Origin of the sequence: Winogradskyella sp. A3E31, from assembly GCF_046720935.1 — a bacterium.
Taxonomy (GTDB): Bacteria; Bacteroidota; Bacteroidia; order Flavobacteriales; family Flavobacteriaceae; genus Winogradskyella.
Window position 1 is genome coordinate 230687 of sequence record NZ_JBHNWH010000002.1, and the last position, 115343, is coordinate 346029.

Genomic DNA, 115343 nt, shown 5'->3' on the forward strand with positions numbered 1-115343 from the left:
CATTATAATGATTTTCAATATGGGTCTTTAATTCATCCTTATCTTCAGCTATAACAACCTCATCCAAATTAAGTCCTTCTTTATTGCAATGGTCTTCGAAGGTATTGTCCTTATCATAAACATAAGCGATTCCACCACTCATCCCAGCACCAAAATTACGCCCTACACCACCTAAGATTATAGCACGTCCCCCGGTCATATACTCACAGCCATGATCGCCGATACCTTCAACTACAGCAACAGCCCCAGAATTACGAACACAAAAACGTTCTCCGGCTTTTCCGTTAAAATAAGCCTCCCCAGATGTGGCACCATATAAAGCGACATTCCCTATTATTATATTCTCTTCAGGAATTATAGTTGCTTCATCTGGTACTTTTACTACCAATTTTGCACCAGATAGGCCTTTACCTATATAATCGTTAGAATTGCCATTTACTACTAATGTTAACCCTTTAGTAGTAAAAGCCCCAAAACTCTGACCTGCAGAACCTGTAAAGTTAATTTTTAAGGTGTTCTCAGGAAGACCCTGTGCACCATAAATCTTAGAGATTTCATTGCTTAGAATAGCGCCGAAAGCACGATCTCTATTCGTAATTTTAGATTCTAGAACTGTTTTTTCTTTTCTGAATAATGCGGGATGTGCCAATCGCATGATTTTAAAATCCAAAGCCTTTTCTAAATCGTGATCTTGCAATTCAGTATTATACAATTTAACATTTTCAGGTGCTTCCACCTTATGTAATATTGGTGACAAATCGAGACCGTTGGATTTATAAAAATCTATGGCTTTATTTCGTTCTAATTTTTGAACCTGGCCCACCATTTCGTCAACAGTCCTAAACCCTAATTGCGCCATAATTTCCCGCAATTCCTGAGCTATGAAGTACATAAAGTTGACCACATGCTCTGGTTTTCCCTTAAACTTTTTACGCAATTCTGGATTTTGGGTAGCGATACCTACCGGACAGGTATTTAAATGGCAAACACGCATCATTATACATCCTGAAGCCACCAATGGTGCCGTTGCAAAACCAAATTCTTCAGCTCCTAATAAGCATGCTACAGCGACATCTCTACCTGTTTTTAGTTGCCCATCACATTCTAAAACAACTCGGCTACGAAGGTCATTCATTACCAACGTCTGTTGGGCTTCTGCTAAACCAAGCTCCCATGGCAAACCTGCGTGCTTTAATGATGTCAATGGTGAAGCTCCTGTACCGCCATCATGCCCAGAAATTAAAATAACATCTCCTTTAGCCTTGGCAACACCAGCAGCTACAGTTCCTACTCCTACTTCTGACACTAATTTTACATTTATCCGAGCTTCACGATTTGCAGATTTTAAATCGTAAATTAATTGTGATAAATCTTCAATGGAATAAATATCGTGATGTGGTGGAGGCGAAATTAAACCTACATACGGAGTGGAATTTCTTGTTTTGGCTATATCCGGATTCACTTTTGGCCCTGGTAATTGCCCTCCTTCTCCAGGTTTTGCTCCCTGAGCCATTTTAATTTGAATCTCAGACGCATTCGTCAAGTAATTTGAAGTCACACCGAAACGACCTGAAGCGACTTGTTTTATGGCCGAATTCTTCCAGTCTCCATTAACATCTTTATAGAAGCGTTCTTCGTCCTCTCCTCCTTCACCAGAATTACTTTTACCCCCAATTCTGTTCATGGCAACGGCTAAATTTTCATGCGCCTCCTTACTTATAGATCCGTAAGACATCGCTCCCGTTTTAAAACGCTTTACAATTTTAGTCCATGGCTCTACCTCTTCAAGTGGAATTGGATCATAATTTGTAAACTCAAACAAACCTCTTAAGGTCATTAAATGTTTGGACTGTTCATTAATTAACTCAGAATACTCTTTATAGGTGCTGTGCTTATTACTCCTTACAGATTCTTGCAATTTGGCAACGCTCAACGGGTTAAACACATGTTTTTCACCATCTCGTCTCCATTTGTATTGGCCTCCAAAATCTAACTTTAAATCAGCATCAATTGTCTCGGTTTTATACGCTCTTTTATGTCGTCTCGAAATTTCTTTTTCAATTTCACGTAACCCAACACCTTGAATACGTGTCACAGTATTTGGAAAATAGTCATTGACAATTTTCGAATTTAGACCGATACACTCAAACAATTGGGAACCACGGTAAGAATTCAATGTTGATATTCCTATTTTATTCATCACCTTGAGAATACCCATGCCAACGGCCTTGTTGTAATTCTTAATTGCCGTTAGATATTCTAAACCTTCAACATCTTTACTCTTAACCTGATTGAATACTATTTCATTAACGATATATGGATTAATAGCACTTGCTCCGTAACCAAATAATAAGGCAAAATGATGTACTTCTCTTGGTTCTGCGGATTCAATGATTAAACTTACTTTGGCTCGCTTTCCAATTTTATAGAGTTCATGATTCACATACGAACATGCCATTAGCGCAGGTATAGGAGCCCATTTTTTATTGACCCCGCGATCTGAAAGAATAATAATATTCCCTCCTGCATCAATAGCTTTGCTTGCTGTTGCCACTAAGTTCTCCAGAGCACGTTCTAGTTCATTCAACCCTTTTTCCACTTCGTAAAGCATCGGAATTGTGGTGACAACAAAGTCTGGATTATTATTATAGTTTTTAATTTTATCTAAATCGTGCTTTGAAATCACAGGATTTTGAATCTTCAACTTACGGCATTGGTCTTCGTTGATTTCAAAAATATTAGTATCGCTTCCCAAGGTCAAACTAATATCCGTAATCAATTTTTCTCGAATACCATCCAAAGGTGGATTAGTGACCTGTGCAAAAAGCTGCTTAAAATAATTATATATTAATTGTGGTTTTTCGGACAGTACTGCTATTGGAGAATCATTACCCATAGAACCTATTGGCTCTTTTGCCAATTGTGCCATTGGTTGAATAATGACCCGTAAATCCTCTTCTGTATAACCAAAAACAATTTGACGTTTTCCTAAAGGATCTTCCTTGTGCTTTATAGGCCCCTTTTTTGCAGGAATGTCTGCTAAATGCACTAAATTTTTATCAAGCCACTTTTTATAAGGATGTTTATTGACAATAGCCTCTTTAATTTCTTCATCCTTAACAATTCGTCCTTTATTCATATCCACCAAGAACATCTTCCCAGGCTCTAACCTTCCGTGGTGCTCAATATTCTTTGGATCTATATCAATAACCCCTGTTTCGGACGACATAATAACGTAGCCATCCTTAGTTACAGAATATCGAGAAGGCCTTAAACCATTTCTATCCAAAACTGCTCCTATATAATTACCATCTGTAAACGGAATTGAAGCAGGACCATCCCAAGGTTCCATTATACAGGAATTATATTCGTAGAATGCTCTCTTGGCTTCCGACATGTCCGGGTTCTTTTCCCAAGCTTCGGGCACTAACATCATCATTACTTCTGGTAGTGAGCGTCCCGTCATTAATAACAACTCCACAACCATATCCATTTGTGCGGAATCAGACTTACCTGGAAGGATTATCGGAAATATACTTTTAAGCTCCTCCCCAAACCAATCACTTTCCATAAGTTCTTGACGTGATAATGTTCTAGACACATTACCACGAAGGGTATTAATTTCTCCATTGTGACACATGTACCTAAAAGGTTGTGCCAAATCCCAAGTAGGAAAGGTGTTTGTTGAAAATCGTTGATGCACTAAGGCGAGACGAGTTACCAAAGAAGGGTCTTGTAATTCTTTAAAAAACAGTTTTATGTCTTCTGGAACAAGAAGTCCTTTATATATAATGGTCTTTGCAGACAAACTCGGAAGATAAAACCTAGAACTTTCAGATAATTTTGAATTATATATGTGGTGCTCTGCTTGTTTACGAGCCGTAAATAACTTTAGATTAAAGGTAAAGTCCTCTTGACTTTTTGAAGCTTTTCCTATAAATACCTGCTTAATATACGGTACAGTTTCGGCAGCAATCTGACCGATTATTGAAGCATCTACCGGTACATCTCGCCACCCTAATATTTCTAGACCCTGACCCCCAACAAAACGTTCAAACTGATCAATACAATACTGTCTTTGATTTTCGCGCTGTGGTAAAAACACATTACTTACAGCATACTGACCTGCCTTAGGGAGATTGAAATCACAGTTTTTTACAAAAAAATCGTGTGGGATATCAATTAATATACCTGCACCATCACCTGTTTTTCCATCTGCACTTACCGCTCCTCGGTGTTCTAATTTTTCGAGTATTTCAAGTGCTTTGTGAATGATTCCATTAGATCGATTTCCCTTTAGACTACAAATAAATCCTGCACCACAATTATCGTGTTCAAATTCTGGTAAATAAAGTCCTTGTTTTTTCAGCATGTCATCAAATTTTAAACAGAAAAATCTCTTTTCTGACCGACTAATATATAGGATATTTTATAGGAACAAACACCCAGGAATCATTATTGTGAATATCGTATTTACTGTGTTTTATTATATCATTTTATTAAAAAACATGGGTGAAAATTGAAAATACCGAATTACTGTTTATTCAATAAATAACAATTAATACTACATTTTATTGATCAAAAATTCATTTACACAAAATTATATTAAATAAAAAATCAAAAAACAGCATATTATTCAAAATTTCATATTTCAATATTCTTGATTTTGAAATAATTTTTTCTATACCCATTAAAATTTAGGGGTAAATTTTAATTATATCATAAAAATACACAAACAACCCTATTTTTTTAGGGGTATAAATTTCATTTTATATAGTTTAGCCAACAAATAACAATTAATATTATGAAAAAACTAATTACCCTTACTGTTTTAGTGGCCGTTATGAGTTTATCAGCCCAAGAAGACAAAAAATTCACTTTTAGCGGCAGTGTTGATGCCTATTTTAAAAACAACATTTCAGGACCTAATGAAGCAGATGGTGACGGCAATTTTTTAACCCCAGGAACCTCATTTGCCAATCGCAGTGGATTCAGTATTGGTATGGCTAATGTAATTGCTAGCTATGAGGGCGAAAAAGTAGGATTTGTAGCAGACTTAGTATTTGGCCCGCGAGGGGAAGATGCTGTTTTTCTGTCTTCACCATCTACAAACATTGTCAATCAACTTTATGTGTACTGGAATGTCAGCGAGAGTGTTACACTGACCTTCGGAAACTTTAATACGTTCTTAGGGTATGAGGTTATATCTCCTGTCGGGAACTTCAATTACAGCACATCATACATGTTCTCTTATGGTCCATTCTCACACACAGGTTTGAAAGCTGATTTTGCATTATCTGAAGATTTTTCATTAATGCTTGCTGTAATGAACAGTACTGATTTTACTGAAATAAATCTTGACGGCAGCTACACGTTTGGTGCTCAATTAGGATTTAAAGATCAGTACTTAAACTTCCTTTATGGAGACCAAACCGGGACTTCTGGACCGACCTTTCAAGTAGATTATACAGGCGGGTTTGATTTAAGTGAAGACTTTTTCTTAGGACTCAATGCAACATACAACGACACTGATGGGTCTTCTTTTTATGGAGCTGCCTTGTATCCACAATTTAAAACATCTGAATCTTTCACCATCGGTTTAAGAGGGGAATACTTTGCCGAAACTGAGTTTGGTGCTGGTGCCATTGGCGGATATGACACTGAAGGTGATGCCTCTGTTATAGATGTAACATTAACAGGAAGCTATGCTGTTGGCGACCTAACCATCAAACCAGAGTTGAGACTAGACTCTGCTAGCGAAGATGTGTTTTTCGATAGTGATTTTACACCTAAAAACTCACTATCGTCTTTCCTAATCGCAGCTATATACGCATTTTAAAAACACTAAATAAAACTAAATAAACATGAAAAAAATTGAAGCAATTATTAGAAAATCAAAATTTTCTGAGGTTAAAGAAGCCCTCCATAGCGTAGGAGTCAATTTCTTTTCCTACTGGGATGTTACTGGATTAGGTAACGAAAAAGAATGCCACATATATAGAGGAATAGCTTACAGCACTAGTGATATCCAAAGAAGGTATTTATCGATTGTTGTTAATGATGATTTTGAAGAAGTCACCATCAATGCCATACTAGAAGCAGCCTCTACAGGTGAAGTCGGTGATGGAAAAATCTTTGTAAGCGACATTAATGAAGCTTACAGAATACGAACTGCCGAAAGAGGAGGACAAACTTTAAAAAACTAACCAAGGAAAAAATAAAATAGAATGGAATTATTTACAACTAATAATGTATGGATGATGATCTGTACAGCACTCGTATTCTTTATGCACTTAGGATTTGCATTTTTAGAAATCGGATTAACGCGTCAAAAAAACACCATTAATATACTTTTTAAGAATATTTTTATAATCACAGTAGGGCTGTTGTTGTACTACCTAATTGGGTTTAACCTAATGTACCCTGGTGAGTTTAATGGCTACCTTGGCTCTATTGTACCAGGTATTGCTCCACCTGAAAACGGTATGACACCCGCTTATGCAGATGGTGGTTACACGTGGTGGACAGACTTTTTATTTCAAGGTATGTTTGCGGCTACAGCAGCAACCATAGTTTCGGGAGCAGTGGCTGAGCGTATAAAAATTGGGCCATTTATGCTTTTCACTGTCATCTATGTAGGAATTATTTATCCAATAGCAGGTTCTTGGAAATGGGGTGGTGGCTTTTTAGACCAATTAGGCTTTTATGATTTCGCAGGCTCTACTTTAGTACATTCAGTTGGCGGTTGGGCTGCACTTGTTGCGGTTTGGTTATTAGGCTCAAGAATAGGAAAAATAAAAAATGGCAAGATCCAGGCTATCCCTGGTCATAATATTCCGTTAGCAACGGCTGGTGTTTTAATTCTCTGGTTAGGTTGGTTTGGATTCAATGGGGGATCTGTCTTATCAGCAGACCCAGAATTGACATCATTGACCCTTGTTACAACATGTTTGGCAGCAGCAGCAGGTGGTGTTGTTGCAGCAATTACGTCTTTTATACGATTTAAAAATCTTGATCTCACCATGTTTTTAAATGGTATTCTCGGTGGACTTGTAGGTATTACCGCAGGAGCAGATGTTATGACCCCAGAAAGTGCCATTATTATAGGAGCGGTTGCAGGGGCTCTCATTGTTTTTGCCGTTAGCACAATTGACAGAATAAAATTAGACGATCCTGTTGGTGCCATTGCCGTACATCTTATATGCGGTATATGGGGCACTTTAGCTGTTGGTATTTTCTCAACAAACCCAGACCACTCTTTCTTAGTGCAATTACTCGGCGTAGCATCTTATGCTGCTATCTGCCTGGTTTCCTCTTTTATAATCTTCTATTTAATGAAAGTCACTGTTGGCATAAGAGTTTCAGAAAAAGAAGAAAAAGAAGGGTTGGATTTACACGAACACGGCATGGAAGCTTATGCTGATTTTAGAAAGAATGAGCAATAAATTTCAAAAAGAATAAAACAAGCTTGTAGAAATTGCCCTAAGTCAATTTAGCTTTAGTTAGTGTTTTATTCAGTAAGCCTTCAAGCCTTTGTGCTTGGAGGCTTTTTCTTTAACACTATATTTATTTGAAGTCCATTTTGTAATTAGGTTTAAATCCGTATTTTTGCCCAACAAATAAAGAGGAATGATTTGACTGATTGCAACCTCTGCAAAAAAATGCTAAAGACAGTGTAATACTCTCCGCGTTGCTACGTCAAATCTTCAGACTAAAAAAGATAAAATGGCGTATTTATTTACTTCCGAAAGTGTTTCAGAAGGACATCCAGATAAAGTAGCAGATCAAATCAGTGATGCATTAATTGATAATTTTTTGGCCTTTGATCCAGAATCAAAAGTAGCTTGTGAAACTTTAGTCACCACAGGGCAGGTTATTTTAGCAGGTGAAGTGAAATCAAACACCTATTTGGACGTACAACAAATTGCACGAGATACTATTAATAAAATTGGCTACACCAAAGGAGAATACATGTTCGATGGCAATTCTTGTGGAGTATTATCTGCCATCCACGAACAGTCTGATGACATCAATCGTGGTGTGGATCGAGAGTCTAAGGAAGAACAAGGAGCAGGTGACCAAGGTATGATGTTTGGGTATGCCACAAACGAAACTGAAAACTACATGCCTCTTGCCTTGTACTTATCTCACCTAATTTTAAAAGAATTAGCAGAATTAAGAAGAGAAAATAAGGACATTAGGTATTTAAGACCAGATTCTAAAGGCCAGGTAACAATAGAATATTCAGACGATAATGTCCCTCAGCGTATTGAAGCCATTGTGGTTTCTACACAGCACGACAACTTTGATAATGATGAAGCCATGTTGGCCAAAATCAGAAAAGATATCGTTACTATTTTGATACCAAGAGTAGTTGCCAAAGTACCCGCACACATACAATCCTTATTTAATGATAGTATAAAGTACCACATCAACCCAACAGGAAAGTTTGTTATTGGTGGCCCACACGGAGATACTGGTTTAACTGGACGTAAGATTATTGTTGACACCTACGGAGGAAAAGGAGCACATGGTGGTGGAGCTTTTTCTGGTAAAGACCCAAGTAAGGTTGACCGAAGCGCTGCATATGCCACCAGACATATTGCCAAAAATTTAGTGGCCGCTGGTTTATGTTCGGAAGTTTTAGTGCAGGTCTCCTATGCTATCGGCGTGGTTGAACCTATGGGTGTTTTTATAGATACTTATGGTACATGTCCATTGAATTTAACTGATGGTGAAATCGCCCAAACCGTTTCAAAATTATTCGACATGAGACCCGCAGCGATAGAAGAACGTTTAAAATTGCGCCAACCTATGTACAGCGAAACTGCAGCTTACGGTCATATGGGACGAACTAATGAAGTGGTTACAAAGACCTTTCAGCAACCCAATGGCGAACCCATTACTTTGGAAGTAGAGTTATTTACTTGGGAAAAACTAGATTATGTGGATAAGGTTAAAGATGCTTTTGATATACAATAGATATAGTTAAAACTAAAAAAAGCCTTTCAACTGAAAGGCTTTTTTAGTTTTAATTTCTTCCCCCATCACGTTGTGGAGACCTTGGCTCGGGCCAAGTACGCTGCTCACCTGTTCTACTATTCATTGGTAAAACAATTTTTTCTCGAGACGTTCTTTCATCATCTTCGGAGGCCATATAAGCCAAAATCGCTGTGAGAATAGCATTATTTCTAACATCATCAAAAATAATTTTATCATAGGTATCTCTATTGGTATGCCAAGTATAATTCCAATACGACCAATTTAAAGCGCTTAAATTAAATGCGGGAGCACCTGCCGCAACAAAGGATGCATTATCGGAACCTCCTCCACTTGGAGTCCCAGGAAAATTAGTTTCAATATGCTGTGTAATATCTCTTGGAACAGCATACAACCATCTCGATAAATAATCATAGGCGTGTAAAAATCCAGCTCCAGAAATATTAACGACTCGTCCTGTTCCATTATCTTGATTAAACAAAGCCTGAACATTTTTAACGATTTCTGGGTTATCCTCTACAAAAGCCCTTGATCCATTAAGGCCTTGTTCTTCACTCCCCCAATGACCAACTAAAATGGTACGTTTTGGATTTGGATAGTGCTTTTTAAGTAAGCGCATCGCCTCCATCATCACTAAAGTTCCTGTTCCATTATCTGTAGCACCAGTAGCACCATCCCAAGAATCGAAATGTGCAGATAAAATGATATATTCTTCAGGTATTTCCGACCCTTTAATTTCAGCAATTGTATTGAACGTTGGTACACGTCCTAATTCCTTAGACTGTGCTACCACTCTAATGGTCGGTTTATCACCATACTCAGCCAAACGGTATAACATGGTATAATCCTCCAACTCTAAGTCAACTGTTGGGATTTTTTTGGTTCTAGCACTAAATATTTTATTGACCCCAAAACCTCGTGACCAATAACTAGCAACTATACCTGCTGCACCTGCATCTTCAAGCGCTCCGATAACACTTCTGCCGTTATATCCCGCACGATTTAGATTCGCTCTCCATTCACTAGATTGGGCGTCGCGCTCGTCTTTCATTTTTTCAAACGACTCTTCTGTCGCAAATTCTTCCCAATTGTAATCTGGTCTTCCTGTTGGCTGCTTCATGGACACCAACACAAATTTTCCTTCTACGTTTGGCAACCATTTTACAAAATCGAGTGAATCCTTGATGTTCTCTGGCAAAGTAATAACCTCTGCTGTAACACCATCTTCGGACGTACTTGGGTTCCATGCTAACTGCATTCCCTGTAAGGTCTGAACACGAGGAGACAACATATCTATATGTGTTATACCACGTTCCCAGCCTCGCCATTCGCCCCACTTTTCATTTCGTGCTTCAATGCCCCAAGATTTATATTTTGCAACCGCCCAATCATGTGCTTTTTGCATTTGAGGTGTCCCTACCAAACGTGGACCGACCACGTCTAACAATTCGTGTGCTAAGGGTTCTAATTGAGAATTTTCATTGGCTTCTGTAATGATGCTTTCAATAACAGGGTCTTTATCCTGAGCGACAATAAAAGCTGAACTTAAAAAAAAAACTAGTAAAATAAAATGGAGTTTAATTTTCATAATGGATTGGTTTAGACCTACAAATTACAATTTTCTTTTGATAGATTAGTGCGGCAATTAAAACAAAAAACCCGCCGAAGAACTTCGGCGGGTTTTAAAATTATTTCAATAAGTCTTACAATGTATAAATAACTCTAAAGGTTACAAATCGTGGCTGAATAAATGTTTCGGTTGAGAACACTGATATATTGCTAGCTCCATTGCTTACTCTAGAATCTATATCTAATAAATTTGATGCTCTAATTTCATACTCCCATTTCGCATCTCTGTCTTTTCTATAAGCCAATGAAGCATTCCAGGTTTGAAATGATTGAGAAGGTCCATCCTCTCTGGTTTGGTTATTATATGTAAAATCTGTTCTAAATGTGACTGCTTTCCATATATACGCATCAAAATCTATAGAAGGAGCATTGGTAATAAATTGGGTTTTATTACGACCTTGATTGTTATCTGTAATAGTCAATCTATAACGTAAGGTTACATTAGGAGCCTCTCTAAAGTTTGTTCTAATCTCTGGCGTATAACTTTGCGTAAAGGATTCATTTATTGATCTTATATTTTGAACAAACTGATTACTTTTAGAGTAATTGAAACTTGTATTTAAAGATGCTCTTACTTTTCCGAAGGTGCGTTGAACTCTACCTCTTGCATTAAAACTTTCGTCTGCAAAAGGGGAATTGAAGAATGTCCCTGTTCTAATCACATTCTCAAAATTAGTCAAGTTTCGAATTTGATCTATATTTTTCGAATAGTTTACAAAAGCAAAAACGTTAGTATAATTAAATAGATTGAAACTTGTATAAACAAGGCTCAAATTGTGAGATAACGAATTCTCTAGTTCTGCATTACCAAAAGAAATGTTATTAAAATTGCTCAGCACCAAGTTTCTAGCTAAGCGGGTAACATCAGTAAAATTATTAGCGAGATTATACCTAAACGTCAAACTTTCACTCTTTTTAAATTGGATACGCGTTTCAAAATCTGGCATAAAACGGAAGAAGTTATCTTTATATTCTTCTCCAAATTGAACATTTTTATTACCATAAGCATGTAAAGAAAACCCAGGCGTAATGGTAAACTTTCCTGTTTTTAAGCGGTAGTGAAACCCTAAATATATATCGCTAAAGTTATATTCCGTGTCATTATTAGCGGTCAATGGATTCCCTTCTGAATCTATAAGAGTTGGTGTTGGGTTAAATACTGACCCATCATTAAGAAATTGAAATATAGAAGAATTAAATTTCTGAGTACTGAATATCGTTCCTAAAGTAATGTTGATATTACTCTTTTGATTCAGTATGTGATAGTAATCTAACTTAGCATCAAACTGATTGGATTTTACGCGCTTGTCTTGGCCAATATTGTAAAAATCCAAGGATCTATCTAACCCCAACTGTTCTGCCGTTTCATCATAAGCGTCATCATCTGGAGTATCATTGTTTGAAGGGTCATTAACTAATAATGCATTGTAAAATGGGTCTTCATCACTTATTAAATGTTGTGCCTCTAGAGCAAAAATATTGTTCTCATCTAGTGTATAGTAGTAGTTTAAATTTTGATTTAAACTAAAAGGTGTTCCATCTTCAAATTGATCTGTAGTACCTACGACTGAGGAAAATAAACTTTGCTCTTGGGACTCTTTTGTGAACCGACCAAGAACATCATAATCTAACTGATTACTAAAGTTTGGTTTGTAAGAAGCACTTAACTTTAATAAGCCTTGATTAGACCGTTCTACCGTATTTTGTTCTGTATCTTCATCCGGGATACCTAATTCCGGATTGGTATATAGAACAGATCTTTCCTCTCGTGCTAATATTTTACTATTGCTAAATATGCCAAAACCACTAATGTCCAAGGTCTTTTTAGGTGAGTAACTAAAGTTTGTTGCCGCTAGTTTATTTTCAATTTTTAGAGCGTTATTTGCACTTGTTAAAAAGCCTAAGGCATTACTACCTAAGTTAAGATTTGTTCCACTTCCTCTACTCGGCGCTCTAAATCCACCACCAAAATTCCTCAGGTCTCTACGACTAATAGCCACTTCACCAATATTATTGATATCACCAATAAAGTTAATACTATACTTGGGGTTGTAATAAAATAATTTAGGTTGCGCCAAATATAAGGCCTCATCTGGTGAAGATCCCCCCCCAACAGTAACATCCCCAAACCAGAAATTCTCTTTACCTTCTTTAAGCTTAATATTTAAAGCAACGTTATCCTGATTATTGGTCACACTTCTCAATTGTCCTACTTCAGAGAAGTTACGCAACACCTGAACTTTATCTACAGCATTTGAAGGGATATTTTTGGTCGCTAATTTAGAATCTCCATCAAAAAAATCTTTTCCATTAACCATGACCTTACTAACTGGTTTTCCTTCGACCTCAATTTGTCCATCAGCATTAATTTCAACACCTGGTAATTTCTCTAAAACATCTTCAAGCTTCCGCTCAGAACCATTTTTAAAGGAATCTGCATTGTAAATCAATGTATCTCCTCTAATTACAACCGGCATTTCATAAGTCAACTCTACAGCATCAAGTTCATTGTCAGCAGCTAGTGTAAAATCTTTTGTTAAATCTGCTTCCTTAGTGGTTAATACTTCACTAAAGGTCTTCATACCTATATAACTTACCTGAATTTTATAGGTTTTGTTTTTACCCAAAGAAAGAATATATCTCCCTTTATCATTGGTTACTGCAAACGACTCTAAAGCTTTTGAGGTTGTGTCTATTGCAATGACGTTAGCCAATTCTAATCCGACGCCTGTGCTGTCTTTTACGACACCTTGAACTTTTACTTGGGCAAAAGTGCTTCCTGCTACTAAGAGACTTAGTAGTACTAATAATTTTTTCATCTAATTTGGTTGTGCTAGTTTAAGTTTAGTTACGTCTGCCTCGGTTTCTCCCTCCATACATCTCTCTCATTTCCTGCATTTTTTTGGTAATAATTTCGTTGTATTCTGCTTGAGTGACTTCTTCCCCTTTTTTTGGCTGCTCAATATCATCCTTCTCATCAGGATTCATAATAATCTTAGTACATAAAATAGTAGTTCTGTCAGCATTAACTTCTAAAATCAACCCAGGTAATCCCCAATAGTCATCTGGACCTTGATTAATTGGAATTTGTGGCGTGTACCATGCCGTGACTTCTATAGTTTTTGGAGTTTCGATTTCACTCATTGGATCGTTAGATTCTGAACTAACATCACTAGAATCTTTTTCTTTTTTCTTCTTTTCTGGTTCTGGCTGTCTTCTTCTCATACTTCTAAAATCGAACTCATCTACTGTTTTAGTTGCAGTCGCTTTAAAGCATGTGTATTGGCCAATTTGTTTGGTTTCGGTTCCCATTTTCCATTCCAAAGACTTTAATTCGTCCTTAATTAAAAAGGCTTTACCAAAAAATTCCTGATCTTTTATAAGTTCTTTAGTCTTTACATTCTTGTACGTTGGCCCGCCTGAAAGGCTTGACCCAAAACCACCAAAACCTCTTCCGCCGGCCCCAGGGGCTTCAAGCTTATCTTCTTCTTTGTAAATGGATTCTGCCTTATTGAAATTAAGAACGTATTCTTTTTCTAAAAACCCTTTCATACGTTCTTCAATCCGTTTTTTCTGTTCTGGAGTCATTTGTTGTCCACCCCAATCACCCATATCCATGGTTGTTTTAGATTGATAATAGGCTTTCCCTTGGAAGTCCTGCGCAAATACTGATGTACCGACAAAGAGAAGAGCAAATCCGAGAAGGTTTTTAAAAATCATTTTTTTTAATTTTAGTAGTTTATTTCAATATTTTATTGATGAAAAAATAGTTTCATCCGCAAGTTAGACTCCCAATAGCCTAAAAAGTTAAATGCCTAAACGTTAAACTACTGTTAAAGAAATTAACCTCTGCTTCTTCCCATTCTATTGGCTCTAAATTCTTTCATCTTTTCTACTAAAGTTTCTTGATAGGCACTTTTAGTAATTTCCTTCCCTTTATCTGGTGCTTCTATGTCGTCTTTTGACTCTGGATTCATTATGATTTTAGAACATAACATTGTTGTGTTCCCAGCACTTACCTCTAGTATTAGTCCTGGTAACCCCCAGTATTCTGATGGTCCATGACTCACAGGAATCTGTGGTGAATACCAAGCTTCTACCTGAACCAAATTGTCTTCAGCTTGCTCTTCCCCATCACCAGTATCACTATTATTCCTTAAATTATCCCATGAGAAAGAGAACCAGGTTAAGTCTTCATTAGGAATCATAGCCATCGCTTTAAAGCAGGTATATTTACCTATTTGCTTTGTTTGCTCACCCATCACCCATTTTATATCCATGAGGTCATCCTTAACCAGAAATTGTTTTCCGTAAAATTCTTGCTGCTGAATCAATTGACGGTCTTTGACATTTTTATAAGAATCCCCTGCTGAAAAATTACTTCCCCAAGAATCGGTTGCTCCTGAAATAGCATCTAACTTTTCTTCTTCCTCAAAGAGGGACTCTTCCTTATTAAAGGTCAACACATACGTTTTTTCGAGTCTGTTTTTTAACCTTGCCATCACCTGCTTTTTCTGAGCCTCACTTAACCTTGCTCCCCAATTACCTAAATCCATCGTCGATTTTGAAACATAGATTGCTTTGCCCTGAAAATCATTATTAGTATCAGGCTTTGGCAATAAAAATAATAACGGAGTTAATAAACTAAAGAGATAGATGTATGCTTTCATGATTGTAAAATTAAATTCATTTGTTTAACAAACCTAATTAAAGTTTAAACACACATGTCCTTGTTTACCAAAATATTAACACATTTTAATCTAACCGCCAATACGAATTTCAATGGTTTCGCCATCACGGCTACCGGGGCGTGGCCTATAACGTTCCATCATTTCCTTAGCTTTTTTATCCATGATTTCACGATATTCTTCTTGGTCAACTTCTTTGCCTTTTGTTGGCTCTTCTATATTCACCTTGTCCTCTGGGTTTAAAACAATACGACTACATAATATGGTTTGATCTCCATCATCCACTTCCATGATTAAACCAGGCAAGCCCTGATAATCAGATGGCCCATTGTTAATAGGTATTTGTAGCGTATACCATACTGTAGTGGTTTTTGGTCTCTTGGTTTTCTTAGGTTTCATTTCTTCATCTGTAGCATCATCTGACATTCTCATTTCAGTCACCTCAACCTCTTCAAAAAATGTCGCTTTATGACAAAGGTATTCACCAATATATTTTGTTTCTGGTTCTAACTTCCACTGGCGCTGTTCTAAACTATCTTTTACCAAAAACACTTTTCCGAAAGTATCGGTTTGATTTACATATCTATTGTCCTTGGTATTCTTATAATAGATATCACCTCCACCACCTCCACCAATGGCCATTACTTGAAAATCTCCACCCATACCCACTTGAGGTTTATCTAACTTTTCCTCCTCTTTGTATGTGGACTCTGATTTATTAAATGTTAGGACGAAGGTTTTTTCAAACTGCTTTTTCATCATCTCTATCATCTTTTTCTGTTGATCGGAATTAAATCTTGTACTGTCTAATTTAATATCAACACTACGTTTGGTTTTGTAAGTGGCGATGCCTTGAAAATCTTGAGCATTGACACTGGTAAATACCAGTGCCAAACTCAAAACCATTACTCTAATAATTGTGTTCATTTTTTGATCTAGTTTTTGTTATTATAATAGTTTATTGCTGATTGTCTAATTTTATTTATACTTTTTAAAAACTCTTCTTTATTATCTGTATTACCTTCAATAGCGTAGGACATATGAGATTTTTTTCCGTTCGACATCTTTTCACCGTTACAGATGATTTTAAAAGAAATGTCTTCTCCAGGATTAGTATCGTCTAACATTTCTTTGATGTCCGTAACGGTAAACGTTTCTTCAATATCCTTTGCACTATCTACAGTAATTTCTATGGCGACATTAGTAAATTCTATTTTTTCAATAGAGCTTTTTTCGTGGACTACTTTGTCTTGTGCAAAACTGATTGAAATAAAAAATAAAGCTAAAATAATTAATGAATTCTTCATGATAATATTGTTTAATGATTAGTAGACTACAAATATGAAAAAGATCATTCTGTTTTAAAGTTAACCAACGTTAACGTGTGTTAACCGATTAGTAATACTATTATTTATGGCATACATTTGACCTATGAATGCACAGAGATATCGCTGGATGTTATACTTTATTGTTCTTGTCATTATCGGAACAATAAGCATACAAATCTATTGGAATTATAAGAATTACCTCAGTAATAAACAACAACTCATAAACGATGTACAAACCAGTTTAGATAAAGCTGTTGATGATTATTATGCAGGCTTAGCCACTAAAACCACACTTGGTTTCTCATTAGAAGGAGATCAACAAAAAGCCATATTTGATGAAAACAGTGAACTCACAAAAATCCTTGAAAATATCGACGAAAATTCAGGTTCTTTTAAAGGGCTAGATTCTCTCAAGATTGAACAAATGGAAGGAGTGACTATATTTAAGGGCATGAGTGCAGATTCGATGATGAAGGCTCATAACGAACAGAACAAACCGATCTCTTCAGATTCCTTTAAAACTAAAATCCATGCCTTAAAGCTAAAAGACAGTATTGCTTTTAGTGATGCTAAATTTGAGTTATTGACATCAAAAGTTTTGGTTTCAATAACTAACGACACATTAGACCTTAATAAAATTGACAGTCTTGTGGCTATTGAATTGCAACGAAAAAATATTGATATAGGCTACAAACTAAAGTTTTTTGAAAGCTTCCCTAAAATAGATGGTATTGACGGTGAAATTTGGGTACAGCAAAACGCACCTATTAAAAATGATTCCATTAGAACGTTTTCTAATTCTACGTTGCTTCCTAAAAAAAGCGCTTTAAAAATTCAATTTGCTAATGAAAATAAAGTCGTTTTAAAACGAATTCTTGGAGGAATCCTAATTTCAACATTACTTGTTTTAGCAGTGATTAGTTGTTTATTCTATTTGCTTAAAATCATTAAAGAACAAAAGCAACTGGCCGAGATTAAAAACGATTTAATAAGTAATATTACGCACGAGTTTAAAACACCCATTGCTACCATTGGTGTTGCTTTAGAGAGTCTAAGAAACTTCAATGCGCTTGAAGACAAATCTAAAACCAAGAATTACTTGGACATGTCATCTAATCAACTTAACAAATTAAGTGTTATGGTTGAAAAGCTTTTAGAAACGGCAACTCTAGATAGCGAAAACCTTAATCTTAAAAGAGAAACTGTTGATATAGGCATTTTAATGGAGACATTGGTAAATCGCTACAAGTTACAATATCCAGAAAGGACTATTGAATCGAGCTTCAAGGGAGATGCAATCCCTATAAATGTCGATGTATTTCACTTTGAGAATGCCTTAAATAACATTCTAGACAATGCCATTAAATACGGTGGAAACACAATATGGCTAGATATTTCTCCAAAGCAAAATACGGTAGATATTACTATTTCAGATAGTGGTAACGTACTTTCTAAGGCCAATACAGAACGGATTTTTGAAAAATTTTATCGTGTGCCAAAGGGCAACACCCATGATGTTAAAGGCTTTGGCATTGGCCTTTATTACACTAAGGCTATAATAGAAAAACATGGTGGTAAAATTACTCTAGACGTATCAAAAAATTTAACCTCATTTAAAATTAGCATTCCAAATGTCTGATACCATTAAAATTTTACTTGCTGAAGATGAAGCTGCTCTCGGCCAAATTATAAAAGAAAGTTTGGAGACCAGAAATTTTGAGGTGACGCTCTGCTCTGATGGGGAAAAGGCTCTAAAAGAATATAACCAAAACAAACCTGATGTTTTGGTGTTAGATGTGATGATGCCTAAAAAGGATGGTTTTACAGTTGCTAAAGACATCAGAACGGAAGATGATGACATTCCGATTATTTTTTTAACTGCAAAATCACAAACACAAGATGTTGTTGAAGGATTTTCTATTGGGGGTAACGATTATCTTAAAAAACCTTTTAGTATGGAAGAACTGATTGTAAGAATCCATAATCTTATTGACCGTTCTAAAACCCAAAAGACATCGAAGATATTACAGATTGGAGACTATGTTTTTGATTTCCCAAAGCAATTACTCACTTATAAGGACGAAGAATCCGTGCAGTTAACCCATAGAGAAGCGCACTTGTTATTCCATTTAATAAAGAATAAAAATAGTGTTTTAGATCGCTCAGTAATTTTGAATAAACTTTGGGGAAATGATGATTTTTTCTCGGCTCGAAGTATGGATGTTTTTATTTCAAAACTCCGAAAAAAATTAAAAAAGGATGACTCTATCCAAATATTGAATGTTCGTGGTTTTGGATATAAGTTGACTGTATAGCCATTAAACTTTCATTAAATAATATTCGGTAGTTCTAAGAGTTATTACTTAGTAAGTTTTTTGTACTTTCATCCTTACTATGAAGCAGTTGTTTTTTTCATTTTTTTTATTGGCTAACCTGCTTTCTGCACAAGATAATATTACTTTAAAAAGTATTGATTCTACGTTATTAAATGTAAAATCCATCAATGGTATCGATAATTTTGGCACCCTTTATTACACCACAAAAGACAATAGTTTCATTAAAAGAACCACATCCCAATCTCTAAATTATTCTAATTTTCAGTTAGGGGATATCACATCTTCAAATCCCTTTAATCCATTAAAAATCAATGTATTTTATAAGGATTTTAATACGGTTATTTTACTGGATAACAGACTGGCGGAGATTTCAAAATTAGATTTTAATCAAATTGAGCCCTTTAGAAATGTGTCCCATGTTTCTACCGGTTATGATTCCACAATCTGGATTTTTAATCAAGATACCCAGCAGCTAGAGTTATTCGATTACCTAATTTTAAAAACGAAACTAAAAACCATACCTGTCCGATCCCAGGTTTTAGATTTAAAAAGCAATTACAATTATTGCTATATGCTAACCGAAAACTTTCTATATATCTATAATTACTTCGGAAGTTTAATTACCAAGGTAAAAAATGAAGGGTATACCGAAATCGGATTCACAAAAGGCTCCTTATTCCTTAAAAAGGAAAACCAGCTGTCTATTTTCAATGAGGAAACTGCTGAATTAAAAGAGCTAAATCATCCTAATTTGTTAATAAAACAGTTTTTGGTAACCAATGAAACCTTGTATATTTACGACGGCGAACTACTACGTCGATATCAACTAAAAAATCAATAAAATATGCACGTTGCCATTGCAGGAAACATCGGCGCAGGAAAGACGACGCTTACAAAACTATTAGCAAAACATTACAAGTGGGAAGCCCAGTTAGAAGACGTGGTAGACAATCCTTACTTGGATGATTTCTACAACCAAATGGAACGTTGGAGTTTTAACCTTCAGGTGTATTTTTTAAACAGTCGCTTTAGACAAATCAATCAGATTCAAAACAGCGGAAAGGACATTATTCAAGATAGAACCATCTATGAAGATGCCTATATTTTTGCTCCGAACCTCCATGCCATGGGCTTAATGACCAATCGTGATTTTGAAAACTACTCCTCACTTTTTGAACTTATGGAGTCCTTTGTTAAAGGGCCAGATTTATTGATTTACTTAAGAAGCTCTATACCTAATTTAGTATCTCAAATCCATAAACGTGGACGTGATTACGAAAACACTATTAGTATCGATTATTTAAGCCGTCTCAATGAACGTTATGAAGCTTGGATACATGGTTACAATAAGGGCAATTTGCTTATTATTGATGTGGATAAGTTAGATTTTGTGGACAATCCCGAAGACCTCGGTGGCATTATCAATAAAATTGATGCTGAGATTAACGGCTTGTTTTAGTTCATTTATTGTAGCAGAGGCTTCCGAACATGGTGACTGAGGCTCTCGAAGTCACTATTATAATATACTTAAAACACTTCGAGAATACTAGACTATCGACATTGACCTTATTTATTACCATATAAAAACATCGTGGTCATTTCGAGAGCCTCAATGACCGAACCAATACTTTCAATTTTTAGATAATAAACCCATTTTGTCTAGCGTGTTCAATAGCTTGTTCGCTACTTTCCACCAATAATGCTGGCACTGATTTAAAACTACCTAAAAGGTCTTTTACCCGCAGTATTTTCTTTTTGTGTTTTACACTTCTCAAATAAATGGCCTTAATTCTATTCGGAAAGGCTTCCGCTATTTCTATATATATATCTGGGTCATGCTCCCCACTATCACCAATTAGAATAAATGAAAGGTTGGGATACGTGTTTAATAGATTAATAATCTCTTTCTGTTTTTGAGGCTTTTCACCTTCTTCCTTCCGTTTAAAAATAGTTTTAAAGCTTCTTAGAAGTATTGGGCCTTTTGGGAAGTCATTTTGTTTTAAGAACAATTCGAGATACCTATACAAGTTCCAAGGGCTATGACTTACATAGAAAATGGGGTTTGCTTTATCCCCAGATTTACCTCGATGCAATTTGTGATAAAAATCAGCAGCACCTTTTAAAGGACTGCGGTTTTTGGCATGTCTAAAAATTGTATTGAAAATAACGCGCCATTTTAAATAAGAAACAACCCCCGTATGCAAAATGGTATCGTCTATATCGCTGATAACCCCAAAGTCTGAATCTAGTGCAGGAATTAAGACTTCTCCAGGAAACCTATTATTATTCTGAATGGTTCTTTTAATATTAACATCACTATAAGAGGCTTCAAAACTCAACCACCCTTCAGAATTTGTCAACTTATCTAAACCCTCAATAGATTCATCAACTGTAAAATAACCATGGTCATCAGTTTTTGTTTTAAGTATTTTACCGCTGGATAGTTTAATATTGAGATCTACATATTTGATTTCGTCCGTTTCAAATCGCTTCCATGTATTAACTATTAAACTCAATAACCCTTTGTCCTCTAGATTTATAGCTTCATCTTCTAGTGCTCTGCCGCGAGTATAAAAATGGATTGGTGTACCGTAACTTTGGAAAGTGATGATTTGTAGGGGGTCTTTTCTAAACCAAGCCATGAAAATAAATTAGGTTTTGAAGATACAAAAATTAACTATTTAAGCATGCTTCATTAAAAAATGTTAAATAAGTTCATGTCCATTCAATTAAAAAATATAAGATTTATTTTAGTGACCTTTAAATCATTAATTATACCAGCCGAACATGAAAAAAGTATTCTTTCTTATACTATTGTTATCACTATCATTGATAAATGCCCAAGAAAATGATGAGCACCAAAATCCGGAACCAAATTACAGACTAGCTGCCCGATTCTCACCAAATCAACTTGGTAAACTCGTGCATTCTACCAGCGTAAGGCCAAATTGGCTTAAAACAGGTAACCGGTTTTGGTATCAATACAAAACAACGGAAGGCTCTAACTATTATATTGTCGATCCAGACAGAAGGACTAGAAGCAAGCTTTTTGATAATGCAAAAATGGCAAAGTGGCTTACTGAAATAACAAAAGACCCTTATGATGCTAAGCATTTACCCCGGTTTGATTTTGAATTTGTAGATAATGAAACAGCGATTAGGTTTAGAGTAAAATCTAGTGAAGAGGTAGAAGCCAAAGACGATGATAAAAAGAAAAGTACTGATTCTACCAAAACAAAAGACACTAAAAAGAAAAAACCTAAAATGGAGAAAAAGGTGTATTACCTTGAGTACCGTTTGGGTGGAAATGGACTTAGGGTTATTGACAATTCTAAAGATGATGAAAAGCGTATCCGATGGGCAAACGTAGCACCAGACAGTTCAATAGTTCTGTTTTCGAGAAAGCATAATTTGTACTGGATGGACAAAGAAAATTTCCTTAAAGCGGTAGAGGATGAAAAAGACTCAACAATTGTTGAGCACCAATGGACAAAGGATGGTGTAGAAAATTTTAGTTACGGACGTGGAGGACGAGGAGATACAGATGCGGAGAAGGAAAAGACAAAAGATGATAGAAAAGTGGTCTCTGGCTTATGGTCTCATGATTCTCAATATTTTGTTCAGCAGCGCACTGATTCTCGCCACATAAAAGATTTATGGGTCATTAATTCCTCAGCAAAAGGCAGACCAACTATTGAAACCTACAAATACCACATGGCTGGTGAAGAAGAGTTTTACAAACCTTATATCCATATATTTAAAATCCCTTCAAAAGAAATTGTTCAAGTGGCTTTAGACACTTCAGTTCAGCAAAGTTTAGGGCTCTATGCGCACAGATATAAAAAAAGCAATACTGATGATCACAAACCCGCCATGTTATTGTCTAAGAAAGGAAAGATTTATTTTAATACCATTAGTCGCGACCGTAAGCGCCAAGATATTCATGTAGCGGATATCAATACAGGTGAGGTTACTACATTAATCAATGAAAGTTTTAATACATACATTGAAACACGCGGCAAACAAATAAGATTATTTAATAATGAATCTGAAATTTTGTTTTGGTCAGAAAGAGATGGTTGGGGGCATTATTATTTATACGATTCTAATGGTAATTTAAAACGGCAAGTGACTCAAGGAGAATTTCATATCGATTCATTTGAAGGTATTGATGAAAATAGCAGAACACTTTACTTTACAGCTAACGGTGTCAATACAGAGGAAGACCCTTATTATGCACACTTATACAAAATCAATTTGAATGGAACAGGTTTTAAAAATTTGAATCCAGGAGACTTTAATTCGTCTGTTAATGTTTCTGATTCAAAATCTTTTTTCGTTAGTAATTTCTCAAGAGTGAATACTGTACCAAAATCTGAACTAAGAAATAGTAATGGTTCATTGGTTATGAGTCTAGAGGAAGCTGATTTATCACAATTAATGGCCACAGGGTATCAATTTCCAGAACCATTTAAGGCCAAGGCTGACGACGGTATTACAGATATTTATGGGGTAATGTACAAACCATTTGATTTTGACGAAACCAAAAAATATCCATTAATTGAATATGTGTATCCAGGCCCACAGACTGAGGCTGTAAATAAGTCGTTTTCTGCTCGTATGAATAGAACGGATCGATTGGCTCAGGTTGGCTTTATTGTTATTACTTTAGGTAATAGAGGAGGTCACCCTGCGCGATCTAAATGGTACCACACCTATGGTTATGGCGATTTACGGGATTATGGGTTGGCCGACAAAAAATATGTAGCTGAGCAATTAGCGGACAAATACGACTTTATTGATATTGAAAAAGTTGGAATTTTTGGCCATTCGGGCGGTGGGTTTATGTCAACTGCTGCGATGTTAGTGTATCCCGACTTTTTTAAAGTAGCCGTTTCGTCGTCAGGAAACCATGACAATACCGTGTATAATAGCTGGTGGAGTGAAACACACCATGGTATTAAAGAAGAAAAAGATGCCGATGGTAAAATCACCTATAAGTATATGATTGATAAAAATCAATCTTTAGCGGGTAATCTTAAAGGTCATTTAATGTTAACCACTGGTGATATTGATAACAATGTTCACCCTGCAGGAACCATACGTATGGCTAATGCCCTTATAAAAGCCAACAAACGATTTGACTTTTTCCTCTTTCCTACCCAACGCCATGGATATGGAAATATGACAGAATATTTCTTTTGGAAGAAAGCAGACTACTTTAGCAAGTATCTTTTAGGTAAAGAAATCGACCAAGTCGATATGGTGGAAATGAATAGGGATGAACCAAAAAATGAAGAAAAGTAATAAAAATCATATACTAGAAATACCAGCTTTCTGGCCATAACCAAATTATCAATAAACCAGAAATAATAGTAATTCCAAAAGAAATCACTATCCATTTCGTAATATTTTTGGCTCCTAATACAATCGCCATAACACCTTTAAACAGAATATTGGATAAGCCAGCAAGAAGAATTAATTTCCATCCAAACGTGGCTTTTAAATTACCCTCTTTAATCAGTTGTGAAAGAGAAAGCGTAATGGCATCAACATCTGTTAGCCCACTAATGATTGAAATGACATACAAAGCACTATTGCCGAATTTTTCTTTTGTAAAAGCAACGGCTAATAAAATAAATGCATATAAAAACCCAAAAATTAAAGCACTTTTAAATTGTGCAGGATTATCGGGTTCAGGCATCTTATCATTTTCTGAGTCTTGCTTATTTATTAAATAGAACAACACAATACATATTAACGCCATTATAAGAACAACAGCAATAATAGGCAAAGCTATTTTACCGAGATGGTTTGGGATCACTATACCTACCTCAAATAAGATTCTAACAAAAGAGATGGCTGAGGCTGTAACAATAACAAAAACAGCAAGTTTTGAGATACTTGTATTATCAGCTGTTTTACGGGCATAACTAACTGTTGTTGCAGTACTACTTATAAGTCCACCTAAAATTCCATTAGAAATTAAGCCGACTTTTTTGCCAACAAATTTATAGATGAAATACCCCACAACACTTATCCCTACAATAAGCGTAACCATTAACCAAATGTTTTTCGGATTAATGACATCGTAAGGCCCATAAGTCTCATTAGGAAGGATTGGCAAAATAACTAAGCTAATACCCACCAATGTCATAATTGCAGATAAATCCTTTTGTTTTAATTTATCTATAAACCCATGCAAATGTTCTTTGACGTAAAGTAGGATTGCTAAAGACGCACCGACCAAAACACCGATAAGCTGACTCCCCAAAACAAGATACGCTCCAAGGGCAAACATCAAAAGGGCAGCAACCTCTGTGGTTTGACCAATGTCTGGTTCATTTAGTTTTTTGAGTTTTATGTAGTTTGCCATCATTAGCATAAAGGCGATGGCTAATCCTAAAGCAGGAAGAATAAACGGGTTGTCATATTCCCGAGTTAAAAAACCAGACATTACACCTAGTAAAGAAATAAGCGTAAAGGTTCTTACACCAGCCATATGGTTATCTGTTTTTTCGCGTTGAAGACCAACTAAGAGTCCTAAACCAAAGGCTATTGCTAACGTTATTAAATCATCATAGTACATTGAAACATTTTTTCTCTAAAACTGAGTAGAAGTTAAGTAAAAGTCAAAATATCTCCGAACGCATTTACGAGTTTATTTATCTTCAAAGAAAGTAAAGTCAGCTATTGAGCATAAAAAAAGCCTCGCAATGCGAGGCTTTTAGATATAAGATTACTAAACACTAGTTCTTAATAATGTTTACTTCTTTAATCACTTTCTTTACTTCAGCATCAGTAGCTGTATGTTGAGCTTCAAAAGCTTCTAGTTTAGCTTTTACTTCAGCTTCTGTTCCTTTAAATGTTTCATTTTTTGTGATTTCCTCACCATTCTCAGTAACTGTATATGTAATGGTAGCTTCAGCTAATTCATCAGCGTTCATAGTTACCTCAACATTAATTTCGTCTTCAACTTGTGCCAATCCTTCTTCGGTATGTCCTCCTAAAATTGGAGCGATGACCAAGCCAATTAAACACGTCAATTTAATTAAGATATTCATTGAAGGTCCAGAAGTGTCTTTAAATGGATCACCAACAGTATCACCTGTAACGGCTGCCTTGTGAGCGTCAGAACCTTTATAAGTCATTTCACCGTTAATTTCAACACCAGCTTCAAAAGACTTTTTAGCGTTATCCCATGCACCACCAGCATTATTTTGAAATATTGCCCACAACACACCTGACACCGTAACACCAGCCATATAACCACCAAGCATTTCAGCAATAGCTTGATTATCCATTCCAAATAACATAGGAACAAATGCAATAATTAGCGGAAACCCGATAGTTAATAAACCAGGTAACATCATTTCTTTTAAAGATGCTTGTGTAGAAATTGCAACACACTTATCGTATTCTGGTTTTCCAGTACCTTCCATAATTCCAGGAATATCCCTAAACTGACGACGTACTTCTTCTACCATTTCCATAGCAGCTTTACCAACGGCATTCATTGCTAATGCAGAGAATACAACTGGTACCATTCCACCAACAAATAACATAGCTAATACCGGTGCTTTAAAAATATTGATTCCGTCAATTCCTGTAAACGTTACGTAAGCGGCAAATAAAGCCAATGACGTTAATGCTGCAGAAGCAATAGCAAATCCTTTTCCTGTTGCAGCAGTTGTGTTACCAACTGAATCTAATATATCTGTACGTTCTCTTACGATTGGTTCTTGTTCACTCATTTCTGCAATACCACCTGCATTATCAGAAATTGGCCCGAAAGCATCAATTGCTAATTGCATAGCAGTCGTTGCCATCATAGCAGAAGCTGCTAAAGCTACACCGTAGAACCCAGCGAATGCATAAGATGCCCAAATAGCACCTGCAAATAATAATACTGATGGGAAAGTAGAAATCATACCAGTCGCTAAACCAGCAATGATGTTAGTCCCTGCTCCAGTACTAGATTGTTGTACAATATTTAGAATTGGTTTTTTACCTAATCCTGTATAATATTCTGTAACTGAAGAGATAACAGCACCTACAAATAAGCCCACTAAAGTTGCATAAAATACACGCATGGAAGAAATTTCTTGTAAGCCTTCACCAAAGAAATTCATTTGCATGGTTTCTGGTAACATCCAAGTCACTAATCCGAAACAAGATATTGCTACTAAAATAATAGATGTCCAGTTTCCAACATTAAGAGCCCCCATAACTTGGGCTTCCTTAGCATCGTTATTTTTTATTTTTACCAACATGGTTCCGATGACGGAAATAATAATTCCTGCACCAGCTATTGCCATAGGTAATAGAATTGGGCCAATACCACCGAAAGCATCCGCAATAGATCCACCCATATCTTTTATAACATAGTTACCTAATACCATTGCAGCTAATACAGTCGCAACATAAGACCCGAATAAATCTGCTCCCATACCAGCAACATCTCCTACATTATCGCCTACGTTATCTGCAATAGTTGCAGGATTTCGAGGATCATCTTCTGGAATACCAGCTTCAACTTTCCCAACCAAATCAGCGCCAACATCGGCAGCCTTGGTGTATATTCCTCCACCAACTCTTGCAAACAAGGCAATGGATTCAGCTCCTAATGAGAATCCGGCTAAGGTTTCAAGTACAATAGTCATATCCATTGTATTTGTCCATCCGCTTCCCATAAAAAACCAAAAGAAAAATATAAAGAATGCTGTTAATCCCAATACCGCTAAACCAGCAACACCAAGACCCATAACAGTTCCACCTCCAAAAGAGATTTTAAGTGCATTCGGTAAACTTGTACGTGCAGCTTGCGTTGTTCTTACATTTGTTTTGGTGGCTATTTTCATTCCGATGTTTCCCGCAAAAGCAGAAAATACTGCCCCAAAAATAAAGGCGATCACGATTAACCAATGTGTCGTTGGTACTACAAAAGATACAACAGCCAACAAAACAGATACGATGACCACAAAAACAGCTAACAATTTATACTCAGCATTTAGGAAAGCAAGTGCGCCCTCGTATATATGATCTGAAATTTCTTTCATTTTACCATCGCCAGCGTTTTGCTTCATGACCCAGGATTGTTTTACAATCATGTATATTAACCCTAAAAGCGCCAGAGCTATTGGCATATAAATCATAAGTGATTCCATATTTACATTTTTAATTTTGATTAGTTTTTAGCTGGGCAAAAGTAGTAAAATCAGCCCATATACAAAAGTTAGACTTAAAATTGACAAGTATTTGACATTCAACCGAAAGCATTAGTTATTATATGGTAAAGTCTCCATTAACTTTATGGTTACTGCCTTCATAACGCTCAATACATTTGTTTAAAATATCATAGGCCTCTTGAGCATTTCCCCAACCACCAACATCTACTTTCTTCTTTTCCAAATCTTTATAGACCTGAAAAAAGTGTTCAATTTCCTTTTTACGATGTGGATTAAGGTCACTTAGGTCATTATACGAATTCCAAATAGGATCCGAGACTGGCACACACAGTAATTTTTCATCAGGGCCTTTTTCGTCAGCCATGTGGAATACACCTATCGGCTTTACCTCCATAACACACATAGGGAAAGTCGGCTCACTTCCCATAACCAAAACATCTAATGGATCTCCATCTAAAGCTAATGTTTCTGGGATAAACCCATAATCTCCTGGGTACATCATTGATGAAAATAGCATACGATCGAATCGTATTTTCTTTAAATCGAAATCATATTCATACTTGTTTCGACTTCCTTTTGGGATTTCAATCAAAACATCGAACGTTAATTTTCCTTTTGGGCTCATACTCTAAATTTAAGGGGTGCAAAGATAGTTTAAAGCAAAGACCTTATCAAGGTTTTTATTTAAAGACTTAAATAAATGTCACCTTAAGTTTTCATAACCGTTTTTTTCATAACTTTATGAAAACCAATCGATACATTGAATCCATCCAATAAAGAAAATGTTGCCTTTAGCCGTCGCTTTTTTTTAAAAGCGTCTTCGGCTTTTACAGTACTCACCTTAATTCCGCATTCTGTAAAAGCTTTCTATACTGAAATCAAAGAAACGTATTTTGTAAAGAAGGTTATTGTTCCACTTTCTATAACAATAAACAAAAAAAAGTATGACCTAAACATAGACAGCAGAACTACACTTTTAGATTTATTGCGTGAAAATCTCAATCTCACAGGGACCAAAAAAGGTTGTGACCATGGCCAATGTGGGGCCTGTACTGTTCATATTAATGGAAAACGAACTCTAAGCTGCTTAAGTTTGGCGACTATGATGACTGGCAAAGAAGTCACAACAATTGAAGGTTTAGCAGAAGGAGACAACTTGCATCCTATGCAGGAAGCATTTTTAGAGCACGACGGTTTTCAATGTGGTTACTGTACCCCTGGCCAAATAATGTCCGCAGTAGCTTGTGTCAATGAAGGGCATACAAACTCTGTGGAAGAAATTAAGGAATATATGAGCGGAAATATTTGTCGCTGTGGTGCTTATAACGGAATTACTAATGCCATTAAAAGTGTCGCTAAATGAAGCCATTTAATTTTAATCATCCAGACAGCATTAACAGCGCATTGCGGCATAAGGTTAGTGACAGTCAATTCATTGCCGGAGGGACAAACCAACTGGACTTAATGAAAAAACACATTAAGACACCAGACACTTTAATTGATATCAACTCCGTGCTTTCAAAAACTATTGTATCTGACAAAAAAGGCATTCTTTTAGGGGCAGCCGCAACAAATACTGAAGTTGCTGTACATTCAGAAATACAAGCTAATTTTCCATTAGTATCAAAAGCAATTCTGGCTGGAGCATCGCCACAAATAAGAAACATGGCAACGACTGGAGGCAACTTATTACAGCGGACACGTTGCCCCTATTTTTACGACACCGCCTCACCTTGTAATAAAAGAAAACCAAATTCTGGCTGTAGTGCGTTAAATGGCCATCAGCGTATGGCGGGCATTATTGGCACGTCTAATAGTTGTGTTGCTGTCCATCCTTCAGATTTTTGTGTTGCTTTAGTAGCTTTAGATGCAGAAGCTAATATTATGAAATCTGATGGCTCTGAAAAAATAATTCCATTTGAAGCGTTTCATAGATTGCCAGAAAACCAACCTGATAAAGACAATAATTTACCTCAAAATGCTATAATTACTTCAGTATTTATTCCTGAAAATAAGTTTGGACAACATGTCTCTTATGTAAAAATTAGAGAACGTGATTCTTATGCCTTTGCATTGGTTTCTGTTGCTGCTGCCTTAGAAGTCAAGAGTGGTAAAATAAAAGAAGCCCGATTAGCATCAGGTGGTGTTGCTCATAAACCTTGGAGATGGTATAAAGCTGAAGACTTTTTAAAAGGAAAAATGGCTACTCGTGAAAATTTTGAGGAAGCTTCAAAAATAGCAGCTTCGTCTACAAAGCCCCTAGATTACAATACTTTTAAAGTTGATTTACTGAAAGGTGCTGTTGTAGCTGCATTATTAGAGTGTATTTCTAAACCTTCAAACACATAACCTTATGTTCAGATTTCAAAAACAAAGAAAAGGACGTATAGAAGGGGTTGCCAAAGTGACTGGTAAAGCGAAATACTCTGCTGAGTATGACCTACCTAATTTAGCTCATGGCGTTTTGGTGGGAAGCACGATTGCATCAGGAAAATTATTGAGTTTAGATACTGAAGAAGCCAAACAAGTGCCTGGTGTTATTGATGTGCTATCCTATTGGAATAAACCTGAAGTTGCAAATTTAGATGATGAGAATAAGCGAAAAGAGGCCTTTGCTCATCATACCTTTTTTCATCACAACACCATAGGGTACAATGGACAACCAATTGCTTTGGTTGTTGCCGAAACTTTGGAGGATGCTACTTATGCATCGACATTACTAAAGGTGGAATATGCTGAAAATGCACTTAACGTCAACTTTAGATCTGAATCAAATACATTTCCTTTAGAAAATACTGGGAAAATACGTGGAGATGAATCCTCATTAAATAATTCCAAGTATATCGTTGAAAGAGAATTCCGTATTGCCATGGAAGTTCACAATCCTATGGAAATGCATGCGACTATAGCGTATTGGAAAAATGAAAGCACTTTAAAACTATTTGATAAAAGTCAAGGTGTAAACAATGTTCAAGATACTATTGCGAATTTATTTGATATTCCAGAGGAGAATATTCATGTAAATAGTGAGTTTGTTGGTGGTGGCTTTGGTTCTGGACTTAAAATTTGGTTTAATACTGTTGTTGCCGCTATGGCAGCTAAACATTTACAGCGCCCAGTTAAAGTTGTTCTTACTCGTCCTCAAATGTTCACAATGGTTGGTTATCGGCCAGAATCATGGCAAAATATAAAAATTGGTTTGAGTGAAAATCACAAACTAATGGGTATTAATCACCAAGCCAAACATAGTCAATCACAATCTAAAAGTTTTGGGGAAGGAATTACTGGTATTTCAAGAAAAGTTTATGCTTTTGAATTTGTAAAAACGGAGCGTGTAAGAGTTCCTCTACATCTTTCAGTACCTACTTGGATGCGTGGTCCTGGTGATTCTACAGGCACCTTTGCTATCGAATCCGCCTTGGACGAACTTTGCTACAAAGCGGATATTGACCCTGTTAAATTAAGACTTAATAATATTGCTCCTCAAGATATGGAGTCAGGAAAACCTTGGTCTACCCATTATCTTAATGAGTGTTTAGAGCGTGGAGCTAAACAAATTGATTGGGACAATCGATCAACACAACCCAAACAATTGAAAGATGGTGACTGGTACACTGGATATGGTATGGCGGTTGGATTCTGGAATTCATCTCGTAAGGGCAGTGGTGCATCGATAGAGATGAATGCAAATGGTGAAATCATTGTTAGTACTGCCATGACTGATATCGGTACTGGTACTGGTGAGGCTATGGTGAATATGTCTCATGAGTTTCTTGGTATTCCTAAAGAAAAAATTTCCATAAAACTTGGAAATTCATTGCACCCAAAAGCTCCGAGGCAAGGTGGTAGCTGGGGATTAGCATCGTTAAGTGGAGCAGTTGATGCTGTATGTACCGCTCTTAAAAAAGAACTTGCAATGTATGCTTGGCAAGCATCTGATAAAAAGACTATTGAATCGATTGTTTTAAACGATAATGGATTTCAACTACATAGTAAACCAGATACATCTATCACATATTCAGATTTATTTAAGGAACATAATTTAGACAATATCTATGTTGAAGAATATTCAAGACCAGGTGACGAAGGAAAAACCTATGCCTTTTGTTCTTCAGCAGCTCATTTTTACAAAGTAAAAGTGAATGCATTAACGGGTAAGGTTAAAATGGATCGGATGGTCATTGTTGCTGATGGCGGTAAAATTGTCAATCCACAAGCTGCTGCTAACCAGATTATTGGCGCTGGGGTTGGTGGCATTGGTATGGCACTCACCGAAAAACAGGATGTAGATTTAAATACAGGTCGCTTGGTAGGTAATGATTTTGCGGGTTATCATGTCCCAGTAAATGCGGACGTACCATTAATTGAAGTTTCCTTTATTGATAAACCAGATTACAACAGAAACCCTATTGGTGCTAAAGGGCTTGGAGAAGTTGGACTTATTGGTTCTGCTCCGGCTATAACCAACGCCATTTACAATGCCATAGGTGTACGATTTACGGATTTACCAGTGACCCCAGACAAAATACTTGCAGGACTTAAAAATAGTATGTCATAAAACAATGGATTGGTCTAAAATTGAAATACTTCTTCAAATTATCGGGTCTCTAGCTGTAGTTGTTTCAGTCATTTATTTGGCAAAACAAGTTAAGGACGGTACTAAGAATTTAAAAACCTCTATGCGCAATTCTTCCTTCAATTCTCTGATGGACTGGAATTACGCCATCATGGCAGACTCAGAATTAGCGTGGATATTTCAGTATGGCTGTAAGGATTTTGAAAGTATGAATAAATTGCAAAAAGCACGTTTTGTCCATGTAATGTATTCTTTTTTCAAACTTTTTGAAAATATCTATCTGCATTACCTGGACAATTCAATACCAAAAGATGTTTGGGAAAATAATCGAAAAATTTTTGAAGCCTATTTAGTTACAAATGGTGCTCAACATTACTGGGAGTTGAGGAGACCTATTTTTCATCCCAAATTTCAAGGATATATTAAGGGCATAGAAAATTCGGAAGTTCCTGCAGGTCATATAATATCTGACAATGAATCAAAACCTTAATAGCTTTTATTAAAAACTAAACCCAAAACTTCCTGTAACCCCAAAAGGTCTAGCTACAGGAGTATCTAAATAATTCCCTCTAAAGTTGAAATCTATTCTTAAGATTTTAAAAATGTTGCCAACACCAAAACTATATTCGTAGTAAATTTCATCGTTAGGCGCTATATATTCTAAACCAGAAGCATTCAGCGCTTTATTCTCATCCGAAATACTTCCCCAAACTCCTCGCAAACCTAGTATTGCTCTTAAGTTATACTTTTTCAAAAATGGAATTCTTGAAAACACACGACCATTAAAATTATGTTCAATATGCATCGAGGTATAGGTATCGGTAACGAATTCATAAAAATCGAGTTGAGGAAAGGTATTGTAGATAGAAAAATAGGACTGGTTTCCTGGCACCACGCTAAGCAATCCAAGAGGTACTTCCCCAATGGTTGTGCCCACTTCGATTGAAGTTGTCAATCGTCCGAAGCCTCCAATTTGCCAAGGTTGTATGTAAGAAAATTGAAGCTTGGTATAGTCAAAATCACCATTTAAAACGCTTTTATCACCTATTGTCACTTGAGCAAAAAGTCTTGCAAATCCATCATTAGCAATACGGCGCTCCACTCCATAGCCTGTCATTTTTCGTTTCGGATAAAAAGAAAGAGAATAGGCCGATTCAAACTGCTTAACCTCAGACTTTATACCTGTTGGTGATTCAGGGTCAAAATAATCCAAACTAAAAGTGGATGATGCCGACCTTAACGTTCTATAGGTTGTACTCGCTCTAAAAATTAGGTTTCTGAGTGGTTCTACCTCCGCTGCAAAAGTTGTAAGGTTGATATTGGTAAGTTTGTCATTTGCGCTCGTACCAACAACCGCAGATGAGGCAAGGCTTCGACCCAAGACATCTGTAGACGCTGTAAGGTTGGCGCCAATTTGTTCCACATCCCTACGATTTCCGCCAGAAATAATAAAACGGCTTTTTTTGTCTAGCAACCATTTACCAGAGATACCGTATTTAAATTTATCATCCCGAAAACCATATGCGATAAACCCTTCTATTCTCCATGGATCATTTGGCCCAAAATAGGTTCGCCCTCCCCCACGTACTCTAATGCCTTCAACCTGATTGTAGCCAAAAACTGAAAACACTGGTCCAACGTCAAGGTTAATACTAGGGAACTCAATATAACCCGAAGCTAAAATACTACCAATATTATATAGGTTTTTGAACTTTTTAACCGTCTTAAGGGTATCCAACATTTTATAGACCCCTTTTTCATCTTTATTTAAAGATTCTAATCGGTTAGTATCCCAAAACTCATCGTCCCTGTTATAGACATCTTCGTTATAGCTAAATACTTCTTGACTATAGAATTCTTCATCCTTAGGTTCATCAAAAACATAATTATCATATAAGGTGGTACGCTTGCCATAAATTCCTCGAGAAGATTCTTTTTTATTTAAGGCGAAATCTGACAGCATGTAGTCACGCTTTATAAGGAATAGAGTATCATTAACCACTTCAAACTCCTGTTCTATATAAATTTCCTTTACCCAGTTAATATTGGCACTTTTGCTTGCCTGAAGGTTAATGTCCTTTATGGCGTAGGTAGAATCATTAACCCAAAAATCCCCTTTAAAGGTCAACTCATTTTTTCGTCGTGGGTAATAAATAATATTGTAACACCATTTATTATCGATATATGCGCTATCGGAAAGTATATAATTATAGGTGGCAATCCCTGTTTTTGAAAGTGGACTAACAAAGCTCTTATCGAAGAACTTTAAATAATTGTCATAGATATTGAAATCGGCATATAAATCATCCACAAAATCTATAATCACTTGGTTATTGCTAAATCCTGAGTTTTTATTTCCTTTCAGTTCTTCTTTTTCCTCATTTAGTAAATTATCGCCATAAACCTTGCTTACAGCTTCATTAATAAAGATGGGTAAATACGTTTTACCTGTTACTTTTGAAGTATCCACCTCTTCAAAAACAAACTCCATTCCTTTAAAAAGTCTGCTTTTTATTAAGCTACTGTCAATAGTGTTTAGGTCGAACTCTACCTTCTCGTATTTATCGTATTGGTATTGCTTAAACTGGCTGAGTCCATTTTGTCGCTTGCGCTCCCATATTTTTTTTAGGATTCTAATAGCGGGATTCTCAGATGCTTTTTTAGATTGTTTCCCCGTAACTATAACAACTTCGTTTAAAGCGGAAGCTTCTTCTTTAAGAACAAATTTCAAATCATAATTAACACGTTTTGTAAGTGGGAACTCTAGAGGTTCAAAACCAAGAAAAGAAACAACAAGCGTGTCCCAAGAATCATCGGACTCCAAGTAAAAACGTCCATCTTCGTTGGTGATGGTTCCAATAGTAGATCCTTTAAAAATGATATTGGCGAAGGCAACAGGCTCATCCTGTTCGTCGAAAACATGACCACTAACTTTAGTTTGTGCTAAACCAAAAGACGTCAGTATAAGTAGGCTAAAAAATAGTAGTTGTTGCTTCATATATTAAAAAACTTCATCAACTATCGTGCTCAATTGCTTAATCAATAGTAGATGAAGTTTGTATAACGCAGAAAACTGCGATTTATTTATACATTACCTTTTTTACTGCTTTAACGACATCGTCACTGTTAGGTAACCATTCTTTTAACAGAACGGGCGAATATGGTGCAGGTGTATCTGCGGTATTTAATTTTACAACTGGGGCATCGAGATAATCAAAAGCCTCAGATTGTACCAAATAAGTAATGTCTGTTGCTACATTTCCGAAAGGCCAGGCTTCTTCCAAAACAACTAATCGGTTTGTTTTCTTTACAGAAGTTAAAATCGCCTCTCTGTCCATTGGTCGTACGGTACGCAAATCAATAATTTCACAAGAAATACCTTCTTTCTCCAATTCATCAGCAGCTTTGTAGGCCTCTTTTATAATCTTTCCGAAGGACACAATAGTGACATCTGTCCCTTCACGTTTAATATCCGCAACACCGATAGGGACTACGTATTCTCCCTCTGGGACTTCGCCTTTATCTCCGTACATCTGCTCACTCTCCATAAAAATAACCGGATCATCATCTCTGATCGCAGATTTTAATAAACCTTTAGCGTCATAAGGATTAGAAGGGACAATAACCTTTAACCCTGGTGTGTTTGCAAACCAACTTTCAAACGCCTGCGAATGCGTAGCTCCAAGTTGACCTGCAGAAGCGGTTGGCCCTCTAAATACTATAGGACATTTAAACTGTCCCCCAGACATTTGTCTAATTTTAGCAGCGTTGTTTATAATTTGGTCAATACCAACTAAAGAGAAATTAAAGGTCATGTACTCAACAATAGGTCTATTACCTGTCATTGTTGAACCTATGGCAATACCTGCAAAACCGAGTTCGGCAATTGGTGTGTCGATGACGCGCTTTGCCCCAAATTCATCTAGCATCCCTTTAGAAGCTTTATATGCTCCATTATATTCCGCAACCTCTTCACCCATTAAATAAATGCTTTCATCGCGACGCATTTCCTCGCTCATGGCTTCACAAATGGCTTCTCTAAATTGAATTGTCTTCATTATATCTGCAATGCTCCCTTTATTGGAAGACCTGTTTAGTAGTTAAAAAATCAGAATAACAAAAATAGGAATAAATGGAAAACTATATAACTCTATTTTCTTTAAAAATTTATTATGCGTGCATAGCAAATATCCAAAATAAAATAATTATCTTCGTATCCGCTTTATTTTATACTTAAAAAACAAAAGAAATATGAAAATTTTAGTGTGTATTAGCCATGTTCCTGATACAACATCAAAGATTAATTTTACTGAAGGAGATACTAAGTTTGATACCAATGGTGTTCAGTTCGTCATTAACCCAAACGATGAGTTTGGACTAACACTTGCCATGTGGTTTAAGGAAAAACAAGGTGCAAGTGTTGATGTCGTTAATGTTGGTGGTGCTGAGACAGAACCTACCTTGAGAAAAGCTTTAGCTATTGGTGCTGACGCTGCTATTAGAGTAAATACTCCCGCAACAGATGGTTATGCTGTGGCAAAGCAATTAGCTCATGTGGTTAAAGATGGTGGTTATGATTTGGTCATTGCTGGTCGTGAGTCCATTGATTACAATGGTGCTATGGTTCCTGGTATGATAGCTGCTCTCACTGACGCCAATTTTGTAACTAATTGTATCAACTTAGAAATTGATGGCACTTCAGCAAAAGCCATACGGGAAATTGATGGAGGAAAAGAAACAGTAACCACTAGTCTCCCATTAGTCATTGGTGGTCAAAAAGGATTGGTTGAAGAAAGTGATCTTCGTATCCCTAATATGCGTGGTATTATGATGGCACGTAAAAAGCCATTAAATGTTGTTGAGCCTGTTGATGCGAGTACCGAAACTAAATCTGTAAGTTTCGAAAAACCAGCACCTAAAGGTGAAGTAACGCTTGTGGACCCTGATAATCTTGACCAATTGGTAGACTTACTTCATAATGAAGCTAAGGTGATTTAGCATAGCTAAATCATTCCGAACTTGTTTCGGAATCTTATAAAATTAAAGAAGTTATTAATGAGTTCCTGAATCAATCCCGATAAGAATCGGGGCAGGAATGACAAAAAATAAAATTATGTCCGTATTAGTATATACAGAATCTGAAAAAGGAAAATTTAAAAAAACAGCTTTTGAAGTGGTATCCTACGCTAAAGCTGTAGCTGATAAAATAGGAAGCTCTGTCACAGCAGTAGCTGTAAATGCAGATGATGCTTCAGAATTAGGAAAATATGGAGCCAGTAAAGTGCTTAACGTAAAAAATGATAGCTTAAGCCCATTCAATGCTAAATCTTACGCATCTGTTTTAGAACAAGCGGCAAAGAATGAAGGCTCCAAAGTGGTCATCTTAAGCTCTAGTGCAGATAGTAAATATTTAGCACCACTATTGGCTGTAGGTTTAGATGCAGGTTATGCTTCTAACGTGGTTGAAGCACCTTCAAGCACCAGCCCGTTTACAGTAAAGCGTACCGCATTTACAAATAAGGCATTTAACAATACCGAAATCACTACAGACGTAAAAGTGGTCGGAGTATCTAACAATTCATTCGGACTTGTAGAATCTGAAACCTCAGCCACAGTTGAGGAGTTTTCTCCTTCATTACCACAAAATGGTGTTAATGTGGAGTCTGTTGATAAAGCAACTGATAAAGTCACTATTGCTGATGCAGAAATTGTTGTTTCTGGTGGTCGTGGACTAAAAGGTCCTGAAAATTGGGGCATGATTGAAGATTTAGCAGAAACTCTTGGTGCGGCAACAGCATGTTCTAAGCCAGTATCAGATTTGGGTTGGAGACCACATAGCGAACACGTTGGACAAACAGGAAAACCAGTTGCCTCTAACTTATATATTGCCATCGGAATTTCTGGTGCCATTCAGCACTTGGCTGGTATTAATGCTTCAAAAGTAAAAGTGGTCATTAATACAGATCCTGAAGCACCATTTTTTAAGGCTGCAGACTATGGGGTTGTTGGTGATGCTTTTGAAGTAGTCCCTAAACTCACGGAAAAATTAAAAGCTTTTAAGGCACAAAACGCATAATTTTATTACCTTGTAATAGCAAAAGGGCTGTTTAAATTAAGAAAGACTCTGAGTAACTTACGTTTTATCGAAAGTATAGAGAATAATATCCCAAATCTGCCTTAGGCAGTTGGTAAAGTCGTAATTTAAACAGTTCTTTGTGTTTTATAAATTATGAGTTTAGTCCGTTTAAACATAAAAGGTATTTCTTACAGCCAAACCCAAAATGGTGCGTATGCTTTAATCCTAAATGAAGAAAACGGAGACCGTAAACTCCCTATTGTTATCGGAGCATTTGAAGCTCAGTCCATTGCCATAGCTCTCGAAAAAGAAATAAGACCACCACGTCCATTAACACACGATTTATTCAAAAATTTTTCGGATCGATTTGATATTGTGATAAAACAAGTCATCATTCATAAATTGGTTGATGGAGTATTTTACTCTAGTTTAATTTGTGAGCGTGAAGGCACTGAAGAAATTATTGATGCACGGACAAGTGACGCCATTGCTTTAGCGTTACGTTTTCAAGCACCGATTTTTACATATAAAAATATTTTAGACAAAGCAGGCATCTATCTCAAGGTCAATCCTAAAAAGGAAGATGAGGAAAATCAAGATAGTATTTTGATGGATGACCTTATCGCCGAGGAAATAGAAAGTACTGCATTTGGAGAAGACCTCACTTATAAGGACATGTCTCTCGAAGAACTCAATAATCTTCTCGATGAAGCCGTAAATAATGAAGATTATGAATTGGCTGCTAAAATTAGAGATGAAATTTCTAAACGTTAAGTCCCATAATCCATGAAGCAATTCTTACTGGCTGTAACAGCTATTTTTTTTGGATGTCAATTCATTTTATCACAAACTCTTGAAAAGACATGGCAGTTTGAAAGTATTAAGAATTCTAATGGAAACTCACTTTTTCAGATAACAGAAAACGACTCTATCCAGTTTAAAGAGGGCGCTTTCAATTATTCGTTAGAAGCTAAAAATAATCTTAAAGCTTCAGGTGATTATTTGTTTCAGAACAATCTTTTGGTGATGTACTACACACAGCCAAAAGATACAGTAAGGACTTACCGCATTTCAGAGTTAACAGATTCAACATTAGTTTTTAAAGAAAATGATATTGAGTACAGGTTTGTAGTTGCATCTAATTCTGAAGAAATCGTAGATATCGCTAGAACAGATGACGATATTATTCCGAGTCAAGGGTTTTCTTTAAATAGTCTGTGGCGAGGTATTCTGGGTATGATTTCCTTAATTTTTATTGCTTTTTTATTTAGTAGTAATCGTAAAGCCATTAACTGGAAGACCGTAGGAATTGGTCTTGCTTTTCAACTTGTAATAGCTATTGGCGTTTTAAGAGTTGGTTTTGTTAAAACAGCTTTTGAATGGGTTGGAAGTCTTTTTGTAAGTGTTCTAGATTTTACGCGAGCAGGAAGTAAATTCTTATTTGAAGGGCTTGTCGTTGATATGGACACTTTTGGGTTTATTTTTGCCTTTCAGGTACTCCCAACCATACTATTCTTTTCTGCATTAACGTCTGTCTTATTTTATTTGGGTATTATTCAAAAAGTCGTAAAAGCCTTTGGATGGCTTTTAACCAAACTTTTGAAAATATCTGGTGCTGAAAGTTTAAGTGTTGCAGGAAACATATTCCTTGGTCAAACCGAAGCCCCACTTTTAATTAAGGCCTATCTAGAAAAGATGAACAAGTCCGAAATCCTTTTGGTTATGATTGGTGGTATGGCAACTGTTGCAGGTGCCGTATTAGCAGCTTATATCGGATTTTTAGGAGGAGATGACCCAGCATTACGATTAATTTATGCCAAACATTTATTAGCTGCATCTGTTATGGCAGCACCTGGTGCCATTGTTATTTCAAAAATATTATATCCACAGACGGAAGCCATCAATACCGAAGTTGCCGTTTCACAAGAAAAAATAGGAGCTAATATTTTGGATGCTATTGCTAATGGTACAACTGAAGGATTAAAATTAGCCGTCAATGTAGGCGCTATGTTATTGGTTTTTGTAGCCTTTATCGCAATGATTAATGGTATTTTAGGATGGGTTGGTGATATTACCCCACTTAATGATTGGGTCCTTGCCAATACGTCTTACCAGAGTTTTTCATTGGAATTTCTATTAGGCTACTTATTTGCTCCTTTAATGTGGCTTATTGGGGTTGCAGCGGAAGATATGGCCCTAATGGGACAATTACTCGGCATTAAATTGGCTGCAAGTGAGTTTGTAGGCTATATTCAATTGGCTGAATTAAAAGACGCTGCCGCTATTACACACTTAAATTATGAGAAATCCATCATCATGGCAACTTACATGCTATGTGGTTTTGCCAATTTTGCGTCTATCGGAATTCAAATCGGTGGTATCGGATCTTTAGCCCCAGGTCAGCGAAAACAATTGTCTAAATTCGGGATGAAAGCACTTATCGGTGGTACAATTGCTTCTTTAATTTCTGCCACAATCGCCGGGATGATTATTGGGTAGACCAATTCCTGCACAAGCTAGAGTCATCAAATTCAAAACATTTTAAATTTTCAACAAAAAACTAAGGTGCATTATGAAAAAAGTTCAATTAATTATTTTACTAACCTTAATAGGTCAGGCTGTTTCAGCTCAATTTATAAAACAAAAAGAAATTAATGTGTCTGCCGGCTTTGGGCTAAGTGCTCCATATGAAGACGTCGATATTTACGGCTCTGGTTTTTTTGCCCAAGGAGAGCTTGTTTTAACCGCAGCATCTTGGGTTGACTTTAGACCTTATGCAGGAATAATATTTACAAGTGATACGGATGATGAAAATTCCACATTAGACCCTTCTTTTAAGTCAACTGCAAACGCTTTTTTAGGAGGCGTAAAGTCAAGATTAAGAGCTCCAATTCCATGGGTTGCACCATACATTGAAATTGGAGTTGGGTTTTCAATCGGGTCTTTTGAAACGTTTACACCTAGCATAAATATTGAAAAAAGTGGAGTGCTTTTTCATATTCCTTTTTCAATAGGACTAGAGTTAGGAAAAAATCATAATGTAGATTTTCGATTTACCTATTGTTATCATGATGCAGTTGAACAATTTGCTGGTGCTGCTGCTGTCGGTGTGACCTTCCCTTTGAAGTAATTATTAATCAAGGTTACTAGTTAATAACTTTTAAAAGAATAGCAAGCTCTAATTCTGTATGATTTAGAGTTTTTTATATTTTCGTTTTTGTAATGCTGAAGGTATTCGGCATCTCATCCAAAGTAATTTTTTAATTTAAAGAGATTCCCACTTTCGTGGGAAATGTTATGAAACAATACCACGACTTAGTAAAACATGTTTTAGAACACGGTAACGAAAAAGGAGACCGGACAGGTACAGGAACAAAAAGTGTTTTTGGTTACCAAATGCGCTTTGATTTAAGTGAAGGTTTCCCTATGGTTACCACTAAAAAATTACATTTAAAATCTATCATTTATGAACTGCTTTGGTTTTTAAATGGGGACACCAACATTAAATACCTTACGGAAAACGGTGTTAGAATCTGGAATGAATGGGCTGATGAAAACGGAGATTTAGGCCCAGTTTATGGACACCAATGGCGTAACTGGAATAGCGAAGACATCGATCAGATAAAGGATATTATTGATACCTTAAAAACAAATCCTAATAGTCGTAGAATGCTGGTTTCTGCTTGGAATCCTTCTGTTTTACCAGATACGTCTAAATCATTTTCAGAAAATGTAGCTGAAGGCAAAGCAGCGCTACCGCCATGTCACGCTTTTTTTCAGTTTTATGTAGCCGATGGTAAGCTGTCTTGTCAATTGTACCAAAGAAGTGCGGATATCTTTTTAGGTGTTCCGTTTAATATTGCCTCTTATGCCTTATTTACGATGATGATGGCACAGGTTTGTGGCTTACAAGCTGGGGATTTTATACATACGTTTGGTGATGCTCACATCTATAATAATCATTTAGAACAGTTAGAGCTTCAATTATCTCGAGAACCACGTCCATTACCAAAAATGATATTAAACCCAGAGGTAAAAGATATTTTCGATTTTAAGTTTGAAGACTTTACCTTAGTGGATTATAATCCGCATCCACATATAAAAGGTGTGGTTGCGATATAAAAAAGCGTCTCACAAGGAGACGCTTCTAATAATTTTCGTAAACCTTTTACTTGTCTATTACACGTTCAGCACACCATTCTCAGCAGCTGCAAAATCATTCCAAGCATAAGCATCTGCCTGCTCATCGTTGGTATATGTGCCATCGACAACATATCTAAACTCATAAGAGTTGTCTTTTTCTAAATCGACTGTACCTTTAAATGTACCGTTCTTTAATTTCTTTAATTCCGTAGCTTCAGTATTCCACTCATTAAAGCTTCCAACAACTGCTACACTTTTTGCCTCCTCTGCAGGAACAGAAAATGTTACCTTACAAACTGGCTTACTTTTTAAATACTGTTTTTTAATTGCCATAATAATTGATTTAATAATGGGTCAAATGTATAAAACCGTACTAAAGAATAATACACTTTAACATCACTACCTATAAGAATTATTAGTTTCTTAAAATTGAATTCACTTTTTGGTAAAATTGACAAAATAGGTTTAGGTTTTTTGTGAATTTACAGGTTTAATTTTCAGTCAGTTATAATCAATTTTAAACTACATCGTTTTCGAAAAAATCACTACACGTCTAACGATAACGATTTAGTGAAAATACTTTACCTTTATACGTCATAAATTGATACTTATGTTCGGAAAAAAGAAATCCACACCATCTATAGATAAAGAACAATTAGAGCTTATTGAGAATGCTCAAAAACGCATTAGACAGAAAAAACGTCTGTATGTGCATTTTGTTATTTTCTTGATTGGTGCCGTGTTTTTAATTTTGGCAAATACCGTTTTGGGTATTGGTGAAGATGTAACATTTTTTGGCATCAACTGGTTTGTCTATGCCATTTTACTGTGGTTGTTTTTCTTTATTTACCACTTTATCAATGTGTTTATTACCCATAAGTTTATGGGTAAAGATTGGGAGCAACAACAGCTTGAAAAGTTGGTCAATCACCAAGAAAAGCGAATTGAAACACTAAAACAAAAATTTCTGAAGGAAGAAACCAAAATCGCCCAAAGCCAAGCCTTCAATGAAGTAAAAGGTCAGGCTGAGGTGCCTCAAAAAAAAAAGACCTCTAAGTTAACAATCATTGTCGCCGCTGGCGAGGACAACGCTATTGGTAAGAACAACGATTTAATTTGGCATTTAAGTGACGATCTTAAACGCTTTAAATCGCTAACTAATGGCCACCATATTATTATGGGACGGAAAACTTTTGAAAGTTTCCCCAAACCTCTTCCTAATAGAACACATGTCGTTATTTCAAGACAGAAGGATTACAAAGTTCCTGATGGAGTCATTGTGGTAAACTCTTTAGAAGATGCACTAGATGCTGCTCGAAAAGACGATAACCCTTTTATAATTGGAGGCGGGGAAATATACAAACAGTCTATGTCTTTTGCCGATGAGATTGAAATTACACGGGTCCATGCTTCTTTTCCTGAAGCAGATACCTTTTTCCCAGAAATCAATCCTTCAAAATGGGAAGAAGTCCATCGTAAATTTCATGAGGTAGATGAAATGCACAAGTATGCATTTTCTTTTATAACGTACTCCAAAATATAGTTTACTAGGGACTCTTTTTTATTTATATAAACACCATTTGGAGACAACCTTTAAACTAAATTTAGCGTCTTTATTAATAAGGGTTGTAGTTTTATTATTGTATTAAGCTGTAACGCTTTACGATATTTGTCGTCATACTTTAAACTAATCAACCAAAATATACTTTTCTATGAGTACGCTTAAAATCAGTAATCTATCCAAAACGTATCCAAATGGTGTAAAAGCCCTTGACAATGTTAACCTAGAACTAGAGAATGGAATGTTTGGGCTTCTTGGTCCAAACGGTGCCGGAAAATCATCCTTGATGCGAACGCTCGCAACACTACAGGAAGCAGATTCTGGTAGTGCTACCTTAGATGATATTGATATTTTAAATCAACCTGCTGAAGTCCGAAAGGTTTTGGGATATCTCCCTCAAGAATTTGGAGTCTATCCTAGAATTACTGCACAGCAATTATTAACGCATTTGGCCATTTTAAAAGGGATCACAAATACTAAAGAGCGCAAACAACTTGTTGATTATCTATTAGACAAGGTTAACCTTTACGATAAGAGAAATAAATCGGTTAAAGGTTTTTCTGGTGGGATGAAGCAACGTGTTGGTATTGCACAAGCGCTTATAGGGAATCCAAAACTTATTATCGTTGATGAACCAACAGCAGGATTAGATCCTGGTGAACGAAATCGATTTTATAATCTCCTTGCAGATGTTGGTAAAGAGGTCATCGTTATACTTTCAACACATATTGTAGACGACGTAAGAGAGTTATGCACCAAAATGGCCATTATGAACCTTGGAGAAATTGTTTATCATGGATCTCCTCAAGATGCAATTTCCGAATTAAATAACAAGGTCTTTCAAAAAATTGTTAGCAGAGAAGAATTAGAAAACTATGCTAATGAGTATAAAATTATCTCTAACAAAATGGTAGGTGGAAAACCGCTTATACATGTATTTAGTGAAGATCACCCGCAAAATGGGTTTGAGCAAGTGACACCTAATTTAGAGGATGTCTTCTTTTCTAGAATCAATACACAAAACGTACTTGTATAATCTTTCCTAACACTATCAATTATGTTTAAGACATTCTTTATTTCGGAATTAAAATACACCTTAAAACAACCTATGGTGTATATATTTATGTTCATTTTAGCTTTGATGGAGTTCTTTGCGACGGTTAGTGACAATGTGCAAATTGGAGGTGCCATTGGGAATGTATATCGCAACTCCCCATATACATTAACGCTACACATATCCATCTTTTGTATTTTCTCACTTTTAATGGCAGTTGCATTTTTTAATAATGCTGCTTTAAGAGATCATAATAATGAATTCAATGAGATTCTCTTCACTACTCCACTTAGCAAACCGGGTTATTTTTTTGGTCGATTCTTTGGCGCATTGTTAGTGTCTACTTTACCATTAGTCGGTGTATTTATAGGAATGCTGGTTGGCACCTATATGAATTCAATTTTTGGATGGCTAGATACTGAGCGTTTCGGTCCATTTTCACTAGACATGTTTTTAAATAACTACCTCCTCTTTATTTTGCCAAATATGTTCTTGGCAGGTACTGTTATTTTTGCCATGGCCAACAAATGGAAGAGTACAGTGATATCCTTTGTCGGTGGTTTAGTCATTATTGTGGCTTATATCATTTCGGGATCTTTAATGTCTGATGTAGATAATGAAACGATTGCTGGCCTGTCAGATGTTTTTGGAATTAACACGTATTCTATTGAAACGAAATATTTTACTCCCGCTGAAAAAAACACAGTAAGTCCTGGGTTTTCGGGACTATTATTTCAGAATCGATTAATATGGACTGCTGTAGGTATAATCATTTTACTCATATCCTATTTTAGTTTTTCATTCAAGCAAAAAAATAAAAAGATAAAAGTTAAGAAGGAAAAAGAGGCCTTAAGAATTACATCTATTCAAGTGCCTAAATTGAACCCTTCTTTTAGCAATAAAACATCCTGGTTGCAGTTTAAGAGCTTTTTTTACACCAACTTTTTAAGTATCATCAAAAGCATAACGTTTAAAATTCTGTTCTTATTCTGTATCATCATTTTAGTTGCTGATCTTAGTGGCGGGTTCGAGTATTTTGGATTACAATCTTACCCTGTGACTTATAAATTAATTGATTCAATAAAAGATAATACGGATATTTTCTTAATTATTATTGTCATCTTTTTTAGCGGTGAATTGATATGGAGAGATAGAGATTATAAAATTAATGAAGTTGTTGATGCAACGGCACATACCTCATTTATATCAATGGCTGCAAAATCATTATCCCTGATTTGCGTTGCCAGTATTCTAAACATATTTTTTATTGGTATCGGTATCATCTATCAATTGTTAAACGGTTACACCCGAATTGAAGTCGATGTCTATTTACTCGATTTCTTTTACGACAATCTGCCACTCTTTACGACGTTTGCTGGTGTTACCATTTTAGTGCAAGTACTCTCAAAGAATAAGTATATAGGCTACTTTGTAGCAATTTTAATTTTACTTGTATGGGAAATTATACTTAGTATCTTAAATATTAGTTCTAATATGTTGGACGTTGGCGGTGGTGGTCAAATCCAATATTCGGACATGAATGGATTTGGACCGGGTCTAAAATCGAGATTATGGTTTAATCTGTACTGGGTTTTATTTGCCGTTTTAGCATTATTAATGGCCGGTGCTTTATGGAATCGCGGATCTAAAAGCTCATTACTTACCAGAATCAAAACTGCACGACAAGAAGTGCCGAAAAGTTACAGAACACTTATAATCAGTGCAGTTGCCATTTGGTTAGTTGTTGCTGGGTTTGTGTATTACAACACACAAGTACTAAATACTTATCGATCCAGTGATGCCACCGAAAAACTTGCTGCTGAGTACGAAAAGAAATACAGTAAGTATAAAGATGTCACTTCCCCAAAAGTAACGAGTGCAAAATATTACATTGATATTTTTCCTGAAAAAAGAAATATTGACGCAAAAGCAGAAATAGAACTTACAAATACTTCAGATAAAGCTATTGATTCTTTACACTTTTATCGTCAAGAAAATTGGGATACAGATTTGATTATACCCAATGCTAAAGTTGTTTACGAGGATAGCACTTATTTATTTACCATTCATAAATTAAGTCCCCCACTCCAACCTGGAGAAAAGATTACAATGACTGTAAATAATAAATATGTCACCAAAGGATTTTCTAATGGAAGAGGAAATACTTCTATTATAAATAACGGAACCTTCATTAATAATGGTACTATTTTACCAACTATGGGTTATAATAATGGTTATGAAATAAACGATAGAAATACCCGCAAAAAGTACGATTTACCAGAAAAGGAACGTACCCCAGAGCTTACACCTGGAGTTACTGAATTGCACATGGGAAATTATATTTCTAACGGACAATCAGATTTCATAGATGTTGAAACGATTATATCTACATCAAAGAGCCAAATAGCTATTGCTCCTGGGTCTTTGATTAGGGAATGGGATGACAATGGTAGAAATTACTACCATTATAAGACCGACACTCCTTCTCTTAATTTCTATTCGTTTATATCTGCAGATTATAAAATTGCAAAGCGCAAATGGAATGATGTTAACATAGAAATTTACTATGACGAAAAACATGATGTGAATGTTGAAACAATGCTAGATGCTGTAGAAAGTTCATTAAAATATTTTACTGAAAATTTTGGCCCGTACTATCATAAGCAAGCTCGTATTATTGAATTTCCTAGATACAGCACATTTGCACAAGCATTTCCGGGAACAATGCCATACGCTGAGTCGTTTGGGTTTATTACCAACCTAGAAGATGAATCTGGGAACAATGTGATTAACTACGTTGTCGCACATGAAATGGCACATCAATGGTGGGCACATCAACTGATTGGAGCTTATATGCAAGGAAGCACATTATTAAGCGAAGGCTTTTCTCAATATGCCAACTTAATGAATCTTAAAAACATGACCCAGGATCCTATGAAAATGCGCGACTATCTTAAGTACGATCATGACCGTTATTTGAGTGGGCGAAGTGGTGAACGACTGAAAGAATTACCGCTTTACAAAGTGGAGAATCAAGGGTATATTCACTACGGAAAAGGGAGTGCAATATTATTTGCCTTACAAGACTATATAGGAGAGGAGAAAGTCAATAGAGTAATGAAAAACTTCTTAGAAGAATACCGTTACAATGCACCGCCTTATCCTAGCTCTCATGATTTTTTACGTCATTTAGAACCTGAAGTCCCAGACTCGTTACAATATCTAATAACAGATTGGTTTAAAGAAATCACCTTGTATGATAATCGTTTAAAAGAAGCCAATTACAAAAAATTAGATAATGGCAAGTATGAGGTTACCTTAGAAATAGAGAGCAACAAAGTGAAGTCAGACAGTCTAGGTAATGAGACCAAAACACCAATTAACGATTGGATAGATATTGGTTTCTTTATGGATTCTGAAGAGAAAAAACTATACGCTCAAAAACGGATGAAGTTCAATAAAGAACATACGTCTATTACTGTGCAACTTGATTCTCTACCAGTAAAAGCTGCTATTGACCCAAGACACATTCTCATTGACCGTGTCTATAAGGATAACATAAAGAGCCTCAGTTTAGAAGAATAGACAGTAGTATAAATTAATTTCTAAGACCTGCAACGTTTAAAATACCTTGTAGGTCTTTTTTTAAGCACAAACCAATTAAATTCCTATTTTTGCAGCACAAATTTTAAACACATGAACGCATATATTTTTCCAGGTCAAGGAGCTCAATTTACAGGAATGGGATTAGATCTCTATGAGAATAGTCCTTTGGCACAAGAGCTATTTGAAAAAGCCAATCATATTTTAGGATTTTCCATCACGGACACCATGTTCGAAGGTACTGCTGAAGACTTAAAGGAAACTAAGGTGACTCAACCTGCCATATTTTTACATTCAGTTATTTTGGCTAAGACGCTTGGTGATAGCTTTAAACCAGATATGGTTGCTGGGCATTCACTTGGTGAATTTTCTGCATTAGTCGCTTCTGGTGCTTTAACTTTTGAAGACGGTTTAAAATTAGTTTCTCAACGTGCTCAAGCCATGCAAAAGGCATGCGAATTGCAACCATCAACAATGGCTGCTGTTTTAGGCTTAGATGATGACGTTGTTGAAAACGTATGTTCTGAAACTGAAGGAATTGTTGTTGCTGCAAACTATAATTGCCCTGGGCAATTAGTGATTTCTGGTGAAGTAGAAGCAATTAATAAAGCCTGTGAAGCATTAAAAGAAGCTGGCGCTCGTAGAGCACTTGTTCTTCCTGTAGGAGGAGCATTTCACTCACCACTTATGGAACCTGCTCGTGAAGAACTCGCTGCCGCCATTGAAAACACTACATTTAGCAAACCAAACTGTCCCATTTATCAGAATGTAACTGCTTCAGCAGTCACTGACGAAAATGAAATAAAAGCCAATTTAATTTCCCAATTAACAGCCCCTGTACGTTGGACACAATCCGTACAAAGCATGATTAATGATGGCGCTACATTGTTTACCGAAGTAGGCCCTGGTAAAGTACTACAGGGATTGGTAAAGAAAATTGATCGTAATGCAGAAGTTGCTTCTGCTAGTTTTGAAGCTAACTCTTAGTCTGTATGAAATTATCTAGAACTGCTTTTATCCTCTTACTAATTACCTTTAATATTGCTGCAGACCAAATCTCCAAATGGATTGTCCGCGCAAATATGACCTATGGAAGACAAGGAGAAATGGACGTAATCGGAGATTATTTTCAATTGATTTGGGTCGAAAATAAAGGTGCCTTTTTAGGTATGGGAAGTGATATGAACGCTACGCTAAAACTTATTTTCCTGCTTATTCTCCCGACTTTGGTATTGGGCTATGTCGTCTATTATATTTTTAAGACCAAATCATTAGATCGCTTAAGTCTCATCGCCTTTTGTTGTATTATTGGAGGAGGAATTGCCAATGTTTTCGATAGAATTGTCTATGGAAAAGTTACAGACTTTATGTATATAGAACTCACAGATGTACTAAAGACAGGCATTTTTAATATAGCCGATGTCTCAGTAACTACTGGAATGATAATTCTAATTTTTAGTAATTTCTTAGGTAGTAAAAAGCAAAAAGCAGAAGTCGCTTAATGTGCTAAACGACAGTCTTCACAATCTTTGATTTTCCCGTAATAGGTTTCGCGATATTTGTGAAGTGTTTTTATAGGAATACTTAAAAAACGCTGTTTAATGTAGGTCACATTAGTGTATAATTCTCCCATTTTTGGGGTAAAGCGTTTCTCAATTTTTGTTTGTCTTTTGACGTCTATCAATTTCATAAATCCTAAATTCATTAACTACAAAGAAACAAAGAACAGCAACCACGCCCAAGAATAAACAGTTAAAACCCTCTTAATCAGGTCTATTTTTTAGAATTTGAAAACTGACCAAGGGGTTTATTCAGAATATGTTAAGAAAAATAAGTATTGATTAATGAATACTTAATCGATATTTACCTAAATCTATTCGTTTTTGAAGATTTTACCGTCTTTCATTACAAAAGAGACGTTCTCCATTGTACTAATATTTTTTGTAGGGTCATCATCAACTGCTATAATATCGGCAATAAAACCAGCTTTAATTTGCCCTAATTGATGTTCCATATCCAATAATTTGGCGTTAGTAATTGTGGCAGATTGAATGCTAAACATTGGCGACCATCCGGCTTCTACCATATAGACAAACTCTTTGGCATTTTCACCATGAGGAAAAACACCCGCGTCTGTACCAAATGCAATAGGAACTCCTTCTTCTACAACCATTTTAAATGTTTCATCCAAAACTTCCATCGTGCTTGCAATTTTAGGTAATATCACTGGCGGATAATAATTAGGGATTTTAGCTTTTTCTTCCACAAATCGACCAGCTGAAAGTGTAGGTACTAAATAGGCATTTTTTTGTTTCATTAATTCAGCAACTTCTTTATCCATAAATGAGCCATGCTCAATAGTCTGGACACCAGCCCTAACTGCACGCATCATCCCTTCTTTGCCATGTGCATGGGCAGCGACTACCATGCCATATTCTTTAGCAGTATTAACAATTTCATTAACTTCTTCTTGAGTGAATTGCGCATTCTGTCCATTTTTAGCCACACTTAAAACACCTCCTGTTGCCGTAATTTTTATAAGATCTGCACCATTTTTATAGCGTTGACGAACTGCTTTGCGAGCATCTTCAGGACTATTTATAACTCCCTCTGCTGGCCCTGGGTCACCCATTAAATCTTTACGCATTCCATTGGTAGGGTCAGCGTGCCCACCTGTTGTCCCAATGGCTTTTTCAGCAGTAAAAATTCTCGGACCTGGCACAGTACCTTTTGCAATCGCATCACGTAAAGCAACATTGACTCCGCTACCACCTAAGTCTCTAACAGTAGTAAAACCAGATAGCAAGGTTCTATTTGCAATTTCGGCTGACACAAATGCGACGTCTGCATTATTCTTGGTAAATCGGTCTAAATAACGAGTTGGACTTGTTTCTCCTTCAATATGCACATGCATATCAATAAGACCGGGTAACACCGTTTTCGATTTTAAATCAACAATTTTATCATCAGTCGAAGTTGGATTTACATATCCGTCTTTGACATCTAAAATCTTGCCATTTGAAACAATAATCGTTTGTTCATTAGTGATAGCTCCAGACTTGGTATCTATAACCTTTCCACAATGTAAATAAGTGCTTTGGGCAGCTAAGCTCACTGTAAACAATAACAGTATAGCGCTTTTAAAGAAATTTTTCATAATATAATATGGTTGTTAGTTTCTAATTTTTTGTTCCCAGTGCCAAGCGGATTCCATAGCATCGTCTAAAGTTAGTTTTGTTTGCCAACCTAAAATTTCTTTTGCCCTGTTAGTGTCTGCGTAAGCTGCAGTAACATCACCTGCTCGCCTTTTAACAATTTTATACTTAAGCTTTTCTCCCGATACGTTTTCAAAAGACCGAATGACTTCTAAAACCGAGCTCCCTTTTCCTGTTCCGAGATTAAAGACTTCAAAATTTGATGAATTGTGGCCATTTAAAAGCCTTTGCAATGCAATAACATGTGCTTTTGCCAAATCAACCACATGGATATAGTCCCTTATGCACGTCCCATCCTCGGTAGGGTAATCATCACCAAAAACAGATAATTCCTCTCGAAGACCAATAGCAGTTTGGGTAATAAATGGCACTAAATTTTGTGGTACCCCAATTGGCAATTCACCTATTTCTGTAGATGAATGAGCTCCTATAGGGTTGAAATATCGTAAAGCAATGGCTTTAAAACTCTCATCAATCTTACATGTATCCTTAATGATTTCTTCACCTATCTGCTTGGTGTTTCCATAAGGTGATTCTGCAGGTTTAACTGGTGCTTCTTCAGAAATTGGCAAAGTATCCGCTTGACCATAGACTGTACAGGAAGAACTGAAGATAAAATTCTTCTTATTGAATGTCTTTAATTCTTGAAGCACGTACACCAAGGTATTTATATTATTCTCATAGTAGTGCAAGGGCTTTTCAACACTTTCACCAACAGCTTTACTTGCTGCAAAATGAATCACCCCTTCTATATCTGAATGTCTCTTAAAAAAATCTTGAACTTTAGCTTTATCCTTTAAGTCAATTTCCTCAAACTGAGGTTTTTTTCCTGTAATAGCTGTTATACCGTCTAAAACCGAAATGGACGCGTTAGAAAGGTCGTCAATAATGACCACTTCACAACCTTCATTCTGAAGTTCAACCACGGTATGAGAGCCAATATATCCTAGACCTCCAGTAACTAATACTTTTCTGTTATTCATTTATAAAATCCAAAACTGTTTTAGTTATAAAGTCAATTTGCTCATCATCCAATTCGGTATGCATTGGTAAGGAAATAACAGATTGCACCAATGCGTTGGTCACTTTAAAATCCGCTTCGTTATAACGCTCATCCTTATATGCCTTCTGTAGGTGCAATGGAATCGGATAATACACCCCACAAGGAATTCCTTTATCGTTTAGATGCTGAACTAATGCATCTCTATCAACATCCTTTAAGTTTAATGTGTACTGATGGAACACATGGCAATCACAGGTATCACATATACCTTCGCAAGTGTCTCTTCCTGTTGGAATTGTAATTTTTGAGTGGTTTTTAAAGGCTTCATTATATTTTCTGGCTGCAGTTCTACGCGCATCATTATAGGTATCTAAATGTGATAATTTAGCATCTAAGACTGCTGCCTGAATACTATCTAATCTTGAATTGACCCCAACCACATCATGATGGTAACGCTTATACATCCCGTGATTAACAATACCTCTTATGGTATGCGCCAAATCATCATCATTGGTAAAAATAGCACCTCCATCTCCATAGCATCCAAGATTTTTAGATGGAAAAAATGACGTAGAAGCCACATGACCTATTGCTCCTGTTTTAGTTTTTGACCCATCAGCATGTGTATAATTAGCTCCTATTCCTTGGGCATTATCCTCAATAACATATAGGTTATGTTCTTTCGCTAAGGCCATAATTTCATCCATGTCCGCAGCTAATCCAAATAAATGCACAGGGACAATAGCTTTAGTTTTGGGAGTGATTGCTTTTTTTATGGCTTCGACATCAATATTAAAAGTCACAGGGTCTACATCTACTAATACAGGGGTTAATTGCAATAAGGCAATGACCTCAACCGTAGCTGCAAATGTGAAATCTGCGGTAATGACTTCATCTCCCGGCTTAAGCCCTAAACCCATCATAGCAATCTGTAGTGCATCTGTACCGTTGGCACATGGAATGACATGTTTTACATCTAGATACTTTTCGAGATTGGCCTGAAATTGATGCACTTTTGGCCCATTGATAAAGGCAGCGGAATTCATGACTTCCTCAATGGAAGGATCGACGACATCTTTTATTTTTGCATATTGACCTTGAAGGTCAACCATTTGGATTTTTTTCATTCGGAAAGTAGTTTTCTAATCGTTTACCTTATCTAAGGTACGTAGCGAAAATACGAAATATCTAAGCGCTATACCAATGTCAATTCTTTAAAGAAATGTATTTTAGCAGTAAATTCACCATAGTGAAGACCCTTTATTCCATAGGACTTTATATAGCAAGGCTTCTCATTAAGCTATTGGCACTTTTCAACCCAAAATTAAAGCTTGGAGAAGTCGGTCGTAAAGAAACATTCTCAAAGTTAAAAAAGTCAATACGTAAAGATGACAGAACACTATGGTTTCATTGTGCTTCATTGGGTGAATATGAACAAGGCCTCCCTGTTTTTGAAAAATTAAAAGAACAGTACCCTAATCACAAAATAGTGCTTTCTTTTTTCTCTCCCTCAGGTTATGAAATCAAAAAAAATAATCCTCTTGCAGATGTGGTCGTGTACCTTCCTTTAGACACATCATCTAATGCTAAGGCGTTTCTCGATGCAGTTCACCCAGACTTCATCATATTTGTTAAGTATGAAATTTGGCCTAACTTATTGAATGAAATGAAGCTAAGAAACTTAAGAGCCATCTTAATTTCTGCTGTATTTAGAAAAGACCAAAGCTTCTTTAAGTGGTATGGTCGTTTTATGACCAAAGCGCTCTTTGCCTTTGAGCATATTTTTGTTCAGGATGCACACTCAAAAGAGCTTCTCAAAAGTTTGGGTTATTCTGCAACAACTGTTTCTGGGGATACTCGTTTTGATAGAGTTTCAAATCAATTAGAGGCAGATAATACGGTTGACTTTGTAGAACAGTTTAAAAATTCAAAACCACTTATTGTTTTTGGCAGCTCCTGGCCAGAGGACGACAAATTATTTATACCATTTATTAATGCATCAACGTCATTGGACATTAAGTTTTTAATCGCTCCGCATAATGTAAAACCAAATTATACAGAGCAACTGAAATCACAATTAAATGATAAAACCGTTGCTTATTCTCAAATGGAATCTTCAGACTTGAGATCTGCTAAAGTATTTATACTAGACACTATTGGTTACCTGAGCAAAGTGTATAGCTATGCTGATATTGCCTATGTTGGTGGTGCAGCAGGAGATACGGGGTTACACAATGTTTTAGAGCCAACAGCTTTTGGCATTCCTGTGATTATAGGGACAAATTATGATAAATTTCCTGAAGCAAGAGTTCTAGTACAGCGTGGTGGAATTATAGCAGTAAGTACCCTACATGAACTATCGAATACATTATCAATGCTTTTAAAGCAACCAGAAAAAGCAGAAGAGATTGGCAGCAGAAATACCGAATTTGTTAAAGAAAATAGTGGTGCCGTCATCCAAATCCTCAATTACATACGTATATAAGGCAAACAAAATGGCAATAGAGTTGCTAAACCCGCACTTAAGGCCATTATTTGTAATAATCAACAACTTAAATTTATAATTATGAAAAAAGTATTAAGTACCGTTTTAGCATTAGCATTTGTGGTAACAATAGCTTCTTGTAGAGAAACAGAAGAAAAGAAAGTAGAAATTGAAGTAAAGGCAGAAACAGATGAAGCCGAAGGTAGATTAGAGTCTATCGGAAAATCTATTGACAATGCTGTTGAGGAAACTAAAGAAGCTGGCGAATCAGTTGAAGAGGCTGTAGAAGAAGTAGATAATGATGATAACAGCTAATTGCTAAAATATATATAAATAGAAAAGGCGCTCATTGAGCGCCTTTTTGTTTGCTAAATACTATAATAATCTATGTGGTTACTCCTTCACTAATTTAATAGTTTTTGTACCATTATCTGAATACATTTTTGCTAAATAGATACCAGATTTTAAATCTTTGGCATCTATTGTTACCTCTGTATTATTTGGTGTAATGGTTTGGACTCGCTTACCTAAAATGTCAAATACTTCAATTGTATTGATAGTTGTATTTAGACCTGTAATATTCCAACTGTCTTTTGTAGGGTTTGGAGATATATTTATATTGGCTAAATCAAAACTATCAGCACTTAGGACCATATTATTGTGGAAGTATAAATTATCTACATAAAACGGTCCAACAAGTGAACCATCAGCACCAGCTACTTGAACAATAACTTGCTGAATTTCATCTCGTGCATATCCTGGATTACCATCAAAATTTGCGAAAGGAACATCCATTTCATGCCATGTCCCAGACGCTAAAGAAGTAACATCAAAATTCTTTTGAATGTTAGTTCCATCAGAATATTGTGCAATTACAATAAAAATTGTTCCAACTGCAGATGGAGACCCTTCAAAGAAAAAGTCAATATGCATATTTGTCATTGCTGATAAATCAAGATAAGGGGGTGTGGTCCCAAAATATTGATACTGTAATCCAGATCCATTGTCTGGTGTTGTCACCGAAAGAACTGTATTACCAGAATAATCTAACTCAGTTACCACTGCACTTCCAAATGTTTGAAATCCATCCGTTGGCTCTTGTGTATAGCTATTACTATAAACAGACTTAACATCCATAGCATCTCTTGCTGGTGGAACAGTTGGTGGTCCTGCTGGCGGATTAGGGCAAGCATCACAATTTGGGCCTCCACAATCAATTTGTGTTTCACCGTTATTTAGAATTCCATCGTTGCATAAATCCACTGTTTCTTGTACAGACACATTATCTATAAAAACGAAACCTGTTTCTGCACCCATATCAAATATTACTCTATCTGGTACACCGTCACCATAATTTATTGTTATAGTGTAAGTAAAAGTCTGAGGTGTATCTGTCAAAACTGGATTCTCAGTAATAGCAGTAAACGGAGCAGCTGTTTGACCTAATCCTACAACCATACCTCTTGTACCAGTAGTTGCATCTGTATAGGCATCAAATGTCAATTCGTAAGTTAGACCACTAGTTAACACAATTTCTTGACTTAAATTTACAGAAAAAGGGGTTCCAGCAGCTGTCACATTTGCTTCATTAACAAAATTGCCACCACCATCGTCAACAACATTTGCAGCATTTCCATACCACGGTGTAGCTACACCTGTTTCGAAATCCCCATTAGTTACTAGCTCTTGGGAAAAACTAAAAGCTGCAATTAATAAAAAGGATAAAAAAGTAATTTTTTTCATAATAATTTGTTTTTAGTTATTAGTTAATTTTAAATTTTTGCTAATCTTTTAAATATAAAGGTTATTTTTTTGGATATTCTTAAATAAAACCAAACATCAGTTATACATTATCAATTTTTTTCTTAATTGTTAAGCCCCACTAAAACCACTAGTGTTTGCAGTACTTACACTGAAGTACTGAGTTTACGCTCTCTTACAATGTTGTGGTAATGTTGTGGTTTTATACTCTAGTGTATTGTAAAATATTAATATTTTAACTTTTCATGCTTATCCCAAAGCCCCCAATAAGCGCCAACATCTCCTTCATCACCTGTTTTCCAAGACTCATCATAAGATGAAAAATAGAAAATTGGTATATCGTTTTCTTTAGTCCAGTTTACGGTGTCGATAAAATATTTCATTGCTGCTTCATCACCAGCAACGGCACCTTTAAAACTACCTCCTTCACTAGGCCAACCTGTTTCAGTAATAATAATTGGTTTTCCCTGTGCTGCGTCAACTACTTCACCATACATACCCTGCATATGACCAAGTGCATATTCAATTGGACAACCTTCCCAAAAAGGGTATAAATTTGCTAAGAGCACATCGGTATGTTCAACGATTTCTGGATGACGAGAAAATTCATAATACGCATCTACATATCCAACAGGAATATCTAAACCAGACAATGCATGTTTTACTCTCTTAATGTAACCTAGTAATTCCTCTAAGGTTAAATCGTTTCGATATAATACTTCATTACCAACAGCTGCCACATCCACATGACCAGCTTTAGCCAATGAAATTAATCCTTCAATCTCTTTTTCATTATCCTCTTTGTCGTCGCTTAACCAAGCTCCGACGAGTGTTTTTAACCCTTGCTTTTTTGCAGCTACAGGCACGTGTTCATTACCTTCAATACAAGAAAAAGAACGAATAGCCTTAACATGAGGCTGTAAAATTTTTACACGTCGCTCTACTTGCTCAAAACTAATATCATCACCTGGATTTTGACCATCTTCGTACATACTGAAGCATATACCATGAAAGCCTTCTTGCATGGTTTTATGCCATAACCTTTTTAAATCTTCTGTTGATATATTCGATACATCGATGCCTTGTGTAGCAATTTGACTATAGCCTTTGTATTTGTAATATGATTCTTCTCTATATGACATTTCTATTTTTTAAAAATTTACAATTCCCCTCGTCTTTCAACAAGTTCTTCTTTTATGGCTCTCGCCCTTTTCTCAGTTAAACTATATTTCCACATGACCCAAACAGCTATACCTGCCGTAAGTGCTGGAATGACAATATCTGCGATTCTTAACTTCATCATAGTCTCTGCAGTCTGAGATACCGCGCCTTCATCGAAACCAACAAGCGTTAAAATAGCACCACCAAGCACTAAAGCTATGGCCTGACCCAATTTAACCATCCACCAATAGATAGCTCCAAAAGTCCCTTCCTTCCTAGGCATACCATTTTCTAATTCATCCAGATCACAAACGTCGGCAGTCATGCTCATCATTAAAGTGAACAGTCCCCCCAACCCAAAAGCCATAAGTGGGATCGGAACAAACATTAACCAAGGGCCACCTTGGCTGGTATCCATACTAAACCAAGACATGCCAATACTATCCAAAAATGGGTTTATAGCTTCAAAAATGGATGCAACAAAATTGTTAAGACCTTGCCCAGTACTAGATTCATTGAATTGAGCATTTAATGAATTATCGAATCCCCACCATTTAAGACAATAGCCGACTATTGAAATAATAGTAGAAATAATAAAGGCTTTTCTCTTACCATATTTGTCTGATATCTTTGAAATAATTGGAATGACCATAAAAGCAGTAACTACAGCAGTTAAGGACGCAAACCATGCCGGCCAAGTACCAGCCATGCCATAATCACCATTATATATATAAAAAACAATAATAAAAAAGCTAAAAGACGCTACCATCTGAAAACCGTTAAACACTAAAAATGTAGCACCACATAACTTCATAAATGGCTTGTTTTTAGATACTTGTTTTATACCAGCAAATAACTCCTTAAAACTCGATTTTAATGTTCGCAGACTTATTTCTTTTCTATTTTCCATTTTCCCTGCATCAATTCCTTTACAAAACAATGCCGGTAAAATGCCCAGTACAGCACAGACTAAACCTACCATTAGGGATAATTGCCTGACTCCAGTTGCTTGTAGTTTTTCATCTGTAACCTTCTGAAGTTCATCTCCTGTAAGACCCATTTCTCCTATTAACCTAAATGTTTCGTCACTAATAGGAAAAACAGTAGGATCCGCAATGACCACCCAAAACCAAGGCACGAGCATCCAAGCAATCTGACCAACCGTATTAGCAAATGCCATTAAGCGTGTTCGCTCATTATAATCTGAAGTCATCTCATAACCCAACCCCACTAAAGGAGTAGCGAACATGGTATTACCAACCAAAAATAATAGTGACATTAAAAGGAAATACCAAAAATTGAACATCACCGAATTGTTTTCACTTAATTGAAACAATAAGGCAAATAATATCCCGCTTAAAATTGCACCAAAGAAAATATACGGACGCCGTCTCCCCCATCTCGATTTGGTGTTATCCGAAATAAAACCCATAATTGGATCAGAAAGGGCATCAAATATTCTTGGTAAACCACCTAATAAACCTGCTAAAAAGGGATCCATCCCAAAAGCAGTTACTAAAAAGAACATAAAAACGGCTAAAGCACCTGGTAGTAAATTTAGAACCAAGTGACCCGAACCGAATGCTGTCTTTTGTAAAAAAGGAACCTTATCCCTCGTGGCTGTTTTAATTGTTGGCATCGTTTCTGTTTGTTTAGTTAGTTTAGTATAATTGTCTGCAAAGCTTGGGGTTGAATTGATATTGATTTGGTTATGCCATTGTGACTAAGATTAAAGAACTTTTGCTCCATACCTTCATTAAACACGACCACTGCTATTGATCCATCTGGATTTTTGGCAGCTGTGACTTGCAAATCCTTATCGGATTGTTTTGCCTCAATGACTTTAGCCCCAGGTCTTATATACTTGCTAAAATGCGCCATAACATAATAAAGCGGAGTAAAATATACCTCATCAGCATCAGGGTCTACAATGACAGGAGCTGCGCACCAGTTCTCAAACCAGTTTGGGCCTCCTTGTCTATCTAAAACCATATTCCAATCGACCCAGCCATCGACCCAATTGTTTAAACACCCTATAATATCTCTTGCATAACGATTTGCGGGAGCATACTTTGGATGCAAATATTTTTTTTCATCTTCTCTCCAATCATAACCCCAGTCCGTAGCCTCTTTACTCCAATACCATTTATCATCTTTCCATGCCGGTACTTCAGAGTCTATACACCCTTCGGTTTCAATGAGGTATTTATTTGGCGCTTTGTTGTGTGCGTATTGTAATGCTTTTGGGAAGACCTCATACGTACTTTCATACCAGTGAATTGCAGTGCCAGCGAAATATTTTGAGGTTTCTTCGTTTTTAAACATTTCATCAACCCATTCATTTAAGCCATCTCTGTTTTGGTCATAACCTAAAATTTTCACATCTCCTTTTCCTTCCGCTTCTAATTTTGGTCCTAAATAATTCATTACAAAGTCGGTTTCCTCTTCCGGTGTAAAGTGCATACTTTCCCAATTGTCACCATTTCCATGCGGTTCGTTAACTGGTGTTAATCCCCAAATATCAATCCCTTCAGCTTTATACGCATCAAGGTATTTTGAAAAGTATAAGGCGAACGTATCGTAATATTTGGGCAATAGTTTTCCGCCTACAAATTCCTTGTTGTCTTTCATCCAAGGCGGTGCAGTCCAGGGCGAGGCAATTATCTCGAAACCTTCTTTTGAAATCGCCATAGCGTCTTTAATCATTGGAATTAAATCGTCACGGTCTTCGTCTATATTGAAACTCTCTAATTTTAGATCATCCTCAACAGGCGCATACGTATAATTATTTAACGAAAAGTCACAAGAGGCAATGTGCGTTCTTGTCAATGTATAGTTTGCTCCGTTTTCGCTGAAATATGCCTGAAGAATGGTATCTCTATTTTTTTTGCTTAGCTTATTTAACAAATATGCCGATGACTCTGTAAAAGACCCACCAAATCCTGTGATGGTCTGAAATTCCTTATCCGCATTCAAGGTTATATTGGAAGTATCATTAGAAACCTCAAAATCATCTATTAATGTCAATTGATTTCCACTTGCAGAAGTCTCATACACTTTCACGTTCAATTCTTTTTTAGTTTCGCTACAACTTGCCATAAATACTAGTATACATAAGGTTACAAAAGGCTGAATGGTTTTCATATTATATTCATTTTATCAACTATTGATTTGCCATTATTTCTGATTTTGTTGGAGGTACCAAAACATCTTTTAAAAGTGACTCTTTATCTCCGTTGTATGTTTTTGTTATTGGGTTACCATTTCGGGTTAACCCGTCAAAAATGCCTTTATCAACTAGATTCCATATTGGGTATTTTGCTTTACCTTCTATAGTAAACAAACCGAAATGATTTTCTGAACCACTAGGATTTTGAGCATCTTTCCATTGCTCATTGAAGGCTTCAAAATAGAAACAAGACATACCCACTCTATTTGTCCATCTTCTCATAAGTTTGTAATAAAGCCCTTGTTTATATTCGCCCGTTGCTCTTGACCCATTATTACCATAATGTCCATTAGAAACTGTTGCCCATCCTGTTTCTCCGATGTGGATAGGTTTATTTACTCCAATACTCTTCATGTAATTGGCAACACTGTCGAATTGCTTTTGAGAAAATTTAATTGCCCTTTCCATTGCCATCTGAATTTTGGTCGTATCTGGCATGCCCAAATGTGCTTCTGGAATACCCCAAAACTCTGGATTATAATGAGTGTTATGATAGGGATATGTATGCATCGAAATATAATCTACTGTCTTAATAAGACTATCTAAGTCTTTGACATGATACTGTTCTTCGCCACCGCCCCAAGATGCAAAATCGTCCGAACTCGTAATCCATAAATCTTTTGGGAGTTTTCCTTCGCTCTTCAAATTTTGCAAGTGAGTCACCCATTTTAAAATAACACTGGGCTGAACGTAATAAGAAGTAGCCCATTTTACCATAGCCTCATTACCTACAGCAATAATTTTTACGATATCAGGATATTTATTTGCCAAAGCCACGGCTCTTTCTATTTCGCCTTTATTATTTGGGCTCTCAACATCGTGATTTGGTGTTTTGTCTGTCCAGGCATTTAGGCAATCTATCCATGCGCCAAGCATCACATACATTTCAAAATTTTCATCTTCTGATTTTAGCTCTGAAATAGCTTTTAATACATTTGATGCATGCGGTAACTTAGGTTGGACGTTATATGTACGCAACACCTTAATGCCCATAGCCGAAAGAATTTTCAAATCCTCTTTCAGCTCGGTTATTGTCGGTTGACTATCCCTTGATTTTTCTCGATAACCACCATACGAGATGGCCAAGTAATCTGGGTTTCCTAATATATCCTTCGCTGTCACTGTTTTTTGTATTTGTTCTTTTGAGGCTTTTTCTTTTTTTTCTTCTTTGCACGACATTATAAAAACAGTTGAAAGTAAAACCAATATGAATGCTCTAATACTCATACTGTTTTTACTTTAAATACGTTTCTGGAATGTTAACCTGTATTTGAGTGATTTTACCTGTACGGTTAAATACTTCATGACTTAACTCCATTGTTAAACTCAATCCATCTATTGCCCCTAATTGCCCATCATTAAATTTAACCTCAATGTTAGGTGAATCACCTATTTTATAAACAACTGGAATTTGACAATAGGTAAACCCTAGTTCGTCTTTAGATAGCCTGTTACTCTTTTTTTGGCTATTAACATCAACATAATTAAACTCTTTCGGTAGCTCTAAAAATTCACTTTTTTGTAATAAACATGGATTGAAATAAAGTTGTCCTTTTTCTACAAAAACACCAAGCTCCCCAAAACGACTGAGAATATCTTCCTTAACCTGTCCTGTCATTCCTGGTTGCTGCGCTCCTTTTCCTGCTGGAGTATGTGAATATGGATCTGTAGGGAATGCACCATACAACTCTGGTGATTTATGTAACCCTATACCCGCATTGATTTCGTAATAATGGTCTAAAAGCTTTCCTATAAGCTCATCACTTTCATTATCCTTTACAGCCTTTAAACAGCATTCTTGCACAGCCAAAAGCAGTTTAGACACCATGTGCCAATAAATAGACCCAAGCCCTTCGTAACCATAGAATGTCCCTGATCTACCAGTAAAAGCTTTATGATTAAAAACATTTTCAAAAATATGAAGTATTCTCTTTTTGTCCTTAGATATTAGACTCGAATATTTTGAATCTTCTAATTGATTTAAGGCTTTGTTTAAATCTGCAGCGTTTTTAAAATTACCATTGAAGTGGTAATCCCCATTCAAATCTTTTTCAATAATTTGTGAATTACCATCATCTATTAGTTTCTTAAGTAACTCCGAAGAGTGTACTGACTCTTTGGGAACGTTATTTCTATCCATAAAGCCTTTGAGGCTTTTATAAGGATAGAGGATGTAACTGTACTGGTCTTCTCTAAATAATTTACTGTTTTTCAAGGCATCTAAAACCTTCAAGCTTTCTTTTGAAGACAGATAACCTGAGCTCAACACTGCGACTTGGCCTTCGAGCATTTCATCTAAATATGAAATCGAAACACTATCATCCTCATTGACCGTCATTAAATTATAAGCATGGTATAAATTGTCATTACGCTTGTTTGCATTTATAGAATGTTCTAAATGCTGAATCGCTGTAGATGTAAACGATTTTAATTCATTACTATCAATAGCTATCTTTTCTCCAGAAAATGAGTTTTTATAGACCTGGCTTCTATAATCACTACCAGCTTTTCCTAATGCATCTAAAACTTGTTTTCGTGTTACGTCGTCAATACTATTGTTTAGTAGTCCTTTATGAGTTTCAAAAGTGGTTATTACAGTACTGAAAAATTCGCCTAACTCCTTTGAAATTTCGATTGTATCATTATCTGCATTAGTAAATATCTCATCAAAGAACTTTAAAAAACGTCTTAAGTAATATAGAGTTACCATAGATACTCCGTTACCGACTAGTGCGTTGTTAGCATCGTTCCATTCGGGTCGCTGAGTATTCATCCAAATGCCTCCCTCTGGAATAAAATTGGATAATTTGGCTAAAACTGTTGCCAAGATTTTTTCGATAAAATTGACTTTGACTGTTTCTTCATTTAAAGCAGTCAATAATGCTCCGTCTGCACCAATCTTATCTCTCTTTTTTCTGATTTCAGAATCTAATTCCTCATCAAATTCTATAGTGTCCTTTGGGTTTTTGAGTAAATCCTCATAGTCCTTAATCTTGTATGGCACATTGGCGTAAACAAATACATTTTTATTAAAAAGCGACTGAAGTTTGCCTGGCTGATACTTTTCAATAAACTCCAAGAATTTTAAAAGGTAAATAATCTGGTGATCCCCCCAATAGCCAATATAGGACCATGGATCGTCTGGTTCAATAGTTTCCCAATCAAAACCACCTTTGGTAACCCGATATGGGTTATAACCATCGAAAGTCGTTGCATTCAAAAATTTATGAATCATACTTTCAATGTACGCAGGATAAGAATGTGCTAAGGCTTCCCAATTCTGAAAGATATCTCGCCAATTTCCTTCGTAATCTAATATTTTTGACCCGTCGATCTCACTTCTGGTATTAATAGAAAACTTGTTCCAAGGGCGGCTAGGGTCACCATGTCTTCGACTAAATTTAAGAGGCATGTATTCTAAGCACAAACGTTCAAAATCCGAATCTGCACTAGAAGAAGCAATAGCTTTTAAATCCTCTAAGAGGAATGAATTTGGCAATTCATTTATGGACGTCAAATTTCTATTTGCAACATCAGCATTGGCATTTTCTATATAGTTTTTAAAGTCCCATTTTTCAATTGTATAACCATCATCAAAAATACCTCCTCGCATAATATTGAAAAGCGTGTTCGCAAAATGCCTTGTATCCTTATATTCGTCATTAGTCAATTGCAGCCCATCAGAAGCTGCGTTTAAAGCAATTAAATTCTCGGTTCCTAAACGAATATCATAATTAATCTTTTCTTTTAAGACTCCATCTGATTTAATACTATTTGATAATGCAACAATTGACGAATGGTTTTGATTAACATTCGCTACGATATACCATTCCTTGTTATCACCTTTATTTAGACTTAGGCCTGCATTGATAAAATAAGCGCCTTTTTCTGCTTTGATATCCCTTTCTGTTTCTATCTGGGATTCATTTCTGAAAGCATCTAACTGAAGTGACGACAACAGATACTTAGGATTGTCTAGCCCAAGTGACCAAGCTACATTAGCTTTCAATGCTTCGCTAGGCTCTGCTTTATCAACAATAATGGCGCTCAAAGCAAAGATACCAACCCCTGTCTCTTTAATCAATTCGGTTCGCTTGTAGGCGTCTACAAGATTACTGCTTGCGCTCTGAAGATCACTACCAACCCCATAAGGCAATACGTTTTGAATACCATCTAGAATCGAAACATTTACTGATGTGTTTCCACTATTGATAAGCTTCGATTTTCTAACAAATCCATAGGCGTTACTAGAACACCATTGGTAACGATAAGTCAGATCTAAATTTAAATTGACTTCTTCAAAAATTATTGAATTGCCGTATATGCTTTTGTAAAGATTCCTTTGAACTTGATATTTATCTTCATCCCGAACCGAAAATGGTTCCCAAATAAATGTATCCCCATTCTTATGAACTTGAAAAATAGATTTAGAACCTGTAATATCAGCTGACTCAGTTATTTTATCATCAGTATAGTAGGGAAACAAAGAAAACTCAGAGTTTTTACGTCCTGCGGTTAATCCGCCATTACTAGATATAAACATCCAGTGATTAGAATCACTGACGATGCTCATAAAGAAGGGTCTCATTTTATCGGAATTGGTAATTTTGAAATAATCTTCATTACCAATTTTTACTTTCCTTAAATCAATATTACTATCAATAGATGTGTCGATCATAAACTTTTTTTGATCTTTAAAATTTTAATAATTCTGGTGGGACAAGAAAAGGTCGAGACTCAATCTCGGCCTTAGGTTTTATTAAAAAAATTAGTTAGCGGAATAAATTCTTATATAATCGACTTCCATGGTTTGTGGAAATACTGTGTCGTTATTAGGTGGACCTCCGTAATTACCCCCAACAGCAACATTCATTATAATGAAGAATTCATCATTGAATACCCATTCTCCAGGAACATCAGCTGGTGTAATTTGATTGTATAATACATCATCTACATAAAAATTGATGTAATTTTCTGCCCACTCGATGCCGAAGATGTGAAATCCTGTATCGAATCTATCATTTTCCAGTTCAAATGCCTTTGTTATAGACTCCCCGCCAGAATACCCTGGACCATGCACAGTGCCATTAATAAGTGTAGGCTCTCCCCCTCTATTCTCCATAATATCAATTTCGCCTCTCTGTGGCCATACATCAGCACCTCCATTATCGTCACCAAGCATCCAGAACGCTGGCCAAAGGCCTTGTCCCCATGGTAATTTAATACGTGCTTCAATTCTACCGAATTGCTGTTGAAAGAGTCCTTCCGTTTTTATTCTGGCAGATGTATATCCAGACCCTTCAAACTGTTCTTGAATTGCAGTGATTTTTAGCACTCCATCTTCAACTCTTACATTTTCGGGTCTGTCAGTATAATATTGTAATTCATTATTACCCCATCCAGGTAGACCAACTTCTGAGCCATTACCTAAATCATAAGTCCACATTGAAGGGTTTAAAGCGCCATTAGTATCGAACTCATCTTGCATCACCAAATTATCAAAGGTTGTTACTGTTTGAGTATCATCCGAAGAGCAAGACACCACAAAGAAAGTTATAAGACCTAATACAATAACCGAGACTAATTCTAACCTGTTCTTCTTAATAATAATTTCTATTTTCTTTTCCATTTTGTTTTAGTTTAAAATTTTGATGTCGTCGAGATAATATGTCGATCCGTCACCTGCAACACCATCGATAAATTCGAAGAACACAATGACTCTTTGATAATCTAACCCTGAATCAAAGACAGCACTAAAGTCAAATTCTAATTCGACCCACTGATTCGCAAAACCATCAGGAACATTAGCATCAACAAAAACCTGATTTCCTCCACCTGCAGTTTCTAAAGCAAACCGTATAGGTATATTATCTTTTGGAGACCATACTTTTATCCTTAATTTTTGCGATGATGAAAAATCAATTGGTGCGTCTAAATCGAGAACATTACCAGCAAAAAACTGAGCGCCAGCTGTTTTTTCTGACTCCATAACGGTAGCTGTAGGATTAATTCCCGTCTGATCAGGATTTGTAACAATTGCAGGTACAGCACCTTCAAACCCAAAAATATTATAGGTTAATGACGTTGATTCAAAGCCTACTGGTAAAGCAACCTGTGTTGCGGCAGAGTCATCGACATTATCAGTTGGTTCAGTTACCTCTTGATAATAATAAATATTGTCCACATAAATATTAGAAATAGTAGCGTCTGAGATAAAGAATAATAAACCTACTTGATCCCTAACACTTAATCCCGTAAAATCCGCTAATGGAATATCGAAACTAGCCCAACCATCAGAAACCAAATCGGCAGTGTTTAAAGTAGACGATCCTGATATTTCATTATTTGTTTGTACGCCATCTATAATTTGTAATCTTATAAAGTCACTTGGGTCTATAGCTTCTTGCACGTTTATATCTACATGTAAATGGGTCATTGATGTTAAATCTAAAGGTGATACATTTAAAAATGTGCCAATACCCACAAAATTGAGATCCGTATAATTTATAACTTCACCTCCACCGATATTAATTGGAGGTGCTCCTCCTTGAGTGGTTTGGAACGGTGCAAAAAAACCGTTGTAGTAATCTACAGGAACATTGTCATAAGCATCACTAAATACCGAAATTACATTGTCTGGATCCCTCGTTGGTGTAGGTGCTTGCGTGAACTCTCCCAAGGAATTCAATTCTAAAGATCCCTCTGCGTCTAATGCGCCTAAACTTGCTGTTATTGTTGATGAACCAGAGCCTGTGACGGTAACAATTCCTAAATCACTCACTGTTGCTACGCCAGGGTTTGAAGACTCAAAGTTGTAGTATCCCGGTGCAGGTAATACTGTAACGTCTTGGCCATTGGCTAAATTAAACGTTTCTTGTAGCCCATTAATGGTTCGTTGTGAACCAATAAATGTTTGTTCAGACAAATCTTGTCCAAATAAAATCTCTGGTCTTGGTTGTGCTACAGTCCCTGTATTCTCAAATTGAATTTCATCTATCCAAAGAACATATCCAAACCCACCAGTTGCTTGGGTTCCTGCTGCATACCAGAACATTCCACGCTCTTCAGTTAATACAGATGGATCAGGAATTGGAATGGTGTACTTTGCCCAATTCGTCCCTACACTGACATTGTTTGTAGTTACTTGATATTTGTTTTCAATAAAATCTTGTCCAAATCCGAAAGCATCAATACTTACCCCTTGAGATGCTTTAGCCCAAAACGTAAGCGCATCGTATCCTGTAAGATCACGACCTGCTCCATCAATTCTTAGAATAGCACCTGCATAATTACCCGTAGGGTCATCGGCATTTGGGACATCAACTCTATAAGAAGCAGAGCTTTCATAGCCTTCGCTAGTATCTACCGAAAAGGCATCGAGTTTAGAGTCTGCAAACGGCAAGTAAAAATTGCTCCCCAAACCAACAAAATTGTCAGTAAATATTTGACCTGTTGTAGGAAATCCAGCCTCTACAGCATCGTCTGATAATTCTCTTTCACAACTTAAATTAAATACTAGAATTAAACCTATTAAAAATGAAAGTTGTTTTTTGTTTATTTCGTATGTCTTCATCATTGCTGTTTTTTATTTACCAATATTAATATGAACATAAGTTCTTATCTCCCACTCAGAGCCATTCGGAAATCCAACTGAACTTGCAGGTGGTTCACCAAATTCTGGTGCTTGGTTGGGTTCATATCTTGGAGAAAATTCATTTAAAGATCTCCATGTACCACGAATCCCAACTTTAGTGCTCGGTAATATAAACCAGTCTGGTTTTCCTAAATTAGTAGATACATCTAACATTAGCTGTAACGGAAAAGTAAGGTTGAAATCTCTATGATAATCAAAAGGCCCCCAATCGTTGACTTTGACGTGTCCTTCAAATTTCATTTTTTTATAAATTGCCCTCAGATTTCCTCCAAATCGTTTAATTGACCTCTCACTATCACCATTGGCTTGTGCATTGCCATAATAGAAGTTACCAATTATTCCTAAATCAGGGTTGAGTTTTGAAACCATCCTAGAGTGCACTTCCCATAGATCTTCGGCAGGCACAGAATTAGGGAAGGCAAAAAACGTTCGATTGGCCAAGAAACCAATATGTGCATCCATAGTTGTTGGCAGGTGGCGATAGACAAACCCCAAATTTGCTGCAAACTTAGCATCCTCTGACCTATCATTATCCCATTCGTACATCCAAGTTCCTGGTGTTGGATCATAAGTTATGAGCATTTCACCAGCAGTTGTCTCACGGTTCCATCTTACTGCAAAAGGGTCATCAATATTATTTCTAAGTCTTCCTGGCGCTTCAACATCATTCGGCATTGGGTCAACTAGTGGCTTTTGCCATAAGAAGTTTGGTGCAAATTGAAAATCACCAAAAGAATAAGTAAATCCTGTTAAGAAGTTAGATTGGTTACCACTGCCCGTATCTTTTAATTTCCAACCTATAAATGTCAATGTTTGGTCAGGACCACCTCCGGCAACTAACCCCATTACTGCACCTTGAGCATACCAATTAAAACGACCTCCTGCATACATAATCTTGGCTTTTCCACCCCAATTATCCTTGCCTTGAATTTTATCTTCAAAAACAGTATAATTTCCCTTCTCTCCTGTAACATCTTGGTAAGAACTTCCATTTAAAGGGCTACCGCCCCATATACCACCAAACATTACATCAAATTTCCCAAATTCTCTTTCTATGGCTAAGGTAGCGCGTTCCATAGGAAAACCAGGTATAATACCACTTCGAGTCTGTGCTGGATTTAGAATCCGTTGACCATTTTCGTCAAATCTAATTTCAGTCCGTAGGTCTCTATGATAAATACCTGTCACATCCCAATGACCAAAAGTACGACTGTATTTTAATAATGCTGTTGGGTTAGCACCCCACCATAATTGAGGTCCAAAAGCTGCTTTTAAGCCATCTAATTTCCCTTTAGCATCCACTTCCAATCCAAGAATTTCACCACCATAAATGTCTAAATTAGGGCCATAATTAGCTTCAGGATATAATCCAAAAAAGTCTCCTTCGTAACCCCAGTGGTAATGTCCTGTTCTATAAAAACCTCTTAGATCAAAATCTTTCGCGTTCCATTCAAATTCTGCTTGATAAACATTTACCCTATTAATATCGCTTTCAATAACTTGTTGGTTATTATCATCCAAGGAGGTTACTGGACGTGCCCTATTTTCATAAAAAATTTCATCTATAGGGTTTTCAGCAACTTTACCAATGACATTGAACACTACATTAGCTCTCATGTTAGCAGAGGGATTTCCTTCCACACCTACGAAATAGGATTGCATGTGGTCAAAACCTAACTGATTAGGGTAAGTATTTGTGTCTGGGTCAGCCGTTTCTGGAGTGGTAATAAGTGACCCGCCAGTGTTAAAAGTAGTAAATTCGGCTGTTAACTGACTTAAACGTATTTTCTGAGAATCATCTCCTCCAAGCGCTGCTTTGTCTCCTCTTGCCCTAAGTACGGCATCCATTATTTGGATATTATTAAAATAGTTATCTAGGGATTCTGCAGTTACACCTTCACCATAGGGGTTTAGAGCATGTGCTTCTTTTAAAACATAATATGAAGCTCGAGGGTATAAATCATAAAGTCCTCTCGGATTGGTTGGTCCTTTTGCACAGATACCGAACCACTCTTCGTTCATATTATTCTGCCCTTCTTTAAAATCAAAACGGTATCCACCATTAGCCCAGGATGCATTGTTATCGTGTACATCTGCATTCTTCCTATCGTCAAAACCATATTTCCACCAACCGTCACTAAACTGAAATGTAAATCCCCCTATCGAGTTTCCTGCTTTTCCAAGGCCTGCTGCATTAGCATATATTTCTTTCCAGTTTCCAAGATTATATTCTGCTTGTGCTCTTTGATCTTCCCTATTCTCAATGGCATTAAATGCGTCCGAACCAAATTCAGTAAACATTAATGGCATGTCTAATTTTTCATTTACGACATCGAACATATCACCAAAGGAAATTCCTCTATACACATTGGTTCCATAAATATCGACATCGGTACACTCTTCAGCAATGATATCTATAAACAATACATCTCCGTTACAAATAGCAACTGGATGAGAGCCATCCATAGATTTCATAACCTTTGCAGCCTCATTCATTAATCGATACATAGGCCGCCCTCTGTTCTCTCCTATAAATTGAATACGGCCTTCATCATCCGGGAAATCTTCCGTTTCTGCTCCCTGCCAAAATAGACCATAATTATTTTCGTTACCTAGGAGATACATTAATAGACCTGGTGTGTTTTTATATCCTTCTACAAGGGTTTTAACTTCTTGCATCAACAATTCTGAAGTCTTCGGATCGTCATAAATAGTCACTGGTGTCCATACACCATCTATAGTTAACCCATAACGTCCGAAAGAATGATTTAACATGGTATAAATACCGTAATTTTCATAGATGTACTGAATCCATTTAGCAGGAACGCCAGTATATTGTCTTATGACATTGACTCCCATATTTTTTAGTAAAGCCATCTCTGAATCTAAACCAGCTTTAATGATATCATCAGATTGTTTCCAGAAATTAGCATTTACAGTGTTAGTACCAATGGGAATATAATCCCAGTTCATACCGTTAATCATAAAATTTTCTCCATTGACGACTAAGCGCATGCCATCATTAGATTTCTCAACTGAAACCTGATGAACTTGTGCAAACATGGATGAAATGGTTAGAGCAAAGAATACCCCTAGAAGCTTTGTTTTCATAGTTTAGTTTATTTAGATGCCGTTATATTGCAATAGGAACTACGTTTGTAAATCGCTCCTGCTAAGGTTTTTATGAGAATGCATTTAAGTTAGTGAAAAAATAGGCCGTTTTTAAATTAAAACAGCCTATTTATCTTTTTCTATTATCTTTAATCTTCTGCTATTAGCGTAAAGCCCCAATCGAATTGATTATTGCCATCTGTGGATTTAACCACCATCTCATTAGACGTACGACTCAATATTTGATATTGATGATTGCCACCGATGTAGTATCCTAAAAATCCTATACCGCTTAAGCTAAGTGTCTCTACACCGCCTGGAGCAGATAAGGACCAAGTTTCATTATAATCCTCATAGCCATAGTTTTCAATGTCAGCACCGTTTTGAGTACCACCACCTGCGCCACCAAGCTCATTTATAAGGACTTCTCGCCCAAAAACAGTACCTGAAGGATCTACAGTAGGATCGTCATTGGTGTTGTCCACTATGTGAGTGAAGGTTCCGTCGTCAGTAAAAACATATCTGTCGTCATACATACCAACACCGGCTTTACTATCTGCACCAGCAGAGAAAAACGAAAATGGGTCACCACCTACAGGTCCCAATCCAAAATGACCACCTGCTTCGTTTTTAATTCGCCATGTCCTCGATCCATCCCCTCTCAACATCTGTAACAAATCTTGTGGTGGCTCATAAAGTGATAAAACATCAATCTCAACCGTTCTACTTGAAGACACGCCCCCAGTCCCATAAGCAATTACAGTAATAGGGTATGTGTTATTCCCTAGAGTTGCAAAAATATGAGAGACCCCTCCAGACTGTTGTACTTTGGTCTGACCTTGGATCACAACCTGATAAGAAATGGCATCATCTGCTGTCACAGAAATAAAAACCTCACCACTCCCTAATCCAGGTGCAGTAGTTTCTTCTGCAATACCGTCATCATTTGTGTCGTCAAGGTAAGTGACGTTTATATCAATATTTGTAGGAGTTACAATGTCTCCAAATTCTAAATCATCTTCTTGACAACTCGTAAAGAAGAGTAGTCCAATAAAGAATGTGCCAATTATATATTTAATGTTTTTCATAATTCTAATTTTAATTGGTCAGTTTTATATTATCAAAGTAATAAGTTTCGTCAGCGACACCATCATTACCAAAATCTGGAAATAGAATAACTCTGTCATAAGAGTTATTAGGATCGAATGCAGCGAAAGTTGTTAAGTCGAAGCTTAAAGTTTCCCATTGGTTAGCTACTGTAGTATTTACAAAAACTTCAACAACCACACTCGGATTTCCATTACCATCTGGTGGTGAATTAGAATCTTCCATTTTATAAAGTATTTGTGTTCCTGCGGCAGGAGACCAAACATCAACAGTAACTGTGGTGCCATTTGCAAAATTAGTTGCACCAGCTAAATTAACACCAGCACCTGCAAAGAATTGTGCGCCATTTGTTTTTACAATCTCAAACACTTTACCAGAGGTATTGATCCCTGACATATCTGGATTTGCAATTATTGCATGATTGGCACCACCGAAACTAAATGCCCCATAATCAAATAATGATGACTCAAAATTTAAAGGTATTGATGGAGATGGTGGAGTTGCACCGCTGATTCTTATATTATCGAAATAATAAGTGCTTCCGGTACCTGAGTTACCAAAATTAGCGAAGAAGATAGATCTATCGTATGCATTTGAAGGGTCAAATGCGCCAAATGTTGTTAGATCAAAAGCTAAAGTTTCCCACTGGTTTGCCACTGTTGTATTAACTAATACCTCTACCACAACTGATGGGTTTCCATTACCATCTGGAGGAGATGAGGAGTCTTCCATTTTATATAATATCGGTGTCCCTGCTGTTGGTGACCAGACATCTACAAGTATCGTTGTTCCTTCTGAAAAATCTGTTCCTCCTGCAAGATTTATACCTGCACCAGCCCAAACCTGTGCACCAGATGGTTTTTGAAGTTCAAAAACTTTTTCAGTTGTATTAATACCTGAAGGATCAGGGTTGTTTATTATACCAGCAGGGATAGGCTCAAAATTAGGGCCCCCAAAACTAAAGATTCCATAATCAAATGTTGCTGATTCAAAACCAACTGGAATGATTGGTTGGGTTTGAACAGACGGCGCTCTATAAAAATAAATATTATCTATAAAGGCTGTTCCTCCTCCAGAAAACGGTGTGCCAACATATTTTATTTGGTGGATATCAGTAACTGTAAACCCTTCTTGGTCTGTATAGTCCGAAATAGGAATATCAATGCTTGTCCATGCGTTTGGAGTTAACTCCACAGTTACAGGACGTTCTCCATTAGATACACTTATCAAAGAGAATTCAATGCTCTGTAAAACATCTGCTGTCCAGACCTCAAAGTGGACAAATTCCATCTCTGACACATCGATTGGAGCAGCTAATTGATTACCCTGGTAACTTATGTTTGTGTATTGTAACATTTCATCACCGTTAAGATCAAAAGTTCCCCAACTACTACCACAACAATCTCCTTGGCCCCAGTTAGGAAAGAAGTCCGTTCCTGGCTCGTTAGTATATACTTCGGTATATAATGAAATAACATCTGCTTCCGCTCTATCTGGAGGCGTCGGTGCCGAAGCAGTTGGCTGTTGTATGGCCGTTACTTCAAACTCTTCAACGTACTGAGTTGTTTCTATTGCAGCTCCCATTGCAGTCACTGTGATTGTATATGTACCAGGATCAGCGTAAACGTAAGATACTGTTGAATCGATATTACCAGTTAAAGGCTCACTTCCGTCACCAAAATCAACTTCAAACATTACAGCGAATTCAGCAGATGCAGTAACATTGACTTGTTTTGAAATGGCTTCATCATTTTCTATAGTGACCATTAAATTCTGTGGAGCTTGAAATGATACTACCAACTCTTGAGAAGTTTCCGTTGTTTTTCCGTTTATTGCTTTAGCTATTAACCCTACTGTGTATGTGCCTTCGGCATAAATATGGTCAAAACTCTCGCCAACTCCAAGGTCAACTGATTGTCCTGATCCATCACCTAGTTGAATGGTAAATTGAGTCGCTCCAACTCCATTTGGTGCTATAGTTACTGTACCCGTATTATCTTGTGTCACAGTAAAGTTCATAGACAAGTTTGAAGGTGCTTCAACATTATCAATAAAGTCTGTACTTCTATCATCTTCTGAACAGGTCAGAAGTAAGAAAAGCATTAAAAAACTGCTTATAACTTTTAAATTTTTCATAGTTCTTTTTTTAATATCCTGGATTTTGTTCCCATTGGTTTCCAGCTAATTGTATTTCTACCAACGGTATTGGGAATAATTCGTGTTTACCTGATTGAAAGCCTGGAATAGTACCTGCTGCTCTTCCTGTTCTTACCAAGTCGAAAAAGCGATGGCCTTCACCTACGAGCTCCAGACGTCTTTCATTATAAATGGCATCTGTAAGTCCACTCCCTGTTGCTGTAATATTGTTATCACTATTTCCAAAGGCTCTCTCGCGAACTCTATTTAAATATTGTTGCGCTCGTGTATCACTGATACCGCCTCTATTTAAAGCTTCTGCCGCCATTAAAAGCACATCAGCAAAACGAATAGATCTATAATTATTTGGGTTAGTTAAATTGGCATCACCTGTATTTAGGTCACCTTTTCTTGGAATATACTTTCTATTAAAGTATCCTGTATGCTCAAACCCTGTTCCAAAGGTTGCCCCTGTTTCTGTAGCCCAAGCTTCAATGTCTAAAATAGCAACATCACGTCTTAAATCTTCTTCGTCAAAAGCATTATAGGCTTCCTCAACGGGAACATTAAAACTAAAACCGGATTCAAAATCTGGCCCATTATAGTTTCTCACCCCTTGAAATCCTACGGCTACATTTCCTTCACTACACTGCAAACAACCAAAACCCGCACCTTGTTCATCGGTATATTGTACTTCAAAAACGGATTCGATGTTGTTTTCATTGTCGTTTTCGAACATGGTACTGTAATCCGTCAGCAAATCGTAAGGGCCATTTACAATAAGATCCTCTAACACATTTGCAGCTTCAGTAAACTTGTCTTGGTAGAGATATGCTTTACCTAAAAGTGCTTGCGCAGCACCTTTTGTTATACGTCCTTCTTGTGCTTGAGTATATGGTAAATTATCTGCCGCAAAAATTAGATCTGCTTCAATTTGTGCATAAATTTCTGCCTTTGGTGTTCTAGGTATTGAGAATTGATCACCGAATTGAATTCGTTGGTCCACAGCAAAAGGCACATCACCAAACCATTTTACCAATTCAAAATAATAATAAGCTCTTAAAAAACGGGTCTGTGCTAAAACACCTGCTTTACCAGGAAAATCGGTTTTATCCTGAAATTCCATAATATAATTGGCACGATTAACTCCTGCGTACATCCAGCTCCATATATCCCTTAATTGCTGATTGATTGAAGTGTGAATCATATCATCTACTTCTTGGATACCTGGGACATCATTGGCATTTTCTCCACCAGCCAATGTATTGTCTGATGCTATCTCACCCAACATAACGTTTAAATATGTTGATTGCAAAAGGTCGTAGGCTGCTATGAGGGCTTCTTGATAATCCTCTTCTGTATTAAAGAAGTCCTCTGAGTTCTCTGCATTTGATTCTACATCCACAAAGTCATCACTGCAAGACGCCATGATAAACAGTGCTAAAAAAATGTATGTGATTTTGAAATTTTTCATGGTCGTATTAAAATTTTAGATTCATTCCTAATAAATATGTTCTCGGATTTGGGTAAAACCCATAATCTATTCCACCACCAATAGGTGCACCATTAGATGTTGTTGGGTCATAACCATTATATTCTGTTAATGTAAACAAGTTGCTTGCAGAAACATAAAATCTTAACTTATCTAGACCCCATCGTTCTGCAGTTTCAGGTGACAATGAATATCCTAATTGTACATTTTGCAACCTTATAAAGGAACCATCCTCAACATAAAAATCAGAGAATAAAGTATTATTAGTTGCTCCTGTTGTTACTCTTGGGAAGGTGTTTGTAGAACCTTCACCCGTCCAACGTTGTAAATAATAAACAGTACGATTGGTATTTGGAAGGTTTCTTTCATAATTTCTTACAATGTCATTACCTACACTTGCAAAAGCATAAGCCCCAAAATCGAAATTCTTATAGTCCATTGTTAAGTTAAGACCCATTGTTGCATCTGGTATAGGATCACCAATATTAGTTCTATCATTATCATCGATAACACCATCGTTATTAATATCTACAAATATTAAATCCCCTGGCTGGGTATTTGAGTTAAGTACAGGCGAACTATCTACTTGAGCCTGATTCTGGAAAATCCCAGCAGTCTTAAATCCGCGGAAATATCCTATTGGTTGTCCCGCTTCCATACGTGATGGTTCTGCCTGACCAATTCCAAAGGCACCTCCAGGAATAAAGTCTCCAGAATCACTAACAGAAATAACATTATTGTCTAAAGTGGCTACATTATATTTTACGTTGAGATTAAAGTCTTCACCTATGCTCTGGTTATAGCCGATAGCAAATTCGAAACCTTTGTTTTCTACCACACCAGCATTAATAAATGGTGAGCCTGAACCTGGTGCTGCCGCTCCTAATAATCCAGAAACTGGTGGAGCAACCAATAAATCCTCAGTTCTTCTTTGGTAATAATCTAAAGTGATATCGAGTTTATTGTTCCAAAGTCTCATATCTAAACCTACATCCCAAGTTCTTTGCTTTTCCCACTTAATTTGAGGGTTAGAAATAGCTCCTGGTGTTGTTCCAAAGACCAGATTATCTCCAAAAACGTATTCTCCTTCACCATTTAATAAAGACACAAACCTGAATGCCCCAATTCTATCATTTCCTAAAATCCCGTAAGATCCTCTTAACTTTAAGAAGTCTATCACAGAGCTGTCATTTAAAAATGACTCATCTGAAGCTACCCAACCTACAGAAGCTGAAGGGAAGTAACCAAACTTGTTTTCAGGGCCAAAATTACTTGAACCATCTCGGCTAAACACCGCAGATAATAAATATTTACCTTTATAGTTATATTGAACCCTAGTTAAATATCTAAGAATTGTTTTTTCAAAACTCGTTTCATTTGGAAAAATATTTTGAATTCCCGTAGCCTCTTCTAAACTTGCATTATTTATACTATTATTTCGGATTTCGAAACCAACAAAACCTGTATTATTACCAGACTCTTTACTTATTACAGTTCCTAATAACACTTTTAGGTTATGGTCCTGGTTGAACGTTTTTTCATAAGTTAAATAAGCATCAAATAAATAATCTCTAAAATAACTTTTCGTTTCTGCGACTTGGTTTCTTTCAACATCAAAGACCTTGTCTACCGTCCCTTGAATTCCATAATCGATAATTGGCGAAAAAGTCTTCCCTCTTACTTGTGCATAATTAAACTGATAACTAACGTTAGCAGTAAAATCATTTAAAAAGGTGTAGGATAGATTAAGGTTTCCGTTAATTTTATCTACAACACCTCGGTTGAAAGTATTATTTATTTGTTTGTTTGGGTTTACAACCTCAAAACCTAAACCGGTAGCTGCTCCATTTGGCCCAATTGTAGGAGCCATATTTATGGCATTAAATAGCACAGATCCAATTCCTGTTTCAGGCAACGTTCGTCTTGTTGTATGTGTCCAAGTAATCCCCCCGTTAAACTTCAAATTTTCTAAAATATCTAGGCCATAACTTGCTCTTTTAGTTAATCTCGTGAAATTGGCTTTATCTCCTCCTACAATACCGTCTTGTGTTAAGAATGAAGCACCATAGGCATAGGTAGATTTTTCGCCACCACCTCTCAAGGTAATTGCATTATTAAAAACTGGAGCTGTTTCGAACACCTGGTCTTGCCAATCTGTTCCTTGTCCCAATCCAGAAACATCTGGAAATGGCAACGCATCACCATTAGCCACATAAGCCTCATTTAACAAAAGACCATATTCAGTAGCATTAAGCAATGGTAACTTACGTGTTGTTTCTTGTACTCCACCATATACATTATACTCTACAGTTAAAGGCATGTTTTGTCGACCAGACTTGGTTGTAATTAAAATAACCCCGTTTGCAGCCTGCACCCCATAAATACCTGCAGTCGCATCCTTTAAGACATTAACAGATTCAATATCGTTTGGATTAATAACACTTAAATCCTCTACTCGTGTTCCATCAACTAAAATTAACGGTCTTGAATCCCCATTGGTTGAAATACCACGTATATTGATAGTTGAAGCTGCACCTGGCGCACCAGAATTAGACACAATATTCACACCAGCAACCTGTCCTTGCAGTGCCTGCTCTATACGTGTGGGTTTTAGGGTTTCTATGGTTTCACTAGATACTACCGAAACAGCACCAGTAATTTCTTTCTTTGTTTGTGTACCATAACCAATAACTACAACCTCATTAAGAGCCTCTGTATCTTCCTGAAGGATAATAGTTAATTCCTGGTCACTTGTAACCGTTACCTCTTGCGTTTGAAATCCTAAATAGGACACCACTAAAGTTGAATTAAGTGGCACATCATTTAAAGAGAATTTACCGTCAAAATCCGTAATTGTCCCTCGTGTTGTGCTTTTTAATATAATATTAACACCGGGAAGCGGCTGATTGGATGTAGCGTCAACAACACTACCTGTAACATTTATATTTTGGGCACTGAGTTGTGCCGCAAAAACAAAACATAAGATTTTAAAAAATTTTGAATACATATTAGTCAAATTAGAAATTGCAACTTATTACTAATTGTTATGAATTCAATAAATTTTCGCTATACAAAAAACATACATCTTAATATTATAAGAAGAATTTTACGATTTTGATAAAGAAGCATAGTGAATTCAGTATCTAGATAGCTTAAGAAGCTATAAAACTACAACGCAATAGTAGGTATATTTAACAATATGTATAGGTATTGTATAGGTGTTTGTAAGAGTTGTATAGCTATTAAATGTCCAGTATGTAGTTTGTTAAACTGGCTTCGTGAGGTAAATTCATCTTTTTACGTAACCGGTAGCGTTTAACTTCTACACTTCTGGGAGAGATGTTAAGTAGTGGGGCTATCTCTTTTGAAGCCAAATTGAGCCTTAAATAGGCGCACAATTTTAAATCGTTTGGGGTTAACTCTGGATGTATGTTTTTTACTTTTTTTAAAAAATCCTTATCTGCGTTGTTAAAAGCTTTTTCAAAAAACTTCCAGTCATCTTTATTATTAATATTTCTATCAATAACCTTAATTACACTTTTAACATCCTTTACTTGCTTTACATCTTTTAGCTCATTTTTTATGCCACTTAAAAACTCGTTTTTCTTGATAAGATTCATAGTAGATATACCGAGCTCCCTGTTTTTATTTTCGATGTCTTGACGTAGACTCTTGTTTCTAAACTCAACCAGTTGCTTCTGGTTTTCTAACTCCTTATATTCCAACTCGCGTTCTTTAATTGCTAAGGCGCGTTCTTTTTGATTTTTATAATATGCCCGAGTAATAACCTGAATACCTAATGTAATAACAACAAACAGCATGCAATACCCTAAAATAGCAACAGTAGTTAAATACCAAGGCCTTTTAATATTGAAACTATAAGTCGCTGTATTTTCAGACAAGTGGTTCCCTACTTTTGCCCTAACCTCAAAAACGAAATTTCCGTGTGGAAGGTTTTCAAATATAGTTTCAGAATTTATTGACCACTCACTCCATTCATTATACATCCCTGCTAATCTGTATTGATACTTAGGTGGAGCATATTTACTAAAGCCAACTATACTGTATGTGAATTTTAAAGTGTTCTCTTTGTTTTTTAAGTTGGTCTCTTCACTATTTAATTGCAACAATCTTCCGTCACCATACAATGGGCTGTAGGCCACCGAATTGAGTGTAACCATATAGTCCTCTTTTTTAATTTTTTGAAGGTCAATGACCATATAGCCCTCTGTAGTCCCTAAGAGATATTCACTTTTATTTAGGTATAGTATATTCTCAAAACCAACTTTAAATTTTCTTTCTTGATCTGGAAGCGAAATTTTATGAATTTTAATATCACCTGTTAGACTCTCTGCTTCTACATAAACAATGTGATTTTCAGTAAAGCCCCATAATCTATTAGCATTAGAATCATATATGAGTCTGCCCGACACATAGGTTGCGTCCTTAAAAATAGTGCTGAGAATACTGTCTCTTTGAAATACAGTCTCTGACTCATTATATTTAAAAACACCATCATTATATGAGTAATAGATGGCATCGTTATATTTAATTAAGCTAGTACCTTTCCCTATTTCTTGGTCTAGTTTCTTATATTCAAGAACCTCATTTAAATCGTTATCTAAGATGAGTTTATAAACTCCTTTATACTCATGGCTTACCAACAATTTTGTTGGAGTAACAAACTCAAAATATCTTGAAGATATATCAAAACCCTTGAGTTTATTCCTTAAGCTCCATTTACCATTATTATTTTGGAATATAAATAGTCCCTGATAATTTCCTTGTATCAATAAATTGGGGTTGTTAGGTATCGCTTTTATGCCCCATGCTCCTCTTTCAGTACTTATTTGAATTGCATCACGGCCATCGATAACAAAAGTGCCCTTATCGTGTCCACAAAAAAGAGTGTCTCCGATTTTATCCAAACCCCATACTTGGCCTTTAGTGCTTGTAACGAACTGAAAATTTTCTTCAGAGCTTTCTTTTTTATAAAAAAGCCCCTGGTTTGTCCCTAAATAGATGTTTCCATTATGCCTTGCCGATGCATATATAGTACCTAACACCCCTTCACTGTCTTTGTAAAAATTAAAAGGTGAATTGAAGTTTATAACACTAATCCCATTGTCTAACCCAAGCCATACGTTACCAGATTCATCCTCAAAAAGAGAAAGAACAGTATTATTTCCTAAACCATTCGACTGATCTAACTTAAATATAATATCCCCTTTATCATTTAGCTGTATTATCCCTTTAGAAATAGTGCCCAATAGAAAAGTCCCATCTTTTAATCTTATACTATTATACACACTACTGTTGAGCAAGACTGAGTCTGCATTTATATTCCATTTTGATAAAATGCTACCTTTTAGTTTATAAAAGCCTTTTTCACGTGTCTGAATGAGTAAGCCATCTTCTATGCTAAAAATATTAGCGACTTCATTAGCTCCTATATCGTTACCATCAATTAAAAGTTGTTCAGATCCTTTATCTATTTTAAAAATACTGCCATTTATTTTTTGAAAGTAGATATTGTTATCGACTATATACATCTTAATAATCCTAGATTTTGAATCGATAACCCTAAAAAACTCTTCACTTTCATTATATATAAAAATCCGATCTAGCGATTGAAATATTACTCTACCCTCTAATTCGGTTATATCCCAAAACTCCTCATCCTCAATAAGTTTATCCTCTAATCTACTTGTGAGAGATGTATAGGTTAATGTACCTTTGGCATTCTTTATCCAATAGCCAAAATCCATATAACTTCCTGTATAAATCCTGTCATTAATAACCTCAATTGACCTTAAAATAGTATTATTTGGAGTTTTGTACAGATTCCACTTCGCACCATTAAATTGAAGTAACCCCTCGTTATTGGCCACATAAATAGTTTTGTCATCCGATTGGGAAATAGACCAATTTTGATCTTCGGCATTATAATCTTGTGGTGAAAATATAACTATAGGAGGCAATTCTTGGGTAAAGCCCAACAACGTCCAGAAACAAAGGAATAATGAAATACAAAAATTATGTCTCATAAAAATCTCTCCCTATGTAAGAGTTTGTTAAGGTAGTAAATATATAATAATTCAGTCTTTAAAGCTATTGCACGCAAATATTGAAGCACAATGTATAGGTCGAAAATTATACTAAATTTTATCTAATAATTAAAAACATCTATTTTATTGAAACTAATTCACTTTCTTATCTTATTCCTACATAAATTTAACCCATTAATTAACCACCATTAATTGAATGAAGTTAACCAAGCAAACCACAGGCCTTTTTCTAGGACCAGTATTATTCATCATTATTCTTGTTTTTTTTAATCCAGAAGGCTTGAGTCAAGAAGCCAAAGCTATATTAGCATCTGCTGCTTGGATTGCTGTTTGGTGGATTACCGAGGCACTTCCTATTGCAGTTACTGCTCTTTTACCTATACTTTTATTTCCGTTAAGTGGCGGGCTCCCGTTATCGGAAACTACAGCTTCCTACGGACATAAATATATCTTTTTGTTTATTGGTGGTTTTATTTTGGCCATTGCCATTGAGAAATGGAAACTGCACAAACGTATTGCACTGACTATTATAAAAATCATAGGAACTAACCTCATTCACATCATTCTAGGCTTTATGGTTGCTACTGCTTTTTTATCCATGTGGATTTCTAATACCGCTACATCAGTGATGATTTTGCCAGTAGGGATGGCCATTGTTGCCCAATTGAGAGATATACCTGAAACTATAGAGAACGAAAATCTAATTTTTGGAAAAGCTTTGATGCTCGCTATAGCCTATAGTGCCTCCATAGGAGGGATGGCTACCTTAATTGGAACACCACCTAACCTTGTTTTAGCTGGCGTAGTCCAAGAAAGTTATGGGGTTGAAATTACTTTTGCACAATGGTTTTCTTTTGGATTCCCTATAAGTGTTTTATTTCTTTTCCTTAGCTGGCTATATCTCACACGGATTGCATTTACCTTTAAACAGAAACAATTTGCAGGTGGTAAGGAAGAAATAGATCGTCAATTAAAAGAGCTGGGCGAGATCTCTTATGAGGAAAAAGTGATTTCAATAGTATTTTTGCTTACAGCATTTGCTTGGATCAGTAGATCATTTTTACTGGCAGAATTTATTCCTGCCATTGATGACACTATAATTGCTATTACTTGTGGGATTACCTTATTTCTTCTCCCTTCTAAAACAAAAGGTAAGCGACTTTTAGACTGGGGAGATACCATAAATCTACCTTGGGGTATTCTTTTGCTTTTTGGCGGTGGTATGGCTTTAGCCTTAGGTTTTGAGTCTAGCGGATTAGCGGTTTGGATAGGTACACAGATGACGTCTTTACAAACTATTCCACTTATTTTATTACTCTTGGTATTGATTGCAATAGTAAATTTCTTAACAGAAATCACCTCAAATTTAGCAACCACAGCCATGCTGTTACCAGTATTGGTTTCTATGGCAAATGCCATTGGTGTGCATCCTTATCTTTTATTGGTGGGTGCAACCGTTGCCGCTTCTTGCGCTTTTATGCTACCCGTAGCAACCCCTCCAAATGCGGTTGTTTTTGGCTCTGGTTATTTAAAGATAGAAGATATGGTAAAAAAGGGTGTATGGATGAATATTGTTTCCATCTTACTATTAACCGCTATAGTCTATTTTATTTTGCCTTTACTTTGGGATTTAAATCCCTTAGAATAAAAAAAAGCCTCCATCTAAAAAAGATAAAGGCTTTTGTACTGAAGGCGGGACTTGAACCCGCACGGCCATAATGGCCATTGGATTTTAAGTCCAACGTGTCTACCAATTCCACCACTTCAGCATTTTGGTTACAACAGTAACCAAATTGGTATATTTTGATGCAGAGCGAAAGACGGGATTTGAACCCGCGACCCTCACCTTGGCAAGGTGATGCTCTACCCCTGAGCTACTTTCGCAGTTTTTAATGAACTATTCGCTCTAAAAGCGGATGCAAATTTAAAATATTTCTCAGAAAAGCAAAGCCTTTTTTATAAATAAATACTTTTTATTCTACGCTTGCTTTTTCTTTACAAGCATTCGCTTTATCTCATTTAATTTCATCAAGGCCTCTACGGGAGTTAAAGTATCGATGTCGGTGTGTAAAATTTCGTCCTTAATATCTTCTAAAAGTGGGTCATCTAAATTGAAAAAGCTCAATTGCATATCGTCTTTTAACGACCTTACCTTATCGGTAAGTTCTTCGCTTGAATGTGACTTTTCCAGTTTTGATAAAATCTTATTTGCCCTATGCAATACTTGCTGTGGCATCCCCGCCATCTTTGCTACATGAATACCAAAACTATGTTCACTACCTCCCTCAACCAACTTGCGAAGAAATAACACATTATCTTTTAGCTCCTTAACCGCGACATTAAAGTTTTTAATCCTTTCAAAGGTTTCCGTCATTTCGTTCAGCTCGTGGTAATGCGTCGCAAATAATGTTTTTGGCTTCGCAGGATGCTCATGTAAATACTCGCTAATAGCCCATGCAATAGAAATACCATCATAAGTACTTGTACCACGACCAATTTCATCTAATAACACTAAACTTCGTTCTGATATATTATTTAATATAGATGCCGTTTCATTCATCTCTACCATAAACGTAGACTCACCCATAGAAATATTATCACTGGCACCAACACGTGTAAAAATCTTGTCGACCAAACCGATAGTCGCAGCTTCTGCAGGAACAAAACTTCCGATTTGAGCTAAAAGAACAACCAAAGCCGTTTGTCTCAAAATAGCGGACTTACCAGACATGTTTGGCCCAGTAATCATAATGATTTGCTGGTTTTCTCTATCCAAAAACAAGTCGTTGGCAATATAGGGCTCACCAAGTGGCAACTGTTTTTCAATGACTGGGTGTCTTCCATTTCTTATATCGAGGTCAAATCCATCATTAATAATTGGATAGACATAATCATTGCTTTTAGCTAAAGTTGCAAAACCAGACAAGCAATCTAATTGCCCAATGAGCTGCGCATTTTGCTGTACCTCTTTGATAAATTGGTGCATCCATTCGACCAACTCGGCGAAGAGTCTTTGTTCTAAGATGGTAATGCGCTCTTCAGCACCAAGAATTTTTGCTTCGTACTCTTTCAGCTCTTCCGTAATGTAGCGCTCGGCACTAACTAAGGTTTGTTTACGGATCCACTCTTGTGGTACTTTATCTTTGTGGGTGTTTCTAACTTCAATATAGTATCCAAACACATTGTTTGAAGCAATTTTTAAAGAGGTAATACCAGTTCTCTGACTTTCACGCTCCAACATCTGGTCTAAATAATCCTTACCAGAAGTAGAAAGCGCACGTAATTCATCAAGTTCCTCCGAAAAACCTTCAGCAATGGCTTTTCCTTTCAAAATATTTACTGGTGCTTCTTCATTCAGCGTTTCTTTAATTCGAGTTCTTAGTAGTTCGCAAGCATTCAAATTTTGACCTAAGACTTGCAAAGACTCATTTTCGCAATGTTCAGAAATACTTTTAATAGGAGCAATAGCTTCCAACGAATTTTTTAACTGCACCACTTCTCTTGGACTTACTTTTGCCGTTGCCACTTTAGAAATTAAGCGCTCAATGTCCCCAATGTGCTTAACATGTCCTTGAACCTTTTGAAGGATAGCATCATTTTTTACAAAAAAGTTAACGACCTCATGACGTTGCTTAATTTTAGTAGCGCTTTTAAGAGGCAAGGCTAACCAACGCTTTAATGTTCGACCTCCCATAGCAGATATGGTCTTATCGATAACGTTGATTAACGTAATGGCATTGGTATTTGTAGAATGGTAGAGCTCTAAATTTCTGATGGTGAATTTATCCATCCACACATAATCATCCGTGGCAATCCTAGAAATTGTTGAAATGTGCTCCAACTTACTATGACGCGTTTCGCTTAAATAGTGTAATACAACACCTGAGGCTATAATCCCTTCGTACAAGTCCTCAATACCAAAACCTTTCAAGGATTTTGTGTTAAAATGCTTATTTAAAGTTTCATAAGCATAGTCTGCCTGAAATACCCAATCTTCTAAAAAGAAAGTATGAAAGTCATTACCAAAAGTTTCTTGGAAATCTGATTTACATTTCTTAGACACCAAAACCTCACTCGGATTAAAGTTTTGAAGTAGCTTATCGATATATTCTGAATTGCCTTGTGAGGTTAAAAATTCTCCTGTAGAAATATCCAAAAATGAAACCCCGATACGCTGCTTATCGAAATAAACTGCCGCTAAAAAGTTGTTGGATTTTGAATGTAATATGTCATCATTAAACGCTACACCTGGGGTTACCAATTCTGTAACTCCTCGCTTAACAATTTTCTTTGTCTGCTTTGGATCTTCTAACTGGTCACAAATAGCCACACGCTCACCTGCCCTTACCAATTTGGGCAAATACGTATTTAAAGAATGATGAGGAAAACCAGCCAATTCAGTTTCACTCTGGCTACCGGCACCTCTTTTGGTGCAGATGATATCTAAAATCTGTGCTGCCTTTACAGCATCACTGCCAAAAGTTTCATAAAAATCCCCCACCCTAAACAATAACAAAGCATCTGGGTATTTTGCCTTTATGGCGTTATACTGCTTCATCAAGGGGGTTTCTTTTTTCGCTTTTTTAGCCAAGTGACTTTAGTTTTTAAATTCTATTTTTGCTTAAAATGTAAGAATGCTAATTTACTTATAATTTGAAGCTTATTGAAGCTGATTTTCTATAAGTTATTTACAGGTGTTGATAAAATTGGTGACTGAGGCTCTCGAAGTTACCAACTAAAAAATGTGGCTTCGAGAGCCTCAGCCACCAAGACATGTGTCTAAGAATAGTATGAGAAAACTAAGAAATAGCGAATTAGAGCGTTTGGATGTTCAGGAATTTAAAGCTTCTGAAAAAACACCAATCATCATCGTTTTGGATAATATTAGAAGCCTCAACAATATTGGTTCTGTTTTTAGAACAAGTGATGCCTTTTTAATTAAAAAAATCTATCTCTGTGGCATCACGGCGACCCCACCACATAATGACATCCGCAAAACAGCATTGGGCAGTACAGAATCGGTTGACTGGGAATATTGTGAAAGCTCTCTCGAAATAGTTAAAAAGTTAAAAACTGAAAGCGTACACATTTGTTCTATTGAGCAAGCAGAAAACGCAACTATGCTTAGTGATTTTATACCTCAACCCAATACCAAATACGCCTTCGTCTTTGGCAATGAAGTAAAAGGTGTGCAGCAAAGCGTCGTTAATGAAAGTGACATTGTTCTAGAAATTCCGCAATACGGCACAAAACACTCATTGAATATTTCTGTGAGTGCAGGGGTTGTGATTTGGGATGTGTTTAGCAAGCTGAAATCTAAAATAAAGTAAGTGTCATTCTGAAGAACGTGAAGAATCTCAAAAATTCAAAAACACCCTGGCCCACAAAAGCTGTAATGGAACAAATTTACGAGCAGCATCTTTGGGGTGGAAAAACATTTGATTTTTATTCTGGTGAAGGATCGCATAATACACAAATTATTCAACCGTATTTAAATGTTGTTACTGGTTTTCTGATTTCTCAAGATGAACCATTGACAGTATGTGATTTAGGCTGTGGGGATTTTAATGTTGGAGAACATCTTGTGCCACATTCGAGCAACTACATTGCCATTGACATTGTAGAAAGCCTAATAGACCGCAACAAAAAACTCTACAAAGCTGACAACTTAGAATTTAGATGTTTGGATATCGCTAAAGATGAACTACCCAAAACAGACTGTGTTATCCTTAGACAGGTTTTGCAGCATTTATCCAATCAGGAAATTCAATCCATTGTTAAAAAGTTAAGTCATTATAAATACATCATCTTAACTGAACATCTACCAAGAGGTACATTTGTACCCAATATTGATATGATTTCAAGTCAAGGGAATAGATTAAAGCTGAATAGTGGTGTTGATCTATTAGCCGAACCTTTTAATTTAAAAATAAAGGAGCAAAAGCTATTGGTTGAGACTATTGTAGATCATGGTAGAATTACAACAACTTTGTTTACCCGTTTCTAATCTAGAATTTCATTCAAAATCCATAAATAATCTTCGCGATTCTTTACAAAATCCCGATCAGAAATATCAATGATTTTTACATTCAACTCAGACTGGCTCTTTAGAAAATCGAGATACCCAGTATTTATTTTCTCTAGGTAGTCGTCCTTAATTTCCTTTTCGTACTTACGCCCACGCTTTTTTATGTTTTGCTGTAAACGCTCCGTGTTTTGGTAGAGGTACACATACAAATCGGGCTTTGTAATGTCTTTATATACCTGATAAAATAGTTTTCTGTACAATCGAAATTCATCTTCAGGTAGGGTTACTTTTGAGAAAATCAGACTCTTGTTAACATCGTAATCACTGACCATGAAATCCTTAAATAAATCTAATTGAGAGAGGTCATCACTAATCTGCTGGTAGCGATCTGCAAGGAATGACATTTCTAAAGTAAAGGCATAGCGCTCCGGTTTCTTATAAAATTTTGGCAGAAATGCATTATCAGCAAAACGTTCTAAAATAAGTTTAGCATTAAAATCTTGAGAAATTTTATGAGCTAAACTGGTTTTACCTGCACCAATATTACCTTCAATAGCAATATAATTGTATGCCTTAAAATCAAAATTCTTAATAGGGTTTTTCAACCAAATGTTTACAGGTTCTATTGTTGAATCGTCTTCACACTTTTTTAGAAGTGTTTCGATCGTTAACTCTAGTTTTGGGTGCGTATAGTCCTTGGCAATTTCAAAAAGTGGCTGTAACACAAACCGTCTATTTTCAATTTCAGGATGTGGAACACTCAGTAGTTTTGTGGTAATTTGTTCATCATTAAAAAAGAGAATATCTAGGTCAATTGTCCGGGATTCATAATTCTTTTTTGCAGACCTTGTTCGTCCTAATTGTTTTTCGATCTTTAATAGTTCTGACAGCACTTTATTAGACCTCAACTCCGTTTCCACGTGTAAACAAGCGTTAAAAAAGTCTTCAACTTCTGTAGCATCACCAAAACCAAGAGCAGGGGTCTGATATACTTTAGATATTCGTTTTATACTACCAATCCGCTGATGAATGGCATCCACAGCAGCTTGTAAATTTTCGAATTTTAGGCCCTTATTACTCCCTAGGGCGATATAAACGGAATTGGTCAATAGCATAGTAAGGGCAAATTAACTAAAACAAAATTTATTCCTTTATTTTTACGAAAACTATTTATCTACAAATTTAAATGCAGCCAAAAGACCAATTATTAGCCCAAAGAATTTACCTGTTTCTCGGAGCCCTTTTTATTACCTCTTTGGTGGTTTCGAACCTTATTTTTCAGAAATTTTTTTATTGGTACCCGCTAGACATTGAAATTTTTGGGTCTAAGCTTTTTGAAATCTCGGTGGGCATTTTACCCTACCCCATCACCTTTTTAATTACAGATTTAATCAGCGAAATCTACGGAAGAAAACGGGCGAATGATGTTGTGATTGTCGGAATTTTTGCCTCTCTTTTTTCTGTTGCAATTATTCTGATTGCTGATTTTGTTCCAGCCATTTCAAACTCCCCGATTAACGATGACACCTTCAAAAGTGTTTTTAGCAAAACTATTATTGCTGTTGGGTCTAGTATGTTGGCTTATCTTTTGGCACAGCTTATTGATATTCGTATTTACCATTTCTGGAAATCCTTAACAAAGGGAAAACACTTGTGGCTACGTAATAATTTTTCTACATGGTTGTCTCAATTCATTGACACCTTCTCAATTATTAGCCTCCTGTGTTTATTTGAGGTGCTACCATGGTCTAGTTTTAAAGGACTTCTTATTAGTGGATTTTTATTCAAAGTATTAGTGGCTGCTCTAGACACACCCTTTTTATATCTTGGGGTTTACCTGTTTAGAAAACGATTCAAACTGAAAGTAAATGAAGAAATAAACCTGTTACAATCTTTAAAAGATTCATAAAATTAGGGATAACGTCAACTTTTTAAGCCCACTTTACGTACATTATATATAGTCTTAAACCAACACAAGACCACTCCCATGAAAAAAATATTTAAAATACTAGGTATAACCCTTCTTTTGGTTATCGGCTTATTAGTAGCCATTCCATTTATATTAGAATCAAAAATTGACAGCATTGTACAGAATTATGTGGACGAAAATGTGAATGCAAAAGTAAGTTTTGACGATGTTAGCCTAAGTCTTATTAGTAGTTTTCCCCAAGCAAATGTTAGTATCGATAATCTTAATATCGTAACCTTAGCCCCTTTTGAAGATGAAACCTTAGCCTCTGCAAAGCGCATTTCTTTTGATATGCCGATTAAAGAACTGTTTAAGAGCGACGGAGAACCTTTGGTTGTCAATGATATTAGCATAAATGAGCTTTTACTAGCAATACAGACCAAGGCAAATGATGCGGTAAACTATGATATTTTAAAAGAATCTGATAGTGAATCGGCTAATACCTTTAGTTTTGATGTTAAAAATTATGATATTGAAAATAGTGCCTTCACCTATTTTGATGAAAGCACCCAAACCATAATTTATGTAACCGATATTAATCATAACGGAAAAGGTATTTTCTCTGAAGGCATTTCCCAAATGGAAACCACCACTGAGGCTAAGATGAGTTTAGCTATTGATAGTACAGACTATTTAAAAGACCACAGTATAAAACTCGACGCCTTAATTGATTTAGATTTAGAACAAGATAAATACACCTTTAAGGAAAATGAAGGCTTTATCAACGATTTGCCTTTACAGTTTGAAGGCTTTGTGCAATTGGTTGAAGAAGGACAAGAGATTGATATCAGCTTTAAAAATCCAGCATCAGACTTTAAGGACTTTTTAGCCATTATACCTGAAACCTACAGGAAAAATCTTGAAAACATTACCACCACAGGCGAGTTCGTCGTAAATGGTAAAATTAAAGGTCTTGTTTCGGATGAAACCATTCCGACATTGGACATCAACATGGTATCCAATAATGCGTCCTTCAAATATCCAGATCTTCCAAAATCAGTTTCTGACATCAGCATTAATGCATCGGTAAAAAACACAACTGGCTACACTAAAGACACCTACGTGGATATTAACACATTCAATTTTAGGATTGATCAGGATAATTTTAGGTCAGAAGCGCATATTAAAAATCTCACCGAAAATATGTTGGTCAATGCCAAAGTAGATGGTACTTTGAATTTAGCCAATCTTTCAAAAGCGTATCCAATAGATCTCGAAAGTGAGTTAACAGGGGTCTTAAAAGCGAACCTTACGACTCGTTTTGATATGGACGCCATAGAAACCAATGCCTACCAAAGGATTAATACGGATGGTGTGGCTAGTGTATCTAATGTGGTATTTTCATCAGATGCGCTTGCAAAACCCATGCAAATCAGTAAAGCCGATGTGACTTTTAACCCTCAAACAGTTACCTTAAACAATTTTATTGCCAAGACAGGCCAAAGTGATATTTCTGCAACAGGGTCTATTCAAAACTTGTTTGGGTTTTTGTTTAGTGACAAAGACCTTCAAGGCAACTTCAACATGAATAGCAACACCTTTGCGGTTTCTGATTTTATGGTCAATGAAGACGAAGAAGCTACGGAAAACAATTCAAAATCAATAGAAAGTAAAAGTGCTATTAAAATTCCAGCCTTTTTAAACTGTACCATCAATGCCAACGCCAATACTGTTTTATATGATAACCTGACCTTAAAAGATGTAAAGGGTCAATTGGTTTTAAAAGACGAAGCCGCTTATCTTAATAATTTGAACAGTTCCCTTTTTGAAGGGCAAATGGCTTTAAAAGGAAATGTCTCAACTAAGACAGAAGTGCCAACGTTCAATATGGAACTGGGCATTAATTCGTTTGATGTGTCTAAGTCCTTCCAAGATTTAGAGTTACTACAGAACTTGGCTCCGATTGCTAAAATTTTGAAAGGGAAATTAAATTCGGCCATCTCATTAAAAGGAACATTAAGTCCGGACTTATCACCGCAATTAAACTCTGTTAGTGGCGATGCCCTAGCAGAACTTCTTACAACAAGTTTAGATGGTAAAAAAGGGGAACTATTAAATGGTTTAGCATCAAAATTGAATTTTATCAATTTAGAAGAATTAAACCTCGACAATCTTAAAACGAGTTTAAGTTTCGAAAATGGTGAAGTGAGTGTTAAACCTTTCAAATTTATGTACAAGGACATTCCTATTACTGTTTCTGGGAGCCATAGTTTCCAAAACGCCATTGAATACAATGTCACTTTACAAGTACCGGCTAAATATTTGGGAAGTGAAGTCAATCGACTTATCGGAAAGATTAATGATGAAGAGGTCAATAACATTTCAATTCCTGTATCCGCAAATGTGTCTGGCACATTTAGCAATCCCGAAATAACTACAGACCTTTCAGGCGGAGTTAAAGATTTAACGGCTCAGTTGATTGAAATTCAAAAGCAAAAATTAGTAGGCAAAGGAAAAGATAAAATCAAAGACCTATTGGGCGGAGTCATTACAAAAACAACAGATTCTACAGCTCAAAAAAATGAAACTCCTAAAGATTCTAGTGCCACTAAACCTAATGAAAAAGGAGTTAGGGACGTCTTGGGTAACATTTTGAAAAAGGCAAAAAAGGTGAAAGACACCACCGGAAATCAATAAATTTTGGCCAAAAGCCCCTCATTTTTCCCAATTTTTGTTAATAATTTAGATTTTGCTTGTTTTTCTTAATAATTGCGTTATAATGTAGGTTGTACTAATTTAAAGCATTTATAATATATGAGGCAATTAAAAATCACCAAGCAGGTAACCAATCGCGAAGACAAGTCATTAGACAAGTATCTTAACGACATCAGTAAGATACCATTGATAACAGCAGATGAGGAGGTGGAATTGGCGCAACGCATTAAAAAAGGTGATCAAGTTGCACTAGATAAATTGACCACAGCGAACTTACGTTTTGTGGTTTCTGTTGCAAAACAATATCAAAATCAAGGTTTAAAATTACCAGATTTAATTAATGAAGGAAACGCAGGACTTGTTAAAGCAGCTAAGCGTTTTGACGAAACTAGAGGGTTTAAGTTTATTTCTTATGCCGTTTGGTGGATTAGACAAGCAATTCTTCAGGCATTAGCGGAACAATCTCGAATAGTTAGATTACCTTTGAACAAAATTGGGACGATTAACAAAATCAATAAGGCCTATGCCTATTTAGAGCAAGTTAATCAAAGACCCCCAAACGCTCAGGAAATTGCTACAGAATTGGACTTAAGTCTTAGAGAAGTAAAGCAATCTCTTAAGAATTCTGGTCGTCATTTATCAATGGATGCACCGTTGAAAGATGGAGAAGATTTTAGTTTGTATGATGTCGTTTCTGAAAATGAATCGCCTAAGCCAGACAAAAAGTTGATGAAAGAATCGCTTAATGTTGAAGTGGAGCGTGCTTTGGAAACCTTGAGCGAAAAAGAAAGTGATGTTATCCGTTTAAACTTTGGTATTGGTGATCAACCACCAATGACCTTACAAGAAATCGGAAATATCTATGATTTAACAAGAGAGCGTGTAAGACAGATTAGAGAAAAAGGAATCCGTCGTTTAAGACACACGAGCAAGAGCAAAATTTTAAAAACATACTTAGGATAATACTATTAAAACGAACACATGATAAAAATAGAAATTAAAGAAGGAGAAAATATAGAACGTGCTCTAAAACGTTATAAGCGTAAGCATAGAAATGTACAAATTATGCAAAATCTTAGAGAATCGCGTTACTTTACAAAGCCCTCTGTAAAACGCAGGCGAGAAATACAAAAAGCCGCATATATTCAAAACTTGAGAGACCAAGAAGATATATAGATAAAAATGAGCGACCAGTAGGTCGCTTTTTTTTGGTTCTACTGTAAGCTATCAAGGTGTATCCCTACCAATACACCATGATAGCTTTATTTTTGTTAGCCGGACTATTTGCAACTGTCATAGGAGCATTGCCATTAGGAGCTTCAAATATTGCAGTTATTAATACCACACTTAAAGAGAATATCCCACAAGCCTTAAAAATTGCAACTACCGCAGCTCTGGCTGAAGTGCTATTATCATTTTACGCACTGTATTATAATATGGCGGTCAAGGAATTTTTAGATACTAATCAGTGGCTTCAGATTTTAATCGCTGCTTTGCTCTTGTTGGTTGGTATATTTCTATTCTTTAAATCGAAACGAAAAAAAGATCTGAAAGATTCAAAATCTCGATTCAAAAACTCAAAATATCTTACAGGATTTGTTTTAGGACTGTTTAATCCACCTGTTCTTGTTTACTGGATCGTTGTATTCGGAATCTTAAACTCTAATGAATTAATGCTCTCTATCAACTCACCAATACCAGCATTACTTCTTTTCTTTTTGGGTGTTTATCTAGGCAAGTTAGGCACACTCTATATGTTCAGTAAATTCAGCGTAGTGATAAAAGAGCGTTTTACTAATGTTTCTTTAGTAGTAAATAAATTAACAGGAAGCCTATTGTTTACGGTCGGCCTTTTTCAGTTTGCCAAATTGTATTTTATTTAAACCCCTAACTCAACTACCAATCCTTCATTGGCTCGTATATTAAACACAGTCTGGTCTTCAAAGATTAAATACTGCCCTTTTATACCCACTAATTTACCAGAGTATGATTCTTGCTTCTTAAGGTTTAAGCTTTTTGGTTTTTCTGGGTATTGGCTCACTGGAAAATGCAGTTCAGTTTCTGTATTGTTCTCTATAAAATAATCCTTTGCCTCATCTGGTATAAAAGGTTTTAACCTGTTTCTCCACTCTACAAGATCTAAATCTTCAATATCATTTTGTAGCATTTTTCTCCAATTGGTTTTATCAGCCACATGGTCCTTTAACGCCACTTCGGTAATGCCTGCTAAATAACGGTTGGGCACTTCTACAATTTCTAAAGCTTCGTGTGCGCCTTGATCTATCCAACGTGTTGGCACTTGACTTTTTCTGGTCACTCCCACTTTCACATTACTTGAATTTGCCAAATAGACGATATGCGGTTGCAATTGTACCTTTTTTTCATAGTCTAAATCCCGATCCTCCTTATCTAAATGAGCAGTACTTAATTCTGGCCGCATAATCCAGTCCCCAGCAACAGGCTTATCAAAAAAACAATCTTTACAAAAACCCTGACGATAAATAATTTTGTTGAGATCACAACTTAAGCATTGATATCCGATGTGTTTTAAATCAATGGTTTGACCGATAACTTGGTTCATATTTATAAAATCATTTTCAAACACTAAATAATAGGCAATCGGATCTAAAAACTCCGTTTGCATTTTAGTAAGGACACCTTGATATACCATAAAAGAATTTTCTTATTTTTAGGCTCGTAAAGATAACCAATCCATGCCAATTCCTATAGTAAATTCTATTGCTTCGTGGTTTTTAAAAAAGCGATTTCACCAAATAGATCTTTTTTTAAAATACCCTAACGAGGTCCAAAACGAATTGCTTTTCAATCTTTTGAAAAAAGCTAAGGATACTGAAATTGGAAAAGAGTACGATTTTGCTTCGATTAAAACCTATAGGGAGTTTTCGGATCGACTTCCCATAGTAAATTACGAAATCATACAATCTACAATAGAGCGATCTCGCCGAGGTGAACATAATATCTTCTGGCCCGCTCCTATCCGATGGTTTGCAAAATCTAGCGGCACAACAAATGCAAAAAGCAAGTTTATACCGGTAAGCCAGGAGTCCTTGGAAGATTGCCACTATGCTGCGAGTAAGGACCTTCTGTGCATGTATCTTAACAATAACGAAGAGGCTCAGTTATTTACGGGCAAAAGTTTACGGTTAGGAGGTAGTAAGGAACTGTACAAAGAAAACGGAACTGTTTTTGGAGATCTCTCTGCAATCTTAATAGACAACATGCCTTTTTGGGCTGAGTTCAGTAGCACCCCTAGCAGTAGAGTATCCCTAATGAGCAAGTGGGAAACCAAAATGCAGGCCATAGTTGAAGAGACAGTTGACGAAAATGTAACAAGTCTTGCAGGTGTACCTTCATGGATGTTAGTATTATTAAACAATGTTTTGGAGACTACTGGTAAAGACAATCTCTTTGATATTTGGCCAAATCTTGAAGTGTATTTTCATGGCGGAGTCAGCTTTAACCCTTACATAGAGCAATACCGCTCTATTTTACCTTCAAAATCGTTTAAGTATTATGAAATTTATAATGCTTCAGAAGGTTTTTTTGCTATACAAGATCAAAATTATTCTGGTGATTTATTGCTGATGTTAGATTATGGTATTTTTTATGAATTTATTCCAATGGACACCTATAATTCACCTTCTCAAAAAGTGATACCGCTTTCTGAAGTTGAGCTCAACGTCAATTATGCTGTGGTTATTACAACCAATGCCGGTTTATGGCGCTACAAAATAGGTGACACCATTCGTTTTGTGAGCTTAAGCCCTCACCGAATTAAGGTTTCGGGTCGTACCAAGCACCACATCAATGCATTTGGAGAAGAGTTAATCATAGAAAATGCAGAGGATGCTTTCAAAAAAGTGTGCAAACAAACAGCTACGGAAATTGTAGATTATACTGCTGCTCCGATTTTTATGAAAGGCAAGGAAAAAGGGGCACACGAATGGATTATTGAATTTAAAACTGCTCCAGAAGATATGGAAACGTTCGAGGCCTTATTTGACGAAGCCTTGCAGTCACTTAACTCAGACTACGAAGCTAAGCGCTACAATAATATGACATTGAATAAACCAAAGATTCATAATGCGAGACAAAATTTATTTTATGACTGGCTGAAGCAAAAGAATAAGCTTGGGGGTCAACATAAAGTGCCACGATTATCAAATTCTAGGGATTACGTTGAAGAACTTTTAGAACTTAATGCTAATTCTGAATAGTTTCATCGGAAAAATTGACATCACATTTTTTTACAACGAGATAATAGGTGGCTTTATCCAAAAGTTAAACTAATATTATGAAGTAACGTACTTATGAACCTATATTTACTGTATAGCAATGACGTTATCAGCCCTATAAAACTAGTATAACACATTTTGCAATATTAAAAATTGATCCAATAGCAATATAAAGAAGCCACTATCGAAAGATGTGGCTTCTTTTTTTTTGGGGATTATAATGTCTTAAGAAACTGCCTTAAGCTTCTTTAAAGTTGATTTGGACAACTTTTCTTCAGCATATTCTTTAGTCACTTGTAGTTCTAAATTATCTGTACCAGGCAAATGGAACATCGCATCTGTTAAGATTTCCTCACAAAGCGAGCGTAATCCTCTTGCTCCCAATTTATATTCTATAGCCTTTTCAACAATAAACTCTAAAGCACCGTCCGTAATTGAAAATTCAATATCGTCCATTTTAAACAGTTTTTTATACTGCTTAATAATGGCATTTTTTGGCTCGGTCAATATAGCTCTAAGTGTCTTGGCGTCTAATGGATCCATGTGGGTCAATACTGGAAGACGGCCAATAATTTCTGGAATCAAACCAAAATCCTTTAAATCTTTTGGGATAATATATTGAAGCACATTGTCATTATCAACATCATTGTCTAATTTAATAGAACTATAGCCAATGGCCTGCATGTTTAATCGCTTAGTGATATGACGCTCTATACCATCAAAAGCCCCGCCAGCAATAAACAAGATGTTCTCGGTATTGACCTCAATAAATTTTTGGTCTGGATGCTTACGCCCTCCTTTTGGTGGTACGTTTACTGTTGTGCCTTCTAGAAGTTTTAGTAATGCTTGCTGCACACCTTCACCAGATACATCACGGGTTATCGAAGGATTATCGCTTTTACGGGCAATTTTATCAATTTCATCAATAAAAACAATACCGCGTTGAGCCTTTTCGAGGTTATAATCTGCCGCCTGTAACAAACGTGTTAGTATACTCTCTACATCCTCACCTACATAGCCTGCCTCTGTTAATACGGTGGCATCAACAATTGCCAATGGCACATTCAACATCCGCGCTACGGTCTTTGCCATTAATGTTTTACCTGTTCCTGTATGACCTACCATAATGATATTACTCTTCTGGATTTCAATATCATCATCAGTTGGTGGTTGTAATAATCTCTTATAGTGATTATAAACAGCAACAGCCATCACTCTTTTAGTATATTCTTGCCCAATAATGTATTCGTCCAAAAATGATTTTATCTCTTTTGGCTTACGTAACATTAACTCTGCACTTAACTCAGAATTGCTGCTTTCCTTGGATTCTTCAACAACAATACCATGAGCCTGCTCAATACAACGATCACAGATATGCGCGTCTAGCCCAGCAATCAGTAAATTGGTTTCTGGCTTTTTCCTACCACAAAATGAACATTCTAATTCTTCCTTTGCCATAATTATAATTTAAAGTTCTGGGTATAAAACCCAAAACTTCTATTCTTTATTGTATTAAAAATTTAGTCGAAGGTTATCGCTATTACTTTCGCTCTAAAACTTCATCAATCATTCCATACGCCAAAGCCTCTTCTGATCGCATCCAATAATCACGGTCAGAGTCTTTTTCAACTTGATCGTAGTTTTTGCCAGAATGCTTTGAAATGATATTATATAATTCCTCCTTAATTCTTAAGGTCTCCTTTAATGCAATTTCCATATCTGAAACCTGACCTTGAGTACCACTCATCGGTTGGTGAATCATAACCCTAGAATGTTTTAAAGCAGAACGCTTTCCTTTTTCACCTGCACTTAACAACACTGCAGCCATTGAAGCAGCAATACCTGTACAAATTGTTGCAACATCTGGTTTTACAAACTGCATAGTATCGTAAATACCTAACCCAGCATACACAGAGCCACCAGGGGAATTGATATAGATTTGAATATCTTTTGAAGCGTCAGCACTTTGTAAAAAGAGCAATTGTGCTTGGATGATATTAGCCACTTGATCATTAACTCCTGTACCTAAAAAAATGATACGATCCATCATCAACCTTGAAAAGACATCCATTGCAACTGCATTCATCTGACGCTCTTCAATAATATTTGGTGTTAAATTGGTCGGATACATGCTCTTAATAATCTTATCGTAATAATTACTATTGATGCCCTGATCCTTGGTAGCAAACTTTTCAAATTCTTTTCCGTAATCCATATATTTAATATACTTTTTTTATTAATGAAATAATATTAAGCAAATGTCACATTGAGCGTAGTCGAAATGTTTATGGTTTAAAAACTTCCATGTTCTCGACTACGCTCGAAATGACAGGGTTTATAAGATATAATACTTATAAAAAAGGCGTAAAATTTTTCAATTTCACGCCTTAAAGGTACTCATTTTTTTAAAGAGTGTTAACTCAATTTATACAGTGCTTAACTGTAAAACTCTTTCACAAAATCATCATAAGTGATGTCTTTTGTTTTAAGGTTTGCATTTTCCTTATAGAAACTCAATAGTTTTTGACTCATCAATTGCTCTGTCAAACGCTTTACCTCTTCTTGATTTCCTAATATACGCGCTGCAATATCATCCAATTCTTTTTCTGAAGGGTTCATTTGACCAAACTGTGCCATCTGACCTTTAATCATGTCCACAGCATACGCTTTTAACTCTTCAAATTTTACCTGTAAATCGTGCTCTTTAATTAGCTTACCTTCGATTAATTGGTAACGCATGCTTTTTTCAGACTTCTCATACTCTTCCTTGGCTTGCTCTTCTGTCATTGGCTCTTCACCTGCAGTTTGCATCCATTTTTGAAGAAAGTCAGCTGGTAAATCGAAGGTTGTGCTTTCGATTAAATATTCGGTAACATCATTCAGCAACTTTTGGTCTCCTTGTTGTTTGAATTGTTTTTCTGAATCTTCTTTAATCTTTTCTTTCAATTCTGTAACCGTAGTCACTTTACCTTCACCAAATAACTTATCGAAAAACTCCTGGTCTAATTCAGCAAGTTCGCGTTCGTTAATTTCAGTCACTGTAAAGCTTACTGGTATATCTAAACCATGAGCATCATCGTGAGATACTTTAAGAAAGTTCATTAAGTCATGATCGTCATTAAACAATCCTTTAGTTTTTAACTCAATGGTATCACCAACTTTAGCACCGATAAGTTTCTTAGGATTTGTTTTTCCTTTTAGTTTATCTAACGTGATTGTAGCACTGTTATTAATCTCTTTTTCCTCGTTGACGAAAGTTCCCGTAACTTCAGAATCTTTAGTCACCTCGTTTTGAGAAATGATTTTACCATATTGCTTCTGTAAATGCTCAACTTGATTGTCAATCATTTTTTTATCAGCAACAATGTTATAATGTGTTATTGCTTTTTTACTTTTAAGGTTGACCTCAAAATCTGGAGATAATCCCAATTCAAACTCAAAAGTAAAGGCATCGGAATTCCAGTCTAAGTCATCCTGAGGTTTTGGTAATGGATTACCCAAAACATCTAGTTTCTCTTCCACTAAATATTTTCCTAAGGCATCTTGTATTAATTTGTTAACCTCATCCACCAGAACGGCCTTACCATATTGCTTTTTTACCATAGACATTGGCACATGGCCTTTTCTAAAACCAGGGATGTTAGCAGATTTACGATAATCCACTAATATTTTTTCAACTTTATCGCTATAATCTTCTTTAGCGATATCAACCTTAACAACTGCATTTAATGCATCGATGTTCTCTCTTGTAATTTGCATTGTTTTCTTATATGAAAATTGGGCTGCAAAAATACATATTTTTTTACAACCCAACAATAGTTTTAGATGATTGGTTATGAGCTACTTTTTATCCTCTTTAAAGATAGATTGTAACAGCCATTGAAGTATAGATAAAAGGACACTAAAAAGTAAAGCCGTCCAAAAACTAGACACACCAAAACCATCTATTAGTTTATCCGCCAAAAGAATAATGAGTGCATTGATGACCAACAAAAACAGTCCTAAAGTAACAATGGTTATAGGTAGTGTTAAGATAACCAGAATTGGTTTTACCAATAAGTTTAAAATTGATAATACCACGGCTACAATAATGGCTGTGACATAACCATCTACAGACACACCGTTTAAGACATGTGCCAAAACAACGACGGCAACTGCGTTAAGCAACAAGCGAATGATAAGATTCATAACTGAGATTGATTTATTAATTATATTCTAACGTCAGGTCGAGTGATTTTTGATAAAAAATTGTATCGAGACCCTAACATAGTTCTCGATACTAATTTTATGCTTTAAAAGCATAAAATTCACTCGAACTGACGACTAATTATTTATTCTGCATTACAAGATAATCAATAATTATAGAATCTAATCTTTTAAAAAAGTTACCACTGACTTATAAAACTCATCAGGGTTCTCTGCATGTAGCCAATGCCCAGCATTTGATATGGTTTTTATATCAGAATTTGGAAAATGACGATGAATAATGTCTTCATCTGAATCTCCAATATATTCCGAGCGATCGCCACGTAAAAACAATGTTGGCTTATCAAATATGGCATGAATGGGCAGAGCTTCCCCAACTTCTGAAACGTTGTCTTGTAATACATCTAAATTAACTCGTAACCCTAATTTCCCTTTTTCGACCCAGTACAGGTTTTTTAACAAAAACATACGTGTACTAGGATCTTCTACATAATTAGAAAGTGAATCATCTGCATCTCCTCTGCTTTTTAATTCTGAAAAATTGAGCTGTGACAACCCCTTTAAAATAGCATCATGATGCACAGGGTAATACCGTGGGGAAATATCTGCTACCAATAATTTTTCGACTAACTCTGGATATAGTGCTGAAAACAGCATGGCTGTTTTGCCTCCCATAGAATGTCCCAATAGTACGCATTGTTTAATACCGTGATGCTCACAGTAGGCTTTTAGATCCTCAGCCATTAACTCATAATCAAAATCTTCGGCATGAAAGCTTCTTCCATGGTTGCGTTGATCTACCAAATGCACCTCATAATCTAATTCTGCAAACTGCTTTCCTAGAGTTTTCCAGTTATCACCCATCCCCAAAAATCCGTGAAGAATGATGAAAGGCTTTCCTTTTCCTATTATGTTAGAATGTAAAATCATATTAATTTTTGATAATGAATGATTTTTAAATTGAGCTAAGGTCACTGAGGCTCTCGAAGCCACAATGTTCTTTTTGTTGATTTCGAGAGCACTTCGGTAAACTCAGTTTAAGACCTCAATCAACAAATGGCTTTCTAACTCAACTTATGCAAATACATTTGAACAACATTTTCAACCCCCAAGTATAAACTTTCAGCAACAAGTGCATGCCCGATAGAGACTTCTAAAAGTCCCGGAATATTCTCTTTAAAAAACTGAATATTATCCAAACTTAAATCGTGCCCGGCATTAACCCCTAATCCAATCTCATTGGCTAGTTGAGCACAATCTATGTAAGGTTGTATTGCCTTTTTATTTCCTAAGCTATACTGATGAGCAAATTCTTCAGTATATAACTCTATTCTATCTGTCCCTGTGGCTTTAGCTCCTTCTATCTGCTTTAAATCTGGGTCAACAAAAATAGACGTTCTTATATTGTGTCTCTTAAATTCTGAAATCACATCAATCAAAAAATCTTTATGCTTTATAGTATCCCAGCCCGCATTAGAAGTGATGGCATCAACGGCATCTGGCACTAAAGTCACCTGTGTAGGTTTAACTTTGATAACCATAGCATTAAATTTTTCAATGGGGTTGCCTTCTATATTATATTCTGTATAGACTTCTGACTTTAAATCATATGCATCTTGATACCTTATATGACGCTCATCTGGTCTTGGATGAATGGTGACGCCTTCAGCACCAAAACGTTGCACATCCTTTGCGAATTGCACAACATTGGGCACATCCCCACCACGGCTATTTCTTAATGTTGCAATCTTATTAATATTAACACTTAACTTGGTCATTCCTCATCTTTTGAATCACAAAAATACAAAGATGAATACGCTTTTTATCCCTAATTTTAATTAATTTGCAGGACACAGAACCACGGATTATGCAGTTACAAGATTATATAATAAATGATATTAAGCCTTTAAACATTAATGACAAAATCAGTGATGTTCAAATGGTTTTTAATCAGTTGACCTATTCGCATATTCCTGTTGAAAACAATGGTATTTACTTAGGTTGTATCTCTGAAAATGACGCGTATTGTTTCGAAAAAGCAGAGTCTATTAAAGACTGTAATTATGCCATGGAAGGTTTCTTTGTAAGGCCGAACACCAATTGGCTTGATGTATTAGAGGTCTTTGCCCAAAACAACTGTAATATTATGCCAGTTCTAGATGCCAAGAATAATTATCTGGGCTATTACGAGCTTAACGACATTATTCATTTGTTTAATGAAACTCCATTTTTTGCGGAGCCGGGTGGCATTTTAATTGTTGAAAAAGGAATTCAGGATTATTCCTTTAGTGAGATTAGCCAAATAGCCGAGTCTAATGATGCTAAAATTTTAGGAGCATTTATTTCAAAAATGGGAAATGACATGGTTCAAGTCACCTTAAAAATTGGCAACACTACTATTAATGAAGTTATTCAAACATTTAGGCGCTACAGTTATAATATTGTTTCTGGACATGAAGAAGACAGCTATTTAAAAAGCTTGGAAGAACGCTCTAAATATCTCAATAAATATCTTAATATTTAAGAGTTATGAAGGTAGCGATTTACGGTCAAAACTATGTGAAACAAGCAACACAAGAAGCGGTTAAAACGCTAATTGATGTCCTAATATCTAAAAATGCTTCCATTTTTATTGAAACTGAATTTACAACAACCCTGCCTAAAACCATTCAAGAAAATACAGCTCTTAACAAATTCAAAACTTTAGACAATACCTTCGACCTTTTAATTAGTGTTGGTGGGGATGGTACTATTTTAAGGGCCATTACATTTGTAAAGGACTTGGGCATACCAATAGTAGGTATCAATACTGGTAGGTTAGGATTTTTAGCAACCATTCAGAACGAAGAAATTGAAGATGCTTTAGAGCAAATCTTTAAAGGCAATTACAATATTTCTCAACGCTCTTTATTAAGTGTGGCATCGAGTCCGACAAATAAATCCATCGGCCATATCAATTTTGCGCTCAACGAAGTTGCCATTAGCCGTAAAAACACAACCTCTATGATTACCGTTGAGACCCATCTCGATGATGAGTATCTTACTTCGTACTGGGCAGACGGGCTTATTCTTTCTACACCAACAGGTTCTACAGGCTATTCATTGAGTTGTGGAGGACCAGTTATAACGCCTCAGGCAAAAAGTTTTGTGCTTACACCAATTGCACCTCATAATCTCAATGCAAGACCATTAGTTATTCCTGATAAAACAAAAATATCTTTTAAGGTTGATGGCCGTGAAGATCAATTTTTAATGTCCTTAGATTCAAGAATAATAACCTTACCCAATACCTCGACGGTTGTTATAAAAAAGGCAGATTTTAAGATTAATATGGTAGAACTTTTAAATGAGAGCTTTATAGATACTTTAAGGAAAAAACTTCTTTGGGGTGAAGATCGTCGAAATTAGACAATAAATCAGTGTCTTTACTGTTTATCAGTTAGACAATTTATACCAAATTGTGGATAGCCCGTCTTAATTGTTATATTTGCAAACTTTGAAAAACATATGAGGTATTTATTCCTGATTTTAGTAAGTGTAATCGGCATTCAAACCGTTAGTTCCCAGATTTATGAAGTCGGGGTTTTTGCTGGTGGCAGTAATTTTATCGGCGATGTTGGTTCCGCTAAATACATCTCGCCAAATCAAGCTGCTTTTGGACTTATTGGTAAATGGAACAGAAGCCCAAGACACACTTATAGAATATCAGCTATATATACTAATTTAGAAGGTCTAGACCGTAAGTCTGATGATCCCCGAAGACAACAACGAGATTACAGTTTTGAAAATGATATATTAGAATTATCTGCTGGACTAGAGTTTAACTTCTTTGATTTTGACCAGCACGATATAGCAACAAAAGGAACTCCATATCTCTACAGCGGTATTAGTTTTGCACAATTCGAGAATTTTTATTTTGATAATACAGGAACAATTAGTCCTGAAAATGACAAAAGCTGGGCTGTGGGCATCCCAATAACTTTAGGTTATAAAACCATGGTAAGCCCTCACTTAATTTTAGCTGCTGAAGTTGGTGCACGCTACACATTTACTGATGAAATCGATGGCAATAACCCAGATGCCGATTTTAGACAGCAATTCGCCTTTGGAAATATTAATAGTAATGATTGGTATATGTTTACAGGAATAACCATAACTTATACCTTTGGGCAACGCCCTTGTTATTGCAATTTTTAAATGGATTTAAAAGACCAAATACATAAAGACCTATTACCTAAGCATGTTGCCATTATTATGGATGGCAATGGCCGATGGGCAAAACAAAAAGGGTTGATGCGTGTTATTGGTCACGAAAACGGGACTAAATCCGTTAGGGAAACGGTTGAGGCCAGTGCTGAACTAGGGATAAAAAACCTAACCCTTTATGCTTTTTCTACTGAAAATTGGAGGAGACCAAAACTCGAAGTGCAAACACTAATGAAACTATTAGTGAAGTCGCTTAAAAAGGAAATTAAAACCCTTCAGGATAACAATATTAGACTTTTAGCGATCGGGGCACTCTCAGACCTGCCAAAAAAAGCTTATGAAGAACTGCAATATGTTATAGAAAAAACGAAAAATAATGAGCACATGACATTAACATTAGCCTTAAGCTATGGATCTCGTGAAGAAATTGTTAATGTTATAAAGGAATTATCAGTTAAAGTTAAAAATAATATAATTTCGCCCGAAAATATTGATGAATCGATTATAAATAAGCATCTTTACACGCAAAATTTACCAGATGTAGATTTGTTGATTCGCACCAGTGGTGAACAAAGAATCAGCAATTTTTTATTATGGCAAATTGCGTATGCTGAGTTATATTTTACGGATATTTTTTGGCCAGATTTTAAGAAGCATAATCTATACGAAGCGCTAATAGATTATCAAAATAGAGAACGACGATTTGGAAAAACAAGCGAACAACTTACCTAACTATACTTTTTTGAAAGCATTCAACCCTTTTTACCTAACGCTTATTTTTTTGTGTTTTGGACTCTCAATATCCGCTCAACAAATCAAAAAGGGCGACACCTATTTTGTAAAGGACATTACTGTAACCGGTAACACCACCTATAGCCCACAAACCGTTATTGCCTATTCTGGCATAAGAAAAGGAGATGAAATAGAAGTTGGTGGAGAAAAGATTGGGGATGCCGTTAAGAAATTATGGAAATCTAATTTGTTCAGCGCTATTGATTTTTATTTCGTTAATGTACAAGGTGATTCTACAGACCTTGAAATTAACTTAATGGATCTTCCGGAATTAAATGATGTTCGTATTGAGGGGATTAAAAAAGGTAAGAAAGAGGAAATCATTGATGAAAATGAACTTAAAAAAGGAGCAAAGGTTACTGAAAACTTAGTGACCACAACTCGTAATTACCTCACAAACAAATACAAGAAAAAAGGCTTTTTAAATACTAAAGTTAATGTTACCACACGAGAAGTTACCAATGATTCTATTGAAAAACTTCGTGTTAATATGTTGGTTAACATTGATAAAGGGGAAAAAGTAAAAATTAAGGACATCAACTTTATTGGCAGCGAGAAAATCAAGGATAAAAAACTCAGAAAAGCCATGAAGAACACAAAGCAAAAAAGCCTTAATCCCTTAAGGATTTTGAAGCGTTCTAAATATGTAGAAGAGGATTTTAGAGAAGATTTGGTGAGTGTTGTTGATAAATACAAAGAAAATGGGTACCGTGACGCAAGGATTATTTCAGACTCTATCATTTATATTGATGAAAAAACTATAGCCTTAGATATTAAGGTTGAAGAAGGAGAAAAATACACCTTTGGTAATATTAATTTTGTTGGTAATACTGTTTATACAGATAGGCAACTTGCAGCAATACTTAGAATAGAGGAAGGAGACACCTATAATGGTGTTGAGTTGCGAAAACGTATTGCTGATGAAACCAAGCCCGATGCTTTAGACCTTACCAATTTATACCAAAATAACGGGTATATGTTTTCTACTATTAATCCCGTTGAAGTTAGCGCAGATGGTAATATTATCGATTTAGAAATTCGTATTTCAGAAGGTAAACCTGCATACTTTAACAACGTTACTGTAAAAGGAAATGATGTCACTAATGACCATGTGATCTATCGTGAAATCAGAACACGTCCAGGGGAATTATACAGTAGGGCAAATATCATTAGAACGATTAGAGAATTAGGGCAATTAGGGTATTTCGATGCGCAGCAAATTACACCAAACATCCAAAATCCAAACCCTGTCGATGGTACATTAGATGTTGAATACGAAGTTGTAGAGAAAGGCTCTAGCCAAATTGAATTGCAAGGTGGTTATGGTGGTGGTGGCTTCATTGGTACTTTAGGTTTGTCTTTTAATAATTTCTCAATAAAGAATATTTTTAATGGCGAAGCTTATAAGCCAGTCCCAAGAGGAGATGGCCAAAGTTTAGCTTTACGTCTTCAAGCAAGTCAATTCTTTCAGACCTTTAGTTTTTCATTTGCTGAACCGTGGTTAGGTGGTAAAAAGCCATTTCAATTGTCAACCTCCCTATCCTATTCTAGACAATTTAGGTTCGACCCGTTGACACGTAGAGCAGACAAGGACCAAAGTTTTAATATTGCAGGTATAACGGTTGGACTTTCAACACGTTTAAAGAAACCAGATGATTACTTCTTATTATCACAAGCGTTGAGTTATCAGAATTACGATTTAAAAAATTACTTTACAGGTCTTTTCAACTTTGGTAACGGTACATCGAACAACTTATCCTACACCATTGGATTAACGAGAAACAACACCAATGTAGATCCTATTTACCCAACAGGTGGATCTAACTTCTCAGTGTCAGCAAAATTTTCGTTGCCATATTCCTTGTTCAACGATGTGGACTACAAAGCCTTGAGAGAGACAAGTGATGAAATAAACGCTATTGCTCCACAAGATAGAACTGAAGAACAAACACAAACTCTAGCGGATGTAGATCAAGAACGCTTTAGATGGCTGGAGTTTTATAAAATTAAGTTTAAAGGAGATTGGTATACACAAATCACGAATAAATTAGTTTTACGTCCAAGTATTGAATTTGGTTTCTTGGGTGCATACAATAACGATAGAGGTATCATTCCATTTGAACGCTTTTTCTTAGGTGGAGATGGTCTTGGTAACTTTGCGTTGGATGGTAGAGAAGTAATTCAGTTGCGTGGTTATCCAAACCAATCACTCTCAAGTGGTGATGGAGGATCAATTTACAATAAATTCTCTTTAGAATTGCGTTACCCTATCACCTTAGAAGGACAAGCAAAAATCTATGGACTTACCTTTTTAGAAGGAGGTGCGTCGGTAAATAGTTTTAAGGATTTTAATCCATTTAACTTGCAGCGATCTGCTGGTATTGGCCTTAGAATATTTATGCCTGCATTTGGACTGTTAGGTATCGATTTTGGTCACGGATTTGACCCGATTCCAGGTTCGACTGTTAAAAATGGATGGGAAACCCACTTTATAATTGGACAACAATTTTAACTTTGGCACGATATTTTCTAACTACTAAATAAGGATTTCAACTAGGTGTTAAAATTTTTAGAAATATATTTCGTTATTTTGAAGTACAAGAAGTACGCTTTATGTACTAATAAATTAAAACATTTAGGAGATGAAATTTAGAGTTCTTTATTTATTGGCAATTTTAGGTCTTATGCATTTCTCAGCCAACGCACAACGCGGGGTTAGAATTGGGTATATAGACACGGAATATATACTTCAGAATGTACCAGAATACCAAGAAGCAGCAACTCAATTAGATAGTAAGATTGCGAATTGGAAATCTGAAATTGAAAAACGTCTCAGCGAAGTAGAGCAGAAAAAAGCAGCCTTGGAAAATGAAAAAGTTTTGTTGACTAAGGAACTTTATGATGAGCGCTTTGAAGATATTTCTTATGAAGAAGCAGAAATTATTGATTACCAACAGAAGCGATTTGGCCCTAACGGAGATATGGTTATTCAACGTAGTCAATTAATTCAACCCATACAAGACCAGATTTTTTCTGCGGTTCAAGAAATAGCAGAGAACAAAAAGTTTGATTTTGTATTCGATAAATCAGCTGATGTTGTAATGCTGTATTCAGCAGAACGTTATGATATTAGTGAGCAAGTATTAAGAACCATTACAAGAGCATCTAATCGTCAGCAAGCAGAAAGCAGACAAGAACGTAGAGCTTTAGAGGAAGAAGAAATAGTTCCTGAAGTTGATGAAGAAAAAGATGAACGTGCTCAAGCTTTGGATGATAGAAAAGCACAACGGGCAAAAGAACTTGAGGATAAACGTGCAGAAAGAGAAAAGGCATTAGAAGAAAGAAGACAGCAACAAGACTCTATAAGAGCAGCTAAAAAGGCAGAAGCAGAAGCAAGACGTCAAAAAGTTTTAGATGCCAGAAAAGCTCGGGAAACAAAAGAAGATTCTACAGAAACTGAAACCACAAAAAAGGAAACCAAAGTAGATTCTACAAAGGCAAAAGCTGAGGTAAAAAAGGATTCTACCGATTCAAAAAAGCCTAAGACCAGAGCAGAGTTATTAAAAGAGAAGCGAGAACAAGCCGCAAAGGACAGAGCTGCAAGGGTAAAAGCATTAGAAGACCGTAAAAAGAAAATTGCCGAAGAACGAAAAAAAGCACGCGAAGAGCGTGAAGCGCAAGTAAAAAAGAACGATTCTATTAAAAAAGCTAAGGAATCAAAAGAAGGAGAGAATAACAATTAATTATTATAACACGAAACACTAAATTAAAAATGAAACATTTAAAATCATTACTATTTGCTACCGCATTATTTTTAGGTGCCACAAGTTTTATGTCAGCACAATCTAAGGTTGCACATATCAATACACAAGAATTGATTAAAGCTATGCCAGAATATAAAGCAGCGCAAACAGAAGTAGAGCAAGCAGGAAAAACATACGAAGCTGAAATCGCGGCTTCAATGAAAGAATTAGAGGCTAAGTTGAAACAATACGATGCTGAAGCACCAAACCAAACACAGGCGGTTAATACTGAGCGTATGCAAGAGGTTGAAGGTATAAAGCAAGGCATTGCACAATATCAGCAAGACGCACAGCAAAACATGTCTAAATTAGAATATGACAAGTTACAGCCAATTACTAAAAAAGCGAGAGAAGCTATCCAGAAAGTAGCTAGAGCTCAAGGCTTTGAATACGTCTTGGATGCATCAACTTTAATTATGGCTGATGGCAAAGACCTTATGGCTGATGTAAAGAAAGAATTAGGCATTCAGTAATTCTTTAAATAAAATATATTTAAAAAGCCACTTTTATAAAAGTGGCTTTTTACTTTTGTTACACTATGAGTAAAGCACCTATAGGTATTTTTGATTCGGGTATTGGGGGAACTTCCATATTTAAAGAGGTGCATGCACTTTTGCCTCAAGAACATATGATCTATTTAGCAGATAGTAAAAATGCGCCTTATGGCATAAAGTCCGAAACCGATATTTTAAATCTTAGTATTAAGAATACAGAGTTGCTTATTTCAAAAGGTTGTAAACTTATTATCGTTGCTTGTAATACGGCCACAACGAATGCTATTTCATATTTAAGATCCAAATACTTAATTCCTTTTATTGGCATTGAGCCGGCCATAAAACCAGCTTCTTTAAATTCGGCAACCAAAAACGTAGGGATTTTAGCCACTAGAGGAACACTTAGTAGTTCTTTGTTTCATAAAACTTCTGATATTTACGCTAAGGATGTTACCGTCATTGAACGTGTTGGGGAAGGTATTGTTGAACTGATTGAAACTGGCAAAACAAACTCCCCTCAAATGAAAGCCCTGCTTAAAGAATACCTTAGCCCGATGATTGAGGCAGATATAGATTATTTGGTTTTGGGTTGCACCCACTATCCGTATTTAATTCCGATACTAAAGGAAATGCTCCCTTCCCACGTAAAAATTATTGATTCGGGATTAGCAGTTGCAAAACAAACAAAAGCTATTTTAGAAGGAAGAAATTTGTTGAATACCTCTGTAAAAGAGGCTAATATTCAGTTTTTTTCAAATGGGGATATAGCCATTCTAAAAGATATTCTTAATAATAAGTATCCTGTCGACTATCTCGATTTTTAGGATTAATGGTCTTTAAACCAACCAGAATATTTTACATAGTTATTGGCAATTCTATCAATCTCGCCAGTAATTAAACTAGGGTCAATATCTTTCACTTTTTTAGCAGGAACACCAGCATAAATAGATCCTGATTCTACAACAGTATTCTTTGTAACAACTGATCCTGCTGCTATAATACTATGACTTTCTACAATACAATCATCCATAACAATACTTCCCATACCAATGAGCACATTATCCTTAATGGTACAACCGTGGACAATTGCATTGTGACCAATGGACACATTATTACCAATTGTAGTTGGTGATTTTTGGTAGGTGGCATGGATAACTGCACCATCTTGAATATTAACCTTGTCCCCTATTTTTATATAATGAACATCGCCTCTAACAACAGCATTAAACCAAATACTACATTGCTTACCTATAGAAACCTCTCCTACAATAGTGGCGTTTTCGGCAATAAAACAATCGTCTTCAATTTTGGGGTATTTCCCCTTAACAGTTTTTATAATTGGCATACTTTTTATTTAAAATAAGATAAAAATTCAGATTTACGAGAGGCAGAAACAGAGATTTCCTTTCCATTACTAAGTATAACACTTCCTCCCTTTCCCTTCACATATTTTACCACCTCATTAACGTTAACCAAATAACTTTTATGGACCCTTGCAAAATTACCCTCGGACAAAGCGTTTTCAATATATTTCAACGTTTTGCTCACTAATTTCTTCTTATTGGTATTGAGGTAAATCTCAGTATAATTGTCATCTGCCTTACAGTATAATATATCTGATGTTTCCAAAACCTCAAAACCATCTTGTTGTGGCAATGTGATTTTTCCTTTAACATTATTAGTCTTAGGCACTAAAACCTCTCCTTGTAAAGCCTCTTCTTTCTTCTTTATGTCTGTAACATAATCTACAGCTTTAATGAGTTCATCTATCGAAATAGGTTTCATTAAATAATAACTTGCATGGGCATTTAATGCTTCCATAGCGTAATTATTGTAGGCAGTTACAAAGATTGTTTCAAAATCAACAGTCACTAATTTATCGAGAAGATCAAAAGCATTTCCATAGGGCATTTCAACATCCAGAAACACAAGATCCAAATCGTTATTTCGGATTAAAATCAAAGCTTCATCCACATTGGCGGCTTCTCCCAAAATAGATACATTGGGACAATATTTAGTTAAGTAGCTTTTTAAGATTAACCTACTTTCTTCTTCGTCCTCAACTATAATAGCTTTTAGTTCCATAATTCTTAGTCTTTTTTTAAAGTCACAATCACCAAAGTACCTACATCACCAACATCTTGAAAGTCCGAAATACTAACATCCACTTTGTCCTTGTACATTCTATTTAATATGGCAACACGTTTTTTAATATTGGTCAAGCCTTTTGACTGGTGTTGCTTTTGATTTTCAGTTTTTAAAGCCTTCGATTTTGTTCTTCCTATACCGTCGTCCGAAATGTGAATTTCTATTTCGTCTTCATTTTTATATTTAAAACGAATTCCTAAATGACCTTTACTGTCTTTGTACCTCAATCCATGCCACACTGCATTTTCGATATAAGGTTGTAATAACATAGGCGGAATCATAAAAGCATCAATATCTACTTTATCGTCCACAGTTATGGTATATTCAAATTTATCCTTAAATCTAAAATGCTCTAATTTGGTGTACAGTTCAATAAGTTCTATTTCCCTATGTAGAGGGATAAAATCTTCCTCACTATTTTCTAAAACTGCACGCATTAAAAATGAAAAGTCAGAGAGATATTTATTGGCAGTTCTTTCGTCATTGATGGCTATAAAACTATTAACTGAATTGAGTGCATTGAAAATAAAATGCGGGTTCATTTGGCTTCTTAGGGATTTTAAAGCTAATAGGTTGTTGGCCAATCGTTGCTGCTTTATGTACTTATAAGTGAAAAATCCTGCTATACTAATCAGAATTATTCCGCCTATTAACGAATAAATGATTATTTGTTGATTTCTGTTCTTTTGCTCTGCCAATTCAAATCTACTTTTAGAAAGTTGGCGTTCATTTTCTAAGCTGGTTATTCGGTTTTGATTTTCCACAAGGTTCTTAGCAAACCGTGCGGCCTGTGCCAACTCTTGTTCTTTTTTAATATAAAGCTCGTCCACAACCTTTATGTACTCTTCAAATTTTAATCGTGCATTATCATAGTCCCCAGAACTTTTATAGACATCTGTCAGTTTTTTTAAGCCGTCCTTTTTAACAATTAAATCGGAACGGTTATCGGCTTCCTCAATACTTTTCTCCAAAAACGGAATTGCCTTGTCATTTTCACCCTTGAGGTAGTATGCCGTACCAATTTTATAGTTTTGTTTTTGGGGTGTTATGTTACTTTCATTGGCGATAACAGAATCTTTTTCAAGCTCTGGTAATGCGTCTACAACCTGCTTTCTTAATTCAATTTCGTCATTATAATTTCTACTGACGTTATTGAATTCCGCTACGGTCACTTTTTCTTCT

At 36.1% G+C, this 115343-nt stretch carries 87 protein-coding genes and 2 tRNA genes (2 of these 89 running past the window's edge); 43 read left to right on the plus strand and 46 right to left on the minus strand.

What is annotated here, in order from left to right; all coding sequences use genetic code 11:
• Window positions 1–4372, minus strand: partial view of a glutamate synthase large subunit gene (gltB, locus tag ACFEMA_RS03580; protein WP_411766634.1) — the 5' portion only. It extends 134 nt beyond the left edge of the window; only the first 4372 of its 4506 coding nucleotides appear in the window; its start codon is at window positions 4370–4372; its stop codon lies off the left edge, out of view.
• Between the two features lie 432 nt (window positions 4373–4804).
• Here gltB and ACFEMA_RS03585 point away from each other — a divergent pair, with 432 nt between their 5' ends.
• From ACFEMA_RS03585 to metK, 4 genes are all read left to right on the plus strand, one after another.
• A complete protein-coding gene (locus ACFEMA_RS03585) occupies window positions 4805–5839 on the plus strand; it encodes a porin (RefSeq protein ID WP_411766635.1) in 1035 nt (344 codons plus the stop codon).
• 25 nt (window positions 5840–5864) lie between these two features.
• Complete coding sequence (locus ACFEMA_RS03590) at window positions 5865–6206, plus strand: P-II family nitrogen regulator (RefSeq protein WP_411766636.1); 342 nt, start codon at window positions 5865–5867, stop codon at window positions 6204–6206.
• 21 nt (window positions 6207–6227) lie between these two features.
• Window positions 6228–7445 (plus strand): ammonium transporter, encoded by a 1218-nt coding sequence (locus ACFEMA_RS03595; RefSeq protein WP_411766637.1) that lies wholly within the window; start codon window positions 6228–6230, stop codon window positions 7443–7445.
• A gap of 280 nt (window positions 7446–7725) precedes the next feature.
• Window positions 7726–8982: a methionine adenosyltransferase gene (gene metK, locus ACFEMA_RS03600; RefSeq protein WP_411766638.1), complete on the plus strand. Its 1257-nt coding sequence runs from the start codon at window positions 7726–7728 to the stop codon at window positions 8980–8982.
• A gap of 49 nt (window positions 8983–9031) precedes the next feature.
• Here metK and ACFEMA_RS03605 read toward each other — a convergent pair whose 3' ends face one another.
• The 6 genes from ACFEMA_RS03605 to ACFEMA_RS03630 form a co-directional block, all read right to left on the minus strand.
• Window positions 9032–10588 carry a M20/M25/M40 family metallo-hydrolase gene (locus ACFEMA_RS03605; RefSeq protein ID WP_411766639.1) on the minus strand — a complete coding sequence of 519 codons (1557 nt, stop codon included), beginning with the start codon at window positions 10586–10588 and terminating at the stop codon, window positions 9032–9034.
• 115 nt (window positions 10589–10703) lie between these two features.
• Window positions 10704–13448, minus strand: coding sequence for a carboxypeptidase regulatory-like domain-containing protein (locus ACFEMA_RS03610; RefSeq protein ID WP_411766640.1), 2745 nt, complete (start codon window positions 13446–13448; stop codon window positions 10704–10706).
• A gap of 25 nt (window positions 13449–13473) precedes the next feature.
• The gene (locus ACFEMA_RS03615) at window positions 13474–14349 is read right to left on the minus strand and encodes a GLPGLI family protein (RefSeq protein WP_411766641.1); all 876 of its coding nucleotides are present in this window, start codon (window positions 14347–14349) and stop codon (window positions 13474–13476) included.
• A 122-nt stretch (window positions 14350–14471) separates the two neighbouring features.
• Window positions 14472–15299, minus strand: a complete 828-nt coding sequence (locus ACFEMA_RS03620; protein WP_411766642.1) for a GLPGLI family protein — start codon at window positions 15297–15299, stop codon at window positions 14472–14474.
• 90 nt (window positions 15300–15389) lie between these two features.
• A complete protein-coding gene (locus tag ACFEMA_RS03625) occupies window positions 15390–16244 on the minus strand; it encodes a GLPGLI family protein (protein ID WP_411766643.1) in 855 nt (284 codons plus the stop codon).
• A gap of 8 nt (window positions 16245–16252) precedes the next feature.
• Window positions 16253–16624 (minus strand): hypothetical protein, encoded by a 372-nt coding sequence (locus tag ACFEMA_RS03630; RefSeq protein WP_411766644.1) that lies wholly within the window; start codon window positions 16622–16624, stop codon window positions 16253–16255.
• A gap of 124 nt (window positions 16625–16748) precedes the next feature.
• Here ACFEMA_RS03630 and ACFEMA_RS03635 point away from each other — a divergent pair, with 124 nt between their 5' ends.
• The 4 genes from ACFEMA_RS03635 to ACFEMA_RS03650 all read left to right on the plus strand — a co-directional run bounded on the left by ACFEMA_RS03635 (window position 16749) and on the right by ACFEMA_RS03650 (window position 20440).
• Window positions 16749–18284, plus strand: coding sequence for a sensor histidine kinase (locus tag ACFEMA_RS03635; RefSeq protein ID WP_411766645.1), 1536 nt, complete (start codon window positions 16749–16751; stop codon window positions 18282–18284).
• Window positions 18277–18960, plus strand: a complete 684-nt coding sequence (locus ACFEMA_RS03640; RefSeq protein ID WP_411766646.1) for a response regulator transcription factor — start codon at window positions 18277–18279, stop codon at window positions 18958–18960. Before ACFEMA_RS03635 ends, ACFEMA_RS03640 begins: the two co-directional genes overlap by 8 nt.
• A 79-nt stretch (window positions 18961–19039) precedes the next feature.
• Window positions 19040–19822 carry a hypothetical protein gene (locus ACFEMA_RS03645; RefSeq protein ID WP_411766647.1) on the plus strand — a complete coding sequence of 261 codons (783 nt, stop codon included), beginning with the start codon at window positions 19040–19042 and terminating at the stop codon, window positions 19820–19822.
• A 3-nt stretch (window positions 19823–19825) separates the two neighbouring features.
• The gene (locus tag ACFEMA_RS03650) at window positions 19826–20440 is read left to right on the plus strand and encodes a deoxynucleoside kinase (RefSeq protein WP_411766648.1); all 615 of its coding nucleotides are present in this window, start codon (window positions 19826–19828) and stop codon (window positions 20438–20440) included.
• Between the two features lie 178 nt (window positions 20441–20618).
• On the opposite strand, the gene ACFEMA_RS03655 is transcribed toward ACFEMA_RS03650, so the two are convergent.
• On the minus strand, window positions 20619–21623 hold the full coding sequence (locus ACFEMA_RS03655; RefSeq protein ID WP_411766649.1) for an App1 family protein: 1005 nt from the start codon (window positions 21621–21623) through the stop codon (window positions 20619–20621).
• 145 nt (window positions 21624–21768) lie between these two features.
• On the opposite strand from ACFEMA_RS03655, the gene ACFEMA_RS03660 reads away from it, so the two are divergent.
• A complete protein-coding gene (locus ACFEMA_RS03660; protein WP_411766650.1) occupies window positions 21769–24288 on the plus strand; it encodes a DPP IV N-terminal domain-containing protein in 2520 nt (839 codons plus the stop codon).
• A gap of 13 nt (window positions 24289–24301) precedes the next feature.
• On the opposite strand, the gene ACFEMA_RS03665 is transcribed toward ACFEMA_RS03660, so the two are convergent.
• From ACFEMA_RS03665 to ACFEMA_RS03675, 3 genes are all read right to left on the minus strand, one after another.
• Window positions 24302–25570, minus strand: coding sequence for an MgtC/SapB family protein (locus ACFEMA_RS03665; protein ID WP_411766651.1), 1269 nt, complete (start codon window positions 25568–25570; stop codon window positions 24302–24304).
• A 160-nt stretch (window positions 25571–25730) separates the two neighbouring features.
• Window positions 25731–28148, minus strand: a complete 2418-nt coding sequence (locus tag ACFEMA_RS03670; protein ID WP_411766652.1) for a sodium-translocating pyrophosphatase — start codon at window positions 28146–28148, stop codon at window positions 25731–25733.
• 118 nt (window positions 28149–28266) lie between these two features.
• Window positions 28267–28794: an inorganic diphosphatase gene (locus ACFEMA_RS03675; protein ID WP_411766653.1), complete on the minus strand. Its 528-nt coding sequence runs from the start codon at window positions 28792–28794 to the stop codon at window positions 28267–28269.
• A 135-nt stretch (window positions 28795–28929) separates the two neighbouring features.
• Between ACFEMA_RS03675 and ACFEMA_RS03680 the strand changes: the two genes are divergently transcribed.
• From ACFEMA_RS03680 to ACFEMA_RS03695, 4 genes are read left to right on the plus strand one after another with little or no spacing between them, the layout of a single operon-like run.
• Complete coding sequence (locus ACFEMA_RS03680) at window positions 28930–29532, plus strand: (2Fe-2S)-binding protein (protein WP_411766654.1); 603 nt, start codon at window positions 28930–28932, stop codon at window positions 29530–29532.
• Window positions 29529–30518, plus strand: coding sequence for an FAD binding domain-containing protein (locus ACFEMA_RS03685; RefSeq protein WP_411766655.1), 990 nt, complete (start codon window positions 29529–29531; stop codon window positions 30516–30518). Before ACFEMA_RS03680 ends, ACFEMA_RS03685 begins: the two co-directional genes overlap by 4 nt.
• A gap of 4 nt (window positions 30519–30522) precedes the next feature.
• The gene (locus ACFEMA_RS03690; RefSeq protein ID WP_411766656.1) at window positions 30523–32727 is read left to right on the plus strand and encodes a xanthine dehydrogenase family protein molybdopterin-binding subunit; all 2205 of its coding nucleotides are present in this window, start codon (window positions 30523–30525) and stop codon (window positions 32725–32727) included.
• A gap of 4 nt (window positions 32728–32731) precedes the next feature.
• Window positions 32732–33235: a hypothetical protein gene (locus tag ACFEMA_RS03695; protein ID WP_411766657.1), complete on the plus strand. Its 504-nt coding sequence runs from the start codon at window positions 32732–32734 to the stop codon at window positions 33233–33235.
• 9 nt (window positions 33236–33244) lie between these two features.
• On the opposite strand, the gene ACFEMA_RS03700 is transcribed toward ACFEMA_RS03695, so the two are convergent.
• Window positions 33245–35743 carry a DUF5686 family protein gene (locus ACFEMA_RS03700; protein WP_411766658.1) on the minus strand — a complete coding sequence of 833 codons (2499 nt, stop codon included), beginning with the start codon at window positions 35741–35743 and terminating at the stop codon, window positions 33245–33247.
• Between the two features lie 82 nt (window positions 35744–35825).
• Complete coding sequence (locus ACFEMA_RS03705; RefSeq protein ID WP_411766659.1) at window positions 35826–36803, minus strand: pyruvate dehydrogenase complex E1 component subunit beta; 978 nt, start codon at window positions 36801–36803, stop codon at window positions 35826–35828.
• A gap of 193 nt (window positions 36804–36996) precedes the next feature.
• Between ACFEMA_RS03705 and ACFEMA_RS03710 the strand changes: the two genes are divergently transcribed.
• The 6 genes from ACFEMA_RS03710 to ACFEMA_RS03735 all read left to right on the plus strand — a co-directional run bounded on the left by ACFEMA_RS03710 (window position 36997) and on the right by ACFEMA_RS03735 (window position 42943).
• Window positions 36997–37743 carry an electron transfer flavoprotein subunit beta/FixA family protein gene (locus ACFEMA_RS03710; RefSeq protein ID WP_411766660.1) on the plus strand — a complete coding sequence of 249 codons (747 nt, stop codon included), beginning with the start codon at window positions 36997–36999 and terminating at the stop codon, window positions 37741–37743.
• 115 nt (window positions 37744–37858) lie between these two features.
• Window positions 37859–38821 carry an electron transfer flavoprotein subunit alpha/FixB family protein gene (locus ACFEMA_RS03715; RefSeq protein ID WP_411766661.1) on the plus strand — a complete coding sequence of 321 codons (963 nt, stop codon included), beginning with the start codon at window positions 37859–37861 and terminating at the stop codon, window positions 38819–38821.
• 153 nt (window positions 38822–38974) lie between these two features.
• Window positions 38975–39595, plus strand: coding sequence for a bifunctional nuclease domain-containing protein (locus ACFEMA_RS03720; protein WP_411766662.1), 621 nt, complete (start codon window positions 38975–38977; stop codon window positions 39593–39595).
• Between the two features lie 12 nt (window positions 39596–39607).
• Window positions 39608–41320 (plus strand): nucleoside transporter C-terminal domain-containing protein, encoded by a 1713-nt coding sequence (locus tag ACFEMA_RS03725; RefSeq protein WP_411766663.1) that lies wholly within the window; start codon window positions 39608–39610, stop codon window positions 41318–41320.
• A 73-nt stretch (window positions 41321–41393) separates the two neighbouring features.
• Window positions 41394–41951, plus strand: a complete 558-nt coding sequence (locus tag ACFEMA_RS03730; protein ID WP_411766664.1) for a hypothetical protein — start codon at window positions 41394–41396, stop codon at window positions 41949–41951.
• Between the two features lie 167 nt (window positions 41952–42118).
• Window positions 42119–42943 (plus strand): thymidylate synthase, encoded by an 825-nt coding sequence (locus ACFEMA_RS03735; RefSeq protein ID WP_411766665.1) that lies wholly within the window; start codon window positions 42119–42121, stop codon window positions 42941–42943.
• 57 nt (window positions 42944–43000) lie between these two features.
• Here ACFEMA_RS03735 and ACFEMA_RS03740 read toward each other — a convergent pair whose 3' ends face one another.
• Entirely contained in the window at window positions 43001–43297 is a 297-nt protein-coding gene (locus ACFEMA_RS03740; protein WP_411766666.1) for an isoamylase early set domain-containing protein, read from the minus strand.
• A gap of 277 nt (window positions 43298–43574) precedes the next feature.
• Between ACFEMA_RS03740 and ACFEMA_RS03745 the strand changes: the two genes are divergently transcribed.
• From ACFEMA_RS03745 to lspA, 5 genes are all read left to right on the plus strand, one after another.
• Window positions 43575–44507, plus strand: coding sequence for a dihydrofolate reductase (locus ACFEMA_RS03745; protein ID WP_411766667.1), 933 nt, complete (start codon window positions 43575–43577; stop codon window positions 44505–44507).
• A gap of 169 nt (window positions 44508–44676) precedes the next feature.
• Window positions 44677–45561 carry an ABC transporter ATP-binding protein gene (locus ACFEMA_RS03750; RefSeq protein ID WP_411766668.1) on the plus strand — a complete coding sequence of 295 codons (885 nt, stop codon included), beginning with the start codon at window positions 44677–44679 and terminating at the stop codon, window positions 45559–45561.
• A 21-nt stretch (window positions 45562–45582) separates the two neighbouring features.
• A complete protein-coding gene (locus ACFEMA_RS03755) occupies window positions 45583–49164 on the plus strand; it encodes a M1 family aminopeptidase (RefSeq protein ID WP_411766669.1) in 3582 nt (1193 codons plus the stop codon).
• A 111-nt stretch (window positions 49165–49275) separates the two neighbouring features.
• On the plus strand, window positions 49276–50169 hold the full coding sequence (gene fabD / locus ACFEMA_RS03760; protein WP_411766670.1) for an ACP S-malonyltransferase: 894 nt from the start codon (window positions 49276–49278) through the stop codon (window positions 50167–50169).
• 5 nt (window positions 50170–50174) lie between these two features.
• Complete coding sequence (gene lspA, locus ACFEMA_RS03765) at window positions 50175–50684, plus strand: signal peptidase II (RefSeq protein WP_411766671.1); 510 nt, start codon at window positions 50175–50177, stop codon at window positions 50682–50684.
• On the opposite strand, the gene ACFEMA_RS03770 is transcribed toward lspA, so the two are convergent.
• The 4 genes from ACFEMA_RS03770 to ACFEMA_RS03785 all read right to left on the minus strand — a co-directional run bounded on the left by ACFEMA_RS03770 (window position 50681) and on the right by ACFEMA_RS03785 (window position 54527).
• Complete coding sequence (locus ACFEMA_RS03770; protein WP_411766672.1) at window positions 50681–50872, minus strand: hypothetical protein; 192 nt, start codon at window positions 50870–50872, stop codon at window positions 50681–50683. The two genes, lspA and ACFEMA_RS03770, sit on opposite strands and share 4 nt — an antisense overlap.
• A 183-nt stretch (window positions 50873–51055) precedes the next feature.
• Window positions 51056–52339, minus strand: a complete 1284-nt coding sequence (locus tag ACFEMA_RS03775; protein WP_411766673.1) for an amidohydrolase family protein — start codon at window positions 52337–52339, stop codon at window positions 51056–51058.
• Between the two features lie 15 nt (window positions 52340–52354).
• Window positions 52355–53380 (minus strand): UDP-glucose 4-epimerase GalE, encoded by a 1026-nt coding sequence (gene galE / locus ACFEMA_RS03780; RefSeq protein ID WP_411766674.1) that lies wholly within the window; start codon window positions 53378–53380, stop codon window positions 52355–52357.
• Window positions 53373–54527, minus strand: coding sequence for a DegT/DnrJ/EryC1/StrS family aminotransferase (locus tag ACFEMA_RS03785; protein WP_411766675.1), 1155 nt, complete (start codon window positions 54525–54527; stop codon window positions 53373–53375). Before ACFEMA_RS03785 ends, galE begins: the two co-directional genes overlap by 8 nt.
• Before the next feature lie 122 nt (window positions 54528–54649).
• Between ACFEMA_RS03785 and ACFEMA_RS03790 the strand changes: the two genes are divergently transcribed.
• Window positions 54650–55885: a 3-deoxy-D-manno-octulosonic acid transferase gene (locus ACFEMA_RS03790; protein ID WP_411766676.1), complete on the plus strand. Its 1236-nt coding sequence runs from the start codon at window positions 54650–54652 to the stop codon at window positions 55883–55885.
• A gap of 81 nt (window positions 55886–55966) precedes the next feature.
• Window positions 55967–56200 carry a hypothetical protein gene (locus ACFEMA_RS03795; RefSeq protein WP_411766677.1) on the plus strand — a complete coding sequence of 78 codons (234 nt, stop codon included), beginning with the start codon at window positions 55967–55969 and terminating at the stop codon, window positions 56198–56200.
• 78 nt (window positions 56201–56278) lie between these two features.
• Here ACFEMA_RS03795 and ACFEMA_RS03800 read toward each other — a convergent pair whose 3' ends face one another.
• The 14 genes from ACFEMA_RS03800 to ACFEMA_RS03865 all read right to left on the minus strand — a co-directional run bounded on the left by ACFEMA_RS03800 (window position 56279) and on the right by ACFEMA_RS03865 (window position 83583).
• On the minus strand, window positions 56279–57628 hold the full coding sequence (locus tag ACFEMA_RS03800) for a T9SS type A sorting domain-containing protein (RefSeq protein WP_411766678.1): 1350 nt from the start codon (window positions 57626–57628) through the stop codon (window positions 56279–56281).
• Between the two features lie 245 nt (window positions 57629–57873).
• Window positions 57874–58788, minus strand: a complete 915-nt coding sequence (locus tag ACFEMA_RS03805) for a glycosyl hydrolase family 17 protein (protein WP_411766679.1) — start codon at window positions 58786–58788, stop codon at window positions 57874–57876.
• A gap of 17 nt (window positions 58789–58805) precedes the next feature.
• Complete coding sequence (locus ACFEMA_RS03810) at window positions 58806–60446, minus strand: MFS transporter (RefSeq protein ID WP_411766680.1); 1641 nt, start codon at window positions 60444–60446, stop codon at window positions 58806–58808.
• A 17-nt stretch (window positions 60447–60463) separates the two neighbouring features.
• Window positions 60464–61951, minus strand: a complete 1488-nt coding sequence (locus ACFEMA_RS03815; protein ID WP_411766681.1) for a glycoside hydrolase family 30 protein — start codon at window positions 61949–61951, stop codon at window positions 60464–60466.
• A 19-nt stretch (window positions 61952–61970) separates the two neighbouring features.
• On the minus strand, window positions 61971–63263 hold the full coding sequence (locus ACFEMA_RS03820) for a glycosyl hydrolase family 17 protein (protein WP_411766682.1): 1293 nt from the start codon (window positions 63261–63263) through the stop codon (window positions 61971–61973).
• Between the two features lie 7 nt (window positions 63264–63270).
• Window positions 63271–66714 (minus strand): hypothetical protein, encoded by a 3444-nt coding sequence (locus ACFEMA_RS03825; RefSeq protein ID WP_411766683.1) that lies wholly within the window; start codon window positions 66712–66714, stop codon window positions 63271–63273.
• A 90-nt stretch (window positions 66715–66804) separates the two neighbouring features.
• On the minus strand, window positions 66805–67665 hold the full coding sequence (locus ACFEMA_RS03830; protein WP_411766684.1) for a family 16 glycosylhydrolase: 861 nt from the start codon (window positions 67663–67665) through the stop codon (window positions 66805–66807).
• Between the two features lie 6 nt (window positions 67666–67671).
• Window positions 67672–69612: a carbohydrate-binding protein gene (locus ACFEMA_RS03835; RefSeq protein ID WP_411766685.1), complete on the minus strand. Its 1941-nt coding sequence runs from the start codon at window positions 69610–69612 to the stop codon at window positions 67672–67674.
• A 9-nt stretch (window positions 69613–69621) separates the two neighbouring features.
• The gene (locus ACFEMA_RS03840; protein ID WP_411766686.1) at window positions 69622–72801 is read right to left on the minus strand and encodes a glycoside hydrolase family 2 TIM barrel-domain containing protein; all 3180 of its coding nucleotides are present in this window, start codon (window positions 72799–72801) and stop codon (window positions 69622–69624) included.
• Between the two features lie 149 nt (window positions 72802–72950).
• Window positions 72951–73889, minus strand: coding sequence for a glucan endo-1,3-beta-D-glucosidase (locus tag ACFEMA_RS03845; RefSeq protein ID WP_411766687.1), 939 nt, complete (start codon window positions 73887–73889; stop codon window positions 72951–72953).
• 10 nt (window positions 73890–73899) lie between these two features.
• Window positions 73900–76044, minus strand: coding sequence for a PKD domain-containing protein (locus ACFEMA_RS03850; RefSeq protein ID WP_411766688.1), 2145 nt, complete (start codon window positions 76042–76044; stop codon window positions 73900–73902).
• A 10-nt stretch (window positions 76045–76054) separates the two neighbouring features.
• The gene (locus ACFEMA_RS03855) at window positions 76055–77518 is read right to left on the minus strand and encodes a RagB/SusD family nutrient uptake outer membrane protein (RefSeq protein WP_411766689.1); all 1464 of its coding nucleotides are present in this window, start codon (window positions 77516–77518) and stop codon (window positions 76055–76057) included.
• Window positions 77519–77525: 7 nt separating this feature from the next.
• Window positions 77526–80543 carry a SusC/RagA family TonB-linked outer membrane protein gene (locus ACFEMA_RS03860; RefSeq protein ID WP_411766690.1) on the minus strand — a complete coding sequence of 1006 codons (3018 nt, stop codon included), beginning with the start codon at window positions 80541–80543 and terminating at the stop codon, window positions 77526–77528.
• Between the two features lie 235 nt (window positions 80544–80778).
• Complete coding sequence (locus ACFEMA_RS03865; protein WP_411766691.1) at window positions 80779–83583, minus strand: triple tyrosine motif-containing protein; 2805 nt, start codon at window positions 83581–83583, stop codon at window positions 80779–80781.
• Window positions 83584–83800: 217 nt separating this feature from the next.
• On the opposite strand from ACFEMA_RS03865, the gene ACFEMA_RS03870 reads away from it, so the two are divergent.
• Window positions 83801–85252, plus strand: a complete 1452-nt coding sequence (locus ACFEMA_RS03870) for an SLC13 family permease (protein WP_411766692.1) — start codon at window positions 83801–83803, stop codon at window positions 85250–85252.
• Between the two features lie 36 nt (window positions 85253–85288).
• Here ACFEMA_RS03870 and ACFEMA_RS03875 read toward each other — a convergent pair.
• From ACFEMA_RS03875 to mutS, 3 genes are all read right to left on the minus strand, one after another.
• A tRNA-Leu gene (locus tag ACFEMA_RS03875) sits at window positions 85289–85373 on the minus strand.
• A 43-nt stretch (window positions 85374–85416) separates the two neighbouring features.
• A tRNA-Gly gene (locus ACFEMA_RS03880) sits at window positions 85417–85488 on the minus strand.
• A 94-nt stretch (window positions 85489–85582) separates the two neighbouring features.
• Window positions 85583–88195 (minus strand): DNA mismatch repair protein MutS, encoded by a 2613-nt coding sequence (mutS, locus tag ACFEMA_RS03885; protein WP_411766693.1) that lies wholly within the window; start codon window positions 88193–88195, stop codon window positions 85583–85585.
• A 199-nt stretch (window positions 88196–88394) separates the two neighbouring features.
• Here mutS and ACFEMA_RS03890 point away from each other — a divergent pair, with 199 nt between their 5' ends.
• Window positions 88395–88934, plus strand: a complete 540-nt coding sequence (locus ACFEMA_RS03890) for an RNA methyltransferase (protein ID WP_411766694.1) — start codon at window positions 88395–88397, stop codon at window positions 88932–88934.
• A 65-nt stretch (window positions 88935–88999) separates the two neighbouring features.
• Complete coding sequence (locus ACFEMA_RS03895) at window positions 89000–89611, plus strand: class I SAM-dependent methyltransferase (protein WP_411766695.1); 612 nt, start codon at window positions 89000–89002, stop codon at window positions 89609–89611.
• Here ACFEMA_RS03895 and folK read toward each other — a convergent pair.
• Entirely contained in the window at window positions 89608–90747 is a 1140-nt protein-coding gene (folK, locus tag ACFEMA_RS03900; protein WP_411766696.1) for a 2-amino-4-hydroxy-6-hydroxymethyldihydropteridine diphosphokinase, read from the minus strand. The genes ACFEMA_RS03895 and folK overlap by 4 nt on opposite strands.
• Before the next feature lie 71 nt (window positions 90748–90818).
• Here folK and ACFEMA_RS03905 point away from each other — a divergent pair, with 71 nt between their 5' ends.
• The 5 genes from ACFEMA_RS03905 (at window position 90819) to ACFEMA_RS03925 (ending at window position 96139) form a co-directional block, all read left to right on the plus strand.
• Window positions 90819–91541: a queuosine precursor transporter gene (locus tag ACFEMA_RS03905; RefSeq protein WP_411766697.1), complete on the plus strand. Its 723-nt coding sequence runs from the start codon at window positions 90819–90821 to the stop codon at window positions 91539–91541.
• Window positions 91542–91619: 78 nt separating this feature from the next.
• A complete protein-coding gene (locus tag ACFEMA_RS03910) occupies window positions 91620–94238 on the plus strand; it encodes an AsmA-like C-terminal region-containing protein (RefSeq protein ID WP_411766698.1) in 2619 nt (872 codons plus the stop codon).
• Window positions 94239–94355: 117 nt separating this feature from the next.
• The gene (locus tag ACFEMA_RS03915) at window positions 94356–95219 is read left to right on the plus strand and encodes an RNA polymerase sigma factor RpoD/SigA (RefSeq protein ID WP_411766699.1); all 864 of its coding nucleotides are present in this window, start codon (window positions 94356–94358) and stop codon (window positions 95217–95219) included.
• Window positions 95220–95237: 18 nt separating this feature from the next.
• Window positions 95238–95432, plus strand: a complete 195-nt coding sequence (gene rpsU / locus ACFEMA_RS03920) for a 30S ribosomal protein S21 (RefSeq protein ID WP_411766700.1) — start codon at window positions 95238–95240, stop codon at window positions 95430–95432.
• Between the two features lie 77 nt (window positions 95433–95509).
• Window positions 95510–96139 (plus strand): LysE family transporter, encoded by a 630-nt coding sequence (locus tag ACFEMA_RS03925; RefSeq protein WP_411766701.1) that lies wholly within the window; start codon window positions 95510–95512, stop codon window positions 96137–96139.
• Here ACFEMA_RS03925 and ACFEMA_RS03930 read toward each other — a convergent pair.
• The gene (locus ACFEMA_RS03930; RefSeq protein ID WP_411766702.1) at window positions 96136–96927 is read right to left on the minus strand and encodes a DUF2797 domain-containing protein; all 792 of its coding nucleotides are present in this window, start codon (window positions 96925–96927) and stop codon (window positions 96136–96138) included. The two genes, ACFEMA_RS03925 and ACFEMA_RS03930, sit on opposite strands and share 4 nt — an antisense overlap.
• A gap of 43 nt (window positions 96928–96970) precedes the next feature.
• On the opposite strand from ACFEMA_RS03930, the gene ACFEMA_RS03935 reads away from it, so the two are divergent.
• Window positions 96971–98494: a GH3 auxin-responsive promoter family protein gene (locus tag ACFEMA_RS03935; RefSeq protein ID WP_411766703.1), complete on the plus strand. Its 1524-nt coding sequence runs from the start codon at window positions 96971–96973 to the stop codon at window positions 98492–98494.
• 243 nt (window positions 98495–98737) lie between these two features.
• Here the strand turns inward: ACFEMA_RS03935 and clpX are convergent, their stop codons facing one another.
• The 6 genes from clpX to ACFEMA_RS03965 form a co-directional block, all read right to left on the minus strand.
• Complete coding sequence (clpX, locus tag ACFEMA_RS03940) at window positions 98738–99970, minus strand: ATP-dependent Clp protease ATP-binding subunit ClpX (protein WP_411766704.1); 1233 nt, start codon at window positions 99968–99970, stop codon at window positions 98738–98740.
• A gap of 82 nt (window positions 99971–100052) precedes the next feature.
• Window positions 100053–100727, minus strand: coding sequence for an ATP-dependent Clp endopeptidase proteolytic subunit ClpP (clpP, locus tag ACFEMA_RS03945; protein ID WP_411766705.1), 675 nt, complete (start codon window positions 100725–100727; stop codon window positions 100053–100055).
• 221 nt (window positions 100728–100948) lie between these two features.
• Window positions 100949–102271 carry a trigger factor gene (gene tig, locus ACFEMA_RS03950; protein ID WP_411766706.1) on the minus strand — a complete coding sequence of 441 codons (1323 nt, stop codon included), beginning with the start codon at window positions 102269–102271 and terminating at the stop codon, window positions 100949–100951.
• Between the two features lie 81 nt (window positions 102272–102352).
• Window positions 102353–102700, minus strand: a complete 348-nt coding sequence (locus ACFEMA_RS03955; RefSeq protein WP_411766707.1) for a phage holin family protein — start codon at window positions 102698–102700, stop codon at window positions 102353–102355.
• 180 nt (window positions 102701–102880) lie between these two features.
• Window positions 102881–103648 carry an alpha/beta fold hydrolase gene (locus ACFEMA_RS03960; protein WP_411766708.1) on the minus strand — a complete coding sequence of 256 codons (768 nt, stop codon included), beginning with the start codon at window positions 103646–103648 and terminating at the stop codon, window positions 102881–102883.
• Between the two features lie 134 nt (window positions 103649–103782).
• Window positions 103783–104496: a pyridoxine 5'-phosphate synthase gene (locus ACFEMA_RS03965; protein WP_411766709.1), complete on the minus strand. Its 714-nt coding sequence runs from the start codon at window positions 104494–104496 to the stop codon at window positions 103783–103785.
• Window positions 104497–104585: 89 nt separating this feature from the next.
• On the opposite strand from ACFEMA_RS03965, the gene ACFEMA_RS03970 reads away from it, so the two are divergent.
• The 8 genes from ACFEMA_RS03970 to murI all read left to right on the plus strand — a co-directional run bounded on the left by ACFEMA_RS03970 (window position 104586) and on the right by murI (window position 112837).
• Window positions 104586–105242 (plus strand): CBS domain-containing protein, encoded by a 657-nt coding sequence (locus ACFEMA_RS03970; protein ID WP_411766812.1) that lies wholly within the window; start codon window positions 104586–104588, stop codon window positions 105240–105242.
• 5 nt (window positions 105243–105247) lie between these two features.
• Window positions 105248–106126, plus strand: a complete 879-nt coding sequence (locus ACFEMA_RS03975; protein ID WP_411766710.1) for an NAD kinase — start codon at window positions 105248–105250, stop codon at window positions 106124–106126.
• 99 nt (window positions 106127–106225) lie between these two features.
• Window positions 106226–106915 (plus strand): DUF6089 family protein, encoded by a 690-nt coding sequence (locus ACFEMA_RS03980; protein ID WP_411766711.1) that lies wholly within the window; start codon window positions 106226–106228, stop codon window positions 106913–106915.
• Window positions 106916–107656 carry an isoprenyl transferase gene (locus ACFEMA_RS03985; protein ID WP_411766712.1) on the plus strand — a complete coding sequence of 247 codons (741 nt, stop codon included), beginning with the start codon at window positions 106916–106918 and terminating at the stop codon, window positions 107654–107656.
• A 10-nt stretch (window positions 107657–107666) separates the two neighbouring features.
• Entirely contained in the window at window positions 107667–110228 is a 2562-nt protein-coding gene (gene bamA / locus ACFEMA_RS03990; RefSeq protein ID WP_411766713.1) for an outer membrane protein assembly factor BamA, read from the plus strand.
• Between the two features lie 130 nt (window positions 110229–110358).
• Window positions 110359–111459: an OmpH family outer membrane protein gene (locus ACFEMA_RS03995; protein WP_411766714.1), complete on the plus strand. Its 1101-nt coding sequence runs from the start codon at window positions 110359–110361 to the stop codon at window positions 111457–111459.
• Window positions 111460–111488: 29 nt separating this feature from the next.
• Entirely contained in the window at window positions 111489–111992 is a 504-nt protein-coding gene (locus ACFEMA_RS04000; RefSeq protein ID WP_411766715.1) for an OmpH family outer membrane protein, read from the plus strand.
• Between the two features lie 65 nt (window positions 111993–112057).
• Entirely contained in the window at window positions 112058–112837 is a 780-nt protein-coding gene (gene murI, locus ACFEMA_RS04005; RefSeq protein WP_411766716.1) for a glutamate racemase, read from the plus strand.
• Between the two features lie 2 nt (window positions 112838–112839).
• On the opposite strand, the gene ACFEMA_RS04010 is transcribed toward murI, so the two are convergent.
• The 3 genes in view from ACFEMA_RS04010 to ACFEMA_RS04020 are tightly spaced (at most 5 nt apart) and all read right to left on the minus strand, a layout consistent with a single transcriptional unit that may run on beyond the window.
• Window positions 112840–113358, minus strand: a complete 519-nt coding sequence (locus ACFEMA_RS04010; RefSeq protein WP_411766718.1) for a gamma carbonic anhydrase family protein — start codon at window positions 113356–113358, stop codon at window positions 112840–112842.
• Window positions 113359–113363: 5 nt separating this feature from the next.
• Window positions 113364–114098 carry a LytR/AlgR family response regulator transcription factor gene (locus ACFEMA_RS04015; RefSeq protein WP_411766719.1) on the minus strand — a complete coding sequence of 245 codons (735 nt, stop codon included), beginning with the start codon at window positions 114096–114098 and terminating at the stop codon, window positions 113364–113366.
• Window positions 114099–114103: 5 nt separating this feature from the next.
• Window positions 114104–115343, minus strand: partial view of a histidine kinase gene (locus ACFEMA_RS04020; protein ID WP_411766720.1) — the 3' portion only. Its footprint extends 929 nt past the window's final position; the window shows 1240 of its 2169 coding nt (coding positions 930–2169); its start codon lies off the right edge, out of view; its stop codon occupies window positions 114104–114106.

What these genes read in the sequence shown, in the direction of transcription:
- clpP (WP_411766705.1), bottom strand. Translation starts at nt 100,727, where the DNA reads ATGGATTACGGAAAAGAATTTGAAAAGTTTGCTACCAAGGATCAGGGC.
- fabD (WP_411766670.1), top strand. Translation starts at nt 49,276, where the DNA reads ATGAACGCATATATTTTTCCAGGTCAAGGAGCTCAATTTACAGGAATG.
- ACFEMA_RS04010 (WP_411766718.1), bottom strand. Translation starts at nt 113,358, where the DNA reads ATGCCAATTATAAAAACTGTTAAGGGGAAATACCCCAAAATTGAAGAC.
- ACFEMA_RS03590 (WP_411766636.1), top strand. Translation starts at nt 5,865, where the DNA reads ATGAAAAAAATTGAAGCAATTATTAGAAAATCAAAATTTTCTGAGGTT.
- ACFEMA_RS03630 (WP_411766644.1), bottom strand. Translation starts at nt 16,624, where the DNA reads ATGAAGAATTCATTAATTATTTTAGCTTTATTTTTTATTTCAATCAGT.
- ACFEMA_RS03585 (WP_411766635.1), top strand. Translation starts at nt 4,805, where the DNA reads ATGAAAAAACTAATTACCCTTACTGTTTTAGTGGCCGTTATGAGTTTA.
- ACFEMA_RS03925 (WP_411766701.1), top strand. Translation starts at nt 95,510, where the DNA reads ATGATAGCTTTATTTTTGTTAGCCGGACTATTTGCAACTGTCATAGGA.
- ACFEMA_RS03745 (WP_411766667.1), top strand. Translation starts at nt 43,575, where the DNA reads ATGTTCGGAAAAAAGAAATCCACACCATCTATAGATAAAGAACAATTA.
- ACFEMA_RS04000 (WP_411766715.1), top strand. Translation starts at nt 111,489, where the DNA reads ATGAAACATTTAAAATCATTACTATTTGCTACCGCATTATTTTTAGGT.
- ACFEMA_RS03725 (WP_411766663.1), top strand. Translation starts at nt 39,608, where the DNA reads ATGAAGCAATTCTTACTGGCTGTAACAGCTATTTTTTTTGGATGTCAA.
- ACFEMA_RS03970 (WP_411766812.1), top strand. Translation starts at nt 104,586, where the DNA reads ATGCAGTTACAAGATTATATAATAAATGATATTAAGCCTTTAAACATT.
- ACFEMA_RS03850 (WP_411766688.1), bottom strand. Translation starts at nt 76,044, where the DNA reads ATGAAAAATTTAAAAGTTATAAGCAGTTTTTTAATGCTTTTCTTACTT.
- folK (WP_411766696.1), bottom strand. Translation starts at nt 90,747, where the DNA reads ATGCTATTGACCAATTCCGTTTATATCGCCCTAGGGAGTAATAAGGGC.
- ACFEMA_RS03710 (WP_411766660.1), top strand. Translation starts at nt 36,997, where the DNA reads ATGAAAATTTTAGTGTGTATTAGCCATGTTCCTGATACAACATCAAAG.
- ACFEMA_RS03595 (WP_411766637.1), top strand. Translation starts at nt 6,228, where the DNA reads ATGGAATTATTTACAACTAATAATGTATGGATGATGATCTGTACAGCA.
- ACFEMA_RS03870 (WP_411766692.1), top strand. Translation starts at nt 83,801, where the DNA reads ATGAAGTTAACCAAGCAAACCACAGGCCTTTTTCTAGGACCAGTATTA.
- ACFEMA_RS03785 (WP_411766675.1), bottom strand. Translation starts at nt 54,527, where the DNA reads ATGAAAAAAATCCAAATGGTTGACCTTCAAGGTCAATATGCAAAAATA.
- ACFEMA_RS03685 (WP_411766655.1), top strand. Translation starts at nt 29,529, where the DNA reads ATGAAGCCATTTAATTTTAATCATCCAGACAGCATTAACAGCGCATTG.
- ACFEMA_RS03910 (WP_411766698.1), top strand. Translation starts at nt 91,620, where the DNA reads ATGAAAAAAATATTTAAAATACTAGGTATAACCCTTCTTTTGGTTATC.
- ACFEMA_RS03650 (WP_411766648.1), top strand. Translation starts at nt 19,826, where the DNA reads ATGCACGTTGCCATTGCAGGAAACATCGGCGCAGGAAAGACGACGCTT.
- ACFEMA_RS03720 (WP_411766662.1), top strand. Translation starts at nt 38,975, where the DNA reads ATGAGTTTAGTCCGTTTAAACATAAAAGGTATTTCTTACAGCCAAACC.
- ACFEMA_RS03825 (WP_411766683.1), bottom strand. Translation starts at nt 66,714, where the DNA reads ATGATCGACACATCTATTGATAGTAATATTGATTTAAGGAAAGTAAAA.
- ACFEMA_RS03750 (WP_411766668.1), top strand. Translation starts at nt 44,677, where the DNA reads ATGAGTACGCTTAAAATCAGTAATCTATCCAAAACGTATCCAAATGGT.
- ACFEMA_RS03770 (WP_411766672.1), bottom strand. Translation starts at nt 50,872, where the DNA reads ATGAAATTGATAGACGTCAAAAGACAAACAAAAATTGAGAAACGCTTT.
- ACFEMA_RS03865 (WP_411766691.1), bottom strand. Translation starts at nt 83,583, where the DNA reads ATGAGACATAATTTTTGTATTTCATTATTCCTTTGTTTCTGGACGTTG.
- ACFEMA_RS03845 (WP_411766687.1), bottom strand. Translation starts at nt 73,889, where the DNA reads ATGAAAAACATTAAATATATAATTGGCACATTCTTTATTGGACTACTC.
- ACFEMA_RS03795 (WP_411766677.1), top strand. Translation starts at nt 55,967, where the DNA reads ATGAAAAAAGTATTAAGTACCGTTTTAGCATTAGCATTTGTGGTAACA.
- ACFEMA_RS03860 (WP_411766690.1), bottom strand. Translation starts at nt 80,543, where the DNA reads ATGTATTCAAAATTTTTTAAAATCTTATGTTTTGTTTTTGCGGCACAA.
- ACFEMA_RS03955 (WP_411766707.1), bottom strand. Translation starts at nt 102,700, where the DNA reads ATGAATCTTATCATTCGCTTGTTGCTTAACGCAGTTGCCGTCGTTGTT.
- ACFEMA_RS03775 (WP_411766673.1), bottom strand. Translation starts at nt 52,339, where the DNA reads ATGAAAAATTTCTTTAAAAGCGCTATACTGTTATTGTTTACAGTGAGC.
- ACFEMA_RS03830 (WP_411766684.1), bottom strand. Translation starts at nt 67,665, where the DNA reads ATGGAAAAGAAAATAGAAATTATTATTAAGAAGAACAGGTTAGAATTA.
- lspA (WP_411766671.1), top strand. Translation starts at nt 50,175, where the DNA reads ATGAAATTATCTAGAACTGCTTTTATCCTCTTACTAATTACCTTTAAT.
- ACFEMA_RS03995 (WP_411766714.1), top strand. Translation starts at nt 110,359, where the DNA reads ATGAAATTTAGAGTTCTTTATTTATTGGCAATTTTAGGTCTTATGCAT.
- ACFEMA_RS03700 (WP_411766658.1), bottom strand. Translation starts at nt 35,743, where the DNA reads ATGAAGCAACAACTACTATTTTTTAGCCTACTTATACTGACGTCTTTT.
- ACFEMA_RS03835 (WP_411766685.1), bottom strand. Translation starts at nt 69,612, where the DNA reads ATGATGAAGACATACGAAATAAACAAAAAACAACTTTCATTTTTAATA.
- ACFEMA_RS03840 (WP_411766686.1), bottom strand. Translation starts at nt 72,801, where the DNA reads ATGAAAACAAAGCTTCTAGGGGTATTCTTTGCTCTAACCATTTCATCC.
- metK (WP_411766638.1), top strand. Translation starts at nt 7,726, where the DNA reads ATGGCGTATTTATTTACTTCCGAAAGTGTTTCAGAAGGACATCCAGAT.
- ACFEMA_RS03740 (WP_411766666.1), bottom strand. Translation starts at nt 43,297, where the DNA reads ATGGCAATTAAAAAACAGTATTTAAAAAGTAAGCCAGTTTGTAAGGTA.
- ACFEMA_RS03800 (WP_411766678.1), bottom strand. Translation starts at nt 57,628, where the DNA reads ATGAAAAAAATTACTTTTTTATCCTTTTTATTAATTGCAGCTTTTAGT.
- ACFEMA_RS03960 (WP_411766708.1), bottom strand. Translation starts at nt 103,648, where the DNA reads ATGATTTTACATTCTAACATAATAGGAAAAGGAAAGCCTTTCATCATT.
- ACFEMA_RS03730 (WP_411766664.1), top strand. Translation starts at nt 41,394, where the DNA reads ATGAAAAAAGTTCAATTAATTATTTTACTAACCTTAATAGGTCAGGCT.
- ACFEMA_RS03640 (WP_411766646.1), top strand. Translation starts at nt 18,277, where the DNA reads ATGTCTGATACCATTAAAATTTTACTTGCTGAAGATGAAGCTGCTCTC.
- ACFEMA_RS03810 (WP_411766680.1), bottom strand. Translation starts at nt 60,446, where the DNA reads ATGCCAACAATTAAAACAGCCACGAGGGATAAGGTTCCTTTTTTACAA.
- ACFEMA_RS03980 (WP_411766711.1), top strand. Translation starts at nt 106,226, where the DNA reads ATGAGGTATTTATTCCTGATTTTAGTAAGTGTAATCGGCATTCAAACC.
- rpsU (WP_411766700.1), top strand. Translation starts at nt 95,238, where the DNA reads ATGATAAAAATAGAAATTAAAGAAGGAGAAAATATAGAACGTGCTCTA.
- ACFEMA_RS03695 (WP_411766657.1), top strand. Translation starts at nt 32,732, where the DNA reads ATGGATTGGTCTAAAATTGAAATACTTCTTCAAATTATCGGGTCTCTA.
- ACFEMA_RS03985 (WP_411766712.1), top strand. Translation starts at nt 106,916, where the DNA reads ATGGATTTAAAAGACCAAATACATAAAGACCTATTACCTAAGCATGTT.
- ACFEMA_RS03755 (WP_411766669.1), top strand. Translation starts at nt 45,583, where the DNA reads ATGTTTAAGACATTCTTTATTTCGGAATTAAAATACACCTTAAAACAA.
- ACFEMA_RS03645 (WP_411766647.1), top strand. Translation starts at nt 19,040, where the DNA reads ATGAAGCAGTTGTTTTTTTCATTTTTTTTATTGGCTAACCTGCTTTCT.
- ACFEMA_RS03665 (WP_411766651.1), bottom strand. Translation starts at nt 25,570, where the DNA reads ATGTACTATGATGATTTAATAACGTTAGCAATAGCCTTTGGTTTAGGA.
- ACFEMA_RS03615 (WP_411766641.1), bottom strand. Translation starts at nt 14,349, where the DNA reads ATGATTTTTAAAAACCTTCTCGGATTTGCTCTTCTCTTTGTCGGTACA.
- ACFEMA_RS03620 (WP_411766642.1), bottom strand. Translation starts at nt 15,299, where the DNA reads ATGAAAGCATACATCTATCTCTTTAGTTTATTAACTCCGTTATTATTT.
- ACFEMA_RS03635 (WP_411766645.1), top strand. Translation starts at nt 16,749, where the DNA reads ATGAATGCACAGAGATATCGCTGGATGTTATACTTTATTGTTCTTGTC.
- ACFEMA_RS03705 (WP_411766659.1), bottom strand. Translation starts at nt 36,803, where the DNA reads ATGAAGACAATTCAATTTAGAGAAGCCATTTGTGAAGCCATGAGCGAG.
- ACFEMA_RS03610 (WP_411766640.1), bottom strand. Translation starts at nt 13,448, where the DNA reads ATGAAAAAATTATTAGTACTACTAAGTCTCTTAGTAGCAGGAAGCACT.
- ACFEMA_RS03675 (WP_411766653.1), bottom strand. Translation starts at nt 28,794, where the DNA reads ATGAGCCCAAAAGGAAAATTAACGTTCGATGTTTTGATTGAAATCCCA.
- ACFEMA_RS03690 (WP_411766656.1), top strand. Translation starts at nt 30,523, where the DNA reads ATGTTCAGATTTCAAAAACAAAGAAAAGGACGTATAGAAGGGGTTGCC.
- tig (WP_411766706.1), bottom strand. Translation starts at nt 102,271, where the DNA reads ATGCAAATTACAAGAGAGAACATCGATGCATTAAATGCAGTTGTTAAG.
- ACFEMA_RS03715 (WP_411766661.1), top strand. Translation starts at nt 37,859, where the DNA reads ATGTCCGTATTAGTATATACAGAATCTGAAAAAGGAAAATTTAAAAAA.
- ACFEMA_RS04015 (WP_411766719.1), bottom strand. Translation starts at nt 114,098, where the DNA reads ATGGAACTAAAAGCTATTATAGTTGAGGACGAAGAAGAAAGTAGGTTA.
- ACFEMA_RS03855 (WP_411766689.1), bottom strand. Translation starts at nt 77,518, where the DNA reads ATGAAAAATTTCAAAATCACATACATTTTTTTAGCACTGTTTATCATG.
- ACFEMA_RS03805 (WP_411766679.1), bottom strand. Translation starts at nt 58,788, where the DNA reads ATGTCATATAGAGAAGAATCATATTACAAATACAAAGGCTATAGTCAA.
- murI (WP_411766716.1), top strand. Translation starts at nt 112,058, where the DNA reads ATGAGTAAAGCACCTATAGGTATTTTTGATTCGGGTATTGGGGGAACT.
- ACFEMA_RS03895 (WP_411766695.1), top strand. Translation starts at nt 89,000, where the DNA reads ATGGAACAAATTTACGAGCAGCATCTTTGGGGTGGAAAAACATTTGAT.
- clpX (WP_411766704.1), bottom strand. Translation starts at nt 99,970, where the DNA reads ATGGCAAAGGAAGAATTAGAATGTTCATTTTGTGGTAGGAAAAAGCCA.
- ACFEMA_RS03625 (WP_411766643.1), bottom strand. Translation starts at nt 16,244, where the DNA reads ATGAACACAATTATTAGAGTAATGGTTTTGAGTTTGGCACTGGTATTT.
- ACFEMA_RS03935 (WP_411766703.1), top strand. Translation starts at nt 96,971, where the DNA reads ATGCCAATTCCTATAGTAAATTCTATTGCTTCGTGGTTTTTAAAAAAG.
- ACFEMA_RS03655 (WP_411766649.1), bottom strand. Translation starts at nt 21,623, where the DNA reads ATGGCTTGGTTTAGAAAAGACCCCCTACAAATCATCACTTTCCAAAGT.
- ACFEMA_RS03660 (WP_411766650.1), top strand. Translation starts at nt 21,769, where the DNA reads ATGAAAAAAGTATTCTTTCTTATACTATTGTTATCACTATCATTGATA.
- ACFEMA_RS03915 (WP_411766699.1), top strand. Translation starts at nt 94,356, where the DNA reads ATGAGGCAATTAAAAATCACCAAGCAGGTAACCAATCGCGAAGACAAG.
- ACFEMA_RS03975 (WP_411766710.1), top strand. Translation starts at nt 105,248, where the DNA reads ATGAAGGTAGCGATTTACGGTCAAAACTATGTGAAACAAGCAACACAA.
- galE (WP_411766674.1), bottom strand. Translation starts at nt 53,380, where the DNA reads ATGAATAACAGAAAAGTATTAGTTACTGGAGGTCTAGGATATATTGGC.
- ACFEMA_RS03890 (WP_411766694.1), top strand. Translation starts at nt 88,395, where the DNA reads ATGAGAAAACTAAGAAATAGCGAATTAGAGCGTTTGGATGTTCAGGAA.
- ACFEMA_RS03605 (WP_411766639.1), bottom strand. Translation starts at nt 10,588, where the DNA reads ATGAAAATTAAACTCCATTTTATTTTACTAGTTTTTTTTTTAAGTTCA.
- ACFEMA_RS03905 (WP_411766697.1), top strand. Translation starts at nt 90,819, where the DNA reads ATGCAGCCAAAAGACCAATTATTAGCCCAAAGAATTTACCTGTTTCTC.
- ACFEMA_RS03735 (WP_411766665.1), top strand. Translation starts at nt 42,119, where the DNA reads ATGAAACAATACCACGACTTAGTAAAACATGTTTTAGAACACGGTAAC.
- ACFEMA_RS03820 (WP_411766682.1), bottom strand. Translation starts at nt 63,263, where the DNA reads ATGAGTATTAGAGCATTCATATTGGTTTTACTTTCAACTGTTTTTATA.
- ACFEMA_RS03930 (WP_411766702.1), bottom strand. Translation starts at nt 96,927, where the DNA reads ATGGTATATCAAGGTGTCCTTACTAAAATGCAAACGGAGTTTTTAGAT.
- ACFEMA_RS03670 (WP_411766652.1), bottom strand. Translation starts at nt 28,148, where the DNA reads ATGGAATCACTTATGATTTATATGCCAATAGCTCTGGCGCTTTTAGGG.
- ACFEMA_RS03965 (WP_411766709.1), bottom strand. Translation starts at nt 104,496, where the DNA reads ATGACCAAGTTAAGTGTTAATATTAATAAGATTGCAACATTAAGAAAT.
- ACFEMA_RS03815 (WP_411766681.1), bottom strand. Translation starts at nt 61,951, where the DNA reads ATGAAAACCATTCAGCCTTTTGTAACCTTATGTATACTAGTATTTATG.